This window comes from Nevskia soli DSM 19509 (genome assembly GCF_000711955.1).
GTDB lineage: Bacteria > Pseudomonadota > Gammaproteobacteria > Nevskiales > Nevskiaceae > Nevskia > Nevskia soli.
This window is the reverse complement of the sequence record NZ_JONR01000017.1, coordinates 1-115,343: the sequence shown is the minus strand read 5'-3', so window position 1 is coordinate 115,343 and position 115,343 is coordinate 1. Positions and strand designations below refer to the sequence as shown.

The 115,343-nt window shown below is 60.2% G+C and carries 101 protein-coding genes and 1 pseudogene (1 of these 102 running past the window's edge); 29 read left to right on the top strand and 73 right to left on the bottom strand.

The genetic code is table 11. The features are described from left to right. A protein-coding gene (locus BP26_RS0110350; protein ID WP_157572470.1) for a hypothetical protein crosses the window boundary here: on the bottom strand, positions 1 to 114 show its 5' end (the start). Its footprint begins 192 nt before the window's first position; the window shows 114 of its 306 coding nt (coding positions 1-114); the start codon lies at positions 112 to 114; its stop codon lies beyond the left edge, outside the window. 204 nt (positions 115 to 318) lie between these two features. Next, positions 319 to 690, bottom strand: coding sequence for a hypothetical protein (locus tag BP26_RS0110345; protein ID WP_029920508.1), 372 nt, complete (start codon positions 688 to 690; stop codon positions 319 to 321). Between the two features lie 156 nt (positions 691 to 846). Between BP26_RS0110345 and BP26_RS27525 the strand changes: the two genes are divergently transcribed. Then, positions 847 to 1,257: a CsbD family protein gene (locus BP26_RS27525; RefSeq protein WP_051748816.1), complete on the top strand. Its 411-nt coding sequence runs from the start codon at positions 847 to 849 to the stop codon at positions 1,255 to 1,257. A gap of 23 nt (positions 1,258 to 1,280) precedes the next feature. On the opposite strand, the gene BP26_RS0110335 is transcribed toward BP26_RS27525, so the two are convergent. The 4 genes from BP26_RS0110335 to coq7 all read right to left on the bottom strand — a co-directional run bounded on the left by BP26_RS0110335 (position 1,281) and on the right by coq7 (position 4,504). After that, the gene (locus tag BP26_RS0110335) at positions 1,281 to 1,967 is read right to left on the bottom strand and encodes a Crp/Fnr family transcriptional regulator (RefSeq protein ID WP_436233351.1); all 687 of its coding nucleotides are present in this window, start codon (positions 1,965 to 1,967) and stop codon (positions 1,281 to 1,283) included. 113 nt (positions 1,968 to 2,080) lie between these two features. Continuing rightward, entirely contained in the window at positions 2,081 to 2,470 is a 390-nt protein-coding gene (locus tag BP26_RS0110330; RefSeq protein WP_029920505.1) for a hypothetical protein, read from the bottom strand. Positions 2,471 to 2,508: 38 nt separating this feature from the next. Beyond that, positions 2,509 to 2,805, bottom strand: a complete 297-nt coding sequence (locus BP26_RS0110325; protein ID WP_051748815.1) for a CsbD family protein — start codon at positions 2,803 to 2,805, stop codon at positions 2,509 to 2,511. Between the two features lie 1,030 nt (positions 2,806 to 3,835). Further along, positions 3,836 to 4,504 (bottom strand): 2-polyprenyl-3-methyl-6-methoxy-1,4-benzoquinone monooxygenase, encoded by a 669-nt coding sequence (gene coq7 / locus BP26_RS0110320; protein WP_029920503.1) that lies wholly within the window; start codon positions 4,502 to 4,504, stop codon positions 3,836 to 3,838. A 227-nt stretch (positions 4,505 to 4,731) separates the two neighbouring features. Here coq7 and BP26_RS0110315 point away from each other — a divergent pair, with 227 nt between their 5' ends. The 6 genes from BP26_RS0110315 to BP26_RS0110290 all read left to right on the top strand — a co-directional run bounded on the left by BP26_RS0110315 (position 4,732) and on the right by BP26_RS0110290 (position 15,583). After that, positions 4,732 to 6,417: a M28 family peptidase gene (locus BP26_RS0110315; RefSeq protein WP_211254887.1), complete on the top strand. Its 1,686-nt coding sequence runs from the start codon at positions 4,732 to 4,734 to the stop codon at positions 6,415 to 6,417. A gap of 42 nt (positions 6,418 to 6,459) precedes the next feature. Further along, a complete protein-coding gene (locus BP26_RS0110310) occupies positions 6,460 to 8,754 on the top strand; it encodes an acyl-CoA dehydrogenase domain-containing protein (RefSeq protein WP_029920501.1) in 2,295 nt (764 codons plus the stop codon). Between the two features lie 16 nt (positions 8,755 to 8,770). Beyond that, on the top strand, positions 8,771 to 9,430 hold the full coding sequence (locus BP26_RS0110305; RefSeq protein ID WP_029920500.1) for an SDR family NAD(P)-dependent oxidoreductase: 660 nt from the start codon (positions 8,771 to 8,773) through the stop codon (positions 9,428 to 9,430). Positions 9,431 to 9,521: 91 nt separating this feature from the next. Next, positions 9,522 to 11,078, top strand: a complete 1,557-nt coding sequence (locus BP26_RS0110300) for a glycerol-3-phosphate dehydrogenase/oxidase (RefSeq protein ID WP_036516519.1) — start codon at positions 9,522 to 9,524, stop codon at positions 11,076 to 11,078. Between the two features lie 309 nt (positions 11,079 to 11,387). Further along, a complete protein-coding gene (locus BP26_RS0110295; RefSeq protein ID WP_029920498.1) occupies positions 11,388 to 13,685 on the top strand; it encodes an alpha/beta fold hydrolase in 2,298 nt (765 codons plus the stop codon). Positions 13,686 to 13,717: 32 nt separating this feature from the next. Further along, positions 13,718 to 15,583, top strand: a complete 1,866-nt coding sequence (locus BP26_RS0110290) for a DUF1302 domain-containing protein (protein ID WP_169740684.1) — start codon at positions 13,718 to 13,720, stop codon at positions 15,581 to 15,583. A 96-nt stretch (positions 15,584 to 15,679) separates the two neighbouring features. On the opposite strand, the gene BP26_RS0110285 is transcribed toward BP26_RS0110290, so the two are convergent. From BP26_RS0110285 to BP26_RS0110255, 7 genes are all read right to left on the bottom strand, one after another. Further along, complete coding sequence (locus BP26_RS0110285; protein WP_051748811.1) at positions 15,680 to 16,408, bottom strand: CDP-diacylglycerol diphosphatase; 729 nt, start codon at positions 16,406 to 16,408, stop codon at positions 15,680 to 15,682. A gap of 29 nt (positions 16,409 to 16,437) precedes the next feature. Further along, complete coding sequence (locus tag BP26_RS0110280) at positions 16,438 to 17,085, bottom strand: DsbA family oxidoreductase (RefSeq protein WP_029920495.1); 648 nt, start codon at positions 17,083 to 17,085, stop codon at positions 16,438 to 16,440. Positions 17,086 to 17,233: 148 nt separating this feature from the next. After that, positions 17,234 to 18,613, bottom strand: a complete 1,380-nt coding sequence (locus BP26_RS0110275) for a sigma-54-dependent transcriptional regulator (RefSeq protein ID WP_029920494.1) — start codon at positions 18,611 to 18,613, stop codon at positions 17,234 to 17,236. Between the two features lie 15 nt (positions 18,614 to 18,628). After that, complete coding sequence (locus BP26_RS0110270) at positions 18,629 to 20,410, bottom strand: sensor histidine kinase (RefSeq protein WP_029920493.1); 1,782 nt, start codon at positions 20,408 to 20,410, stop codon at positions 18,629 to 18,631. 67 nt (positions 20,411 to 20,477) lie between these two features. Then, positions 20,478 to 21,344 carry an alpha/beta hydrolase gene (locus BP26_RS0110265; RefSeq protein WP_029920492.1) on the bottom strand — a complete coding sequence of 289 codons (867 nt, stop codon included), beginning with the start codon at positions 21,342 to 21,344 and terminating at the stop codon, positions 20,478 to 20,480. A gap of 4 nt (positions 21,345 to 21,348) precedes the next feature. Continuing rightward, the gene (locus BP26_RS0110260; protein WP_029920491.1) at positions 21,349 to 22,752 is read right to left on the bottom strand and encodes an aspartate aminotransferase family protein; all 1,404 of its coding nucleotides are present in this window, start codon (positions 22,750 to 22,752) and stop codon (positions 21,349 to 21,351) included. A gap of 10 nt (positions 22,753 to 22,762) precedes the next feature. Beyond that, positions 22,763 to 23,518 carry an MtnX-like HAD-IB family phosphatase gene (locus BP26_RS0110255; RefSeq protein WP_169740683.1) on the bottom strand — a complete coding sequence of 252 codons (756 nt, stop codon included), beginning with the start codon at positions 23,516 to 23,518 and terminating at the stop codon, positions 22,763 to 22,765. Positions 23,519 to 24,115: 597 nt separating this feature from the next. Here BP26_RS0110255 and BP26_RS0110250 point away from each other — a divergent pair. The 4 genes from BP26_RS0110250 to BP26_RS0110235 are packed head-to-tail and all read left to right on the top strand — an operon-like array spanning position 24,116 to position 28,408. Continuing rightward, positions 24,116 to 25,243, top strand: coding sequence for an ABC transporter permease (locus BP26_RS0110250; protein ID WP_029920489.1), 1,128 nt, complete (start codon positions 24,116 to 24,118; stop codon positions 25,241 to 25,243). Continuing rightward, positions 25,240 to 26,037 carry an ABC transporter ATP-binding protein gene (locus BP26_RS0110245; protein WP_084182986.1) on the top strand — a complete coding sequence of 266 codons (798 nt, stop codon included), beginning with the start codon at positions 25,240 to 25,242 and terminating at the stop codon, positions 26,035 to 26,037. The genes BP26_RS0110250 and BP26_RS0110245 overlap by 4 nt, the downstream gene beginning before the upstream one ends. Further along, the gene (locus BP26_RS0110240) at positions 26,034 to 26,933 is read left to right on the top strand and encodes an HlyD family secretion protein (RefSeq protein ID WP_029920487.1); all 900 of its coding nucleotides are present in this window, start codon (positions 26,034 to 26,036) and stop codon (positions 26,931 to 26,933) included. Before BP26_RS0110245 ends, BP26_RS0110240 begins: the two co-directional genes overlap by 4 nt. Further along, the gene (locus BP26_RS0110235) at positions 26,930 to 28,408 is read left to right on the top strand and encodes an efflux transporter outer membrane subunit (protein ID WP_029920486.1); all 1,479 of its coding nucleotides are present in this window, start codon (positions 26,930 to 26,932) and stop codon (positions 28,406 to 28,408) included. Before BP26_RS0110240 ends, BP26_RS0110235 begins: the two co-directional genes overlap by 4 nt. A gap of 36 nt (positions 28,409 to 28,444) precedes the next feature. On the opposite strand, the gene BP26_RS0110230 is transcribed toward BP26_RS0110235, so the two are convergent. The 4 genes from BP26_RS0110230 to BP26_RS0110215 all read right to left on the bottom strand — a co-directional run bounded on the left by BP26_RS0110230 (position 28,445) and on the right by BP26_RS0110215 (position 31,587). Next, positions 28,445 to 28,675 (bottom strand): hypothetical protein, encoded by a 231-nt coding sequence (locus BP26_RS0110230; RefSeq protein WP_029920485.1) that lies wholly within the window; start codon positions 28,673 to 28,675, stop codon positions 28,445 to 28,447. Positions 28,676 to 28,739: 64 nt separating this feature from the next. After that, positions 28,740 to 29,945: a 3-oxoadipyl-CoA thiolase gene (gene pcaF / locus BP26_RS0110225; protein WP_029920484.1), complete on the bottom strand. Its 1,206-nt coding sequence runs from the start codon at positions 29,943 to 29,945 to the stop codon at positions 28,740 to 28,742. Next, complete coding sequence (locus BP26_RS0110220; RefSeq protein WP_029920483.1) at positions 29,946 to 30,728, bottom strand: CoA-transferase subunit beta; 783 nt, start codon at positions 30,726 to 30,728, stop codon at positions 29,946 to 29,948. A 10-nt stretch (positions 30,729 to 30,738) separates the two neighbouring features. Then, positions 30,739 to 31,587 (bottom strand): CoA transferase subunit A, encoded by an 849-nt coding sequence (locus tag BP26_RS0110215; protein WP_029920482.1) that lies wholly within the window; start codon positions 31,585 to 31,587, stop codon positions 30,739 to 30,741. A 139-nt stretch (positions 31,588 to 31,726) separates the two neighbouring features. Here BP26_RS0110215 and BP26_RS0110210 point away from each other — a divergent pair, with 139 nt between their 5' ends. The 3 genes from BP26_RS0110210 (at position 31,727) to BP26_RS0110200 (ending at position 33,965) form a co-directional block, all read left to right on the top strand. Then, the gene (locus BP26_RS0110210; RefSeq protein ID WP_036516517.1) at positions 31,727 to 32,527 is read left to right on the top strand and encodes an IclR family transcriptional regulator; all 801 of its coding nucleotides are present in this window, start codon (positions 31,727 to 31,729) and stop codon (positions 32,525 to 32,527) included. A 141-nt stretch (positions 32,528 to 32,668) separates the two neighbouring features. Continuing rightward, positions 32,669 to 33,535 (top strand): aldo/keto reductase, encoded by an 867-nt coding sequence (locus BP26_RS0110205; RefSeq protein ID WP_029920480.1) that lies wholly within the window; start codon positions 32,669 to 32,671, stop codon positions 33,533 to 33,535. Between the two features lie 199 nt (positions 33,536 to 33,734). Next, entirely contained in the window at positions 33,735 to 33,965 is a 231-nt protein-coding gene (locus tag BP26_RS0110200) for a hypothetical protein (RefSeq protein WP_029920479.1), read from the top strand. A 331-nt stretch (positions 33,966 to 34,296) separates the two neighbouring features. Here the strand turns inward: BP26_RS0110200 and BP26_RS26585 are convergent, their stop codons facing one another. The 3 genes from BP26_RS26585 to BP26_RS29440 form a co-directional block, all read right to left on the bottom strand. Further along, entirely contained in the window at positions 34,297 to 35,622 is a 1,326-nt protein-coding gene (locus tag BP26_RS26585; RefSeq protein ID WP_084182984.1) for a tetratricopeptide repeat protein, read from the bottom strand. 226 nt (positions 35,623 to 35,848) lie between these two features. Next, complete coding sequence (locus tag BP26_RS28460) at positions 35,849 to 37,198, bottom strand: Ig-like domain-containing protein (RefSeq protein ID WP_169740682.1); 1,350 nt, start codon at positions 37,196 to 37,198, stop codon at positions 35,849 to 35,851. Between the two features lie 416 nt (positions 37,199 to 37,614). After that, the gene (locus tag BP26_RS29440) at positions 37,615 to 38,421 is read right to left on the bottom strand and encodes an outer membrane beta-barrel protein (RefSeq protein WP_169740681.1); all 807 of its coding nucleotides are present in this window, start codon (positions 38,419 to 38,421) and stop codon (positions 37,615 to 37,617) included. An 831-nt stretch (positions 38,422 to 39,252) separates the two neighbouring features. On the opposite strand from BP26_RS29440, the gene BP26_RS0110190 reads away from it, so the two are divergent. After that, positions 39,253 to 39,840 carry a tetratricopeptide repeat protein gene (locus BP26_RS0110190; protein WP_157572467.1) on the top strand — a complete coding sequence of 196 codons (588 nt, stop codon included), beginning with the start codon at positions 39,253 to 39,255 and terminating at the stop codon, positions 39,838 to 39,840. A gap of 37 nt (positions 39,841 to 39,877) precedes the next feature. Then, complete coding sequence (locus BP26_RS29435) at positions 39,878 to 40,267, top strand: hypothetical protein (RefSeq protein WP_157572466.1); 390 nt, start codon at positions 39,878 to 39,880, stop codon at positions 40,265 to 40,267. Here the strand turns inward: BP26_RS29435 and BP26_RS0110180 are convergent. The 28 genes from BP26_RS0110180 to BP26_RS0110065 all read right to left on the bottom strand — a co-directional run bounded on the left by BP26_RS0110180 (position 40,264) and on the right by BP26_RS0110065 (position 76,959). Next, positions 40,264 to 41,013, bottom strand: coding sequence for a sigma-70 family RNA polymerase sigma factor (locus BP26_RS0110180; protein WP_084182982.1), 750 nt, complete (start codon positions 41,011 to 41,013; stop codon positions 40,264 to 40,266). The two genes, BP26_RS29435 and BP26_RS0110180, sit on opposite strands and share 4 nt — an antisense overlap. Before the next feature lie 51 nt (positions 41,014 to 41,064). After that, complete coding sequence (fliP, locus tag BP26_RS0110175) at positions 41,065 to 41,823, bottom strand: flagellar type III secretion system pore protein FliP (protein WP_029920475.1); 759 nt, start codon at positions 41,821 to 41,823, stop codon at positions 41,065 to 41,067. Further along, positions 41,820 to 42,080: a hypothetical protein gene (locus BP26_RS30120; RefSeq protein ID WP_169740679.1), complete on the bottom strand. Its 261-nt coding sequence runs from the start codon at positions 42,078 to 42,080 to the stop codon at positions 41,820 to 41,822. The genes fliP and BP26_RS30120 overlap by 4 nt, the downstream gene beginning before the upstream one ends. Positions 42,081 to 42,328: 248 nt before the next feature. After that, positions 42,329 to 42,661, bottom strand: coding sequence for a FliM/FliN family flagellar motor switch protein (locus tag BP26_RS0110170; RefSeq protein WP_051748806.1), 333 nt, complete (start codon positions 42,659 to 42,661; stop codon positions 42,329 to 42,331). A gap of 3 nt (positions 42,662 to 42,664) precedes the next feature. Then, positions 42,665 to 43,465 carry a FliM/FliN family flagellar motor C-terminal domain-containing protein gene (locus BP26_RS29425; protein WP_157572464.1) on the bottom strand — a complete coding sequence of 267 codons (801 nt, stop codon included), beginning with the start codon at positions 43,463 to 43,465 and terminating at the stop codon, positions 42,665 to 42,667. Then, positions 43,462 to 44,742 carry a flagellar hook-basal body complex protein gene (locus BP26_RS28455; RefSeq protein WP_084182981.1) on the bottom strand — a complete coding sequence of 427 codons (1,281 nt, stop codon included), beginning with the start codon at positions 44,740 to 44,742 and terminating at the stop codon, positions 43,462 to 43,464. Before BP26_RS28455 ends, BP26_RS29425 begins: the two co-directional genes overlap by 4 nt. Further along, positions 44,743 to 45,162, bottom strand: a complete 420-nt coding sequence (locus tag BP26_RS0110160) for a flagellar hook assembly protein FlgD (RefSeq protein WP_029920472.1) — start codon at positions 45,160 to 45,162, stop codon at positions 44,743 to 44,745. Between the two features lie 718 nt (positions 45,163 to 45,880). Continuing rightward, positions 45,881 to 46,345 (bottom strand): hypothetical protein, encoded by a 465-nt coding sequence (locus BP26_RS0110155; RefSeq protein ID WP_029920471.1) that lies wholly within the window; start codon positions 46,343 to 46,345, stop codon positions 45,881 to 45,883. Then, a complete protein-coding gene (locus BP26_RS0110150; RefSeq protein ID WP_029920470.1) occupies positions 46,342 to 47,655 on the bottom strand; it encodes a FliI/YscN family ATPase in 1,314 nt (437 codons plus the stop codon). The genes BP26_RS0110155 and BP26_RS0110150 overlap by 4 nt, the downstream gene beginning before the upstream one ends. Further along, positions 47,652 to 48,392 carry a FliH/SctL family protein gene (locus BP26_RS27520; protein ID WP_157572463.1) on the bottom strand — a complete coding sequence of 247 codons (741 nt, stop codon included), beginning with the start codon at positions 48,390 to 48,392 and terminating at the stop codon, positions 47,652 to 47,654. The genes BP26_RS0110150 and BP26_RS27520 overlap by 4 nt, the downstream gene beginning before the upstream one ends. A 3-nt stretch (positions 48,393 to 48,395) precedes the next feature. Next, entirely contained in the window at positions 48,396 to 48,917 is a 522-nt protein-coding gene (locus BP26_RS29420) for a hypothetical protein (protein WP_157572462.1), read from the bottom strand. Then, a complete protein-coding gene (gene fliF, locus BP26_RS28450) occupies positions 48,914 to 50,344 on the bottom strand; it encodes a flagellar basal-body MS-ring/collar protein FliF (protein WP_084182980.1) in 1,431 nt (476 codons plus the stop codon). Before fliF ends, BP26_RS29420 begins: the two co-directional genes overlap by 4 nt. A 64-nt stretch (positions 50,345 to 50,408) precedes the next feature. After that, entirely contained in the window at positions 50,409 to 50,708 is a 300-nt protein-coding gene (gene fliE, locus BP26_RS0110135; RefSeq protein ID WP_051748804.1) for a flagellar hook-basal body complex protein FliE, read from the bottom strand. Then, a complete protein-coding gene (flgC, locus tag BP26_RS28445) occupies positions 50,705 to 51,148 on the bottom strand; it encodes a flagellar basal body rod protein FlgC (protein ID WP_084182979.1) in 444 nt (147 codons plus the stop codon). Before flgC ends, fliE begins: the two co-directional genes overlap by 4 nt. After that, entirely contained in the window at positions 51,145 to 51,540 is a 396-nt protein-coding gene (locus tag BP26_RS27515; protein WP_051748803.1) for a flagellar basal body rod protein FlgB, read from the bottom strand. The genes flgC and BP26_RS27515 overlap by 4 nt, the downstream gene beginning before the upstream one ends. 33 nt (positions 51,541 to 51,573) lie before the next feature. Beyond that, positions 51,574 to 52,737 (bottom strand): flagellar basal body P-ring protein FlgI, encoded by a 1,164-nt coding sequence (gene flgI / locus BP26_RS0110125; protein ID WP_029920465.1) that lies wholly within the window; start codon positions 52,735 to 52,737, stop codon positions 51,574 to 51,576. After that, on the bottom strand, positions 52,738 to 53,316 hold the full coding sequence (locus BP26_RS0110120; protein ID WP_029920464.1) for a flagellar basal body L-ring protein FlgH: 579 nt from the start codon (positions 53,314 to 53,316) through the stop codon (positions 52,738 to 52,740). It abuts the gene before it with no gap. Beyond that, positions 53,313 to 54,239: a flagellar basal body P-ring formation chaperone FlgA gene (flgA, locus tag BP26_RS27510; RefSeq protein ID WP_084182978.1), complete on the bottom strand. Its 927-nt coding sequence runs from the start codon at positions 54,237 to 54,239 to the stop codon at positions 53,313 to 53,315. Before flgA ends, BP26_RS0110120 begins: the two co-directional genes overlap by 4 nt. A 45-nt stretch (positions 54,240 to 54,284) precedes the next feature. Further along, entirely contained in the window at positions 54,285 to 55,064 is a 780-nt protein-coding gene (gene flgG, locus BP26_RS0110110) for a flagellar basal-body rod protein FlgG (RefSeq protein WP_029920462.1), read from the bottom strand. A 69-nt stretch (positions 55,065 to 55,133) separates the two neighbouring features. Beyond that, entirely contained in the window at positions 55,134 to 55,871 is a 738-nt protein-coding gene (locus tag BP26_RS0110105) for a flagellar hook-basal body protein (RefSeq protein ID WP_029920461.1), read from the bottom strand. A gap of 30 nt (positions 55,872 to 55,901) precedes the next feature. Next, positions 55,902 to 57,947 carry a flagellar biosynthesis protein FlhA gene (gene flhA, locus BP26_RS0110100; RefSeq protein WP_029920460.1) on the bottom strand — a complete coding sequence of 682 codons (2,046 nt, stop codon included), beginning with the start codon at positions 57,945 to 57,947 and terminating at the stop codon, positions 55,902 to 55,904. After that, positions 57,947 to 59,038: an EscU/YscU/HrcU family type III secretion system export apparatus switch protein gene (locus tag BP26_RS0110095; protein WP_029920459.1), complete on the bottom strand. Its 1,092-nt coding sequence runs from the start codon at positions 59,036 to 59,038 to the stop codon at positions 57,947 to 57,949. The genes flhA and BP26_RS0110095 overlap by 1 nt, the downstream gene beginning before the upstream one ends. Before the next feature lie 4 nt (positions 59,039 to 59,042). Beyond that, a complete protein-coding gene (locus tag BP26_RS0110090; protein WP_029920458.1) occupies positions 59,043 to 59,801 on the bottom strand; it encodes a flagellar biosynthetic protein FliR in 759 nt (252 codons plus the stop codon). A 19-nt stretch (positions 59,802 to 59,820) separates the two neighbouring features. Beyond that, on the bottom strand, positions 59,821 to 60,090 hold the full coding sequence (fliQ, locus tag BP26_RS0110085; protein ID WP_029920457.1) for a flagellar biosynthesis protein FliQ: 270 nt from the start codon (positions 60,088 to 60,090) through the stop codon (positions 59,821 to 59,823). Between the two features lie 30 nt (positions 60,091 to 60,120). Then, positions 60,121 to 61,335: a tetratricopeptide repeat protein gene (locus tag BP26_RS0110080; protein WP_029920456.1), complete on the bottom strand. Its 1,215-nt coding sequence runs from the start codon at positions 61,333 to 61,335 to the stop codon at positions 60,121 to 60,123. A 3-nt stretch (positions 61,336 to 61,338) separates the two neighbouring features. Continuing rightward, positions 61,339 to 61,893: a tetratricopeptide repeat protein gene (locus BP26_RS0110075; RefSeq protein WP_051748801.1), complete on the bottom strand. Its 555-nt coding sequence runs from the start codon at positions 61,891 to 61,893 to the stop codon at positions 61,339 to 61,341. A 471-nt stretch (positions 61,894 to 62,364) separates the two neighbouring features. Then, positions 62,365 to 62,649: a YrhB domain-containing protein gene (locus tag BP26_RS0110070; RefSeq protein WP_084182977.1), complete on the bottom strand. Its 285-nt coding sequence runs from the start codon at positions 62,647 to 62,649 to the stop codon at positions 62,365 to 62,367. Positions 62,650 to 62,652: 3 nt separating this feature from the next. Continuing rightward, positions 62,653 to 76,959 (bottom strand): toxin glutamine deamidase domain-containing protein, encoded by a 14,307-nt coding sequence (locus BP26_RS0110065; RefSeq protein ID WP_029920453.1) that lies wholly within the window; start codon positions 76,957 to 76,959, stop codon positions 62,653 to 62,655. A 325-nt stretch (positions 76,960 to 77,284) separates the two neighbouring features. Between BP26_RS0110065 and BP26_RS28440 the strand changes: the two genes are divergently transcribed. The 3 genes and pseudogenes from BP26_RS28440 to BP26_RS31085 all read left to right on the top strand — a co-directional run. Next, the gene (locus tag BP26_RS28440; RefSeq protein WP_157572459.1) at positions 77,285 to 78,634 is read left to right on the top strand and encodes a choice-of-anchor tandem repeat GloVer-containing protein; all 1,350 of its coding nucleotides are present in this window, start codon (positions 77,285 to 77,287) and stop codon (positions 78,632 to 78,634) included. 123 nt (positions 78,635 to 78,757) lie between these two features. After that, positions 78,758 to 79,600 (top strand): lysozyme inhibitor LprI family protein, encoded by an 843-nt coding sequence (locus tag BP26_RS0110060; RefSeq protein ID WP_029920452.1) that lies wholly within the window; start codon positions 78,758 to 78,760, stop codon positions 79,598 to 79,600. A gap of 454 nt (positions 79,601 to 80,054) precedes the next feature. Then, positions 80,055 to 80,561: pseudogene (locus BP26_RS31085) on the top strand (RES family NAD+ phosphorylase); the annotation flags it as partial. A 35-nt stretch (positions 80,562 to 80,596) separates the two neighbouring features. Here BP26_RS31085 and BP26_RS28430 read toward each other — a convergent pair. Then, entirely contained in the window at positions 80,597 to 81,466 is an 870-nt protein-coding gene (locus BP26_RS28430) for a PP2C family protein-serine/threonine phosphatase (protein ID WP_157572458.1), read from the bottom strand. Between the two features lie 470 nt (positions 81,467 to 81,936). On the opposite strand from BP26_RS28430, the gene BP26_RS29410 reads away from it, so the two are divergent. Next, positions 81,937 to 82,290: a hypothetical protein gene (locus BP26_RS29410; RefSeq protein ID WP_157572457.1), complete on the top strand. Its 354-nt coding sequence runs from the start codon at positions 81,937 to 81,939 to the stop codon at positions 82,288 to 82,290. A gap of 179 nt (positions 82,291 to 82,469) precedes the next feature. On the opposite strand, the gene BP26_RS0110040 is transcribed toward BP26_RS29410, so the two are convergent. The 4 genes from BP26_RS0110040 to BP26_RS31080 form a co-directional block, all read right to left on the bottom strand. Continuing rightward, positions 82,470 to 83,816: an AAA family ATPase gene (locus BP26_RS0110040; RefSeq protein WP_157572456.1), complete on the bottom strand. Its 1,347-nt coding sequence runs from the start codon at positions 83,814 to 83,816 to the stop codon at positions 82,470 to 82,472. 11 nt (positions 83,817 to 83,827) lie between these two features. Further along, a complete protein-coding gene (locus tag BP26_RS29405; protein ID WP_157572455.1) occupies positions 83,828 to 85,702 on the bottom strand; it encodes a hypothetical protein in 1,875 nt (624 codons plus the stop codon). Between the two features lie 173 nt (positions 85,703 to 85,875). After that, a complete protein-coding gene (locus tag BP26_RS0110030; protein ID WP_029920447.1) occupies positions 85,876 to 86,856 on the bottom strand; it encodes a PDDEXK family nuclease in 981 nt (326 codons plus the stop codon). Between the two features lie 236 nt (positions 86,857 to 87,092). Beyond that, entirely contained in the window at positions 87,093 to 87,377 is a 285-nt protein-coding gene (locus tag BP26_RS31080; RefSeq protein WP_084182973.1) for a DNA-binding protein, read from the bottom strand. A 115-nt stretch (positions 87,378 to 87,492) separates the two neighbouring features. Between BP26_RS31080 and BP26_RS27505 the strand changes: the two genes are divergently transcribed. From BP26_RS27505 to BP26_RS28410, 3 genes are all read left to right on the top strand, one after another. Next, positions 87,493 to 87,903 carry a helix-turn-helix domain-containing protein gene (locus tag BP26_RS27505; RefSeq protein ID WP_051748800.1) on the top strand — a complete coding sequence of 137 codons (411 nt, stop codon included), beginning with the start codon at positions 87,493 to 87,495 and terminating at the stop codon, positions 87,901 to 87,903. A gap of 109 nt (positions 87,904 to 88,012) precedes the next feature. Further along, a complete protein-coding gene (locus BP26_RS31075) occupies positions 88,013 to 89,776 on the top strand; it encodes a TnsD family Tn7-like transposition protein (protein WP_084182972.1) in 1,764 nt (587 codons plus the stop codon). 20 nt (positions 89,777 to 89,796) lie between these two features. Then, a complete protein-coding gene (locus BP26_RS28410) occupies positions 89,797 to 90,777 on the top strand; it encodes a TniQ family protein (protein ID WP_169740678.1) in 981 nt (326 codons plus the stop codon). A gap of 267 nt (positions 90,778 to 91,044) precedes the next feature. On the opposite strand, the gene BP26_RS29400 is transcribed toward BP26_RS28410, so the two are convergent. From BP26_RS29400 to BP26_RS28405, 3 genes are all read right to left on the bottom strand, one after another. Next, on the bottom strand, positions 91,045 to 91,488 hold the full coding sequence (locus tag BP26_RS29400; RefSeq protein ID WP_157572454.1) for a hypothetical protein: 444 nt from the start codon (positions 91,486 to 91,488) through the stop codon (positions 91,045 to 91,047). A 494-nt stretch (positions 91,489 to 91,982) separates the two neighbouring features. Beyond that, a complete protein-coding gene (locus tag BP26_RS0110005; protein WP_029920442.1) occupies positions 91,983 to 92,234 on the bottom strand; it encodes a hypothetical protein in 252 nt (83 codons plus the stop codon). Between the two features lie 41 nt (positions 92,235 to 92,275). Further along, positions 92,276 to 92,653 carry a lecithin retinol acyltransferase family protein gene (locus tag BP26_RS28405; protein WP_084182970.1) on the bottom strand — a complete coding sequence of 126 codons (378 nt, stop codon included), beginning with the start codon at positions 92,651 to 92,653 and terminating at the stop codon, positions 92,276 to 92,278. 136 nt (positions 92,654 to 92,789) lie between these two features. Between BP26_RS28405 and BP26_RS0110000 the strand changes: the two genes are divergently transcribed. The 3 genes from BP26_RS0110000 (at position 92,790) to BP26_RS0109990 (ending at position 95,220) form a co-directional block, all read left to right on the top strand. Continuing rightward, positions 92,790 to 93,131: a helix-turn-helix domain-containing protein gene (locus BP26_RS0110000; protein WP_029920441.1), complete on the top strand. Its 342-nt coding sequence runs from the start codon at positions 92,790 to 92,792 to the stop codon at positions 93,129 to 93,131. Positions 93,132 to 93,152: 21 nt separating this feature from the next. Continuing rightward, positions 93,153 to 93,716: an ImmA/IrrE family metallo-endopeptidase gene (locus BP26_RS0109995; RefSeq protein WP_211254885.1), complete on the top strand. Its 564-nt coding sequence runs from the start codon at positions 93,153 to 93,155 to the stop codon at positions 93,714 to 93,716. 226 nt (positions 93,717 to 93,942) lie between these two features. Then, entirely contained in the window at positions 93,943 to 95,220 is a 1,278-nt protein-coding gene (locus BP26_RS0109990; RefSeq protein ID WP_157572453.1) for a hypothetical protein, read from the top strand. Positions 95,221 to 95,747: 527 nt separating this feature from the next. Here BP26_RS0109990 and glmS read toward each other — a convergent pair. Both glmS and glmU read right to left on the bottom strand, forming a co-directional pair. Next, entirely contained in the window at positions 95,748 to 97,577 is a 1,830-nt protein-coding gene (glmS, locus tag BP26_RS0109985; protein ID WP_029920438.1) for a glutamine--fructose-6-phosphate transaminase (isomerizing), read from the bottom strand. Positions 97,578 to 97,761: 184 nt separating this feature from the next. Then, positions 97,762 to 99,132 carry a bifunctional UDP-N-acetylglucosamine diphosphorylase/glucosamine-1-phosphate N-acetyltransferase GlmU gene (glmU, locus tag BP26_RS0109980; RefSeq protein WP_029920437.1) on the bottom strand — a complete coding sequence of 457 codons (1,371 nt, stop codon included), beginning with the start codon at positions 99,130 to 99,132 and terminating at the stop codon, positions 97,762 to 97,764. Between the two features lie 147 nt (positions 99,133 to 99,279). Here glmU and BP26_RS29395 point away from each other — a divergent pair, with 147 nt between their 5' ends. Further along, positions 99,280 to 99,429, top strand: coding sequence for a hypothetical protein (locus BP26_RS29395; protein ID WP_157572452.1), 150 nt, complete (start codon positions 99,280 to 99,282; stop codon positions 99,427 to 99,429). A 66-nt stretch (positions 99,430 to 99,495) separates the two neighbouring features. Here BP26_RS29395 and BP26_RS0109970 read toward each other — a convergent pair whose 3' ends face one another. The 15 genes from BP26_RS0109970 to BP26_RS0109900 form a co-directional block, all read right to left on the bottom strand. Then, positions 99,496 to 99,909 (bottom strand): F0F1 ATP synthase subunit epsilon, encoded by a 414-nt coding sequence (locus tag BP26_RS0109970; RefSeq protein WP_029920436.1) that lies wholly within the window; start codon positions 99,907 to 99,909, stop codon positions 99,496 to 99,498. 33 nt (positions 99,910 to 99,942) lie between these two features. Next, a complete protein-coding gene (gene atpD / locus BP26_RS0109965) occupies positions 99,943 to 101,340 on the bottom strand; it encodes a F0F1 ATP synthase subunit beta (RefSeq protein WP_029920435.1) in 1,398 nt (465 codons plus the stop codon). Between the two features lie 38 nt (positions 101,341 to 101,378). Then, complete coding sequence (gene atpG, locus BP26_RS0109960) at positions 101,379 to 102,254, bottom strand: F0F1 ATP synthase subunit gamma (protein WP_029920434.1); 876 nt, start codon at positions 102,252 to 102,254, stop codon at positions 101,379 to 101,381. A gap of 17 nt (positions 102,255 to 102,271) precedes the next feature. Then, positions 102,272 to 103,825 carry a F0F1 ATP synthase subunit alpha gene (gene atpA / locus BP26_RS0109955; RefSeq protein ID WP_029920433.1) on the bottom strand — a complete coding sequence of 518 codons (1,554 nt, stop codon included), beginning with the start codon at positions 103,823 to 103,825 and terminating at the stop codon, positions 102,272 to 102,274. A 63-nt stretch (positions 103,826 to 103,888) separates the two neighbouring features. Further along, positions 103,889 to 104,428 (bottom strand): F0F1 ATP synthase subunit delta, encoded by a 540-nt coding sequence (locus BP26_RS0109950; protein WP_029920432.1) that lies wholly within the window; start codon positions 104,426 to 104,428, stop codon positions 103,889 to 103,891. A 5-nt stretch (positions 104,429 to 104,433) separates the two neighbouring features. Continuing rightward, entirely contained in the window at positions 104,434 to 104,904 is a 471-nt protein-coding gene (locus tag BP26_RS0109945) for a F0F1 ATP synthase subunit B (RefSeq protein WP_029920431.1), read from the bottom strand. A gap of 34 nt (positions 104,905 to 104,938) precedes the next feature. Next, positions 104,939 to 105,226, bottom strand: a complete 288-nt coding sequence (gene atpE, locus BP26_RS0109940) for a F0F1 ATP synthase subunit C (protein WP_029920430.1) — start codon at positions 105,224 to 105,226, stop codon at positions 104,939 to 104,941. Positions 105,227 to 105,275: 49 nt separating this feature from the next. After that, positions 105,276 to 106,163 (bottom strand): F0F1 ATP synthase subunit A, encoded by an 888-nt coding sequence (atpB, locus tag BP26_RS0109935; RefSeq protein WP_051748799.1) that lies wholly within the window; start codon positions 106,161 to 106,163, stop codon positions 105,276 to 105,278. A 3-nt stretch (positions 106,164 to 106,166) separates the two neighbouring features. Beyond that, positions 106,167 to 106,568: an ATP synthase subunit I gene (locus tag BP26_RS0109930; protein ID WP_051748798.1), complete on the bottom strand. Its 402-nt coding sequence runs from the start codon at positions 106,566 to 106,568 to the stop codon at positions 106,167 to 106,169. A 169-nt stretch (positions 106,569 to 106,737) separates the two neighbouring features. Next, positions 106,738 to 107,526, bottom strand: a complete 789-nt coding sequence (locus BP26_RS0109925; protein WP_029920427.1) for an SDR family NAD(P)-dependent oxidoreductase — start codon at positions 107,524 to 107,526, stop codon at positions 106,738 to 106,740. A 144-nt stretch (positions 107,527 to 107,670) separates the two neighbouring features. Then, complete coding sequence (locus BP26_RS0109920) at positions 107,671 to 108,528, bottom strand: ParB/RepB/Spo0J family partition protein (protein ID WP_029920426.1); 858 nt, start codon at positions 108,526 to 108,528, stop codon at positions 107,671 to 107,673. A gap of 114 nt (positions 108,529 to 108,642) precedes the next feature. Next, positions 108,643 to 109,116 carry a PH domain-containing protein gene (locus tag BP26_RS0109915; protein WP_029920425.1) on the bottom strand — a complete coding sequence of 158 codons (474 nt, stop codon included), beginning with the start codon at positions 109,114 to 109,116 and terminating at the stop codon, positions 108,643 to 108,645. Between the two features lie 169 nt (positions 109,117 to 109,285). Beyond that, positions 109,286 to 110,071, bottom strand: coding sequence for a ParA family protein (locus BP26_RS0109910; RefSeq protein ID WP_029920424.1), 786 nt, complete (start codon positions 110,069 to 110,071; stop codon positions 109,286 to 109,288). After that, the gene (rsmG, locus tag BP26_RS0109905) at positions 110,068 to 110,706 is read right to left on the bottom strand and encodes a 16S rRNA (guanine(527)-N(7))-methyltransferase RsmG (RefSeq protein WP_029920423.1); all 639 of its coding nucleotides are present in this window, start codon (positions 110,704 to 110,706) and stop codon (positions 110,068 to 110,070) included. The genes BP26_RS0109910 and rsmG overlap by 4 nt, the downstream gene beginning before the upstream one ends. Positions 110,707 to 110,730: 24 nt before the next feature. Beyond that, positions 110,731 to 112,179 (bottom strand): bifunctional 2-methylcitrate dehydratase/aconitate hydratase, encoded by a 1,449-nt coding sequence (locus BP26_RS0109900; RefSeq protein ID WP_029920422.1) that lies wholly within the window; start codon positions 112,177 to 112,179, stop codon positions 110,731 to 110,733. A 175-nt stretch (positions 112,180 to 112,354) separates the two neighbouring features. Here BP26_RS0109900 and BP26_RS0109895 point away from each other — a divergent pair, with 175 nt between their 5' ends. Both BP26_RS0109895 and BP26_RS0109890 read left to right on the top strand, forming a co-directional pair. After that, positions 112,355 to 113,728 carry an amidohydrolase gene (locus BP26_RS0109895; RefSeq protein ID WP_029920421.1) on the top strand — a complete coding sequence of 458 codons (1,374 nt, stop codon included), beginning with the start codon at positions 112,355 to 112,357 and terminating at the stop codon, positions 113,726 to 113,728. Further along, positions 113,725 to 114,999, top strand: coding sequence for an amidohydrolase family protein (locus tag BP26_RS0109890; protein ID WP_036516510.1), 1,275 nt, complete (start codon positions 113,725 to 113,727; stop codon positions 114,997 to 114,999). The genes BP26_RS0109895 and BP26_RS0109890 overlap by 4 nt, the downstream gene beginning before the upstream one ends. The last annotated feature ends 344 nt before the right edge of the window (positions 115,000 to 115,343 follow it).

Below are 115,343 nucleotides of genomic sequence, written 5' to 3'. Positions count from 1 at the left end.
GCGGCTGCACATGCTGCACCAGAGGTGTGCCTCGCGCGCCTGCCAGAACCACGCGGATTTTGCCGGCTTGCGCGCCCGGCCGACGACAATGGGGCCGCCGAAGGTCCTTTCCATCTGCTGCTTTTCCATCCTTGCACCACCGTCGTTGCGGGCGTGGCGCCGCATCACCTTTCGAGACTCGCCGTGGCGTCGATGCCGCCGGAAATCGAATCTCTCGCGGCACTGCCGCGTCAACCTGTCGAGATTAACGTGAGACGGCCGTTTGCATCGGTGCGCTACCGAACACAGGATCGCCGCGAGACGTCTGGAATGCGGCGATCAGTCGAAGCGAATCCCTTCGACCGCGGCCAGAATCTTTTTGCGCACTTCCTCGGCGGCGGACATCTGGCGGGCAACGCGCTCGTCGACTTCGCGCTCCTGGCGAACAACCGTCTGGTTGACCAGTTCGAGCCGCTGCTTGATGCGGCTGGCGTTGGCTTCGATCTCGCTCAGTTCGCAAGCCAGCACCACGATGTCCTGCTCGATGGTAAACGCGGGTGCCTGGTTCTTGCTCAGATCGTGGAAAGTCTTTTTCCACGCGGATGACGGGATTTCGGAGAGCTTGATGCGGAATTCGTACTGGCCGCTCTCTTTCCAGCGTGCGGGCAGTTCCGGGTCGAGCCAGCCGAGAAGCCTGATCGACTGCGCCATGGCTCAAGGCTCCTATAGATGGAAGGCAAGTGTACGCCAAACACCGCATCGCCATGCGTCGGAGACCGCACAGACGCGGCAGCTTGCCGGGTATAGCGTAACTCGTGAAAGCGGAACACTCGCGGCAATCGTCGCGGCTTCGCCGCAGGAGTCAGCATGAACGCAAGCCTCACCACACCGGCGGGCGCAGCACCGGCGCCGTTGCCGTTGCCGGACGCGAAACGCATTCCCATTTTCAGCACCGCCACCTTTTACGAGATCAAGCCGCCGGTGACGCCGGGCGCGTTGATCGAACTCGGCGAGCGGCCGACTATCGCCGCCCTGGCCTGGGACCGGGAGCATCCGCGCCCACCCACGCCTACTGCGGAAGAAAAGTCCGGCAGGGCGGCGTGGCGGCGGCACATCGGCAGCGCCCGCCTGACCTGGAGCAAGCTCAGCGGCGGCGAGCTGGAGCGGATCGAGGGCGATCCGGCGAAGCTGATCGTGCTGCTGCAGCGGCACTATTCCTTCGACCATCACGAAGCCGACCGGCAGGTGAAAAGTTTCTTCCAGAGGAACCGGGTGTAGCGTCACGGCACCGCCAAGGAAGATCAGGTCGCCATCACATCCGGCAGCAGGCGGTCGAATTCGCGCTTGACCACCTGGTAGCACTCGCACGACTGTTTCTCCAGGCCGGCCCGGTCCAGCACGGTGATGCGGCCGCGCGCGTATTCGATCAGGCCGGCTTTCTGCAGCCGCCCGGCGGCCACGGTGACGCCCTCGCGGCGCACGCCGAGCAGGTTGGCGATCTCGTCCTGGGTCATCTTCATCTTGCTGGACGGCAGCCGGTCAAGACTCAGCAGCAGCCAGCGGCAGAACTGCTGATCGATCGTATGATGCCGGCTGCAAGCCTGGGTCTGCGCCATCTGGGTCAGCAGGGCCTGGGTATAGCGCAGCAACAGATGCTGCACCGGGCCTGAGCGGGCGAATTCCTGCTGCAGCAGCTTGCCCGGCAGGCGGTAGGCATAGCCGGCGCTGCGCACCACCGCGCGGCTCGGCGTGGTGTCGCCGCCCATGAACAGCGCGATGCCGACCAGCCCCTCATTGCCGACCACGGCGATTTCCGCGGAGGCGCCGTCCTCCATCAGGTACAGCAGGGAGACGATGCAGTCGGTGGGGAAATAGACGTGCTCGAAGCGCACCCGGGATTCGTACAGCACCTCTCCCGCCGTCAGCGCCACCAGCTCCAGGTGGGGAAACAGGCGCTCGCGCTCCGCCGCCGGCAGCACGGCCAGCAATCGACTCTGTTGCGGCGTTTGCCTGGAAAGAATGGCGGACCTTGGGCTGACGGAACCGGACTGGTCCCCTCAGGCAGGATACGCGAACTGCGGCGCGCGCCGCAGCTGAGCCCCTAGAAAAACGCGGCGCGCGCCGGCACCGCAGGGGGCGCCATCGGATAGAGCGTGCCGGTCGCGGGGACCGCCGGATAGTCCGGATTGGTCGACTTGACCCGTTCCCAGGGCATGGCATCGACCGAGGCGTGGCCGTCGCAGTCCGCGTACGGACACAGGCGGAATTCACCGACCTGGCGGTACATGCCATTGGGGAAGGTGCGCTTGCAGTGGCCGCACCAGAGATGGTCGGCGAACTTGCCGTGGAACAGACGCGGGCTGTTGGCGACCCGGGCCGGCGTGCTGCTGACCGGACCGCCGAACAGCTTCTCCAGATCCTTCTGCCCCAACGGGACTTCGCGCTGAACCGCAGCGCCCGCATTCCGCTTCGGGACATTGCTGATGTTCATCGATGCATCCTCCTTGGGAAACGGGACAACCGGGTCAATCAGACAACAGCGGGGTGCGCGTCATAGAACTGCTTCGCCTGCTGGTCGGCATCTTCGCGCGTGGTGTGATAACGCAACTGGATCAGGCCGGCCAGGATGTTCAGGTTGCCGTTGACGCGGGTCAGATCTTCCGGCGGCACCTTCACCCAGGTGGTCTTGGCGTCCGCCAGCATCAGCTTCCAGCGCTTCTGCGCCGCCTGCTCGTTGGCAATGGAACTGGCTCTGATCTGCTTGTTGGTACGCGGCGGCGCGGGCGCTACCGCCAGGGTGCTTTCCGCTGATTCGGGGAGATTCATGGTGAACTCGCTTTTTCGTTGATGCATCGCCGGGGCCGGCGGAATTGCCGGACACCGCTGCCGGTTGCGCTTGAACGCAAGGCTTGTCATGCGCCGGAGATGGCAACACCGCAGCGGGGACAAACCGTTTGCACCGTCACGGAGCGTGACGGGTGGAGGCAGCAGCGAGGTATACCACCGAACCGGCCGCGCGTCTGTCGGAAAACGCACATAGCGAAATGGACCGGGATGCCCCTCGGGCCCGCTTTTCCCCACTTTACGGCACCTGGCCGCTTAGCATGCGTGCCATGCGTGCCAAGGTTTGTTGTTGGCACGCATGCGGTGAGTGAAGGACACGGATGGCGATTTTGGGGGGTCCAGAAGGTACGAGAACGTCCGAGAAGGGTTTTTACGGTTGGGTTTTCGGATTTGAGTGCCCGCGTTCGTGCATCGAGGTCAGTAAAACTGGATCCCCGCCTACGCGGGGATGACGAAGAGGGATCGGGAGCGCCCAAGAGCGACACTTCGGCTTTTGACGTTGCATTGCGCTTTTGACGTGGCTTTTGATATTCCCCCCCGTTGCCTGCGCCGAGCATCGGAGTCCGCGGCGACATAGGCTCGCGCCTGTTTGGCGCGAGGCGAAGCAGGATGCCGAAGCGTTTTCAGACAGGCCAGGGATGGCCTGTCTGAAAACCCCGCCGCGGGCGAGAAGCGCAGGGTGAGGGACTCCTGGAGTGACTCAATGTCACTCCAGGAGTCCCGAACGCCCGGCCATGGATGGCCGGGCTGGGGGTTGGAAAAAGCAATGAAGTTTCGCCAGGGACGGCAAGGATGAACTCGAAAACGAAATGTGGGCGCAGGCTCCGGGGCGGCGCTTCTTTGGTTACTTTCTTGTCGCTGGAGACAAGAAAGTGACCCGCCTTCAAGGCGGAACCGCAGCTTCAATCTGCGACTTAAACGCCTCGCGCGCTAGCGCGTACGCCGTAGTATCAGAGCAGGGAATAAAGCCGCGATAGATGCACTTCGCTACGCTCAGCACATCCTACAAAAGCTACAGGCGATAAGCCCCGAACTTCATCAACTTCGACACCCGCTTCATCAACCCCCGCACCGGCAACGGCAATGGATGCGCCCCGGCAGCAGCAGCCTCGTCGCCATGCCGCGCCTCGTCCTCCTTCATCGCCTCGACAATCGCCCGGCTACGCTGATCGTCCTTGGGCAACTGCTGGAGGTGATCCTCCAGGTGCTCGACCACCTGCCGCTCGGTCTCCTCGACGAAACCCAGATTCCAGCGGTCGCCCGCCAGCCCGGCGACGGCGCCGATGGCAAAGGAGCCGACGTACCAGAAGGGACTGAGGATGCTCGGCTTCTCGCCCAGCTCGCCCAGGCGCGTCTCGCACCACTGGAGATGGGAGCGCTCCTCGTCCGCCGCATGCAGCAGATGCTTGCGGATGGCCGGATCCCGCGACACCAGGGCCTGGCCGTGATAGAGGGCCTGGGCCGAGACTTCGCCGGCGTGGTTGACGCGCATCAGGCCGGCGGCGCGGCGGCGCGCCTGGTTGTCCATGGACGCCTCCGGCAGGCTGCCGGCGGGGTACGCCGGAGCCTCGGCCGGGTCCTGGGGACGGGGCGCGAGGGTCTGCAGGCTCTGCTGCAAACGCATCAACAGGCGGTCGGCGGGAGAATAATCCCGCCGGCTTCCAGCGCCGGGTTCCTGCATGACTCACGCTCCTGGGTTTTTCCGATGGGGCAATTCTGCGAAGATTGGCGCCATACCGCAAAGCGGCCCCCTTTTTGACCTTGAATCCGGGACCTTATTCCATGAGATCGCTTTTGTTGCAGCGGCGGCTCAGCCGCCGACTACTGTCCCTCGCCCGCGCAGCGGGAGAGGGGAGGGCCAATCGCGGAGCGATTGGCGGGGTGAGGGAAGCCCCCTTCAGGGGGCGGTTGATCGCGGCCCTCGCCCTGGCCTTGGGCCTGGGCGTCGCCGCCGGCGCCTGCGCCGACCCCACGCCCCTGCCGCCGCCCCCTACCGACCTCGGCCTGCCGGCGGCGGTGACGGAGGCGATGCAGGGCATCGACGCCGGCCGCATCAGCGCCCACGTGCGCTTCCTCGGCGACGACGCGCTGGAAGGCCGCGGTCCGGGCGTGCGCGGCGGCGATATTGCCGCCAAGTACATCGCCACCCAGTTCGCGTTGTATGGACTCAAGCCGGCGGGCGACGACGGCAGCTATTTCCAGAACGTGAACTTCGTCGGCGTGCAGTCGCAGCCGGCCACCAGCTTCGCGCTGCAGCCACCCAGCGGCGACGCGGTGCAACTGAAGTACCGCGACGACTTCGTGGTCAGCAACCAGACCCAGGGCGAATCGGCCGACATCGACGCGCCGATCGTGTTCGTCGGCTACGGCATCGACGCGCCGGAATACCAGTGGGACGACTACAAGGGCGTGGACGTCAAGGGCAAGGTGGTGCTGATCATCGTCAACCAGCCGCCGTCCAAGGATCCCAAGTTCTTCAACGGCAGCACCCTGACCTATTACGGCCGCTGGATGTACAAGTTCGAGGAAGCGGCGCGCAAGGGCGCCGTGGGCGCGCTGATCATCCACCGTACCGACCTGGCCAGCTATCCCTGGGACGTAGTGCGCAGTTCCTGGAGCAACGAGCAGGTCTACCTGGCCGACGACAAGGATCCCAAGCTGCAGAGCGCCGCCTGGATCCAGCTCGAGGTGGCGCGGCTGCTGCTGTCCAAGGCGGGCCTCAAGCTGGACGAGCAGATCGCCCTCGCCGGCACCCGCGACTTCAAGGCGGTGGAGCTGCCGGTGCGCCTGAAGGCGCACGTGCTGAGCAAGGTGCGCAAGTTCCAGTCGCCCAACGTGGTGGCGATGCTGCCGGGCAGCGACAAGGGCACGCCGAAGCAGGCGGTGTTCTACACGGCGCACTATGACCACCTGGGCATCGACCCGGGCATGACCGGCGACAACATCTACAACGGCGCGGTGGACAACGGCACCGGCTGCGGCATCCTGCTGGAACTGGCGCATGCCTACAGCCAGATGAAGGACAAGCCGCCGCACCCGGTGTATTTCGCCTCGGTCACGGCCGAGGAGAAGGGCCTGCTGGGCTCGCGCTACCTGGGTGCGCACCCGCCGATCCCGGCGGCGCAGATCGCGCTGGACCTGAACTACGACGCCATCGCGCCGATCGGCGTGCCGGAGTCGGTCAACGTCACCGGCGCCGACCGCATCAGCTTCTTCCCCACGGTGGAGAAGACGGCCAAGTCGTTCCACTACGAGATCGAGCCGGATGCCAACCCGGGCGCGGGCCACTACTACCGCTCGGATCACTTCAGCTTCGCCCGCGTCGGCGTGCCGGCCTTCTCCATCGGCAACGGCACCAGGTTCGCCGGCCACACCAAGGAGTGGGGCAAGGCGCAGGAAGACGACTACACCACCAACCGCTATCACCGTCCGGGCGACGAGTGGACGCCGGAAATGGACTTCGCCAGCAATGCCGCGCTGGCCCGCTACGGCTTCGCGCTGGGCTGGCAGGAGTTGCTGGCGCCGGACACGGTGAGCTGGCAGGCCGGCGACGAGTTCGAGGCGGCGCGCAAGAAGAGTGCAAAGGCACCGTAAACATCCAGTGACCGTCTCCGCTCGATTTACGGGAGCCTAGGCATGCCGTTCTGGCTGCTGTTCGCCGCTATCGCGGTGTTGGCGCTGGCCTACTACCGGCCGGGCATCCGCGCCACCAGCGCGGTGCTGGGGGCGACGGTGCTGTGCTACGGCCTGTTCGGCGGGTCGACCCTGCTGTCCGGCCTGCTGGCGCTGCTGTGGATCGTGGTGTTCGTGCCGCTCAACATCCCGCCGCTGCGGCAGGAATGGCTGTCGCGGCCGGCGCTGAACTGGTTCAAGCGCGTGGTGCAGCGGCTCGACCCCGCCGCGCTGGGGGCGCTGGATGCCGGCACCGCCTGGTGGGAGGCCGAGCTGATCGGCGGCGAGCCGGACTGGCAGCGTTTCCAGTCGTTCCCGCCGGCGCGGCCGCTGCCGAACGAACAGGTACTGGTGGACGAGTTGGTGGGGGGATTCCGCAGCCGCGCCCACGCGCCCGAGGAGGCCCTGGCCTGGTTGCGCGAGCAGCAAGCCTTCGGCTTGGGCATTGCCCATCATCACGGTGGCCTGGAGTGGTCGGCGGTGGCGCAGTCGGCGGCGCTGGCGCGCATCACCGCCATCGACCCGGCAATGGGCGAGCACATCGCCTCGCCGCAGCGGCTGGCCTGGATCGAGCTGCTGCGGCGCCACGGCAGCGAGGCGCAGCAAAGCCGCTGGCTGCCGCGTCTGGCCGGCGGCGCCGGCATCATCAGCGCACTCGATGCGGTCGCCGGAGATGCGGTGGTGTTTTCCAGCATGCAGGAAGGGGAGCGCGTCACCGCTCTGCGCCTGCGCCTGGATGCGCAATTCGCGGCCACCGCGGAAGCGGCGGAACTGCTCGGCCTGCTGCTGCGGGTACGCGATCCCGACGGCCTGCTCGGCGGCCGCCACGGGGTGAGCTGTGTGGTGCTTGAACGGGCCGACGCCGGGTTAGCCGCCGGCGCCACCCGGCTGCGCCTGAACGATCTGGTGGTCGGCCTGGATGCCATCGCCGGCGGCAGCGAGCGCATCGGCGCGGGTGCCGGCGACTGGACCGAATGCCTCGCCGTGGCCCACGCCATCGCCACCTCGGCCTTGCATGCCGGCCGGGTGATGGCGGCGGCGACGGCGGCGGGCGGCTATGCGCGGGTGCATGCGCCCTTCACTCCGCCGGTGGGGAGCCGCGCGGTGGCGCAGGATGCCCTGGCCCTGATCGGCGCCCGCAGCCTGGCGGCGCAGGCGCAGGCCACGGCCAGCGCGTTGTCGGTGGACCTGGGCGAGCGGCCGCAGGGCCTGGCCAGCTGCGCCCGCAGCCTGACGGCGGAGCAAGCGGCGGAAATCCGGCTGGCCGCCGCCGACGTGGGGCTGTCGCGGAGCGCGCTGAAGCCGATGCTGGACGCGCTGCGGCCGACGCTCACCGCCGAAGAGCCGGCACGCCTGGCGCGCTCCACCGGCTATACCGCCAGCGTACTGCGCGGCCACCGCGCCTTCATGCGGGCGCTGGCGGCGACGCGCGCGCCCAATGCGGCGCTGGAACTGGAGCTGTTCGACGCGGCGCTGTGGAAGCATGTCGGCCATGTCGCCGGCTCCGGCATCCGCTCCTTCATCCTGGCCCTCACCGCCGGCGGCTTCAGCGCCGCCGCCGGCCATACCGATCTGGTGCGCGGCTATTGCCGGCGCATCAACCGCTACAGCGCGGCGCTGGCCTTCGCCACCGACCTGGCGCTGACCGGGCTGGGCGCCGACCTCGCCTCGCGCCGGTCGCGCACCGCCCTGCGCGCCATGCACGAAGCCTCGCGGCTGACCCTCACCACCTGGCTTGGCGACGCCGTGGCGCAACTGTGGCTGACCAGCTGTGCGCTGAAGCATTTCGAGGACGAGGGCGCGCCCGACGCCGAGCGGGCCGCGCTGGAATGGCTCTGCGCCGATGCCTTGCGCGGGGTGGAAGAAGCGCTCGACAAGGTGCTGCGGCATTTATCCGCCCCGGCGCTGTCTGTTCTGGCGCGCGTGTTGATCTTCCCGCGCGGCCACGCCGCGCTGGCGCCGAGCGATGCGGCCAACCGCCGCGTGGCACAGTGGCTGCAGGATGAAACAAGCCTGCGCCGCCGCTGCGCCGATTGCGGTCCGCGGCTGGCCGCGCTGGGGGAGGCGCTGGAGGCGACGCTGGCCGGCGAGCCGCTGGAGAAAAGCTTTGCCGCGTCGGAAGATGCCGGCCAGCCGCCGGCGCAACGCATCGCCGATGCGGCCGCGGCCGGCAGCATCAACGAGGCGCAGGCACGACAAATGCTGGATTGGCTGGAGACGGTGCGGCGCCTGCGCCAGCCGCCCCCAGCGGTTATTTAATTAAGGAGCAGCATCCGTGAGCCAGGTTTGTCTCGTCGTCGGCGCAGGTCCGGGGATCGGCAGTGCGGTTGGGATGGCTTTCGCCAAGGAAGGCTATGGTGTGGCGCTGGCGGCGCGCAACAGCGCCCGATTGCAGCCGCACTGCGACGACATCCGCCGCAGCACCGGCCGCGCCGCGCGCGCCTATAGCGCCGACGCCGGCAACGAGGATTCCCTGCGCGCCTTGTTTGCCCAGGTCACCGCCGAGCTGGGTGCGCCGGAGGTGGTGGTCTACAACGCCGCCCACGCGCACAAGGGCCGCCCCACCACGGTGACGCCGCAGCAGTGGATCGACGACTTCCACACCAATGTGGTCGGCGCCCTGGTCTGTGCCCAGCTCGCGGCCCCGGCGATGCGCGAACAGGGCCACGGCACCATCCTCTTCACCGGCGGCGGCTTCGCCCACGAGCCCTCGGCGCCGTACGCCTCGCTATCGGCCGACAAGGCGGCGCTGCGCAACCTGACCTATTCGCTGGCGCAGGAGCTGGGCGGGCATGGCATCCATGTCGCCACCGTCACGGTCTATGGCCTGCTGCAGGTGGGCACGCATTTCGATCCGCAGCGCATTGCCGGGCACTACGTGCGGCTGCATCACCAGCCGCGCGGGAAGTTCGAGATCGAAGTGATATATAAATAGTGGCCAGTGACTAGTGATTAGTGGTTAGTAAAGAAACGCTCTCGCTTGGGCTTTTACTAACCACCAATCACTGACCACTAACCACTGCCTCATGCCCTCCCCCTTCCCCTTCATCCGCAACGTCGCCGGCCTGCGCGGCCGCAAGTTCGACCTGCTGGTCATCGGCGGCGGCATCTACGGCGCCTGGACGGCGTACGACGCGGCGCTGCGCGGACTGAGGGTGGCATTGGTGGAGAAGAACGACTGGGCGGCGGGCACCTCCAGTTCCTCCAGCAAGCTGATCCATGGCGGGCTGCGCTACCTGGAGCATTACGAGTTCGGCCTGGTGCGCCATGCCCTGGGCGAGCGGCGGGTGTTGTCGCGCATCGCGCCGCACCTGGTGCGGCCGCTCAATTTCCAGGTGCCGGTGTGGCGCGACTCGCGCGTCGGGCGCCTGCAACTGCTGGCGGGGCTGACGCTGTACGACTTCCTTGCCACCGGCAAGCAGCCGGTGCCGCGCTTCAAGTCCTATTCGCGCGAGCGCATGCTGGGCAGTTATCCCTATATCGCCGCCGATGGCCTGCGCGGCGGCCTGCGCTACGGCGACTGCCAGGAGGACGACGCGCGCATGACGCTGTTCGTCGCCGCGGCGGCGCAGGGCGCGGGTGCGGTCTGCGCCAACCGGGTGGCGGCGAGCGAGCTGCTGGAGGATGAAGGCCTGGTGATCGGCGCCCGGCTGCGCGACGAGGAAAGCGGCGACAGCTTCGAACTGCACGCGGACCTGGTGGTCAACGCCGCCGGCCCCTGGGGGCGTGCACTGGTGGGCAAGGCAGCGCCGAAGGTGAAGCTGGTCAAGGGCATCCACCTGGTTTTGCCGGCGATCGTCGGCTGCGCGGAGGCTTTCCTGCTCACGGCGCCGCAGGACGGCCGCGTGTTCTTCGTCATTCCCTGGTATGGCCGCACCCTGCTCGGCACCACCGAGTCACAGGTGAACGACGCCGCCGAGGCGGTGGTACGGCCGGAGGAGGCGCGCTATCTGCTGGACGCGGTGAACGCGCTGCTGCCGGGGCTGCGCTGGAGCGAGGCGGACGTGATCGCCAGCTATGCCGGGGTGCGCACGCTGCACGACGAGGAGACGGAGACGCTGGCGGCGGTGAGCCGCGAGTTCAGCATCACCGAGCCGAAGCCGGGCCTGATCTGGCCGGTGGGCGGCAAGTTCACCACCGCGCGCTGCGACTCCGAGGAAGTGGTGGACCTGGTGCTGGAGCGGCTGGGCCGCGCCTACCTGCCGACCAGCACCGACAAGCGCCCTTTGCCGGGGGCGCCGACGGAAACGGTGAGCCTGGGCGAGTTCACCGGCTGGCAGGCGGAGGCGCTGTCGGCGCTGGCGCGGCGCGAGGTGGACGACGAGGCGGCGCACTTCCTGACCCTGCGCCACGGCACCGGCCTGTCGCGCATCCAGGCCCTGCTCGACGAGAACCCCGGCTGGTCGGCGCGGCTGCACCCGGACGCGCCCTTCCTGGTGGCGGAAGCGGTGCTGGCGATCCGCGACGAAATGGCACGCGGCGCCGAGGACGTGCTGCGGCGGCGCATGCCGCTGAGCCTGCTGGTGCAGGATACCGGCGCCGCCAGGAAACAGGTGGAATCCCTCATGGTTGCCGGCGGCTGAGCCCGGTACGTCGCGGTATGTATCACCCCTGGGCCGGCCCGCAAATCCCGGCAGGGTGTCCGTATGCGACTTTGGTCTAAGGCGTCCAGCCGATGAGCGGTGGCAATTCGCTTGTCGGATGAAGACCTTCCATCTTGTTGTGCAGTGCGGATAAGCGCCACACTGGCCTCCTTTAGAACCGGACCGTACGCTACCGTACATACGGCGCTAAATACATCATCGAATGTATGCGCCTATGGACGATTGCAAGGGTCCGACAACAACGAAAGGGATCGTGAGGTCCCAGTGCCACCTGGAGGAGGAAGGCTCATGCGCCATTGGAAACTCGCGCCCGTAGTATTGGTATCGGCTGCCGCCCTGTTGCTCGCCGCTTGCGGCGGGGGCGGAGGCGACACCGGTAAGGGCTCGCAAACATTCAGCTCGCTGGTCCTGTTCGACCCGACCAACGCCAGCGCGATCATCCCGTTTCCGTTCGACGGCCTGTTCAGCGGCGCGACCACGCCGACCCTGAACGTACCGGGGGCGCCGGCGCCGCTGTCGGACATCAACCAGCTCGACGGCTTCTCCACCACCGCCTCGATCTTCGCCGACATCGCCGGTACCATCGACTACAAGACCGTGCCCGGCCACGTCCTCATCATCAATGGCGCCACCGGCGCGGTGCTGCAGCAGGGCACCGACTTCACCATCGATACCGAGAACGCGACCGCCGCCGACCCCCTCACCGGCCAGCAGACGCCGATCAGTTCGCAGCGCTCGCGCCTGCTGATCTCGCCGCTGAAGCCCCTGGCGAGCGCGACGACCTATCTCGTGGCCATCACCAAGGGCATCAAGACCACCGCGGGCGCCGATATCATCGCCTCCGACTCGTTCCGCATCACCAGCAGCGCCACCCCGGTGGACCAGCAGACCGATCCGGCCCTGGCCAATTTCACCGCCACGCAGAAGGCCACGCTGGAAGCGCTGCGCGCGCAGCTGATCTACCCGGTGGTGCAGGCCTTCTCGACGAAGATCCCGGCCGATCAGCTGGCGCTGGCCTGGAGCTTCACCACGCAATCGATCGACACGACGCTGCAACTGGTAGCCAAGTCCGCCACGGCCACGGTCATCCAGGTGGCGCCCACCGGGCTGTCCACCGGCCAGTCGGGTATTCCCGGCCTTGGCCTTGCCAGCGTATATGCCGGTATCACCGCACTGCCGTACAACCTGGCGGTGCCGACGCCGACCAATCCGACGGCGGCCCTGTCGGCCTTCTGGCATGCGGATCCCGCCAAGCCGGATAGCGGCGTTTTCGCGCCGACCAAGAACGCCGCATCGCCGGTGCCTTGCGCCGCCTTTGCCGCCCCTGGGCTCGGACTGTCGCCCAGCGCCAGCACCACGGCCTGCTTCCCGAATCTGGATGCGAGCAAGACCTCGCTGCAGGTGGTGCCGGTGATCGTCACCGTGCCGAACGCCAAGAGCGGCCAGACCAAACCGGCCGCCGGCTGGCCGGTGGTGATCTTCCAGCACGGCATCACGCAGAACCGCGAGAATGTCTTCGCCGTCGCCGATGGCCTGGCGCGGGCCGGCTTCGTGGTGGTGGCGATGGACCTGCCGCTGCACGGCGTGACCAACAAGGCCGATCCGTTCTATCGCAATACGTTGTTCACCGGTTCGGAGGCGGCGGGTTTGATCACCGGTGAACGCACCTTCGATCTGGACCTGGAAAACAACAGCACCAGCGCGCCCGGCCCGGACGGCAAGATCGACGGTTCCGGCACCTACTTCATCAACCTGCAGAGCCTGATCACCAGCCGCGACAACCTGCGTGAGGCGGTTTCCAACCTGCTGACGCTGAGCAAGACGGTGACGACATTGGATCTCGACAGCAATGGCACCGCCGACACCGATCCGAACCGCGTCTATTACTTCGGCCACTCCCTCGGCGGCATCGTCGGCGGCACCCTGCTCGGCGTGGACAGCGGCATCCGCGCGGCGGTGCTGGCCAATCCGGGCGGCGGCGTGGGCCGGCTGCTCGACGCTTCGAAGAGCTTCGGCCCGGTGATCTCGGCCGGCCTCGGCGCGGCCGGCCTGAAGGAAGGCACGGACGACTACGAGACCTTCCTGCGCTTCGCCCAGACTCTGGTCGATTCCGGCGACCCGGTGAACTATGGCGCCAATGCTTCGGCCAATCACGCCATCGACCTGATCGAGGTGATCAACGACCTGGTGGTGCCGAACGGGGCGCCCAGCACCTGCCCGGTGCCGCTGCCCGCCGGCATCTCCTCGGCCGCGGCGCTGGTGACGGCCTGCCCTGGGACCGCCACGGAAGATGTGGCGATCCAGACCGGCTACCTGTCCGGCACCGACCCGCTGATCACGGCGCAGGGGTTGACTGTCGTCGGTCCGCTGACGGTGCCGGTGGCGTCGCCGCCCGCCCCGGTGCTCGGTGCCAAGCTGAATTACGCGGTGAAGTTCGCTCCCGGCGCCAACGGCACGGTCGGCCACAGCACGGTGCTGGATCCGACCAATGATCCGCTGGTGACGCAGGAGATGCAGAGCGAAGCGGCGCAGTTCCTGGCCAGTGACGGCCGTTGCCTGGCCATTGCCGGGAGCTGCGCACAATGAGCCTGATCAAGAACTATAAGGAGGAAAACCACATGTCCGCGAAGCCTCGTTTCGCATTCCGCCGCACGCCGATCGCACAGGCGCTGGCCGTGAGTCTGGGCCTGGGCTTGGGCCTGGGCGCCACCGGGCCGGCCCTGGCGCTCAACTGGCAGGTCGGCGATGTCGGCATCGATCTCAACACGCGCGTGTCCAGCGGCGTGGAAATGCGCGTGCAGGGCGCCGACCCGACCTACATCGGCATCGCCAATGGCGGCAAGGCCTATTCGACCAATGTCGACGACGGCGAACTGGCCTTCAGGAACGCCGGCGATCTGGTCTATGCCACGCAGAAGATCACCTCGGCGCTGACCGTGAGCTGGAAGGATTTCGGCATCTTCACCCGCGCCAATTACACCTACGACCCGGTGCTGCAGAACAAGACCTTCTTCAACACCGACAACTACGGGCCGGGCAAGGAATACGGTTACGACGTGGCGGCCGACAAGGAACGCCAGGTGCATGACCACATCGGCTCCGACGGCACCATCCTCGACCTCTACGCCTACGGCAGCACCAGCGTGTTCGGCCACAGCCTGAGCCTCAAGGTGGGCAAGCAGATCGTCAACTGGGGCGAGTCGACCTTGGTGCTGAACGGCCTCAACAGCCTGGTCTCGCTGGATGCGAACAAGGCGCGCCTGCCGGGCGCCGAAATCAGCGAGTTCGCCATCCCGGTGCCGCAGGTGTTCGCCTCGATCAACCTGACCGAGAACACCAGCCTGGAAGGCTTCTACCAGTGGAAGTTCGAGCCGACCCTGCCGGATGCCGCGGGCAGCTTCTACCCGATTCCGAACCAGGATTTCTCCGCGCTGATCGGCGGCAACGCCGGCGACATCAGCTTCGGCCGGGCGCCGGAGAATTCCCTGCCCGGTACGGACTGCAGCGCAACCGGCGGCAACAATGCCACCACGCCGACCACCTGCGTGCCCTACGGCGGCAGCATTCCGCGCGGCGCGGATCGCATGCCCAAGGGCGGCGGCCAGTACGGCGGCGCCTTCCGCTTCACCATTCCCTGGCTGAACGACATGGAAGCGGCGCTGTATGCCGCCAATTACCATGCGCGCCTGCCGGTCTACAGCAGCATGTCCGCTTCCAGCGGCAACATCACCTCGGCCAGCGCCAGCTACTTCGCCGAGTTCCCCGAAGACCTGCACATGTTCGGCGCCAGCTTCAACACCACGCTGCCGTTTGGCGTCGCCCTCCAGGGCGAGTACAGCTACAAGGCCAACCAGCCGCTGCAGCTCAGCTCGGTGGAAGTGGAACTGGCGAGCCTGGGCGCGCCGAGCCAGCTCTCCCCGACACCCGGACAGACGCTGGGCAACCAGTACGTCCGCGGCTGGCGCCGCAAGCCGGTAAGCCAGGTCGACTTCGGCTTCACCAAGGTGCTGGGCGGCAGCAACTGGTTCAAGTACGACCAGCTGATCCTGATCGCCGAAGTGGCCGGCGACTACGTGCATGACCTGGAAGACCCGACCGTGCTCGCCTACGAGGGCCCGTCCACCTGGCAGCCGAACAGCGCCGCCGAGGCGTTCCTGTTCAACGTGCCGCAGCAGCAGGGCGGCTACCCGACCAAGGCTTCCTGGGGCTACAAGCTGCTGGCCAAGAGCACCTACAACAACGTGGTGCTGGGCGGCCTGACCCTGGAGCCGACCATGCGCTTCGACCACGACGTGCGCGGCATCACGCCGGAGCCGCTGGGCAACTTCGTGCGCAACACGCGCATGCTGTCGCCTTCGCTGGGCTGGCGCTATCTGAGCAACCTGACCGGCGAAGTGGGCTACACCACGTTCTTCGGCGGCGGCCAGACCAACCTGCTGCGGGATCGCGACTTTGTGCAGGCTTACGTGCGGTACTCGTTCTGAGCCGTTCTTCCTGAGAGTCGAATTGAAGCCGGGCACTGCCCGGCTTTTTTTTGGTCATTGACCGCGCTTTTGGGTGGAATCTCTCGGGGTACGCGATCAACTGCAACTATGACTCTGCAAATCCTCGCCGTGGCCCTGGTCCAGGCGCCACAGGCTCGCCGTATCGTCGAGCAGGATGAATCCCGGCGTGCCGTCCTCGAAAGTGGTGCCGGCCGCAACCAGGGTATGCCGCGCCATCTCTTCCACCGGAACCCCCAGCAGGGCAAAGGGATTGGCCTGGTCGAACGCGGTCTCGGTGATGCGCATGGCGCGATAGCGGCGCCCTTCCAGGGGCACGTCCAGCGTCGCCCATTGCGCGCCGATCTCACCCAGATGCGCATGCAAGGCATCCCGCACCGCCGGCCGCAGGCAATCGATGTGGATATGCAGCTGGTTCTGCGAGCGCCCATAGCGGGAATTGATGGCCAGCCCCACCTCCTCGCGCGGCAAGCTGCGATGGATGGCCTGCTCGACGAAGCTGCGGGCGCGCCAGGCCGCGGCGAAGTACGGCGGCGCATCGGCGGCCAGCAGCGCGGGACTCTCGACGCCGCTGACCGGCCCCGTGGCGATCAGCAGGAACTGGTAGGGGCCGTTGCGATCCTTGAGCACGGCGTAACCCCGCTGCTCACCTGCCTCCAACGCCACCGCGACGCAGGGCGCCGGATCGCCATGCTGTTGCTGGTCCGGCACGCAGCGACCGTGCACGATCTTCCATAGCGCATCGGGATCACCCTTGCGGCAGCCGCCGACGAACGAAGAGCAGGCCAGCACTCCGGCCAGGAGCAAGCACCGCCAAGGGCGCGCCTGCATCGCGTTCAGGCCGCCGCGGCAATCTGCCGCAGCGCCTGCTCGAATACCTCGGGTGGCTGGCCGCCCGAAATCAGGTGGCGGTCGTTGATGATGATGGCCGGCACCGAATGGATGCCGCGGTCGGTATAGAACCGCTCCTGCTCGCGCACTTCGCCGGCATAGGTGTCGGAAGCCAGGATGGCGCGGGCCCGCTCTCCATCCAGGCCGACGCGCTGTGCCAGCTCGATCAGCACTTCATGATCGCCCGGGTTCTTGCCGTCGGTGAAATAGGCTTCGAATAGCGCGTGCTTGAGCGCCGCCTGGCGGCCTTCCAGCTCGGCCCAGTGCAGCAGCCGGTGGGCATCGAAGGTGTTGTAGATGCGGCCGCGCCTGTCCATGCGGAAGGTGAAGCCGAGCTGTTCGCCGCGGGCGCGGATGTTTTCGCGGTTGGCGTCGATCTGGGCCGCGCTGGAACCGTATTTCTGCGCGATGTGCTCGACGATGTCCTGCCCGGCGGGCGGCATGGCGGGGTTGAGCTCGAACGGCTGGAAATGCAGCTCGGCCGCCACCTCGCCGTCCAGGCGGTCCAGCGCCGTTTCCAGCGACTTGAGGCCGATGATGCACCAGGGGCAGGAAACGTCGGAGACGAAATCGATGCGTAACGGTTTGCTCATGGCGGCTGTCCTGCTGGATTGGTGTGCGGCTGCGCCGGTCCGGACCCGGTCTGCCCTGCCTGCCGGAATCCCTCTCGAAGCTCAGGATGACATGGAAATTGGGGCGGATTCGTGACGGATCAAGAAGCAGCGCGGTTCAGGCCATGGATCAAGTGGTCGCGCGCCGGGCGATGCTGATGCCGAGCTTCTTGATGCGGTGCCACAGGCTGCGCTCGCTGACGCCGAGCAGCTCCGCCGCCTTGACCTGGACGCCCGAAGTACGGCGCAGCGCCTCCAGCACGAACTCGCGCTCCAGGCGGTCCAGCTCGGCGTCGAGGTTGGAGGGGATGCGCACCGCCTCGTGGCCGGCCGGCGACTGGGTGAACAGGTCCTGCGGCAGGTCGCCGACGTCGACCACGTTGCCCTTGGCGACGATGATGGCGCGCTCGATGCAGTTCTGCAGCTCGCGCACATTGCCAGGCCAGGCGTAATCCTGCATGGCGCGCAGCGCCGCAGGGGTGAAGCTCGGCTGCGCCTTGCTCATGTGCTGGGCCAGGCTGTGCGCGCTGTGCTCCACCAGCAGCGGGATGTCCTCGCGTCGCGCGCGCAGCGGCGGCACATGGATGGGGAAGACATTGAGCCGGTAGTAGAGGTCGCTGCGGAAGGCGCCGCTGCGTACCGCCTCGCGCAAATCCTTGTTGGTGGCGGCAAGGATGCGCACGTCGGTGTTGCGCGGGTTGGCGCTGCCCACCGGCTCGAAACTGCGCTCCTGCAGCACGCGCAGGATCTTGGCCTGCAGGGCCGAGGGCATGTCGCCGATCTCGTCGAGGAACAGGGTGCCGCCGTCGGCCTGGGCGAAGCGGCCCTGGCGGGCGCTGACGGCGCCGGTGAAGGCGCCCTTGACGTGACCGAACAGCTCGCTCTCCAGCAGGCCTTCCGGGATCGCCGCGCAGTTGATGGCGACGAATGGACCGCCGCGGCGGCTGCTGTTGAAGTGGATGGCCCGCGCCACCATTTCCTTGCCGGTGCCGCTCTCGCCGCTGATCAGCACGCTGGCGCGACTTTCGCAGACCTCGGCGATGGCCTCGATCACCTTGTGAAAGGCCGGGCTGGTACCGATCAGGTTTTCGAAGCGGTAGCGGCCCTCCAGTTCCTCGCGCATGCGCAGGTTGTCGCTTAGCGCGGTATACATGCGCAGGGCCTTGGCGATGGTCGCTTCCAGCTCGTCGATCTCGAACGGCTTGCTGATGTAGTCGAAGGCGCCATCCTTGATCGCCTGCACCGCGTCCTTGACCGTGCCGTAGGCGGTCATCAGCACCACCGGCACATTGGGCGCGCGGCGCCGCAGCTCGGCCAGCAGCTGCTGGCCGCTCATGCCGGGCATGCGCAGGTCGCTCAGCACCAGATCGACCGGGTCGTTGTCGAACTGCTCCAGGGCGGCCATGCCGGATTCCGCCATGCGCGTCTGGTAGCCGAGCTCCTGCAGCGTGGCGGCCAGCACCTCGCGCAGCTTGGGCTCGTCGTCGACCACCAGGATGGTATGGCTCATGCGCAGATGATAGGGCTAAGCGATAGCTGCGTCTTTGCGCGACAGCGGCAGGATGAACTCGAAGGTGGCACCGCCGCCGGGCTCGTTGCGGCATTCGACGCTGCCGCGGTGGCCTTCCATCACGCTCAGCACCTTGGCCAGGCCGAGGCCGGTGCCCTGCGGCTTGGTGGTGAAGAAAGGGTCGAACACGCGCTCACGCACCGCCTCGGGCAGGCCGGGCCCGCTGTCGGTGAAGCGCAGGAACAGGAATTTGCCTTCGACACGCTGGCCGATGAGCAGCTTGCCGCCGCCGGGCATGGCGTCGATGGCGTTGAGCACCACGTTGAGCGCGGCCTGGTAGAGCGAATCCGCGTCGCCGTCGACCCAGGCGTCCGGCGCCTCGTCGGCCACTTCCAGGGTGATGCCGCGCATCGCCAGCTCCGGCGCGCAGAAGCGGGCGACGCGGGCGATGACGTCGCTGGTGCGCAGCGGCAGCTGCATCAGGGCCACCGGCTTGACGAAGGCCAGGAAATCGGTGATCAGCTGGTCGATGCGGCGCACCTCGCCGATGACGTTTTCCAGCAGCTGCTGGTCGCCCTGGGCCATGCGCTGGCGCTTGCGGATCAGCTCGGCCGAGGTGCGGATGATGCCCAGCGGATTGCGTACCTCGTGGGCGATGCCGGCCGCCACCTGCCCCAGCGCCGACAGGCGGTCGCGCCGCCGCAGCTGGGACTCCAGCTCGTGCAGCTGCTCCAGCCGTTTCGACATGCCGTTGAAGGCTTCCGCCAGCTCCGCCACCTCGTCGTTGCCCTCGACCTCGACGCGGCTGTGGTAATCGCCGGCGGTGATGGCCTGCACGCCGGTGGCGAGCGAGCGCAGCGGCCGCGCCAAGCGGCGCGACACGGCATAACCGACCAGCAGCGACAGGCCGGTGCCGGTAAGGAAAATGATGATGAAGACGTTGCCGCGCGAGACCCAGTCGGTGGCCCAGTCGCGGGTGCGCAGACCGCAGAACACCACCCCCTGCAACTGCCCCACGTCGCCGCGCAGCGGCCGGTAGATGCCGGTGAAGGCGCCGCCGGCCACCTGGCGGTCGAACACCTGCGCGTCCGGCTTGCGCAGCTCGGCCACGATGCGCGGCTCCAGCATCAGACTGCTGTCCCCCGCGCCCTGAGAGCGGTACAGCTCGTGGAAGCCATCGGAACCGGCGCGGTACAGGCGGAAATCGAAGGAGGTCAGGGAGCCCAGGCGGCCGAAGAAATCGTCGTCCAGCCAGGAGCCCAGCAGCAGCTGGTACTGCCGCCCGCCGCTCTGGAATGGCTCGACCGCGGCGACCATGGTGCCGAAGCCCTTTTCCGTCGCCACCCGGTACAGGGTGATGGCGGTGCCCAGGCGGATGCGCTCGCTGCTGCGCATCGGCAGGGAGCTGTAAACGAAGCTGCCGTGGTCGTCGATGATCGCCAGGGCGTGGAAGCCTTCGGCGGCAATGGTGTCGCGCAACAACGGCGGCACCTGCTCCTGCTTGTCGATCACGCGCTGCAGCAGGTCCGGTTGCTGCGCCAGCACGCGCGCGATATCGGCGGCTTCCTGCTGCGAATCGGTGATGCTGCTGAGAAAGTAGATGGAGGTTTCGTTGAGCCAGTTCTTGAGGTTGCTCTCGAAGGCCCGCGTCACCACCTGGCTGGCCAGCTCGGCGGCGAAGAACATCGGCACCAGGCCGACCACCAGGAAAGCCAGCAGCAGGCGCGCCTGCAAGGAACCGCGGCGCCGCGTGACGACGCCGGTCCTTTGCCCTTGCGCAGTTTCCGTTGCAGACACTACGGCTTACCCTCGCGAAAAACCCCGGTCCTGGCCCGCCCCGTGCGATCCACGGGGTGCACGGGATTCAGGATACAGCGGCGATGCGCAGATTGCCGGAGCGGGGCTCGGCCTGGACGCACCAGCGCTGCAGGTGCTCGATGCTGCGCGCCAGCACCTGCTCGCGCTGCCGGTCCACGGTAATCATGTGGTAGCTGTCCTCGAGCAGGCTCACGTCCACCGGCCCGGCCAGGTGGCGGGCGATGTAGTAGGCGTTGCGCACGCTGCTGACATCGTCCTCACGCGCGTGCAGGATCAGGGCCGGGGCCTGGATCGACGGCAGTTCCTTCTTGACCTGCGCCACCAGCCGCCACATTTCCCGCAGGGCTCGGGCCGGGGTGCCGGCCAAGCCGGCGTCGGCGCTGTTGCCGTTCAGCATGTTGTGCACCACGCGGCGGCGCAGGCGCTCGTCCTTGATGCCGTAGGGGTGCTTCTCCATGAAGCGGTAGTTGTGGCCGATCGGCGTATTGATCAGCACCTTGAGCAGGAAGCTGTACCAGGGAATGGTCCAGCCGTCGTAGCGCAGCGTCGGTCCGTACAGCAGCAGGCCGTCGACCTTGTCCGGGTGCTTCGCCGCCAGATGCAGCGACAGGATCGCGCCCATCGACAGGCCGCCGACGAACACCGTGCGGACCTTCTGGCGCAGCGCATCCAGGGCCTGTTCGACCCCGGCCACCCAGTCCTGCCAGCTCGTCGCCAGCAGATCGGCCTCGTCGCCGCAGTGCCCCGGCAGCTGGACGCCATAGACGGTAAAGCCGGCCTTGTGCAGTCCTTTGCCGATGTAGCGCATCTCCACCGGCGTGCCGGTGAGGCCATGGATCAGCAGCACGCCGGCGTCGCCGCCCTCGTAGAAGAAGCTGTGATCCTTGATGCCGGGGGCGGTGGGCTGGTGCATGGGCTCAGCGGCTGGTGGTGACGCGGTGCAGGGCCTGGCCGAGCAGCTCGAGGCCGAGGTCGATCTCTTCCTTGCTGATGTGCAGCGAGGGCGCGAAGGTAATGACGTTCTTGTAGTAGCCGCCGATGTCGAGCACCAGGCCGTACTTCCTGCCGTTCACCACCAGGTCGCCCTTCATGCACTCGTCGCAGAGGCGGTCGACCATGGCCTTGTCCGGGGTGAAGCCGTCCTGGCCGCAGATCTCGGCGCGCAGCGCCAGACCCAGGCCGTCGACGTCGCCGATGATGGGGAAGCGCTTCTGCAGCTGCTTCAGGCCGTCGAGGAAGTAGGCGCCCTTGTCCATGACCATGGTTTCATAGTCGGTCTCGGCCAGCATCTTCATCGTCTCCAGGCCGACGGCGGTGCCGATCGGGTTGGAGGCGAAGGTGGAGTGGGTCGAGCCGGGCGGGAACACGGTCGGGTTGATCAGCTCTTCGCGCGCCCAGATGCCGGCCAGCGGATTGAGGCCGTTGGTCAGCGCCTTGCCGAACACGATCACGTCCGGCTTGACGCCGAAATGCTCGATCGACCACAGCTTGCCGGTGCGGAAGAAGCCCATCTGGATTTCGTCCACCACCATCAGGACGCCGAACTTGTCCAGCACCTTCTTCAGCTCGATGAAGAAATTCATCGGCGGGATGACGTAGCCGCCGGTGCCCTGGATCGGCTCGACGTAGAAGGCGGCATATTCGGCCTGGCCGGCCTTCGGATCCCACACGCCGTTGTACTCGGTCTCGAACAGGCGCTCGAACTGCTTCACGCACTGGCTGCCGTACTCTTCCTTGCTCATGCCCTTGGGGCCGCGGAAGTGGTAAGGGAACGGCACGAACTGGGCGCGGTCGCCGAAATGGCCGTAGCGACGGCGGTAGCGGTAGCTGGAGGTGATGGCCGAGGCGCCGAGGGTGCGGCCGTGGTAGCCGCCCTCGAAGGCGAACATCAGGCTCTTGCCGTTGCTGGCATTGCGCACCAGCTTGAGCGAGTCTTCCACCGACTGCGAGCCGCCGACGTTGAAGTGCACGCGGCCCTTGTGGCCGAACTTCTTCTCGGCGTCCTGCGCGACCATGGTCGCCAGCTGGATCTTGGTCGGGTGCAGGTACTGGCTTGCCACCTGCGGCAGGGTGTCGAGCTGCTTCTTGACGACGTTGTTGAGGCGCTCGTTGGCGTAGCCGAAATTGACCGCGGAATACCACATCTGCAGGTCGAGGAACGGCGTGCCGGCGGCGTTGTAGATATAGCTGCCTTCGCAGCGCTCGAAAATCGGCGGCGGATTCAGGTAATGAACGGTATCGCCGAACGAGCAGTATTGCGCTTCGTCGCGCAGCAGGGCCGCTTCATAGGCAGCGACTTCGGAAGGGGCGACGGTACGCATCGGGACAGCGTTATCCATTGACGAGGGTCTCTAGGGAAATGACGGGGGAAACGGAAGGGTGCAGCTCGGCGCCGCCCCGGGCGCGGTGCACCGACCGGCGCTCCAGGCGCTGCAGCAACTGCCGCGCGCTGGCAAAATCGGGGCAGGCGCGGTGCGGCAGGTTACGTTCGATGCAGCGGGTCAGCAGCTTGTCCTTGGCGAAGACCATGTCGGCTTCGGCGGCCAGGCAGAAATCCGAACTGCCATCGCCGATCAACAGGCGCGAACGGCCGCTGGCGCGGCGGCCGCTGACCTGGCACTTGCAGGTGCCGCTGCCGGCGCTGCACTTGGTGTTGGCTTCGGGAAACTCCAGGCTGTAGCGGTCGCCGCCGAGCAGCTTGAGACGGTTGCTGGCCAGGGGCAGATCGTCGACGCCGTGGCGGGCGAGAATGCGGCGGATGGAATAATCGATGCCGTCGCTGATCACCACCACTTCCAGCCCGCGCGCGCGGCAGTCGGCGACGAAGGCGGGGAAGTCGGGGTCGATCTCGACGGTGTCGAGGTAGGCATCGAGCGCTTCGCGCGGCGCGCGCACCAGGTCGACCTGGCGCGCCATGCACTCGCGCGAGCCGATCTGGCCGGCCTTCCAGTCGGCTTCGATGGCTTCCCACTGCGGCAGGGCGAAGCGGCTCAGCACGCCGTCGGTGACATCGACATGCGCAATGGTGCCGTCGAAATCGCAAATGACCAGCCAATCGTTGGCCGGCGCCGGTGGCACAAACGACATCTTGGAGTCAGGCATTAGAAGAGGCTTTTGATTGAATTTTCCCGGCTTGTGAAGGCCGGTTCGGATCAGGTTAATAAGCTAACGAACGTTAATAGGAGCAAGGACGGTGCCATAGTTTTTAATCTTTTTTAAACAATAGGTTATCTAAAATAATGATGTTTTTTACGGGGGGTCCCAATAGGTGCTTGCCTCATATTGCGGAGGCCGCTACAAATTTTGTAGCTCGCGCCTTGTTTCGCGTAATCGTCCGACCAAGCCATCCAGGGAAAAAATTCCCGCTGGCCCGGCCGCCGCTTAACGCTTCATAATCGCGCTTTAATCCCCCTCGAAGAGCTTATCCGTGAATAAATCGCGGCTGCGACGGCGGTCATTTTTGCGCAGTGCAAGTCGGACAGAGCGCCGCATGGTCATTCCATGCAAGCTCTGGCCGGCGCAGCAATGCGCAAAAATGGCCCCGTCCCGAAGGGTTGCGCCCAAAATCGCGCCAGGCCGCGTTGTCGGGCTGAGCCATGGAATCACCATGGCTCAGCTCTCCGCCTTGCCTGACGCGATTTTGGGCAGCAACGCAGGCGCGATTTATTCACGGATAAGCTCTTAATGTCCCTAGCCCGCGCCACCCTGCTCCATGAATGGCGGCGTTTCCTGCCCGGGCTGCTCTCGGTCGCTTTTGCCGGTGTGCTGATGCTGGTGCAACTGGGTCTGCTGCTCGGCATGTTCGGCACGGTGACCGTGCTGGTGGACCGCTCCGACGCCAATCTCTGGGTCACTTCGCCGGAGACGGAAAGCTTCGACCAGTCGCGCGACATCCCAGCCAACCTTGGCGCGCTGCTGCGTCTGCATCCGGCGGTGGCGCGCAGCGAGACCCTGCTGGTCCACGACGCCGACTGGCGCTCCGGCGACGACACCCGGGTCGCCGTAACCCTGGTCGGCCTGACACCCGCCGCCGACGCGCTGGCCTGCCCGCAGCCGATGCGCGCGGCACTGTGCGCGAAGCTGGCCGAGCCCTCGGCGGTGGTGATCGACCGCGGCGAAGCCGACAAGCTGCATACCGGGGTCGGCCGCCTGGGCGAGGTGAACGGCCACCGCGTGCGCGTGGTCGGCCTGAGCGAGGGCCTGCGCAGCATCGGCAACACCTATGTTTTCGCTTCGTCGCAGACCGCGCGCTACCTGTCCGAACCCCCGGCCACCGGCGAGGACCTGACCACCTTCGTGCTGGCCAAGGCCCGCAGCGACGCGCCGGAAGCGGTGCGCGACGATCTGCAGGCGCTGCTGCACCGCCCCGCCTACCGCATCTGGACCGACCGCGAGTTTTCCTACAACTCTCAGCGCTGGTGGCTGACCGAGTCCGGCGTCGGCGCCGGCTTCCTGTTCTCCTCCCTGCTCGGCCTGATCATCGGCACTGTCATCACCAGCCAGACCCTGCGCGGGGTGATCCTGTCGACCTTGCGCGAGTACGCCACCTTCCGCGCCATCGGCGTGCCGGCGGCGAAGCTCAGCGCGGTGGTGCTGGAGCAGTCGCTGTGGATCGGCGCGCTCGGCGCCCTGCTCACGGTGTTGGTATCGGTGCTGGCCAACGCGCTGGCGCAGGCCTTGTACGTGCCGCTGGTGCTGACCTGGTGGGCGGTGCTGGCGGCGGTGCTGATCGGCCTGATCACCGCGGTGATCTCCGGCCTGCTGGCGCTGCGCGAGCTGTACCGGCTGCAGCCGGCGGAGTTGCTGCGATGAGCCGCGATCCCTCGACAGCCAGCATCAGCGCCACCGGCCTGGTCCACGGCTACGGCAAGGGCGCAGCGCGTACGCCGGTATTGCATCAACTCTCGCTGCAGTTCTGGCCGGGCGAGCTGACCCTGATGATGGGCGCTTCCGGCTCCGGCAAGTCGACCCTGCTGGCGATCCTGAGCGGCCTGCTGCGCCCCGAGTCGGGCGCGGTGCGGGTACTCGATACGCCGCTGTGGAACCTGGGCGCGCGCGAACTGGAGCGCTTCCGCTTCCGGCATTGCGGCTACGTCTTCCAGAACTTCAACCTGTTCCCGGCGCTGACCGCGATCGAGCAGGTGGCATTGCCGCTGGACTTCGGTGGCGTGCACAAGACGCAGGCGCGCCAGCGCGCGGTGATTGCGCTGGAAGAAGTGGGCCTGGGCACACGCATGAACCTGCGTCCGGCGCAGCTCTCCGGCGGCGAGAAGCAGCGCGTCGCCATCGCCCGCGCCCTGATCGGCTCGCCGCAGATCCTGTTCGCCGATGAGCCGACCAGCGCGCTGGACAGCGCCAACAGCGAGATCGTCATCGCCCTGCTGCAGAAGATCGCCCGCACCCACGGCGCCACGGTGATCACGGTGACGCACGACCCGCGCCTGACCCGTCACGCCGAGCGCATCATCCGCCTGCAGGACGGCATGGTGATCGAGGACACGCTGGAAGCGCCGCGTCCCGGTCCCCTGCTCGCCGGCGCCGCCCCTGCCGCCGGTCACGCTCCGCCGGCGCAGCCGCATCCAAATTCCACAGGTGACTTCCTTTGAACCGCTTCGACCGAAACCTGGCGCTCGCCGCTATCCTGGCGGCGGCGGCCGCCTTCAGCGGCTGCTCACGCAGTGAACCGGCCGCCGCCCCCTTGGCAGCCGCAAACGACATCGTCGCCACCGCGCCCGGCTGGGTCGACGTGCAGGGCGGCACGCAGCGCCTGGCCGCGCGCATCGACGGCATCGTGCAGAGCATCGCCATCAGGGACGGCGACACCGTCGCCGCCGGCGAACTGCTGCTGCGCCTCGACGACCGGCAGGCGCAGACCGAGAAGCAGCTTGCCGAAGTGGAATTGCAGCGCCGCCGCCAGGAACGCGACGCGCTGGGCGAACAGCTCAAACGGGCGCAGGAAGAAGCGGCCCGGCTGGCGCCGCTGGTCGCGCAACAGGCCGAGCCGGAGGACGAACTGCGCCAGGCGCGGCAGAAGGTCACGGCATTGCAGACTCAGGCGGGCCTGGCGAAACTCGCCGCACAGGCGGCGGTACTTCAGCTGCAGCAAGTGCAGGACAAGCTGAAGCGGCTGGAGCTGAGGGCGCCAGCGCACGGCCAGGTGCTGCGCGTCTTCGTGCATGCCGGCGAGGCGGTGGGCAGCGGCAGCCAGCTGGTATGGTTTGCCGGCGACGGTCCGCTGATCGTGCGCGCCGAGCTGGACGAGCGCCTGTTCGGCCAGGTGCTGCCGGGCATGACCGCCGAGGTGGCGCCGGAATACGACAACAGCAAGGTCTACACCGCCCGGGTGCTGCGGGTGGCGCGTTCGGTGGGACCGGTGCATGAGCTGCCGGAAGTGCGTCCCGCCGCCAAGGACGACCGCGTGGTGGAATGCGTGCTCGACCTCGGCACCGCCGATCTGCTGATCGGACAGCGCGTGCTGGTGCGTGTACGGAGCAAACCTTGAGCGGATGCCGCGTACTGCTGGCGGCGGCGCTCGCCGGCCTGCTGCTGGCCGGCTGCCTCGACAATCCGGCCTACCAGCGGCCGGACCTGCCCCTGCCGCAGGCCTGGAGCGCGGAGGCGGCAACCGGCGCGGCGCCGGCCGACAACTGGTGGGACGGCTTCGGCGATCCGCAGCTGCGGCAGCTGCTCGACCGGGCGATGGCCGGCAGTCCCGACCTGCAGATTGCGATCGACCGCCTGCTGATCGCGCGCGACGGTCTCAAGGGCGCGCGCTCGCACCTGTACCCGGCGGTGTCGATCAACGGTCTGCCGCCGGACCCGGTCTACTCGCAGGCCCTGTCGATCAACAATGGCCGGCGCCTCGACGTCGATCCCAGCCTCTACGCGCTGTCGCTCGACGCCAGCTACGAAGTCGACTTCTGGGGCCGCGTCAGCAATTCCGTCATGGCGGCGAAGTCGGATTACCAGGCCAGCGTGTTCGATGCCGGCAGCGCTTACATCGGGCTGCGCAGCGAAGTGGCGCGCGCCTATTTCGACATCCGCGAACTGGACGAGGAAATCACACTGTCGACGCAGCGCGGCACGCTGGCCGCCGAACGCCTGCGCCTGCTGCGGCTGCGCCAGTCCGCCGGGCGCCTCGGCGCGGCGCCGGTGATGGATGCCGAACTGGCCGCGCGCGATGCGACGGCCCGCACCGAGGCATTGCGGGCCGCGCGCCGCGAAACGCTCAATGCGCTGGCGGTGCTGCTCGGCGCCACCCCCGAATCCCTGGATCTCGCTGCGGCGCCGCTGCGCACGACGGTGACCGCGCCGGTGCCGCCTGAAGGCCTGCCTTCGGCCCTGCTGGAGCGCCGCCCGGATATCCGCGCGGCCGAAGCGCGGCTGATCGCGGCGCATGCGGAGATCGCGGTAGCGCGGGCCGAGATGTTTCCGCAGGTCGGGCTCACCGCCAAGTTCGGCTTCGTGGCGGAGGCGGTACACGGCCTGGTGTTCGAGGGCAGCAGCGTTGCCGGTGCCGGCCCCACGTTCAGCTATTCGATATTCGACGCCGGCCGGCTCAAGGCCCAGTCCGATGCCAGCAAGCGCCGCTACGACCTGCTCCTGGCCGAGTACCGCAAGAGCATCTATGCCGGTCTCGCCGACGTCGAGAAGTCACTGTTGAGCTACCAGCTGGCGACCAATGACGGAACCCGCTGGTCCGACGCGCAAGGCATGCAGCAGGCGCAGTTGCAGCGGCTGGACCGGTCGCTGGCCGCCGGACGCCTGAGCCGGCTGGAATTGATCGCGGCACAGGATCAGGCCCTGACCGCGGAACTCGCCGCACTGCACAGCTACCACGCGCGCCTCGACAGCCTGGTGGCGCTGTACCAGGCGCTCGGCGGCGGCTGGGATCCGGCGCAGCTCAAGCTGCCGGAGGATGCACCGCCGGAACAGAACGGCGATACACCGACCGTAGCGCCCGCCGCGGCGAAGTAACACCGCGGCGCGCTGCGGCGCCGCGAGGCGCTCCGCTCAGATGCGCGCCACGCCCCGGCGCGACCGTGCCTTGCTCGGGCGACGCGACAGCTTCGCATAGGTGCCGGCGACCGCCAGCGGCACCAGGTACACCGCCGAAGCGGCCATGCACACCGCCGCGCTGGACACGACCAGGGCCTGGCGCACCGCGCCGCGGGCCACCCGGTAAGCCACCGGATCGCGCGGACGGGCACAGGCCGTCAGGGGAATGTCGTAGGACTGATTCATCTTTGCTCCTGGCCCATGGTGATGGGCGATCAACAACCGCGTTGCCGCCGCAGCGGCGAAGAACCTACAGCCGCTCCAGCGCCAGCGCGGCGCCCTGCCCTACACCCACGCACATCGTAGCCAGGCCGTACCGGCCGTTACGGCGCGCCAGCTCGTGCACCACCGCCCCGGCGATGCGTGCACCGGACATGCCGAGCGGATGCCCCAGGGCGATGGCGCCGCCGTTCGGATTGACGTGTTCCGCATCGTCCGGCAGGCCCAGGCCGCGCAGCGAGGCCAGCGCCTGCGAGGCGAAGGCCTCGTTCAACTCGACCACGTCGAACTGGGCGATCTTCATGTTCAGGCGCTGCAGCAGCTTGCCCACCGCCGGGATCGGCCCCACGCCCATCACCCGCGGCGCAACGCCGGCGGAGGCGAAGCCCAGCACGCGGGCGCGCGGCGTCAGGCCGTAGCGCTCGACCGCGCGCGGTGAAGCCAGCAGCAGGGCGGCGGCGCCGTCGTTGATGGACGAGGCATTGCCGGCGGTGACGGTGCCGCCCGCGCGCACCACCGGCTTGAGCTTGGACAGGGCTTCCAGCGTGGTCTCGGAGCGCGGCTGTTCGTCGCGACCGACCAGCTGCTGGGTGCGGCCCTTGTCCGCGGGCACCACCACCGGCACGATCTGCCGGGCGAAGACGCCGGCCTCGGCGGCGTCGCGGGCGCGCTGCTGCGAGCGCAGGGCGAAGGCATCCTGGTCCTCGCGGCTGATGCCGTAGTCCTGCGCCACATTCTCGCCGGTCTCCGGCATCGAGTCGACGCCGTACAGCGCCTTCATCTGCGCGTTGACGAAGCGCCAGCCGATGGTGGTATCGAAGATATCCACCGTGCGCTGGAAAGCGCGCTCGGCCTTGGCCATCACCAGCGGCGCGCGCGTCATCGACTCCACGCCGCCGGCCAGGGCCAGCTCGATCTCGCCGCTGCGCAGGGCTCGCGCCGCCGCCGCCACCGCATCCAGCCCGGAGGCGCAAAGACGGTTCAGCGTCACGCCCGGCACCTGCTGCGGCAGCCCGGCCAGCAGCAGCGCCATGCGCGCCACATTGCGGTTGTCCTCGCCGGCCTGGTTGGCGCAGCCGAGGAACACCTCGTCGATGGCTTCGGCGATGCCGGGATGGCGCGACACCAGTTCGCGCAGCGGCACCGCCGCCAGATCGTCGGCGCGGATTTTCGACAGCGCGCCTTCATAACGACCGATGGGCGTGCGTACGAAATCGCAGACATAGGCTTCGTTCATTTACGCCTCCTCGCGGTGGGCACGGTCGGTGCGGTCCTGCAGTTCGCGCAGCACGCGCAGCTCTTCGGCCGTAGGCGGTGTGGTCTCGATCAGTTCGTCGGCGAAGCGCAAAGGCCAGCCGCACTGCGCCTGCACCGCTTCACGCGTGATGCCCGGATGCAGCGAGACCACGGTCAGCTCCCTGGTGTCCGCCGCCGGCTCCAGCACGCAGAGGTCGGTCATCACCCGGGTCGGCCCCTTGGTGCTCAGGCCCAGCGCCTCGCGGCTGGCGCCGCCTGCGCCGTGGCCGAACGAGGTGATGAAAGGCAGGCGCTCGACGAAAGTGCGCGAAGACATGGTCATGGTGATGAAGACCTCGCCGCAGCTGGAAGCGATCTCCGGCGCGCCGCCGCCGCCCGGCAGGCGCACCTTCGGCTTGTCGTAAGGCCCGACCACGGTGGTGTTGAGATTGGCGTAGCGGTCGATCTGCGCGCCGCCGAGGAAGCCGACGGTGATGCGGCCGCCCTGCAGCCAGTAGCGGAACATCTCCGGCACCGACACCGTGGTCAGCGCCGTCTCGCACAGCTCGCCGTCGCCGATCGACAGCGGCAGCACCTGCGGCCTGGTGCCGATGGTGCCGGACTCGTAGATCAGGGTGATGCCGGGCGCATGGGTCAGGCGCGCCAGGTTGCAGGCGGCCGAAGGCGCGCCGATGCCGACGAAGCAGACGTCGCTGTTGCGCAGCGCGCGCGCCGCGGCCACGGTCATGATTTCATTCGGCGTGAAGGCCTGGGGGTTGATCATGGTGAAAACCTCAGCGCGCCGCGGCCGCGTGGGACTGGAAGGCTTCCGGACCTTGCTCGATCACGTTCTGCTGCATCCAGGCGAGGAAGGACTCGCGCTCGCGCGCGATCGCGTCCCACTTCTTGTAGAAGGAATTGGCGCGCCGGTAATAACCCTGCGCGTAGGACGGATAGGCGCCGCCCGGCACCACAGCGATGGAGCTGATCGTCCACGACGGCAGGATGGTGGCGTTGTAGCCGGGCGCATCGAGCCGGTCGACCACTTCCTCCACCGTGACGATGGAGCGCTTCGCCGCCAGCACCGCCTGCTTCTGCACGCCGACGATGCCTTCCAGCAGCACGTTGCCGGCACGATCGGCGCGCTGCGCATGGATGATGGCCACGTCCGGGCGCAGCGCCGGAATCGCCGCCAGCTTCTCGCCGGTGAACGGGCATTCCACCGTGCGGATGCGCGGGTTCACCTTGGGCAGGTCCACGCCTATGTAGCCGCGGAACGCGGCGAACGGCAGGTTGGCCGCACCGGCCTCGTAGGCATTGGCCATGGCGGCGTGCGAATGCTCCTCGATCGCCAGCGGCTGCGGCCAGCCGTTCTCCACCGCATCGCGCAGGCGATGCAGCGAGCCGACGCCGGGATTGCCGCCCCAGGAAAAGACCAGGCGGTCGGCGGCGCCCATGCCGATCAGCTGGTCGTAGATCAGGTCCGGCGTCATCCGCACCAGGGTCAGATGCTTGCGCCGCTGGCGGATCAGCTCGTGGCCCGCGGCGAAAGGGATCAGGTGGGTGAAGCCTTCCAGGGCCACGACATCGCCATCATGCACATGCAGGGCGACGGCTTCGGCAAGCGACAACAGGGTGGCCATGCATGAGTCCTTTGAAATTTGTTCGTCTAGTGAACATTTATAATTATTTCGAACAAAATAGCGGTTATCGAACAAACTTGTCAAGACAAGGCCGATGTGGAAGATTTGTTCGGTAAGCGAACAACAAGAACGGCTACGGATGCCCACCTCGAAACAGGAAGCCATGGAAGGCGCGGACAACGATCCCCAGCTGTTCGTCACCGCGCTGGCGCGCGGCCTCGCCGTGATCCGCGCCTTCGGGCCGGAGCGCTTGCACCCCACGCTGTCCGACGTGGCCAAGGCGACCAAGCTCCCGCGCGCCACCGTGCGCCGCTGCCTGCATACCCTGGTGGAACTGGGCTATGCCGAAAGCAACGGCCGTTTCTTCTCGCTGACGCCGAAGATCCTGCTGCTGGGCTACTCCTACCTGTCGAGCACGCCGCTGCCGCGCCTGGCGCAGCCCTTCCTCGAGCGGGTCAGCGAGCGCAGCAACGAGTCCTGCTCGCTGTCGGTGCTGGAAGGCGACGAGATCGTCTACGTGGCGCGCTCGGCGACGCGGCGCATCATGTCGGTGGACCTGTCGGTGGGCTCGCGCCTGCCGGCCTTCTGCACCTCGATGGGCCGCGTGCTGCTCGCCGCCCTGCCCCCTGCCGAACTCGAGCGGCGCCTCGCCGCGATGAAGCTGGAGCCCTACACCGCCCACACCACGGTCGACCGCGCCGCGCTGGCGGCGATCCTGCAAACCGCGCGCGAACAGGGCTACGCCATCTCCGACCAGGAACTGGAACTCGGCCTGCGCTCCCTGGCCGTGCCGGTATTCGGCGCGGGCGGCAAGGTGGTGGCGGCGATGAACCTGAGCACGCAGGCCAGCCGCGTCGACCTCGACACCCTGCGCGGCCCGCTGCTCGACACCCTGCGCCTCACCGCCGCCGAAATGTCCGGAGTGCTGGGCGGGTACTAGGGCCTGTTGACGCCAATTTGATCGCCGCGAATTCCCGGGAACGAACCCCCGGCCAGCCGGTCCATTGACCAGATTCAGGTATGGCGCCTCCACCCGGCGCGTTGCACGCCTGAAGCCCCCACGATTGCATTGGAGATTCCCATGTCAGCATACCCCTCGGCAGCGGCATCCGGACAGTTCAAGATCGGCGACATCACCGTCAACCGCCTCGGCTTCGGCGCCATGCGCATCACCGGCAAGGGCATCTGGGGCGAACCCGCGGATCCCAAGGCCGCGCGCGAAACCCTCAAGCGCGTGCCGGAACTCGGCATCAACCTGATCGACACCGCCGACAGCTACGGCCCCTACGTCAGCGAAGACCTGATCCGCGAAACGCTGCATCCCTACAAGAACCTGCTCATCGCCACCAAGGGCGGCCTCACCCGGCACGGCCCGGACATCTGGCGGCCGCTGGGCCGCCCCGAATACCTGCGCCAGTGCGTGCTGATGAGCCTGCGCCGCCTCGGCGTCGAACGCATCGACCTGTGGCAGCTGCACCGCATCGACGGCGCGGTGCCGCGCGAAGAGCAGTTCGGCGTCATCGCCGCGATGCGCAAGGAAGGCCTGATCCGCCACGTCGGCCTGAGCGAGGTCGGCGTCGACGACATCGTCGCCGCGCAGAAGCATTTCCCCGTCGTCACGGTGCAGAACCAGTACAACCTCGTCGACCGCAAGAGCGAAGCCGTGCTGGAGTATTGCGAAAAGCACAACATCGGCTTCATCCCCTGGGCCCCGCTGGCCGCCGGCAACCTCACGCGCCCCGGCTCGGCCCTGACCGAAACCGCCAGGCAGCTCAAGGCGACCCCGGGCCAGGTGGCCCTGGCCTGGATGCTGAAGCGCTCGAAGGTGATCCTGCCGATCCCCGGCACGGCCAATGTCGACCACCTGATCGAAAACGTCGCCGGCGCCGGCATTCACCTGTCGGACGAGGCCTTTGCAGCGCTGGACAAGCAGGGCCGTAAAGGCTGAGCTTTCAGCCGGGCCGTTCCATGATGCACAGACCGCACTTCATGGAACGGCCGGCCGATTCGCGAGCAGATCCAAGGGCTTGCCTCCCGCCCAGATAATTTAGTTTTTCTAAGGTATCGGGGGAAAATAGATCAATTGTTGCAGCGCAACACCACCCGTATAGTTTGCTCCATCAGCTACTTAGCTACCGGAGAGCCACATGGATCAGTTCGCCACTTCTCTCGAGATCGTCATCCTCTCGAGCACCGCGATTTCGGTGTTTGCGCTGGTCGGCCTGATTGCGTGGGACTCCATCGTCGACGCCAGGCTGAAGCTGTCCAGCAGCCACCCGGCACAGGCCAAGCTCAACGCCCTGCGCTACAGCCGTGACGCCGACAGCCACCCCGCACTGCCGCGTTTCCGTTCGGCCCCAGGCGCCCAGACCGCCTGAATCAATGGCTGATTAGAAACAATAGAGTCTGTCAGAGTGCGTCAATGTAACTGTTTGATTTACCGCGCAAAATATAAATGCGCAATTCGCCCTAAAGTCTGTCGGAAAAACCGGCAGGAAGGCCAGTAAATTGAACGTAAATTAGAGATCCCAACGACCCGTTCCGACCGAATTTACGAAAAGAATTCGGAGCTGTTTATACGTCTGCATCCCAGATCAAAAAGTATTGCATCCGTCGGTCGTCAAATGCTGAAATGTGGGCAACGCCTAGGTCGCCTGAGGCGGTGCCCGAGCAAGGTGGGCGACAAGATGGCGTCCTAAATCTAAGAATTCACTCACCGCCCACGATCTGATCTGACTTTAGGCGACTTAGCGCCTCCACCAATTCGCACATTACGTCGGCCCATACGCCGAATTGCGATTGGCGAAATAGCCTCATCGTTGGGTACCACGGCGAGTCCGTCCTATGAAGAAACCAACGCCAATCTGCGTGACAGCCAATCAAAAGCCACACAGGACACGCTAGCGCCCCCGCCAGATGGGCCACAGAGGTGTCAACCGAGATCAACAGGTCAAGCTTCTGCAAAATAGCGGCCGTGTCGGAGAAGTCCTTTAGCCTTGGACTTAGGTCATGAACCTGGTCAGCCCAGCCGATCCTTGCCAATTGGCTTTGAGCCGAGCCGAGTTGCAAGCTGTAGAACTTAACGCCATGGATATTTATGATCGCCTGAAACTCTTCCAGAGGAATGGAACGACGTGCGTTCTCCACGAACTGCTCACCGCCTGACCAGACGAGTCCAACGCGCAATTCTCGGCGTGGTTCCAAGTAGCCGCTCCATTGCGCAACCTGCTTCTGAGGCACCTTGAGATATGGAGTCGTGCCAGGGATACCAGGTACGTCAATGCCGAGAATCAATGGAAGACTGAGAAGCCCCACTTGAAAGTCGAACCCCGCCGCAAGAGCTTCATTCTGGAGAATGGCGTCTACACCTAGGGTTGAGCGCATCAAGCTTATTAGCGGGGATGGCACATCGACGAGCACGTCGGCACGATCAGCAATGTTTGAGAAAAACCTTATAAACTGAATAGTATCTCCCAAACCTTGTTCGCACTGGATGATCAGCCTCTTTCCAGCTAAGGACTCGCCGCGCCAAATGGGTATATTCCATTTTCTCTTCTCAAAGCCCGCGCTTTCCCATCGCCATTCGTACTCCTTCAATCCCTCCGCTAAATTTCCTTCCCTCAGCATCGTAAGCGCCAGGTTCATATGGGCGTTTCCGTAACCTGGGTGCAATTGGATTGCTTGCCGAAAAGCAGAGATCGCGCCGTCAACGTCGCCTGTCTCGCGCAGAAGATGGCCCAGATTGTTGTAAACGTTTGGCGTGGCTGGATCAATCCGCAGTGCCTTCGAATAAGCATCGCGCGCAGCGGCAGTGTTACCGGATTTGTGTAATGCCAATCCAAGATTCCCGACAAAGCTTGCTTTGCTCGGATCGATTGCGGCAGCAGCACGGAATGCTACGACGCTAGCAACCCAATCACCCTTCTTCAGATATGCATTTCCGAGATTGAAGTGTGCTTCGGCCGAAGCTGGATTGAGCACCAGGACTTCCCAGCAAGCCGAAATGGTGGATTCAAGAGAATTGTCGCTGCTCAACTCAACACTCGACCAAGTGCGTATACAAGCTGCTTCGAAGCCAGTACACCGCTACGAACTCCATAGTTGAGTACTGCGCGTGGGCTCCACAAACAGCCTCGAATTTCGAATTGCCGCACGAGCCGTATAACCCGGCGTCTAGTGGATCAATCGATTGCGTTTTGCCTTTATCGAGGCATGGATAGACTGAGCCCCGATGGCAGCCTCTAAAGTGATGTATATCCGACTAGCCACTGATACTAACCGTAACCGTTTGAGCAGTCAGAGGAGGCGATGCCACCTGAATAGTGACCGACGATGCAGTTCCGTCAGGCGTGAAAAGTGAAAGCGCAGCACCGGTACTATCCGTCTTTGCCGTGGCCACAGATAGCGCGCCTCCGCCGCTCGGCAAGGTGAAACTCACTGCAACTCCTGACAAGGCATCTCCGGCCGCATCCCTGACAATGGCTGTCACCACGCTCGAACCCTTCGCCTGAATCGGCGACGGTGCCGACGCCGTCAAAGAGCTTGGAGGACCAACGACGTTCAGCCCTAAGGTTGTCGATAGTTGTGCTCCAGATACAGCATCCTTAGCCGTCGCAGTTACAGTGACCGCTCCTGTGGTACTCGCTAACAGGCTGATGTTGGCGGTTCCGTCGCTCTGAGTCTGCTCAGTTAAGGAAGTCCCGATATTGTGAAGACTGTCCACCAGATCGCCCTGGCTGGTTGAGAACGTCACAACCTGGGAAGCGACGGGAATAGTCTGCGAAGTCCACGTCAGCACCAGTGGTTGCTGAACGTTTTCGGATATTTGCGTGCCTGCGATAGGCTGAGTAAAGCCAAATGCTGAAGGCAACAAGGAGACATCAAAAGATTGGCCAACAGCAGTGGAGTTAACCGAAGCAGATGCTTTGAGCGTTGCCGTCGATGTTACTTGGGATCCGGTTGTGGCCGGCGCGACGTAGCTAAACACCAACGCGCCGTTTGTCCCTGATGCCCCTGTAGTTGGGGTTACGGTACCAACAGAAGCGGATAATGTAATGGTTGTACCTACGATGGCGTTGCCATCCGCTCCAACCAAAATTACTGTACATCCGGCTGTACTTCCAGCAGGGATTGCATTAGGGCACGGGGAAAACGTAAGCGTGCCAACGGGCGGTGCGCCTCCCGAAGGTGTCACTTGAATGGTCGCTGTTTGAGGGGCCAGTGAAGTGGTCGAAACGCTCACCGTAGCCGTTCCAGCGGCTCCATTTGGAGTAAATAACACACTAGCTGTGCCGCTACTATCAGTTTTTGCGGAGGTAGCAGAAAGATTGCCTACACCAGGCGGCGACAGGGAGAAGCTTACAGCAACCCCAGGGAGGACAGAGCCATTCGCATCTTTGACAAGCGCAGAAACCACGCTTGAACCGTTAACAGCAATTGGAGACGGCGCCTGCACCGTGAACGTTGCTGGTATTCCGAGGACGGTTAGCAGCAGGCTAGCGGACAGCTTCGCACCAGACGACGGATCAACTGCAGTTGCCGTTACCGTAGCGGCACCGGATGTCGCAGATACGATCTGGATGTTCGCAGTACCGTCTTTCTGCGTGGACACGGTCGCCGTAGCACTGACTCGGCCCGCACTGTCGACCAAGTTGCCCAAATTGGTGGAAAACGTAACGGATTGTGAAACAACGGGCGCGCCGTTTGAAGTCCAGGTTAGTGCGATAGCCTGTGGGACGCTCCCTGTAATCTGCGCTCCCGATGCTGGCTCGGTGAAGTTGAAGTCAGAAGCTGGTGGCGCAGAAGTATTCCCACCCGTACCTCCCACGCTGCAACCAGACAGGCACAAAAGCACGAATAGGCGTCCGATAAAACGAGCGGTGCGTGTATCCATAAATTGAACGGGTATCCCCAGCTATTTCTGTCGCAATTGATGATCGGAGGCTAAAAGACGCGCAGCCCTTCTAATAAGCCGCCGAATGGCTTGCGCCGAGCACTCGCGAAGTATCTCCAAAGTCCATGTAACGCCTATTTCTTTATATAAATGATGCAACCATCGGAGTCCACAACCGCATTGGGAGGCGTATCCGGACACTTATCATGCGAGTCGTCAATTCCGTCACCATCATTGTCATTGAGCGACGCCAAACCCTTTGATACAACGCCATGAAAAGTGGCTTCTACCGGTGCAGATTTATTGCTTGGGACGAGGATGGCTGCGGTTCTTTGCCCCTCGCCGATGAAAGGCTCAAGAACTATATCCGTAGCAGCAGGCACGGCACTTGTCACGAGCCGGGGATCGTGGTAGGTCGGATTTCCGATCCGATAAGTAAGGCCTAACGAAAAAATCAGATCGTTATAGGCCTTGGAGTCGAAATCGTGGCGCACCACCGCATCTGTTCTAACTCCGAAGTTTGATTCCGGAATTTGCCAGTGCAGACCGAGGCCTCCACGCGCCACGGCGGAATCGAAATTGCTCTTTGGGGTATCTGTATGCAGCCAACCTGCGCCGCCCAAGATAATCGGACTAAGAGCTTGATTCGGCCATGGGGTGTAAACAGTCTGCAGACTTAGACCATAAGCCTTGATCTTACCGGGGGCATCGTCCAGGCGATATTGCGAGGACTCGGACAGAGCTTCAAAAGAAAAGTTGTCCGTTAATGAGTAGCCTGCGGCGAACTGGACTCCGTAATCGTTACCAGCTTTTCTGCCGGAATCAGAAGTCGAATAATAAGCCCCGGGGGCTACATAGAACGGCCATGCGAAGGCCGACGAACTCGATAGAAGAAGAACAGACGCACTCAACCATCGAACTTTCGAAAGCAGCGACTTCATCGCCATATCCCCTAACATTTTTGGCATTTAATAATTGCTTTGAAGCATCCCGTTTGTTACTCCCCCAAAGCCCGTAGCTGCAATTTTGCGCCGGACGGCATCAGACAATTGCAGTTACTCAAGCGGGCCAAGGATCACTTCCGCCAGTTTTCTCCGTACCACCTGCTCCAAATGAAATGACGAGAAGTACATCAATCCACCCACATATACCTCAGTCAATCGAATTCGACCGGCGCCAGACCAGACGTATCCAAACACGCTGAAGACCCGCTATCGCCACCCTTGGCGGCGGCAGCAAAAGACTGACACGTCCAAGCCTTAGAGAGAATATCAGATCACTGCATCGACAAAGCCCCATTCATTTCGACTGAGGTCCGGCACATACGTAAAGTTGGTCGAATCCCGCAGCCGCGGTCTCCGAGTGAATGGAACTCCAGATGAACAAGACCAATAATACCGAGTCGTATCGCAATAGTAGCCTTTGCGGGTTAGGAGACCGATCATGCACCGATTTTGAGCGTGTCAGCTCGAGTAGGTGAGCAGGGATGGCCGGCTCCTTCACCCCGTAAATCGCCTCTTCTCCAATTGTATAGTCCTGAAAATTCATAAATTGTTTAACGCGAACCGATGAACGGTGCGTGATGGCTGGGTTCGGCATTTACCTAGAGCTTCAAGGGCATCCAGAAGGCCATCCAAGAATGACGAATCCGTATCAAGGGCTTGATACACTTGCCATGAGCGCAGGCCTGCGTCGATTTGACTTCAAGGCGTTACGAACAAAGATGGATGCGTCGATGACGCATCCATGCCACAGGGCGAAACAGAGGCTAAATGTCGAGCGATCCTTCTGTAACAAATGAATTGTTTGCCCGAATCCTGGAGAAAATCCGATCCGGCAAGCACCTTGAGGCCATTACAATGCTCGATGAGCACATCGATATTGCCCCCAAGGATTCACGCGCGTTATTTCTACGCGGAGCCGAACAGGCAGAGCTCCGGAATTTCGAAAACGCCATCATCGACTTTCGCGTGGCAACAAAGCTAGATCCGGAGCTTTGGACCGCCCATTTCGAATTAGGGCTCATTTTCTATTTGCAGAACAATTATCCTCAAGCAATGGAAGCATGGTCTGTTCTGGATAAACTGCCTTCATCCAGTTCATTTCGCCTTTTTGCTCATGGCTTGATGCTCTTCACTCAGAACCGGCATGCAATGGCTGTTCAGTATCTCGAACAGGGCATTCGAAACAATTCTGAGAATCCGGCCCTTTCTGAAAGTATGCAGAAGATTTTATTGATCCTGAACACTCCGGCTAAATCCGTTTCGACAGCCACCACACCTGCGCAAAGACCGTCCGAAGACGCTAGACATGTACTCTTGAACAGTTACGACGAATTTACCGACAAGAGAAAATCGTAGCGATTCCGGATGCACAACCAAGTCCCAGGTATACCGATTGACCAAAATAGACCCCACTGCAGACCTGATTAGTGTACTGCGAACGCAGCTCTCTTCGCGTACTGGCGCAAAAAAGGTAGATAGCGATAAGACCGGAAAGTCAGAACAGGGTGCGCACCCACCTCACGTCGTTTCCACTCAAGAAATAAAAAGACGCATCGGGCGTCAGATCCAACAGCTGAATTTGCGATCTGAAACTGAACGGCGTTATGCACGAAGAATATTCCTAGAGTCCATCATTGCCTGGGATTTTGGAGATCAGATTTTGAACGACAGACGCTTCGATTTCATCGTGAAAGACGTCGAGGAATCCCTCAGTCTGGACGGCACGATTTCGAAAACATTCGATTTGCTACTTGAAGCGATTCAAAGCTCGAACGACTCTTAAACATCGAGATTGAAGCCTATCTTGCCGCTTTGAAGTTTTCGCAAAACCTTCAATGCCCGCGCGTGGATTTGCGATACACGTCCTTTTGTTAGCCGCATCATTTCGGCAATGTCGGAAAATTGCACCGCTCCAAAATAGTGAAGCTCGACGATTTGGCGGTCCGGTTCTGGCAGCATCGACACCAATGATTTCAACGATTCCGATACCGCGGCCATTTCACCCGCGCTGGCGTAACTCTGCCCGACGCTTCGGTTTTCGTCTACGTACATGGTCGTATCTTCCAGCAAATAGCCAACAGCCAATCCCAAGGCGGTTTCCACCATCTGCATGAAGACATCGGATGGACCATCCGCGGCTCCGCCGAATTTCGCCAGAGATTCCAACCGCTCCCGACGAATGCGCCTGCGAAATGCACTCTGTGCGTGGTATTCGGACTGCTTTTCCAGGCCGTTCAGCATCGCCCCCCTGATCCGTTTGCTGGCAAATCCGGCGAAGCTTGTCTCCGCTGCAGGGTCAAAACGTGAAATGGACTCCAGCAGCCCAACCACACCCAACTGAATCAGATCTCGGATTTCAACGTAACCTAAGCTTGCTTTTCTATATACATCCCATGCGATCGATTTAACCAAATCCAGATTGGACATCACGAGCTCTTGTCGAGCTGCGACATCACCAGTCAAATACCGTCGCCACACCCCGGACAGGGCGTCTGTCTGTATTTCTGAATGAGGAATATCGTCCTGCATCTTAAACCGTCAGACACCGATGGAACCTCGGACCAAGAGCATTTATGTAGATCAATGAAAACTTCGCACAAGAGCCCCAACTAACAGGCTCCAACCATCGATCAATACGAACATCAAAATCTTGAGTGGCAGGGATAATGTCAGCGGTGGAACCATGATCATGCCCAGGGACATTAATACACTTGCCACAACAATATCGATCAAGATAAATGGCAAGAAAACGATGAAGCCGATTTCAAAAGCACTGCGCAATTCGCTCAGCATGAAAGCCGGAATTAGCTGAAACATTCCGACTTGGGCAGCAGACTCGGGAACGGTTTTGTGCGATAGCTCAAAGATCAAGGCAATATCTCTTTCGCGCGTTTGGCGAATTAGAAATTCCTTCAATGGTGCTGAACCCGCATCAACAGCCTGTGACTCGGAAAGCTTCCCGGCGAGATATGGACTGACGGCTGCGGAATCAATCCGGTCGATTACCGGAGACATCGTAAAAATCGTTAGAAAGAAGGCCAGCCCTATCAGCACAACGTTCGGCGGCGTAGTGGTCATTCCAATTGCCTGCCGCAACATCGCTAAAACAATGATGATTCGGGTGAAGGATGTCACTGCAACTAGCATTGCGGGCAACAGGCTGAGTGCCGTCAAGAACAAGATTGTCTTTAGTGGACCGGACAAGGCTTGGCCGTGACTACTTGAAAAAGCAACCGATCCACCCGGAAAAGCGATGGCTGCAGCGTGCACCGAAGCGGCCACACCCATCAGAGCCAGCATTGGAACTAACTGTAAAAATCCCTTTCGCAATGAGGTCATGGGCAAGACGAATCTATTTTTTTCGGCGCGGTGCTCTCATGACCGGTCAAAAGCAGCAGCGCATGCCCGTTGTCGGCAAATGCAATCCGCTCTCCTTCGGTTGTTTCAATTACGACTATCATGAGCTTGCCGCCGACACGGCGGACGTTCAGTACTTTTATCTGTCCACCGGACTCTTTTACCCCCCTCCAGCCCGAACGGCGCCGGCCTAGATAAATCGTCGTGGCGCCGGCAACTAATATGGCCAGTGACGCCAACAATGAAACGCCGAGTTTGGTCTCGACCGGATCGTCCCCATGCCGAAATTGGATGGGGGCAGTAGATGTCGCCGGAGGCTCCGTAGATGGCAGAACTTGGGCAAATACTATTGCTGGTAGCACTGCAATCGCGGCGACCAGAACTGATATCAATCGCTTAAATCTAGTTGGGAATGCAGTAGTCAAAACCGAATACCCAGCACAGGCGTAGCGAAACTGTGAAAAAGGAACATCTTCCGCGTTACACACTATCGAGCAGCAAGTTCCGTGATGCGTAGGCCAAGACTGTTATCGACCACAACCAGCTCGCCCCTGGCAATCACCTTGCCGTCAATTAATAACTCAAGTGGTTCGTCGATCCGCCGGTCCAACTGAAGTACCTCCCCGCTCTTCATCTCGAATAGCGATCCAATACTTAACTCGGCGCCCCCCAAGAGAACCGAGACCTTAACCTTTACTCCGCGGATTACTTCCTGCGGCCGCTCAAGAAGATTGGCGCCTCCGGTGCGGGGGCTAAGCTCCGAAAACACCACCCGTTGAACTTCGGGCTGCTGTGCGGCAGGAGTTACATTGTCGGTCATTGATTAATCTCTGGAAGTTTCAATTGCTGACAGCTGGATCGCAAAGCGATCTTCGGTGCGTCCGAGTTTGCACAGGGAAAGCGGCAGATTATTCGGGCCATATACGGTCCATGAGGCTTCCGGTGGATGGTTAAAAATGACCACGCTGCCTTCGACCAGCTCGTCCAAATTTCCCAGGGTGAGTCCGTCCGCGCTCAATTGCACATTGAAGGGAACTAGCGTGTTGCGAGTGACCAAGCTTAGGCGTTCCAAATGCGCAGTCCTAAGATTTCGCGAAGGCATCCTCGGTACGAGGCTTCTTACTGATTCATACGGAAATACGCACTTCAGCTCGATCTTTTCTAGCGAACATCTCAACGTCACAGCACCGGACCACTTCGCATACAGTTTTGGAGGAATTACGACCCCAGACTCGGATTTTATCTCCTCGTTTGCAGAGATAGCGGAATGCATTAAGCGATCAAAAAGGTCGAATAGGATCTTATGCCCCAGATCTTCCGAAAAATCCGACCTTCCAACGCCGGAAGAAGCCGACAGCGGGGCTGAGAAATACTCCAAAAGCGAAGATGCACTTCCATTTTTAAAACATATCCAGGCGATCGGACCAAACCGGGATTGCAGACTTACCCAATTGTCATCGAGGTCGACTTCCTCCGCTTCGAGCCTCGTTGCACGCTCGCATACGGGAGTACGGGCCTTGTTGCCCCAATGTCTCGACCAAGCGGCCAGGGCCTCGGTGAACTTGTCCACTACTCCTGACAGATGATGTTCGCCGATAAAAAGGCATGGGCTGTACTGCATCACCCGGCATTCCCATTCAGATCGGAGTACAGCTTTGTAAGTAACTGGCTGGAGACATTCAGCACTTCCGACCCGCCCTGGAAGGCCTGTTGCAAAACAATAATCTGGGAGAATTGTTGGGAAAGATCGACGTTCGCCAACTCGATATTTCCCGATTCGATCGAACCAAATTGATTTTGACCGGCGACGCCGTACTCGGGCTGCTCGACCGCGGCGGTACCTCCCAACTTGAACTGCGAGGATCCCACTTGAATCAAAGTGTTGGGATCCGTGAACGACGCCAACGCAAGTTGCTGCCCAGTGCTTGTGTCGCCGTTGGAATAGGTCAATTGAATGCTGCCGCTACCATCGATGGTTTGCTGAGTCAGGGTTCCAATAGGCTTTCCATCAGAAGATGCGACTTTCACGGAAGATCCAGAAGTACCAGCTGCCTGCGACGTAACCCCGCTGAAGGAGCCAGGGCTGCCGAAATTGATCGTGATCGGCTGAGTACTCGCGTTTCCCGGCAGAGTGATACTCAGAGTATTGGCTCCCTGCTCGGGCGTTCCGGTACTGTCGAAAGTTATCGAAGCGTTTGAAAGAAGCTGGTCGCCGGAAGAATCCTTAGCCGTAACATTCCAAGTGGTTGTTGAAGTAGAAGTGCTTCCTGAACCTGTCCCTCCCGAGCCCGAAGAACTCGTTGCCAGCGTAAATGTGAATGCGAGCGTCTGATTGGACCCATCGGGTTCGACGACAGAGACATTCGATAGGGTATAACTACTCTGGTTCGTCGACAGGGTTCCCGAAAGCGCTACTTGCGTCGTTGCAACAGGCGCCGTCTTGGCGTTCATGTCGATCTGGATATCACTAAGCGCGCCGTTCGCTCCCAAAGCTTGCACTCGATCCTTAGTCGCGCCGTCAATAAGAAACCCGCTCTGATCGAAGGTAAACTGCCCCGCTTGCGAGTACAGGATTTGCCCGTCGCTTTTCTTGAGCACAAAAAAGCCATTGCCGTTGATTGCCAGATCGGTAGGGCTGCCAGTCGATTGAAAGGTACCTTGCGCGAAGCTCTGCAATGTCCCAACGTATTCGACTCCTTCGCCCGGGTTGCTATCCAGGCCGAAATTGGAGCCCGGACTATCCCCTTTTGCACCTACTGGACCAAGATCTCGGAAGAGAACGCTACTGGCCTTGAAGCCTGCCGAATTTAGATTCGCGACATTGTTGCTGATGACGTTGAGTGCGTCCGAAAATCCAGTTAGGCCCGTAAGACTGGTATAGATGCTGCTGAAAGCGGACATTTAACTGCCTCCTTGAACCAGCGTTACTTGGGTAGGGTCCACGTTTTGCACCAAAGTCCCATCTCCCTGCGTCACAGTCAGCAAAGGAGATCCGTTGTTGTATTGAACCGTGGAGACTTGGCCCGTAACAATGGTGCCGTTTTGGGTCAACTCGACGATATGTCCAAGCAGACTCAGGGCTTGGCCAGATGCCTGCACACTTAGCAGCCCGGTAAGGTTGTCGCTGATCACCTGGTTCTGTTCGATGCTAGTGAACTGAGCGAGCTGCGCCAGAAACTGCGCATTGTCGACCGGCTGTAGCGGATCCTGAAAGGTCAGTTGTGTAAGGAAGAGCTTGATGAAATCGCTCTCTTGCAAACCGGTATTTTGAACTCCGTTGACGCCGCTGCCGACGGAGCCTCCAATTGCGTTCACTGCCATGATATATCCCCGAATCTCATTTCGTTCGACTAGCCACCACTAGAATCTATCCCGCTCGTTGCTCGAACTACCCGGTATACGGGAGCTTTAACAAGTTCACGCCCATTGATCTTGAGCCCAGCGAGAGCCAGCCCGCTCCATGATATTTCCCGATCAATTAGATCGTGTAGTGAAGCGATAGCGGGGGCTCCGAGCTGGGAATTTTGAATCCACACGCTAGCCTCGTTCCCAGACAAGGCGACCGTAACCCGCGCACCCGTTCCTTCGTCGTTCTCAGTTGGCGGATTCTGCCGGGCACAAGCGTTACCCGCCATATCGGTGGTATCACTGCCCTCTAGGAGCGGATCCCTGAAGGGGGCGGTTGGAGGAGCGACCGAACCGATGATATTGAGCTCCGCCTTATTTCCGAGGGTCACGATTGCAGTGGCGCTGCTTGCTAGTGCAAAGTCGACCTTAACCGATGAGACAGCGGATTTTGGTATTGCGACCGGGGATGCCTCCTCCATCATCGTAGAGGCTTCGGTCTGCACATGCTTTTCTACGTCACAACCAGATGGGGCATCGGATATCGACAACCTGCGGCCTGCGGCCTCGAACCAATTTTTGAAGTCAGTTGCGTCCCATTGCGTGCGCTCATGCGTGGAGAGCTCGCTTGAGCGCTCTGCCAATATTCCTGGTATAGAGAAAGAACTGCCAAGATTTGAGGGTGTGATTGCCATTAGATCGTCTTCCAATCTACCTGGTGCCGACCTAAAACCAATTCGTCGAGTACTTTCTGGGAAGCAGCCTGCTCCAACCTAGAAAGTCTGGCCGTCTCTTCACGATCCAGCGTTTCAAGCCGAAGCAGCTGGAGTGACTTGCTTACCAAGATGTCAACAGCAAGTTGTTTCTCGTTCTCCGAGCGATCACGCTGTTCTCGCAAGCGGGTCACCGACGCTGCTGACTCAGCTACATGATGACCCGCCAGTGAATAAAGCGAGAGATTGAATATTTCGCCCCTGCCAGGTAGTGTCTGCGCGAATTCGAGCGCACTACGAAATTCCGTCTCCGCCGATCCGCATTCCTCTTCCCGAAGCGAATGCACCTCGATTGCCTTGCGCAGTTCCGCCATCGCTTCGCCCTTCTGGATGTGGGTGCTTCTAGCAATAGCTCGGACGATGAGTTGCTTTCGCGTCGAAGTCACAGTGTCTTCTCCGCAAGCAGGTTCCTAAGCTGGGCAATCGCCTCGATTCTTGGCATCCGAGCCTTAACTGGCTGGGAGAAAAATTGCTCCAATCGCGGCCTCACTCGGAACACATAGTCCAAGCGAGTGTTCGATCCCGCTTTATAAGCACCCAACTCCACCAGATCCTTGGACTCGATATAGTCCGCTTCGATTTTTGTAACCTCGCGGGCGACTGCCAATTCGTTGGCGGATGCCAACTGAGACGATAGGCGACTGAGGCTCTTGAGTATATCCACCGCCGGATAGCGGCCTCGATTGGCGATATCTCGTGACAGCACGATATGTCCATCAAGGATTGAGCGAGCGCTATCCGCAATAGGATCGTTCAGATCATCTCCTTCGACCAGTACTGTATAAAAGGCTGTAATCGCACCATGACCGCCGTCGCCTGGACCCGCGCGTTCGACCAGCTGTGGCATTACACCGAAGACCGATGGTGTATACCCCCGAGCGGTCGGAGGTTCACCCATGGCGAGACCGATTTCGCGCCTAGCCATCGCAAACCTGGTCAGGGAGTCAAACAGCAATGCAACGGAGAGTCCTTTGTCCCGAAAATATTCGGCGATCGTAGTTGCAGTGTAGGCCGCATGGGAACGCTCCAGAGCACTTCGCTCCGCCGGCGCCACTACAACCACAGATCGTTCTGCCGCGGCACCAAGATTTTCCTCGACGAACTCGCGGATTTCTCGGCCGCGCTCTCCAATCAGAGCAACGACGTTGACGTCAGCGGTACTGTTTTGAGCCAACATGCCCAGCAGTTGACTCTTACCCACTCCACTACCGGCAAATATTCCCAAGCGCTGGCCGACACCGACGGGCGTCAGTACATCAATGGCTTTGATACCTGTTTCGAAAAGTGTCTTTATGCGTCCCCGGTGCACGGGATTTCCCGGGGCGGCAAGTAGCGGACGGAAGTGCTCAGCCGATATTTGCGGGCGGTCATCTAGCGGCACTCCATGAGCATCGATAATTCGTCCTAGTAACTTCTGGCCCACTGCAATATGCAAGGAGCGGCCTGTGGCAACGACCTCGCTTCCCGGACGAATGCCCTGCAGATCTCCGTGCGGCACAAGCAAAACGTTGCCATCACGAAAACCCATTGTTTCAGCGAGCACGGGATGGATTCTCCCCGGAGGATAAACTTCGCAGAGCTCACCGAGTGAAGCATCCGGACCGTGAGACTCGAGGATCAGCCCGGAGTATTGCCGGACATGGCCCAAGCGCGGCGTCAATTCCGCTGATCTGACTGCGGCGGCATAGTGTTTCATGGCTGGCGGTCCGATGAGTCGACATCGGCTTTCTGAACGTCCAGCAAAACTGATTTCAGACGCTCGATCTGGGTTTCCAAGCGGGCATCAAGCGTACCTCGCGAGCTTTCGACGATACAACCGCCGAGCATCACCCGAGGGTCCTCCACCAGACGAATAGCGCCCCGCTGATCCTCGAGTTCTATGAGAACTGGCTCGACCAGTAGCGCCTCGTAGTCATCCGGGCTAACCCGAACGACCATGGGTTCCGCTCCCGAAGAGGCACGACGCGTCTGTTCCACAACTTCAGCTATTGCTTGATGCGAAGCTTGCCTGCGACCCAAAATTTTAACAACGGACTCAAATGCAATCGCAACCGCCTCTTCGGCCAAGCGAGATTCGCTCTCGGCTTTCGTGCGTTCAATGCCCTCGATGACACTAAGCAGCCGCTCTACGCGAAGCCGCCATTCTTCCTTGCCAGCATGCTGTCCCGCACTCAAGCCGTCTTGATACCCGCGCTCGCGCGCTTCGGCAAGCGCCGTCGAGTGGACGTCGGCCTGCAATTCCTCGGCGGATTCGATTCCGCGTATAGAAGCAGCAGCAATCTCTCCGAGACCCATGACATCCGCAAGGGCGCCCGTTGCAGCCGGAAAGGCCGCAGCTTCATGTGAGAGCTCTGATTCTGCATCGCCAGCCTGGAGCACATAGTCTCGGCTCGGGGCGGGTAAGCGACGGATGATTGGATTTACATTCGTCACGGGCTAGTCCGCGATACCCACAAGCGAATCGAATTTCTGATCGGGTGGCCCGAGACGGCTTCGCTCGGTTCGGATACGGGCGGCAAGCTGTACAACTAGCCACTCCGCCAAGACCACGTTCTGAGCTGACTTGTCGCGAGCTAGAAGCTCCTTAACGACATTTCGGCTGGGCAAATCGAGACTTCTAAGAACATCCTCCGACCAACGCCAGTTTTCAACCTGCATCAGAAGGGCAACGCTGGCTGGCGGCAAACTCCGAACTAGTGGTACGACTTCTTTTGTTGCCGCGAGGCGCACACTTGCAAGATCAGAATCGTCGCTGCGCCTGACCCGGGGGGAGGGTATCGAGGCATTCCGCATTTTATGAAGTTCGACAGTCAAAGCTGCTGGCGGGATTCGCAAGAATTCATCAAGCGCTGGCTTGATCTTGTCCCTTTCTCCCGACTCCAGTCGCTTCCATATCCAGTTGCGGTCATGCGAGCTAAGAGCCGCCAACTGCACTGCCGCCTTGCGAGTCGGGCTCATGCAGATCTCTCGCCACTTGGAATGTCTTTTAGACCGAGCCGGATCTCTTCGATGAGCTTCTCGCGCTCCAATTTTGTCAAACGCGGCTCACCACGACTATTGCGGCCGAGTACAAATGCCGCCACAGCGATAGCCAACAGACCGATCAAAGCGGCCGCTAGGTCCAGCGGGGAGTTTATTCTTTTTGCTGTGCCGCCAAGGAGCGGATTGCCCTCACTAGGTGTCCCACCTGGGATGGCATCCTTCGAACCGGGTACTGAATGCCCGGGATTTAGAGTTGCCACCCCATATACTGCTATTCGATCATTACGCCGGAGATCGGCCCCTACTGCGGTGGAAACGAGGCCCTGCAACTGTTCCAGACTCATGTTGCCAAGCAGGGCTTCCGGAACCAGCACACCGACTGAAAGCTGATCGATAGTCCCAGGCATCTTTTCTATTTGCTCTGAGTACTGGCTCCCTCGATGTACGATCGCGTCGGCATGCACGGCCAATGCAGCCAAAGGGTTCGAGTTATCGGCCTTTGCACCATCCCCTGCTGGGTCTGCCGATGTTCCGGATAGTTCGTTATGCAGTTGTGAGAGCTCCGTGCTTTTGGGTGCCTCAAGCGAGGTCTCTTGGCGACTGGAACTGATCTTATCCATCCGCAGCCTGACATCAACGCTGACCGCCACAGAACCAGGCGGAAAGATAGCTCTGAGAAGATCGTAGACTTTTGCTGCCAAACGCGCCTCAACGGCCTCTTCATCCCGCACGCGCTCTCGAACCGGATTGGATTCGGAGGCTCCCGAATCCGTGGAGGCCAGATCGACCCCGCGATAATCATGGATCGAAACGGCGTCAGGCTTGAGGCCAGGCACTGCCGCGGCAACAAGCCGTCGAATACCTTTGATCTGCGCTTCCGGAAGCCCATGATCGGGGCGGGTCATCAGTGTAACCGAGGCTTTGGCTTGGTCTTCGCCTTTCCGAAAGAGTGTTGACTCAGGAAGAACCAGATGCACGCGGGCGTAGCGCACTCCATCCAGCGACATAATAGTCCTGGTCAATTCTCCTTCAAGGCCGCGTTCATAGTTGATCCGCTGCGAAAATTCGGTCATTCCAAAATCGGAGTTGTTGAAAAGCTCGAACCCAACCGGATTTCGCTGCGCCGTTCCGTGCTCGGCGACCTTCACCCTCAATTCGTCACGCCGCTCCTGGGGCACCAGCACTGCACCGGTCTTTGAGTCAATCTTGTACGGCGCATGGAGTGATTCAAGATCTGCCACCAAAGACGCACTGTCTTCAGGTGCTGCGCCGTCAAATAGTGGAATGAAATCGGGATTAAGCACCCAATAGGCTGCAACGGCAATGAAAGCAACCACCGCAACGACTGCGGCAGCAAAGCTAAATTTCCGAATTCCAGTCAATCCCCGCCACCACTCAATCATCGACACGCCTTCCGTTGTTTACATGTACCTCGCATCACTCGGGACATATCCCCCGTGATACGGCTCAAATTTGCATCTTCAAGATATCTTGGTAGGCATCGAGGAGACGATTGCGTATTTGAACAACCATATTCAGCGACTCTTTGGCGGATTCGATCGAGATCATCACACCGTGTAGGCTTTCAGCTTTGCCCACCGCAAGTTTTTGCACTTCAAGGTTGGCCGAGTTGATCTTTGCATTGGTGCTATCGATCAGCTTGCCGAATGCATCCGCAAAACCACTCGCCGAATTAACGCTTTCGGCCAAAGCCGCAACGGAAGGGGCTATCAAAGCGACACCAATAGGGCTAATCGCTGCGCTCATCGGCTGCTCCCGATTTCCAACGCCCGGCTGAGCATGGCTTTCCCCGCGTTGAGTGCCCTTACATTCGCTTCATAAGCGCGCACAGAAGAAAGCACCGTCACCATTTCTTCTACGGCGTTCACGGGAGAAATTGAAACGAAACCTTTTTCATCGGCTGCAGGATTTCCAGGATCGTATTCGAGCCGCGGGCTGGCATCGACCGTTTGCACCTGTACCCGTCCGACGCCACTCAGCGATTCAGCCCCAATCTGGCTGCCGTCCAGCACCCGTTCAAAATCGGGCGCGGTAGACGCTATGACGCGACGCGGGGTATAAGGATTCTTGATACTTCCTTCACTCGCATGTGCATTTGCGATGTTGGTTGAGGCAACTTCAAGCCTGAGACGCTCCAACGACATTCCGGAGGCACTGATTGCAAAAATACGCGTAAAGTCCATCATGCAGCACCTCCGTTTACGGCGAGTTTGCCAATCGATCCCAGTTGGTCGAGGGCCGTCAGCAATGCTTCGTACTGAAGCGTGTTTTGAGTGAGCTGTGTGATTTGATCATCCAGCCGCATTGCCTGGTCGGTTTGAGTGGACGGAACAGCCGCCTGCTCTACAAAAGGATGTACTGCATCCGCCAAGCCGATAAGTTCGCTATCGCTGTAATTTCCAGAAGCCACCGCCGTTTGCAGAGCGGCGAGCTGCTGTTCAAAATTTAGCTGCAACGGCCGGTAACCAGTCGTATCGACATTAGCAATGTTGTTGGACAGCACTTGATATCTGTCCATGTACGCATCCAACGACATCCGCGCAATTCTGGATGTGGCACTCGCAAGTGCATCGATCACTTCACACTCCTTCTTCTGCGATAGATCCGCGATTTATTGAATAATCAGTTCGGCGTGCAAAGAACCTGCGCGCTTGATTGCTTCGAGTATCGAGATAGTATCTCTGGGCGACACTTTGATTTTATTCAAGGCGATCACAAGGTCTGAAACCCTGGCTCCCTCCGGCATGGTCACCGCTGGTTTAGCAACTTCGTCGACGTCCAGATCTACGTCCGGTAAAGCGGTCGAGCGAAATCCATGACCGTGCTGCCCGACCAGAATCGGCGAAGAGGATGAGTAGTCGGTCGAGACCGAAACCTTTAGTTCGCCATACGACACTGTCACATTGCCGAGCCGGACGTCGCCGCCGCTAACGACGGTACCAGTGCGTTCGTTGACCACCACGCGCGCTGCCTGGTCGGGATGAATCGCCGTGCCTTCGATCGTTCCGATCGTGCTAACCAAGTGAAACCGCTCATCTTCTGTTAGGCGAACAGCGATGCGTGAAGCATCCACGGCTTGGGCACGCACAACATTGCCACCTTCAATCGGAGGCATGCGAGCATTGATTGCATCCGCCGCGCGGGCAGCCGTCGTGTAATCGGGGCTGTCGAGCAGCAGAAAGACATTTCCCGATTGACTAACGATATGCGAGGTCGTGGAAGCTTCGACTATCGCTCCTCCAGGAATCTGGCCGACGGTCGGATGGTTTTTCTGCACGACATTGCCGAAAGCGTCGTAACGAAAACCGCCGACTGAGAGTGGCCCCTGTGCAAGGGCATAAATCTGTTCATCAGGCCCCTTGAGCGGCGCCAACATCAAGGTACCGCCAAGCAAGCTGCGCGCGTCTCCGATCGACGCGACGTTGATATCGAGCTTGTCTCCCGGACTGATAAAAGGCGGCAATGTCGAGGTGATGATGACAGCGGCGATATTGCGTGAAGAGATTTCATCGCTAGTAACCCGCAGCCCAAACCGGGTCAAGGTATTGGCGATCGACTGCAAAGTCGGCTCATTACGAGAGCTATCGCCAGTGCCAGCCAGACCGACGACCAAACCATAGCCGACCAGAGCGTTGTCCCGCACACCCTCGATATGCACCAGATCCTTCAGACGGATCAGATCATCTTCGGGGACACCGGCTGATGCGGTCGCAGGCGCCAGCATTCCAACTGCGGCGAACAGACTCAGCGTGAAATGGGCTGTGAAAGTCCGCATCTATAACCCCAAAAGTCCAAACAGCCGGGATATCCAGCTCTCGCTTTGATTGCGGTCCGTGAACCCTTTACCGGAGTAGACGATTTCTGCGTTGGTTAAACGCGTAGATAAAACGACGTTATCCGATGAAATATCGATTGGACGGACAATACCGGAGACAGCAATCAGCTGCGTATCGCCATTGACCGTTATTTTCTGCGTGCCATGAACGGCCAGATCCCCATTGGATGCCACATCCTGTACGCGTACCGAGATTTCAGCCTGCAACGTACCTGACCTCGCCGTGGAAGCCTGACCATTGAAGCTGCGCTTCAGATCCAACCCCACCGTAGACTGCTTGGTAGGGTTCGTAACATTAGCTGAGGCGTTCGTTTCCTTGGTCGCAGCCGAGTTGGCCTGGTTCTGTGCAGTAGAAGTTTCAACAACCAGAACAGTTAGAGCATCCCCGACTCGAAAAGATCGGGCATCCGAGGTCAGGGCTTGGTAGGAAGTCGGCTGGTACAAGCTCGCGGCCTGCGCGGACAGCGCGCAGATGAATATGCTCAGAATTGAAATTCTTGCGGCACTAGCAAAAATCATGGTGCAATCTCAACATCCCCGGGTTTGTCGATTTCCCCAACTACTTCGCTGAGGCTTCTTTCATTTCGAACCAGGATGCGATCTCCGACAAACCCTGATTGCATGGCAACAGCGGCAGTTTCTACCCTGATCGCTCCGCTGGAATAGTGAACAGCCACCGCATCTCCGGCGACGACGTCCGGGCGACGGACTATATCCCCCTTTCTGAGGATGTCGCCTTCACGTATTGCATGGTTTGTCGAATATCCTTTCAGATCGAAGTCCGCTGATACAGCGAGCCCGTCCAGGGCAGCCCAGTCGACCTCAGCCGCCTGCATCGAGAAGGCACCCAGATCTTGATGGATCGCCAAATCCCGCGGAGCTTGCATGGCCGGCCGCATTGCCGACACGGAAAACCAGATTGGTAGGCGCCAAGTGGCACGTCCTGGCTCACTGACCGCAACATCCACCACCATGCGCCTGCTTATGCGGTCCGTTAATGGCGGAAGGACGTCGAAACGCGTGCCGGGATTGACCGAACGCGAAGCATTCAACGCTTCAGTTGGCACAACGACAATATCTTGATACTGCTTAGAAAGCGCGGCCTTGAGTAATCGGCTTGCCTGCTCGGTGAGGCCGGGCATATCCATCGGAACGGCAAGTGATGTCAGGCGAAGCAATGAAACACCTTGCCAGTGGACCGGGCAGCGTCCATCTGCAATCACACGGTCAATGGCCACCATGACATCCTGTCTGGATATCGTCATCGAAGCATTTCTATCAGACATCCTCATTTGAATCGACCGTAGGCGCGCACGGCACTCCGCATCACCACCTTCAATGGCAACGACATTTTCAAGCGGAATAGAGGTAACGCTAACATCAAGTGCCGCCTCGCTCTTAAAAGCGATCACAGTCGATAAATCAGAACCAAACACTTGCATCGAACAACTCAACAATAACAATTGCGCCCAGCTCAAACGCACGACTTACGAAGGTCGCAGGCTGTTGATTGTGGAGAGCAAGGTATCCGAAATCTGAATGATCTTCGAATTCATCTGGTAAGCCTGTTGCGCGACCACCAGATTGACAAGCTCACTCGTCAGATCGACGTTAGATGATTCCAGATAACCCTGGCTCAGCGTACCCGCGCCGTTCTGTCCAGGCATTGCCAGATACGCCTGTCCGGAGTCGCTCGTCGCGGCAAAAACCCCTTGGCCGAGCGACTGCAACCCTTCGGGATTGACAAAATTGGCCAGCTGTATCTGGCCCAGCGCGACCGGTGCCTGCTGACTGGGAACGGTGGCCGTAACCGTGCCGTCGGGCCCTACCGTTATCTGCGTTGCATCCGCAGGAATCCGGATTTTTCCCGCCAGTTGATAGCCCCCTTGCGTCTCCAGGTTGCCGTCCTGATCCAACTTGAACGAGCCTGCCCGGGTATATAAAGACTGACCGTTACCGTCGGCTATTTCGAAAAAGCCGAGGCCGTTAACAGCCAAATCCAGCGGATTGCTGGTCTGGGTAAGACTACCCGGCGTGAAGATCTGGTTGGTGCTTGCGATGGCCGCGCCCAATCCCACCTGGTTCGACCGCGCATCGAGGCTTTTGGGGACCAAAGCGGTCAAACGACGATAGTAAAGTTCCTCGAAACTGACCCGTCCTTTTTTGAACGCAGTGGTGTTCAGATTGGCAATATTGTTAGAGATGGTGTCGATCTGGGTCTGCTGCACACCCATCCCCGTTGCGCCGATATAGAGAGAATCTATCATCAGAATTGTTCCCGTTTCCCCGTTGATGACTCACCCGCGCACCACAAATGGGCGCGCTGTTTGGCGCCCTTAGAATGTTGCCAACGTATTGATAGCCGCATCCAACATCGTGTCATAAGCCATCATGGCGTTCCGACTCATTTCAAATTGACGCGATGCTTGCATCATCCCTGTCATGTCCTGCACGGGCCGGACATTCGATGTTTCAAGCGCGTTTTGCCGTACCCGGGTTCGCGGTTGGCCATCGATTGCACCAGAATGCGTTGTTGCCTTGAAAAGATCGCTACCAACGTACTCGAGCGCGCGTGGATTCCCGAATTCGGCTATCCGCAGTTTCCCAAGAGGGCGGTCGCCGTCCGTGATCTCCCCGTCGCTAGAAATCTTGATCGAGGCCGATTGGGAATTGCCCGACTGCAAAATGACCTCGCCACCTCCGGCAATTACCGGATCTCCGGCCTGCGTTACAAGCCGGCCCTGGGGATCAACGCGCAGATCGCCACGGCGGGTATAGCGAACGCCCTCTGCCGTGTTGACCGCCAGATAACCTTCACCTTCAAGAGCGATATCCAGCTGCCGAGCGGTGGTTTTTATGGCACCCCCGGTAATATCGGTCTGGACGCCGACATCGCCGGAAGTCCCATATTCCGTTAATGACGACTCGGTGGTACCCATCAGATCGGTCATGGAAAACGGCACCTGGCGCCGGTATCCAGCGGTGGAGGCATTTGCCACATTTTGGCCAAAGTCTCGAATGCGCTCGAGATCAGCGAGCATCGACACTTTCGCGATTGAAATAGGATCGGCCACCCCGCCCTCCCCAAAGACCGTTAAGAACTGCTATGCCTCGACCGTACCGAACGATTTGACCGTTTTGCTATTTGGAATTTCGCTAAGCGAGAGTACTGAAAGGTGCGGCAGTACTCTTTCTGTTAAACGCCGAAGGTGCCTGCGTAACAGCGGGGGGCAGAGTAGCACAGGCATAAGGTTCTGTAACATCATTTCCTCATGCTTTTGTGACAGACGTTTTAGTAATCCTTCAATAACTGACGGTTCCAGTACTAGTCCGGACTGTTTGTCAGTTGCCCGAATTCCGGCACGCAACCGATCTTCGGTTCTTGGATCCAGGGTCAGCACATGCAGCGCCCCGTCATTGGCCCCTAGGCGATCACAGATCATGGGGCCAAGCCGTTCACGTACAGCCTCCGTCAAAACGTCCGGGTCGCGACTTTGGCGCCCATGATCCAGCAGTACTTCGGTAATGAATTCCATATTCCGGATTGGAATGCGCTCGCGCAGGAGGTTCTGCAAAACCCGCTGAATCTCTCCGAATGTCAGCACATTTGGCACCAATTCCTCGAGCAAAGTAGGCTGCCGCTCGCGGACACGCGCGAGAAGCGCTTCAGTTTCAGCGCGCGACAGCAGATCGGCACTATGTGTCTTCATGACTTCGCTGAAATGCGTCACCAGTACCGTCACTGGATCGACCACGGTGTACCCGGCATGCCTGGCCCGCTCCGTGTCCCCCTCGACGATCCATGTCGCACGCAGCCCAAAAGTAGGGTCACGCGCGGCTATTCCACTTAGCGCAGGCCTGTCCCCCCCCGGATTGATCGCAAGAATGTGATCCGGAACCAGATTTCCCCCGGCAATCCTCGCCCCCTGAATCCTGATTTCATAATCGTTCGGCGCCTTGCGCAGGCCGCTACGGACCTTTACTTTCGGGAAAACGAGCCCCAGATCCGACGCAAATTGCTTCCGGAGCGCCTGTACCCGACGCAACAGCGGCCCATCTTCCTGTCCTAGAAGCGGAACCAGCGCATCACCTATATTGATCTCGATCGGATCAACCAGGAGCAGATTCCGAAGATCACCGTCTTCCTCCTGGCTGCCCGCCAGAAGCTCCGGTACCGCTTCCGCAGCTTCGCGCGCTTGATTGCGAAACGCCACTGCCGCCAAAGTGGCATCCAGCGCCAATAGCGCCATCACAGGCCAGAAGGGAATGCCCGGAACGGCAAGAGCCCCCAGCAAAGCACCTCCAATGATCAGCAAGGACCTGGGGTGCCGAGCTACCTGCCTGCCAATTTCTTCGCTCAGGCGGGCGTCGGTGGCCGCGCGGGTGACAATTATGCCGGTGGCTGTCGCGATTACCAGCGCGGGGATCTGCGTAACAATGCCGTCGCCGACTGTAAGCAAAGTGTAAAGATTGAGGGCATCGTTCCACCCCAGGCCCCGCTGGACCATTCCCACCGATAGGCCGCCGACGATGTTGATCAGGATAATCACGATACCCGCGACCGCATCGCCCTTGACGAACTTGCTGGCCCCGTCCATTGCTCCGTAAAAACTGGCCTCCCGTTCGATTTCGCCGCGCCGGCGCTTCGCCTCTACTTCGTCTATCAGCCCCATGTTGAGCTCGGCGTCGATGCTCATTTGCTTGCCGGGCATTGCATCCAGGGTAAACCGCGCCGCCACTTCCGCCACGCGCTGGGCTCCGCTGGTCACAACTACGTATTGCACCACGATCAGGATCAGGAATACCACCAGCCCAATCACGAAATTTCCAGCGACGACGTATTTGCCAATGGTCGCTATGACCTTTCCGGCATCGCCGTGGGACAAAATCAGGCGCGTGGCGGCAACATTTAGAGACAAGCGAAATAGGGTGGCGATAAGGAGCAAGGACGGAAATGTCGAAAATCCCAGCGGCTTGTCTGTATAGAAGGTCAGCAGCAGAATCAGGAGTGCGAAGCTGAAATTAAGGATCAGCAAAAAATCGAGCAACTGCTTGGGGATCGGAAAAAACAGGACAAACAATATGCCCAGCACACATAAGATGATCGCCAGATCACTCTTTGATCCCAGCGCTTTTTTCAGTTTTTCGATCACGATTGGTTCTTAGGAGCAGCCTGTCTCTGACGAATCTGGTATACCCAGCGAAGAACATCAGCAACCGCTGCATAGTGTTCCTCGGGAATAGGACGTCCTATTCGCACCTCACGGTAAAGGGCCCGAGCCAGTCGCGGGTTCGGAACAACGGGAATGCGGTGCCTGAAAGCCGCTTCACGCAGCTTTTGCGCCAACTGGCCGGCGCCTTTTGCTACAACCTCGGGAGCAACAGCCTTGCCGCGCCGGTACTTGACGGCCACAGCATAGTGTTCTGGATTGGTGATCAGCACGTCTGCCTCTTTAACATTCCCCACCGCGGCGCTGCGCCGGCGCATTTCCCTCATCAACGCACGCCGACGCTCCCTGATCCGGGGGTCGCCTTCACGGCGTTTGGTCTCGTCCTTTAGGTCCTTTCGACTCATGCTCATGCGCCGCGCAAAGTCCCAGCGGGTATAAAGCAGGTCGAGCAACGCAATCAGGATAGCCCCGAATCCCAGAATAGTAACCGTTCGTATCGCTTGGTGGCCAAGATTGGCTGCATTTGACCTAGGCCCTACTAGATACAAGGCAGACAGCCCAGGCAAGACGCCGCGCAGAATAAAGAAGGCCAGCGTCAGGAAAACACCCAGCTTCAGACAAACCTTGAAAAAATCAAAAAGCATTTTCTTGGAAACTAGGCGCTTTAGGCCGGCAGCCGGGTTCAGCCGCTGAAAATCGGGGGTCAATGGTGTCGTACTGAAAACCGGCCCGGTCTGCAAGAGATTTCCCAATAGCCCGCCTAGAACCACAAGCACCAAAATGGGGCTCAGAGTAAACGCGGCGTCGCGTGCAATGTGACCGAGCAGGAAAATCGTCCGTGGCAGATCCAGATTGAGCTGTCCGGAGAATCTGAACAGATTTGCAGCCTCGTTCAACGTGCGTTCGATGCTCCACTTACCGAAAGCGGTAATTGCAAGAATCCCGGCCAAAACGGATACCGTGGAGACAACTTCGCTGCTTTTGGCGACAGAACCCTTTTTGCGTGCTTCTTCCAGCTTGAATGGGGTCGCGGGCTCGCCGCGATCCTGATCCGAGCTTTCATCAGCCATGAAATTAGACCGCCACGCCGAAGCGCAGAGCGCCATGCGCGAAAATGGCGCGAATCAGGGGGCCAACCTGCGTCAAGCTGGTGACCAGCAGCGTCAGCCCCCAGAAGATCTTCACCGGCAAAGACACAAAGTAAATGTTGAGCTGCGGCATCGAGCGGGAAATGAAGGCTGTGGCCACGTCAAACAGAAACAGGCCCATCACGACCGGGCTGGCCACCATGAATCCATACAGGAAAACGCCGCCGAGCTGAGCCGCTAGCCGGTGAGCATCAAGGGCTAACGCAAGGTCCCCCACCGGCTCAACCTGGAACGACTGGGCCAATCCGCGCAGCAGTTCGTGATGCGCATCAAAGACAAGAAAGAGAACCCCGCCCAGCATTGCGAACATGGAGCTGATCACTGGATCTTGTGACTGGGTGTTGAAATTGAACACCGCCGACGCATTGAATCCGATCTGGAAATCCATTAACTGACCGGCAAGATTGAGCGCGGCGAAAGCGGCATTGACCGACAACGCAAGCAAAGCCCCCCGGGCCAGCTCCACCATTGCCAACCGTACGAGCTGCACTAAAGTGGTGACTTGCACCGATACCGCCCCAAGCGACGTCGCGAAGATCAGCGCCAGCGCGAAGACAAATACAAGCTGAATGCGCGAGGGAACGACACCAAAGCCGAGTACCGGTGACAGGAGGAACAGCCCCGCCAGCCGCGTGGCGATCAGCAGAAGGCCGATCAGCCAACCGGCATCAAGCGTCAGATCCATCAGTTGGCGGCCAGGTCCGCTAGCCGATCAAGCTGGGAATGCTGGATATCAAGCGCGCGCTATACGAAAGCAGCGTAGATAGCATCCAACTGCCTGCTGTCAGCAGCACAAAGAAAATTACCAGCAACTTGGGTACGAAGGTCAGGGTCATTTCCTGAACCTGGGTGACTACCTGAAATATGCTGATCAACAAACCCACCAGCATGCTGGCACCGATCACCGGAGCCCCTACCAGCAGCGCCGTCCAAAGCATGTCCCTTGCCAGTTGCAGCGCCAGATCTGGCGTCATAAGCCTTTCCCCGAACCGCCCCACATCTTTTCAGTGTTTCCGCGCGTTGCCTGGCGCAGGTAAAAACATCGTGCCGCCGCCATTCGATTGTCGTGCCCGAGCCTGCATTGCAGCAATCAGTCTGCCATCTTGCAAGCCCGAATCTTTCACAATGCGTTGAATCAGCTTGTTGCCCGCCTCTTCATCACCCATTCGGGTCAACAAGAGGCTACGGGCGTATTGGCTGGATGGGGATTTGGGGTCCAGGCGCAATCCGCGCTTGATCTCCGGCTCCGCCAATTCGGGGCGCCCATCGAAAATCTCGATTACCGCCAAAGTGCCATGATTTTCAGAAAACGTGCGATCCAAAGCCATGGCGCTTTGAACCGCGGCACGGGCCGCTGCAAAATCCTTGAGCAGAATCTCAGTCCACGCCAAGCCTTGCCATGTGCCCACGTGATTCGGCATGTATTGGACGGCTTTCTGAAAGTGGACGCGCGCTTTCGTCAAATGCAGGTTTAGCAACTCCATGTAGCCGAGCGCTGACCAAGCGCGCCCCCAGGTTGGCTGGGCCTCCACCAGGCTGAGCAAATATGGCCGAGCCGCTTCGGGCTGCTGGCGGCCCAGTTCGATCGACCCGAGCACCAAGTGGGCGAAAGGATCCGCAAGGTTAGTTGAAAGTGCTTCCTTAGCGAGCGTATGAGCTAGTTCGACATTACCGCTGCCATTGTCGTTGTCGAACAAGATCAAGCCACACAGCCCCCTTTCCTGAATTTCGGACGGCGGGCGTCGCAGATATGCGCGCAAAGGCTCCAGCGCCTGCACTACCTGACCCGAAAAATACAGCGTCTTCGCCAACAATAAGGCATATTGCGGCAGCTGTGGCTGCCCAGACGGCGGTATGCACTTCAAAGTGGCCAAGGCTTCCGCCATCCGATCGCAGCCGAACTGCGCATAGGCCAGATTGTAAAGGAAGGCAGGGTGCGCGCCCCCTTCCGTAGCGGTCAAATCCAGCAGCAGAGTTCGCGCCGCCTCATACTCCCCGCCTGCCAAGAGAATGTGGCTGAATCTGAAGCGCAACGCGCCATTTTGGGGCTCTAAGGCCCTCGCACGCTCCAGCAGTGACTTCGCCTGTTCGAAATCCCCAAATTCCAGAGCTGCGTCACTGGCATCGATCAGAAGACGGCTATTCCGCGAATCGACGGCCAAGTATCCAAGTAGACGCCGCAACTTCTCCCCTTTGGCATCTTCCGTGGTAGCCATCATGACTTAGTGCTGAACCCGGGGGTCAATCGCAACCCGTGTATCGCCCGCCTTCTTATAATTTGGATCCGCTTCGATACGCTGCACCAACTCCTTGGCCCGTCCGTGATAGAGATTCTCGGCGTTCACATTGGCCAAGAGAGTCTGGCTAAGCTGCAGGGCCGCACTGAAGCTGCCACGTTGGGCATTCGCCAAACTAGAGTAGAACAGGGTAGGCGGATGTAGCGGTGCCCGCTTGAGCGTCTCCTCCCAAAGCTTAAGAGCCGGTTCGGATGCATTTTCCTCAAAGTAGGCCAGCCCTAGCTCAAATCGCTCCTGCACCGCTTCCGGCGTTCGTGCCAAATAGGTCTGAAAAGCCTGCTTTGCCTTGGCGCGTAATCCCAAGCGCAGATTCAGTCGACCCAGCTCTGCGAATATTTGTGCCGGGACCTCCTGTATTGGGGCATCGGCCGTAGCTTGCTTCAGTTTTAGAAGCGCTTCATCATAACGCTCTTTGCCTAAATCCTGACGTGCTAGTGCCAGTAGTTCTTCGGCGTCTAACCGCACTGAATAATTCACCATTCATCCCCTAAACTCATACCAAGCATTCTAGCGTTAAGTTTGATCAGTTATGCAATCGATTTTATGTGTTAGATCAATTAGATACGAAATCAACCTCATAACTAAAGCAACTAGTTATTCGGAGGTGGAGGTAAGCTAAAAGTAAGAAATCAGCTTGAGACCACTTCGACGAGCAATTGCCAAGTCTTTGCCTGCTGTCCATAGTGCAGTGCGCCCCTTCTTAAAGCACTCTCCAATGACACGACCAAGTTCAATCGGCTTCCCACGCCCTGCTCAGTCGTAATGTCGAGAGAGAATAGTTCGTCAAGACCATCAATACCCGTTCCTTGAACCCCATAAAAATCAGGTGTCGAGACGAAAGGCCTCGACTGGTACGCGAGCACCAGGCGCAGCGGCCGTAGCACTATCCAAGCCGGCGATACTGTTTGTCGCAGAAAGGTATCGCCGTTAAGCGCATTGGAATCGCTAAATTTATCGACTATTAGGCTGATATGTCGAAATGCTCCGCTTCACCGACTGATTTGACGGCAACACAACGAGTTCGCCGCTCTCGCGAAGAACAAGCAGCGGCCCGTTGCCAACAAGAGTGTCAGACATATCTCTTGTCTTCCAAAACTTCTTCGAGTTATAAAAAAAAACGAACCCGATTGGGTGCTCTTCCGTGATTTCGAAATTTATTTCAAGCTCGATGGGATATTCGAGTTGCATCTTGTCCATGTATGCTTTTGCAACAATTGAAGCGTCATCTTTATTCATAAGTTATCGTCCGCCGGACGTTAGTAAGAATTGAAAGTCCGTAAAATCGTCGAAGTTATCTACACCGAGGCCTGCACCTCGACCAGGCTGGCTATCAAGGAAGCGAACGACGCCATTGTCAAAGCGAACGTTAAATACATGGCCGAAGCCCCGTGCGTTATCGGCGCCATAAACAATTCCACGAGAGCCGTTACCCGCCTCGCTTAATATGCTGCCAATCTGCATCGGCCCCGACACGTTCTGGAAGGATCCACCAAACTCGTCCGAAATTCTAGTTATCGGAATTGGTCCGGGCGTGGGCTTTGCCCCCACCCCTAGTGTTCCGGCAAACCGCTTTTCGGTCGCAATGACGCACTCTACGCAGTTTTTGTCGAACCCAGGAGCTGGGTAATTCGGATTTACGGTTCGAATGGAGCCAGCGAGGGGACCATCGGCAGCGATTGTACTGTTTGTCGCTTCAACGGTTCCTTGCGCTTGCAGTCCTGCCGCTTCTGCATTTGCAGGGGTCACCTCAGCGATGTCTCTTGCCGCAACTCTTGACGTTGGGGCCGAACTCTCACTCAGGGTTGCAATTTGATCCGCCGACTGACTCACTACCTTCGATTCAGCGAGTGTCGCAGCTTCCGGCGCCAACTCAGATGTCGCTACCGCATTCGCTCCAGCCCCGCCCACAAAATCAAGATCCAATCCAGCAGTCTTTGAAAGGAAAGCACCAACGTCAGTATTCAGCACATTGCTGATGGCTGGGATTTTAGCCACAATGCCCACAGCCTCGCCCACAACCACCGCCACCCCGAGTTGTCCGAGATTAGAGGGGATTGCGTTGACCACCGTCCTGACTACTTCGGAAGCCGCATAAGCCCCCCCCAAATACTCCTGCCCTTTGTCTGCCAGATATCCCAATACCGGCGAGTTTCGACCTGCATTGTTAAGTGCGGAGCCGAGGCTGCTTAGCGTATCTTGAATTTTATTCACGGCATTATTGGCCGCAGTCTGGCCTGCCGAAACTGCCCCTCCAAAGGTATACATAGTACCCAAGGCAGTAAGGAGTACTTGCGCCTCTACCGGGTTAATCGATGATGACGGCGGACTGTAGATTTGCGGCCCCAGCGTATCGCTCGCGAGAGAGGCGCCATTCGGCTTGACGACGGTAGGAGTCAGGAACTCGACATTGTCCGTCGTGCCAACCAATTGCTGGGTATAAACAAGGCCAGTTCCAACCGAACTACCGTCTAGCGATACACTCGACGCCGACGGAGCTGTAGTCTCCGGCACCGGCACGAATCCGTTGCCTGCGACATTTCCACCGTTAGTGCCAGTAGTGCCCTGCAGCGGTTGTCCACCCGGCGCATTCGGACCATCATAGGCATACGTGGTAATGCCGTTGGCATTGTAGGCCCCATTTTCACCCGCGGGGGCGCCGCCATTCGCCGCATTCTGGTTATTCTGTTGCTGCGTCAGCCCAGGCGTGGTACGCAAGGCTCCCACGAGGTAGCTCCCTATAGCATTGCCAAAGGCATCGGCCGCGATACTTGCAAACTGAATATGCCCATGCCCAGATAAAAGCACCTGGGTGGCTTCCCCAGCTACATTGCCATCGAAACTCGCTGCCGCGTAGGCCACGTTGCTCATGGAACCCGGCGGTATTTGCGTCGCAAGCTCACTCCGGACTCCGGCTGACACAGCTGCTGCGGCGACGCTCGACCAAGAAAAGCTGCGCTGCTGCCCAGTTGCAATATTGATGCCCTGACCAATTGCATTGGCAACTGCACCCGCGGCAATCTGCTCCGCAACATTGCCGGGGGCCACTGGACCGGTTATAGCGCCTTCCACCGCCGCGGTGCCAACTTCCGATAGACTGAAGCCTTGATGTGTGCCTAAAACATCCCCAACAAGCTGGCCCGCCGCATCGCCAATCGCAGCACCGGCTGCGTAAGTTGCAATCGCACTGCCCGTACCAACAACAGCGGCGCCGGTGGCCGTGGTTGCACCAAAGACTTGCGGGAGAAGGTAGTTGGCGTATTCTTGTCCGTAAATATCTGCCACTACCACGACGATAACCACAACAATTTCAGCAATGATGCCTGCAATTCCGCCGCACCCGCCGCTGCTAGGGGGCGGCACATATTGCGGCACAGGATTAACGCTCCCGATGGCCTGGCTAGGGTTGTACGGCGCTACCGTATCGGTATTGTTGTGAATGTTGGTGACTTGATTCGGAATTGTCAGTGACAATCCAGCTTGCAGCGGCTGGGTTGACGGAGTCGACTGCAAGCCATTCGCGTCGGCAATCAGATACCACAAGCTGGCGTCCCCGTACGCACTCTGCGCAATTCCCTGCAGAGTATCCCCGCTCTGCACGATATATTGCCCGGGATTTGTGGGCGGGTACTGATCCGAGACCTGCTGGTAGTTGTAATTGGTCGGCGTCGTATTGATTGTGCCGCTGCTCCAAATCGGGCTGTTGTTGACGTAAGCGTAGACCTGGTTCAACGTCGTGTTGTTCTTAACTTCCGACTGCTGAAGCATTTGCCCCTGCGGATCATTGACGAAGTTCTCCTGCGTCACGCCATTATTGGGGCTTTGATTCATAATCCCCACCACGCTGCCCTGGGCATCATATGAGTAGAAGGCAGTACTGTTGTGGTAACCATTGACGTTGACCTGAGCCGTCTGCGTACTCAGCACTTCACTAGAGCCAACCCTGATATATACATTAAAGGTATCGAATGTGTAATTCAGAGTGTTGGCGGAGTCATCGTTATAGACTGTCGTATAGACTGCGGTTTCATTTCCTAACGCATCGTAATTTCCGTGATCCGCAGCTAACGCTGCATCAGTTTCCGGAGCACCTAGACCAGAAGCCGCGTAATTGGCCCAGTTCTGCCTTTTTCCGTCAGCACCGTATTCAATTTCAGAAAGGAGATACCCGTTCGCATCGTACCCCAGTGATTCCGAACGCGTCACCGTGTCAGAGGTCAGGCTTCCGTTATACGTCAGCGCAGAACCCAATTGACCTGCCCGATTATAGAAGTTGCCCTGTGTCTCAACGTTTGTATTGCTAATCACGTTATAGACAGTAACTATCTCCCCTAACGGGTTGTATTTGTATATGGTTGTTTGTCCACCTGTCAGAGCCAGCGTGCGATTGCCTCCATTGTCGTAGCCCAGCCAGCTGCCAGCACTGCCTAACTGTACGCTGTAGCTCCCGTCAGAATTCAACGTGCCTTGACCAGCTACAACGACCATTTCGTTTTGCGCGTTATATTCGTACCACGCATCTTGCGCAGCGCCGATTGTTGGAACAGAGTTAACTCGAATGCGATTGCCGTTGGCGTCGTAGCTATAGCTTTGGCTAACTACCCCAGAATCGGCTACTGTATTAATTCGGCCTAATGCGTCATAGGTGATCTGCTCGTTTTCGAGAAACGCTCCAGTTACAACATTTTTGACTTGGTCTAACGTTTGGTGCCCATCAGCATCATATTGATAGGTTGTGAGCTGATTACCGGCAGGCCCGCCATAAACGTTGGTCTCGTTGTCAGTGATTGTGGCAAGTGCACCGTTGGTGAAATAGGTATAACTTAAATTCTGTAAGCCGCTTACGCCGGTGAAGACCGCCCCCGTGGCCTGCATATGCACCAATCGCCCCAAAACATCGTAGCCGTATGTATAAGCGTCCTGCACAAAATTGTGGCTGCCCGTCAGGCGTCCGTAGCCATCGTATGTCCAAATAAACTGATTTCCACCATTGAGCGTCTCTCCTGTTTTATTACCCATCGCATCATATGAGTAGGAGGAGTAGTAAGAGGCATCCACGTAGTTAGTCGAGTAATACTCAGTCAGAGGCGACAGATTGAATATCAACTGGTTACGGGTATCGTAGAGATATCGCGTGATATCACCGACACCATCGGTCATCGACGTGCGGTTACCTTCCTGATCGTAGCTGTATTGGCTGGAACCATAGATGCCGGCACCTTGACTGACTACCTGGCCCACAAGACGGTTGAGCTGATCGTAGGTGTTTTGCGTGAGATTGCCGTTACTAGCAACACTTACCTGTTGTCCAAAAGCGTTGTAGCTGAATATTGATTCAGCATAGTTCGGCGTAAGCCCATCGACCTGCTCTGGATTCCATTGGCCCACCATTTCACCAACGGCATCATAAACGTAGGTGGTCGTATTTCCGTCCGCATCGGTACCGGCGATTTTTTCCCCAAGATTGTCATAATAAGTTGCAATCGTCGGTGCAACAGAACTTGAAGTAGCTGTAAATGTACCGGTGGTGGTGCCGGCAACGTCAGTCCAGACCCTGACAGTTGGTTCGATCGTCTTGATGATTTGATTTTGATCGTTGTAGAAATTCTGGGCTATCCCACCGTTAGCCGGATCTGTGCTGGATATGACATTCCCCCAACGATCGACGCTTTGATTTTTCGTAATCCGTGTCGTCTGTTGATACGGCGGATCGATCTCGCCCTTGACGTACCCATCGGCATTGTAAATGGTGTCCGTATCGACCAAACCCTGGAGAGAAGTAGAGAATGCTGAAATGGTTGGCAACCACGTCGGAACATAATTAGACGTGCCAATAGCCGGCAAACTAGTTTGCACCGGCACCAAAACTTTGGATGTTACATTCCCCTGCAGATCGTATTGATAAACCGTATCGACGCCGCTTTGATCTGTCTGCCACAGACGGCCATCCGCATCGTAGGCATACTGATAAGTGCTGTTAACGGTCGTATTTGTTTGTACTATTTTTTTCGTTTGCTCACCGAACGTGTCAAAGGTCGCCAGCTTGTACATGCTGGTCACCGCAGTACCCGCGACCGGCAGACTACTACCCAGTGTCGGCGTACGTACCGCATCCATCTCTGATACTTGGTTGCCGTTTCTGTCATAGCCGTAGACCTGTACTTCGAGCTGCGACCCGCCAATTCCGGCAACTAAACTCTCCTGCTCCCAAATGCGTGCGACATGCCCTAGCGCATCATAAGCGCGATCTTGCACAACCGCTGTGTAATTGGAATTCGCCGCTGCATGATCTTCCTGTACTGTTTCCGTCTGTCGGCCGAGAACGTCGTACAGCGTATAGGTCACTTCGTCGGTGTTCAGATTGGGGGTTTGTGGAATACCTCCATTATTGGTGGGGTTTGCGCTAACACTGCCAGCATATGCAATCTTTCCAATCTGGTCGCCGAGAAAATCGTATTCGTAAGCCGTCAACGTGGCCTGGGTTTGTGGCTGCGTCCCCGAGTAAATTGCGTGTGACGGCAGGCTCACATCGACGATTTCTCCAAGAGCGTTGTAATACGTCGTAGTGACATTGCCCTGTGCATCAGTCGTCGCCGTTACGTTGCCAGCACCATCGTAAGCAGTGCTCGTCGTCACATTGCCGATGGTATACGCGGCGCTCAAGCTATTGCTCGCCAGCGTCGCATAGACCACCCCCACGCGAGTCTGGCTGGTCTGGCGATTCAGATCGTCGTAGCCGTAATTCACCACGCGGTCATAGCCGATCGAATTGGGATTCGTCGTATTAGCCGCTGTGGACGAAATAGTCGCCAGAAACGCAGCGGTTCCGAATGCAGGCAAGGCGGAGGGCGAACCGCCCGTGAGAATCTGGGCGTACTGATCTGCCTGGCTTAAATTGCCGAAAGCATCATATTGATTTTGCGTGTAGTAACCCATCGGGTCGATAACGGCAGTCTGATGACCGTCCACGTCATAGCCGTAATAAGTGGTCGCCCAAGTGGGAGTCGACAAGCCCGGGTTGAGCAACTCACTCTGCGTGGTCAGCTCGCCAAACGCGTCGTAAGCGTACTTAGTTGTCGGACTAGCCGTCGCGTCCGTAACCGCCCCGCCAATTGTGACCAAGTGGTAGTTCACCGCAGGTTGCGTCACGATGCTCTTGCGATTGAGCACATCGTAGCCGGTGGTGATTGTGCGATCGAACGAGTTGTTGGCTACGACAACCGCATTCACCAGAGAAGCTACCTGCGCCAGTGCCGCAGACAGGGCATTCTGCACCGAAGCTGCCGCGGGGTTTCCGGGATTCGCTGCTTGCGCCGAGAGGATTGAGTTTTCCAGGCTTACCAAACCAGAAGTGGCATTACCCTCGGCAAGAGCAGAGGCGTAGCGCTTTTCCGTAAGCTGATTGCCGTATGCATCGTAGGTATAGCCGGTTACACCGCGCTCGCCATCGATCTCGTAGGTGACTTCGCCTAGGGCGTTATAAATCTTGTAGGTGAAATGACCCGCAGCATCCTCGCCAGCCACAGCCTGGCCCAGACCGTTATAGAACGTTGTCGTGGTAAGAGCCTGTATCGTCTCGAATTGAGTCGGATCACTACCGTATGCGGAATCCCCAGAGGGTTTGTAAACTGCGACCCCCGCACTAAGCGAGCTAATCGGCCAGGTCTGCCCCTGGTAAACATAGTTCGATGCGGCATTAATCGTCTGAACTTGGTTATCAAGCAAGTCGTACACGTAATCAGTTGCACGCAATGCAGTAAACAATTCGAGGCCGCCAGTGGCTGTGGCAAAGCCGCTGATATGCGAGGATACGTTTCCGAACGCATCGTAGCCTACTGCCTGTGCCGCCACCTGATTGGTGGTGTTTACGTTCACCTGCACACTTTGACCGCTTCCCGACACAATGTAATTTGCCGTAGCCGGGTCTATCTGTAGGCTCAATCGATTGAGATTATCGTACTGATAATTCCAGACGTTACCGTTCTGGTTTGTGTAAGAACTCTTGTTTCCAAAGGCATCGTAGGTGTAGCTCTGAGTGTAGCCATCCGCGTCGATCACCGATTGCAAGCGGCCATCGGCGTCATAGCCATCGCTCGTCACTTGATCGTTCGGGCGAATCAGGCTCATGTTGCTAATCGTGCCTGTACTAACCGCTTGCCCGGACTGCGTCTGAGTCTGCAGCATTACCTGCGCTGTTGCCCATTGACCGCCAAGATTCCACACCCACAAGGCGGCACTCCCCGATCCTTGCTGGTAGAACTTGATGGTCGAGCTACCATTGGTGATTGAAATATTGACGACGTAGTTGGTGTTGTCCAACACTGTGCCACTAATGGCTGCGGTGCTCAAGACTCCTGTCTGGCTGTTGTAATACACAAAGTAGGCTTGGTTGCCTTGAATGTAGATGCCAGCACGATTGTGGTTGTTGGAAACGTTTCCGGTGCCATCGAGATAAACGGCGAGGTAACGCCCGGTAGATGGGCTCCCGGTATTGACTACCGAGTTGAAAACCAACGGCTGCGCGGTTACCGCGAACAGGGGGCCGGTCGCCTGCGGATTGCTGGTGGCGCCACTGGCCGTTGTGAGAGCGACCTGACCGTTGCCTACCTGGACCTGGCCGTTCGGATCGTTGCTCACCGAAAGACGCATCAGCGCGAGTTGCACGTCTGTCGCCTGCGGATTCAATGGCAGAGTAGTCAGATCGATCGTGGTCGCATATTTCGTCGTCTGCGTGACGTTCCCGTCGGCGTCGTACTGATAGCCTGTTACATCACCCAGTGGATCAATGCTGTATACAGCGCGGCCATCCTTGTCGTAGACCGTGCGCGTGGCCTGATCGGCTGACCCGACCACGTTCATATTGCTGATTGTGGATACGCTGGATGCCTGGCCGGGCTGCGTCTGCGTGCCGACAACCACCCGCGCTTTACTCCAAAGGCCCGGAGAGTTCCAGACGATGTACGAATAGGAATCTTGATTCGTATTGCCCTGCTGATAAAACCGCAGCTGTGTCGTGTTGTTGGTAATCGATACCTTCAGCACGTAATTGGTATTGTTCTGGACTGTCCCGAAATTGACAGTCTGCATCTGCTGCGTACTTGTATTGTAGAAGACGCCGTAGACGGTGCTGCCCTGGATATACACACCCGCCCGGCTCGGCGGAGTGGCTCCGGATGCGGAGTCCAGATAGTCAGTAATGTATCGCCCGGAGCTTGAGCTACCGGTGTTGATTACCGAGGTATAGGTAGTGGGCTGCCCGGTGGTTGTGTAATACGGACCAGCCGCTTGAGGACTGTAAGTGGTGGTATCGCTGCCTGAAGTCAACGTTACAGTGCCATTGGAAAGCTGCACTTGACCGTGGGGGCTGTTGGTCACCGCAAAATTCAACAGCGCAAGCTGAACGTCCCCTGGTTTGGGTATGGTCGGAAGGCTACTTAGCGCGATCGGCGTTGCATACTTCGTCGTCTGAGTAACATTGCCGTCCGCATCGTACTGATAACCGATCACGTCGCCGGCGGCATCGATGTTGAAAGCCAGCCGGCCAGCTGTATCGTAAACGCTGCGTGTGACTTCATTGTTAGTACTGCCCGCAACCAACGGCTGTACGTCCAATATCTGCGGATTCGAGGGCAAACTCGAAAGATTGATCGGCGTGGTGTATTTCGTGGTTAGCGTGAGACGACCATCCAAGTCGTACTGATAACCTGTCACATCACCCAAAGTATCAATGCTATAAGCGACGCGCCCCTCGGTGTCGTAGACCGTGCGCGTAGCCTGATCGGCCGAGGCTACAAGGCTAAAATTGCTGATTGTGCCCGTGCTGACCGCTTGTCCCGACTGCGTCTGCGTCTGCAGCATCGCCTGCGCAGTCGCCCATTGACCGCCCAGGTTCCAGACCCACAAAAAGGAGAGTCCCGATCCTCCTTGCTGGTAGAACTTGATGGTTGAATTGCCGTTGGTGATCGAGATATTGACAACATAGCTGGTGTTGTCCAGCACCGCACCCATGCTGACGGTAGTTAAGGCTCCCGTCTGGCTGTTGTAATATACACAGTAGGCTTGATTGCCCTGGATGTAGACTCCGGCGCGGTTGTGGTTATTGGTGACGGCTCCGGTTCCGTCCAGGTAATCTGCGAGGTAACGTCCAGTAGATGGGCTGCCGGTGTTGATTACCGAGTTGAAGACCAAAGGCTGGCTTGTGACGCTGTACAAAGGTCCGGTTGCTTGCGGGTTGCCGGCGGCACCATTGGCAGTGGTGAGCGCAACCTGGCCGTTGCCGATTCTGACTTGACCGTTTGGATCGTTGCTCGTCGAAAAATGCATCAGAGCCAACTGCACATCGGAGGCTTGAGGATTGAGCGGCAGCGCAGACAGATCGATAGGCGTGGCGAATTTCGTAGTTTGTGTAACGTTGCCGTTCCCGTCGTACTGATACCCAGTCACGTCCCCGAGGGGATCGACGCTGTATATGGCGCGCCCATCAGCATCATAGATCGTGCGAGTGGCCTGGTCGCTAGACCCGACGACGTTCATATTGCTGATTGTGGAGACGCTTGATGCCTGACCAGGCTGTGTTTGCGTCCCTACCACTACTCGGGCTTTGCTCCAAAGGCCGGAAGCACCCCAGGCGATAAACGAATATGAGTTCTGGTCCGTATTGCCTTGTTGGTAGAACCGCAGCTGAGTGGAATTATTGGTGATTGATACCCTGAGTACGTAATTGGTGTTGTCCTGAACCGTCCCGAAATTGACGGTTTGCATCTGCTGAGTGAAGGTATTGTAGAAGACGCCGTAAACCGTACTGCCTTGGATGTACACGCCAGCCCGGCTCGGCGGGTTCGCACCCGGCGCGGAGTCCAGATAGTCAGTGATGTAGCGTCCGGAACTTGAACTTCCGGTATTGATCACCGACGAGTAAGTGGTCGGTTGACCGGAGATCGTGTAATACGGACCAGTTGCCTGGGGGTTGTAGGTAGTGGTGTCGCTGCCGGAGGTCAGCGTCACCGTGCCATTGGCAAGCTGCACTTGCCCGTTGGGGCTGTTGCTTACTGTAAAGTTCAGCAGCGCGAGCTGGATATCGCCGGGCTTGGGTGCGGCCGGCAGGCTGGTCAGCGAGATCGGAGTCGCATATTTCGTCGTCTGCGTGACGTTACCATCCGCATCGTACTGGTAACCGATTACGTCGCCAACGGCGTCGATGCTGTAGGCCAAGCGGCCACCGGCGTCGTAGACATTGCGCGTTATTTCATTGCCAACACTGCTTGCTACCAGTCCCGCCACCTGAGTATCTGTCGGATTCGCAGACAAGCCGGACAGTGATATCCGGGTACCGTATGCAGTCGTCTGCGTGATATCTCCAGCCAGATCATACTGGTAGCCGATGACAGCGCCCAAAGCGTCGATTGTATAGGCCAGGCGGCCATCATTGTTGAAGACGCTGCGCGTCACGGCTGTGTTTGGATCAGTGACCTGACTGACCTGTCCGAACGCGTTATAGGCAAATTGCGTTTTAAGATTCAGTCCACTCGGATCAACAGTCTTGGTGCTTACCCTGCGAGCGGCATCGTAAGCATAGGCTGTGGAGGTGCCGTTGGCATCCACTGTGGTAGTGAGCAAATCAGAGGCATCGTAAGCGTGAACAGTCTGATTTCCGTTGGGATCGACGGTGTTCGTGAGGTTGCCGTCTGCATCGTAGCTGTAGGTAGTGATGGCTCCCATGCCATCGATACCCTTGATAACTTGTCCCTGCCGATTCTCGACCGTCGTCGTACCTATGCCGAGCGCCGTGTCGACTTTCGTAGTTGTCTGAGTCGCGTCGCTATAAGTGTAGGTGGTGATGTTACCATCGCGATCCTCAGTGGCGGACACACGCCCAAACGCATCGTAGTTCGTTACCGTCGACTGCCCCAAAGCATCCGTTGTAGCGACATAGAGCCCAAGCGGATCGCCGAAGGTAGTCGTCGTGCTGTTACCAATGGGATCCAGCACCTGCGTAGTCCGCCTGAAAGCGTCATACGAGATGTTTGTGGTCAAGCCCAGACGACCGCTGTCGACAACCGTTTGCGTTAAATTACCGTCGCCGTCATAGGTGTACAGGTCGGCACTGGAGGCTACGCCGGGGCTGCTGCCCACATCCTGCGTTTTGCGCTGGAGTTCTCCAAACGCGTTATAGGACTGTGTCGAGGCAAAGCCCAAAGCATCTGTGGTATTCGTTAATAGGCCACGTGAATCCTGATACTGATAGCTTGTTACGCGATTGGCAGCATTTCCCTGGAATCCGGTAGCGCCGATCGCCGCGTTGAAGGCCGTGTCACTACCAACCAGACCGCCAATCAAGCCAGTGAGGCTGATTCGATTGACATACTCGGTGGTTTGGACGATGTCGCCAAAAGCATCGTATACATTTCCGGTGACTTCGCCGGCCCCATTGACGGTATAGACCAGCCGCCCGTCACCATCGTAGTAGTAAAACGTTTTCTTTCCATCCGGATCAATGCTTTCAGTCTGCCGTCCATCCGCGTCGTAAAAGCTCTGTGTGTTTGAGCCGGAGTTTCCCAACTGGGTGTTTGTTACCTCCCCCAAGTCGGTGTATGAGGTATATGAGGTTGTACGCTGATCGTTCCGACCCAGCTGGTCGGTCTGGCCCACGGCATTGATCTTCGAGACCAGGAAGCCACTCACTGCATTGTAGTTATATTGGGTGATGGTTCCTTGTGCATTGGTCTGCGTACTCAGCCGGTTGAGTGCGTCGTAAACCCAAGTTTGGGTCTGATCCTGTGCCGATATAGTCGGCGTTGGTGCACCACCGCTCCCGCTATAACCCACGGCTGTGGCATAGCGAATCTGCTTGCTGAGATTGCCCCCAAGGTCGTACGTGTTCGCAGTGAGGAAGCTATCTGCATTGAGCGAGGCGGATACCTGCCCCAAACCGTTGTAAAACGTATAGCTGATCTGATCGTGGCCGGGGCTCGTCGCAGGGATGAGCTGCGCCAAGGTACCGCTGACCCTAAGGCCAGCTGTCGTCGCCGTAGCGTAGGCTATCGTCTTGACGACTTCGCCGGCATTGTCATATGTCGTCTGCGTTAGATACCCGTCTGGATCCAGTACAGCGACCAGCTGGCTATCGGCATTGTAAAAATATCGCGTAGTGCGATCATACCCCGGCGCCGGCTGCACACTGATGCTGGAAGCAGTGCCCGTGATTGGAACGCTCGATACTGCGTTTAGAAACTGGGTCTGGCTAATTTTGTTGCCGGCCCCGTCGTAGGCGTACTGCGTGACGTAGCCCTCGGCATCCACCACGTCAACCAGGCGATCCGCCGTGTCATAGAGATACGCGGTCGTGCGATCTAGCGATGATGCCGATGGGCGCACCTGACTGACGCTATCACCTACCGGATTGCTTGTCGTAACGTAGTTGGCGTACTGGATCGTAGCAATTACCTGCCCGTTGTCGTTGTATCGCGTCTCAGTCAGCTCTTTCTGCGGAGTGATTACTCCCGCGCGACGCCCCTCCGCATCGTATACATAGTAAGTCGATGCACCTGTCGGGTCCGTTACTTCTGCCAGCCGGTCATTGGCATCGTAAACATAAGAAGTCGTGCCCAATGCCACCCCAGTGTGGCTCGTCTTGCTAACACTGACTACGTCTCCAGCACCGTTATATACCGTCGTCGTGAGCAGGCCATTTGCGGCAGTCGACAGGACCGACACGTTTTGGCCGGTGCCTGTGGTAGGGGGAGAAACGCTTCCGTAAATGTTACTAACGGTTATGCGGCCGGTATTGTCGGTCGAGCTGAGGAGGCGATTTAAGCCATCGTAAACATAGCTGGTGACATAGGCTTGACCCGCAGCAGCGGTGCTGGTTGGTACGCCGGACGCGGCACGCGGATCAATGCTAATCAGCAATCGCCCACCGACGTCATAAACATAACGACTCTCCAATTGCTTGCCGTCGCCAACACCCACCCCGCTGCTATTCGTCGTATTCCAGGCTGTGACAGTCTGAATCTGTCCGGTAAGATCGTAGGTGGTATCCGTGCGTCGGATCTTTGTCTGGTCCTGCCCAGACGCCCAGGTCGTCATGTCGCTCAAGCTCGGGATGGTTCCCGATACGCTGTCCGGTCCGCTATAAACCCCCGTATAGGGACCCGTAGACAAAGCACTCGGATAGGTGATCGATGTGAGCCGCTCACCCTTGGAGTCATAGCGATATTCCGTTACCTCGCCTTGGGGCAAAACCACAAAACGCAGATTGCCGTTGGCGTCGTATACGTAGTGCGTCGTTTCCGGACTTGAGGCTGCCTGGCCCACCGCCGACGCCGGCGTCTGGTAAACAGTCTCCGATAGCAGTCGGTTGCTGCTGTCGTAGGTCCGCGTCACCGTGTTGCCCAGCGAGTCCTGGACTTCGGTCAGGTTACCGTCGCTATCGTAGCTGTAGTTCACCGTTCGGCCGTCAGCGTCGGTCACTTTGCTGATGCTGTTGTCGGTGTTATATGCGTAGGTAAGCGTGGCCGTGCCACCGCTGTCCAAGGGCTCCGCGATCTTGGTCAACCGCTGCTTGATGTCGTAGGTGTAGGTGGTAACGTTGCTAAGGGCATCCGTTACGGTGGCAGTACCGGATATAACGTTGTAGGCGATTGTGGTTGTATTGTTTTGCCCGTCGGTAAGTGATGTCACGCGTCCCGCAGCGGAGTAGCCGATAGTAAGTACAGTGCCATCGCTCTGCGCAATCTGTGTGATTCTGTCGGATGTCCCCGAGTATTGGTATGTAGTGGTATAGACGTTGCTGTCGAAGGTGCCGTTGTTATTCGACGTCAACTCCACTGCCATCGCAGTCAAGCGATTTGAAGTGTCGTAGGCGTATTCGACCCGCGCCAACTGCTGCATCTGTGTAGGGTCGGTTGCCCCAGGAACCAGGGCCATAATCCGAATATCAGTCAGATTGTTGCCGCTGTAATCCAGATAAGTAACCTGCCCCGAGGAATCCGAGATCGAACTGACTTGATTGCTCGAATTGTAGTTATAAGTCAGCTGGTTGCCGTTTTGATCCGTCTCCGACAGCAGCTGGCCAGTCGAGCTATAGGTCTCGGTTACGCCTGTACCGCCTTGGGTATAAACCCATGTCGTACTCGTGTAAGTGAGCGTGTCATATGTACCGGTTCCATTTTGCGCTTGCCACAGCTGCAATGTACCGTTCCAGGTGAAATTTTCGACATCCCCGTCTGCCGTTGTCCGGGTAATCGCACCGTGCAAGGACTTCGGCAGAAGACCCAGCGTCAGACTGCGCTCGAATGAGAACTGCCAGTGGTCGCTGTTATAGCCCTCGGTTCCGAGCGAGTTGTACGTCGCCACCACCGGATCATTCAATCCAACCGCGGCCAAGAACTCATCTTGGCTTTGGACGACCAGGTTGCCCGTCGCGCCGTTTACGTAAGCGCTGGTATTCCCCTGTCCGATCTTGCTGTTCCCGGGAGTCCCGTAACCGTTTTGTTGAGTCGCAGAACTGCCAAGCAGACCCAACCCGCTACCTACGATTATCGACGTCATCCCTTGCTCCAGAACTCGCTTTTGGGCGATCTTTGCCCCTTATCTACCCTCTCCAGTCCTGGCGAAATAAGTTTAGGGATTGCGCGCGTTAAAATTCACTCGATTGATATCATTGAATATTTATATTCAAATCGACATGACAAAATAAATCGCCAAATGACTCTGTGAACATCTGCTCTGATTGGAAAGCGCCTTCGCAGAACCCTGCCTAGGCTCCCCCCAAATAGAGGAGAGTTAAACCGCCGATCCGCCAGCAAATGACTGCCCTATCTGTGTGATAGATTGATGGTACTCAGAGTTCTGACAAAAAAAAGGAATACAGCAAGTGACTCGCAGAACCACCAAATCAGCAGCAGTGTCGATATCAGCTTTTTTGATCTGTCTTTCTGCTCAGGCAAGCCCTACCGTTGAGTCCACTTTATATTCCTTTGGCGCGACGACTTCGGATGGCACAGGCCCGGAGGCAGCGCTTATTCAAGGTAGTGACGGAAATTTCTATGGGACAACTGTCGGTGGCGGAACTGGCCGCGCCGGCACGGTTTTCAAGCTTACCCCCGCCGGCGTTGAAACCGTGCTGTACTCCTTTGGAAGTAACGCTGCCAATAACGATGGCGCTTATCCCTATTCAAGCGTGATTCAAGCAAGTGACGGCAATTTTTACGGTACGGCCACCGGCGGAACGCATGGCACCGGCGGGGCGGTATTCAAAGTCACTCCGGACGGCATCGAAACGCTATTGCACTTCTTCAACCCGCAGGACTTGACGGATGGGAACACTCCTCAAGCCGCACTCGTTCAGGGGCGTGACGGCAATTTCTATGGAACCACCAACTACGGCGGGAAAAACAACCGAGATCCAGAGGGCGATTTTGGCGACGGCACCATATTCAAGATTACGGCGGACGGAACAGAAACCGTTCTGTATTCCTTCGGTAGTTCAAGCGTGGATGGTCGGACCCCTATTGGAACACTAATCCTCGGCAGCGATGGAAATTTCTACGGAACAACTCAATATGGGGGCGCTCATGACAATGGCACCGTCTTTAAAGTCACACCGTCGGGTGTAGAAACCGTACTGTATTCATTTGGAGATCGGAATGCGGATGGCGCGCAACCTTTCGCGGGCCTGGTTCAAGGTAACGATGGCAATTTCTATGGAACCGCTCAATACGGGGGAGCGAATGCTTCGATCAACGATGGCAAGGGTGGAGGCATAGTATTCAAAGTGACTCCGGCCGGCGTTGAATCCGTGCTCTATTCGTTCGGTGGATCGGGCGCGAATGACGCCAATCCTCAGGCGCCGCTGGTACAGGGCAACGACGGAAATTTCTATGGGGCCACCACCTATAACGGTGGCTTAGTGTTTGAACTGACCCCGGATGGCACTGAAACGGTCCTATCGAATTTCAAAGCCTCGCCTCTGTCGGGATTGATTCAAGGCAAGGATGGAAACTTCTACGGAACAGGCGCCGGAGGCGGCACCAAAAATTTTGGCATGGTCTTTCGCCTGACTTCCACTTCATCAAGCAGCAGCTCATCATCTTCCGGCGGCAGTTCGTCTTCCGGAAGCTCGGGGGGAGGGGCCATCGGCTTTTTTACTCTGGTCCCGATGATATTTATCGGACTCGCCCGGATACGAAGGCGTCATCCCTCAACCCTCGAATTTGTGGGTTAACAAAGATTGAGGCCCGGGGCATGCTTGATCAGCTTCCGTCGGCCCGAAGCAGTCATCAGCGACCGTCGGCTTTCGGGTAGGCTATCTCGACGTAGATACTTCGTCTGATCGCTTGGGGACCGCATGAAGATCAATATCCTGGCCGGGCTGGGGGCTGTACTTATTGCCACGGCAATGCCGTGCTTCGGGGCGGATTGTAGTTCTGGCAGTTCTCCCGCCGAAGTGCGCGCCTGCTTTGCCGAGGAGTTGAAGTCCTCGGACGGCCGGCTCAACGCTATCTATAGTCAGCTGATGTCCTCGAGCCCGGCGCAGGCGAAGGAATCGCTGAAGCACGACGAGCGTGACTGGATTAAGCAACGCGACGAAGTATGCCACCTAGACCCCGCTTCTGACCGCGATGCCTGGCTCAATGGCATCCTCGCCGACCAGACGAAAACCATATGCGTCGTCGACATCACCCGCTCCCGTATCGCCACCCTCGAGAAGATACAGGCGCCGCCTGCCGGCGAACGCGATCCGTACAAGGAGGCCTTCGACCGTAAGCCACCCACCACACATGCCTCCGGTAAGTGGTACTTCGAGGTGACCATCGACCCCGCGATGATTGCGCAGATCAGCCCCACCACCTTCGCCGTTGGACTCTCCGACAAGAGCAACCTCACAGGCACCATGGAGAACATCAGCGCTGAGGATATCGGCAAGCAGCGGATTCTCTTTGGCATTGCTGCCGATCTGGACAACGGCAAGCTCTACCTGCGCAAGAACGGCGAGTGGATCCGCGGCCTGCCCGGCTCCAATCAAGGGCAAGATCTGAAATTGGGCCGGGACTACTACGCCGTCTTCATGGTGAGCGCCAAGAAAGCCAATCAGCAATACCTAGATAGCGGCGCCATCCGCCCGAACTACGGTGACCAGCCCCCGACTGAAGCCCTGCCGGATGGTTATCTCCCATGGCGCGGGCCGTAAAGCGGTCGGGGAGTGACGCCGATCGGCCCGTGCCGGCCAGTGGTGACCGACCGCTTTAGGGTAGTCTGCCGCAATCGTTGAGCCATCGAGCGCGTAATCATGGGCGTGTCAGGATTGCAATCCCGTGTAGTGAGAGAAGGCATATACCTGTACTCGGGGTCCGTTGGGGCCAATGGAGCTGTCGTTCATTAGTGACCACTTCTGATTTGAGGAAAGGGCCTCGAACCAGCATGCTGCATACGTATCCGCGTGGTTGCCGCGTCCGTAATCCCTTTGATTGGAAGCTGCGACACCCGATCTAACTTAGTTCCGCGTCGAGTTCTCACTTTTTTTCTGGCCATCGTCGCTCCAGTCGGTGCGTGATGGTCTTTGCAAACCGACCGGGGAACCCACCCGCCTTCTTAGTACCTTTGCGGCGACTCCAGTATTCAACTCGGCTCTTGCACTGCCGCTGATGGCGGTGGTGTTTGGTGCGGCTCATGGCGATCTGACTCCAGATTGGGATCAAGATCGCATGGGCACCTCAATTTCAAAGACGCGCTTCATATTCTCATACCCTCAACCAAGCCGGGTCGGCGGCTTGCATCTAATATCATACAGGGTGTGTGACGCCGGCCAAAGCGCCCTCTACCAAGGCGGTCATCGGCGTAGGCGGAGACCTGGACCCACGATCCACGAGACGGTCTATCACTTCCGCCGGCGACACGTTGAAGAAGTCGGCTTCAAGCCCGCGCGGCAGCCCATCATCGGAGAGCGCAAGATCTACCTGGTCGCCTACGACGCGTGGCTGATCGATCTGCGGCTCAAGCCGCACGAAGCGCCGGACCTCGCCAATCCCAACTCGTACATGTTTTGCCACCAGGTGGGACGAGAGCTCCAAAGTAGGCGGTATCCGGGGCTGCTGACACGCTCGGCACGCTGTTCAGGGGAGAACGCGGTGCTGTTCGATCCCGTGTACCTGACTAACCCACGGGATTTATGCTTTCTCAGCTACCGCTATTTGCCCGGCACTGGCGTGGTTATGGTAGAACGTTGGCAGCTTTTTGCACGTGCGCTGATAGTTCGAACCTCTCCAAAATCTCCATTCGAATGCTGGACCACGCTCCACTCCGTTGCATACACAACTACGATTGTGCAGTTATCCTGCTCGTCATCCATCAATTCAATCACAGACTTAATGAGAGCTTCGCACGTCTCGCGTGGAGATCCGGCATTGAGGCAACGACCGATTTCATGCTCATCGAGGACGTCCAGACCATCTGTAGCTAGCAAAAGCCGATCCTCTGGCATTAAGTCCAACGGCGGTTCGAGTAAGTAAATTCCGCGTCCCCTAGCGCCAATTGAAGATCCTGCGGCGAAGTCGATACCACCACCTCGTTCTGGACGGAATAGGCGACGCAGAGCGCCCTCTCGCAAGAGGTAGAGGGAACTGTCGCCAACGCTGGCCGCGACGAACTGCCTTTGATCGATCAAAAATACACCTCCGACTAAAGTCGTCGCGGGTTCGTTGCTTCCGCGGCGGCCCGAGAGCGGTCGAAGGGCGAGAAGGCTTTCGTGTGTCTCAATAAAAGCATTACGGAGGGCCGTGCCAGCGTCAACGGCTTTTTTCAGAATTCTACGAGCCTCTACAGACTTATGGTCTCGACCCTTTAGCCACGACGCAAGGCTTGCGGAGGCGATATTGATTCCAATTCGACTGGCCTCGTCGCCTGCCGTGTGACCACCCAGGCCATCGGCGACTAACACAATCAAATCTTCGTACACCCATTGGGTGATAAATGCGTCCTCTTGCCTAAAGCGCGAGCCCTGCAGCTGTGCAGAACCGATAGTGAGCTCGAGGGAAGGCTTCGGCAGATCAACGGCCATGGCGGCCACTCGATGATGTTAATAGCATGTGTTTACCCACTTTTCTCTTTAGCTGTCGCACAAGTGAAGGCTGCATGTAGTCAAACTTGTCAGGTATGTTCAGGCAAATGACTTTCTTACCTTCGAGATGACCGCTGAATAGCGCCAATAGCTTCTCCTGGTGACGCCACTCCATTACAAATATCGTGTCTGCCCACTCCACCAGCTGCGTAGTCGCGGGGCGATCCGCAGTTGGGTCGAGACCGGCCGATTCGGCCTGTATGCCCGGGTAAGCGCCAAATACCTGCGCAGCGGTCGGACTGCGAAGACGGTGCAGACTGCATATAAAAAGTACATTCATGTGATCTCACCGCACATCGTTTCCAGCTCAAAGGCCTCTTCTGCAACCCAATTTGTGCTACTGCGAAACAACGCTCCTTGCGAACTCAACGCGCCAACACGATACTTCGGGAGAACGCAGGAGTGATCGCATGAAAGATCGTCGCTGGGGTACCAGATCAGAAACATGGTCGGCCCTCGATAAATTGCTTGCCGAGGATGAGGCGCCGAATACAGCGCACCTAGTGAAGCTTGGCAGGCGCCGACTCACACAGCCTGACAGCGTCCGCCTGGGCTCTGCAGTGCTCATTTTGTCCATTTTCTTCACGGTATTCTTTGCCCATCTTCCTTTTGCAAACGAATCTATCCGAATATCAGCCTGTGCCTACAGCCTGCTCCTGGCAGCCCTTGGCTGTTACCTGATCGATAGAGGCATCCAATGGCATGGCCGCTCAGGCCGCTTGATTCGTCCATCACGAGAGGAAGTTGGAGATATTCATGAATGAATATTCGTTTTTCCATTGTCTATAGACAAATGAGGCGGACCGGCATTCAATCAGCAGCAGATCTCTCCCGTGCAGCGCTTGCTGGGCCTGTTAACGCAGCGTCATTTCCAGTTTGAAAACCACCATCCCGAGCCGGATCTGGTTTCGCATGGCGAGCATCGTGCTCTCTTCGCGCAGACTCACAGACATTCCTTCCGAAACAGCTGATCGCCCTGCGCTAGTGAGGCAGCGGTACGAGGATTTTTCTTCTTCCGCATTGGAGTTACCCGTTGCTCGGCGGGGCGCTGATCTATTGCAACTGCCCTCGAAACATCTCCGAGCGCCTGTCTTTCTCGTACAGTAAGTGCTTCAAACAAATACGTCGTTGCGTCAGCTTCATGGTGCGCCTTCTCAAGCATTGCTTTTGACGCAGTCGATTTAGATTCAAGATACTGTGGTGGGACCCAAAGATCCTTACGCACCATTTCACCCGTCATGTTCTGTGCATGAATGGCTTCAGTATCGAGCCGGAACATACTGTATGCCGGACATGAATAAGCAAGCTGTACGTCCCCCACTTCGACCACAGTCCGGCCACCACTACGAGCAATCTCATATGCAGCGATCAGGAGCTCGCGTAAGTGCCGCGGTACCGCTGCCGTGAGAAACCATAATTTCTCGGCATCTTTTATCGGATCAAGCCTAAAGACATCGGGCGCGACGGCACAAAATGCTTCGATCTGGGTCTTCCACCAAGGCGACGCAGCCTCCTCCGGTAGAAGTGCAATCACTGACTGCAACAATCGGTGCCGATCTTCGTTATTCCGAGTTCCCAGGCGATGCAGCAGGCTGCAGTTCGCGCTGTAGACCAGGATGATGCCAAGCTCGCGAAGCAGTAATAGGAATCTGGTCACTTTGGCGTTTGCCGAACCACCCTGATTGACGAACTGAAACTCATCGACTCTAAGAATCGTCACGCCGTTTCGATGCGCCCTTCGTATCAACGCTTGCTTAAGCTCGCTGGTGTCGGTCCTTGGGGGGATTTGAATTCCGGCACGACGACAAAGTGCTTTTAGAAGCGCCAACTCACCTTGCGCAGTGTCGATGGTAATTGCCCACAGGCTTTCCAACGGGAATGGACTGTAGTCGGGATGGGCCTTGACCTCGGACGACTTCGGCATCAGGCGGCCAAGGGCTTTTAGAATCGCCGATTTCCCGACACCCGCAAGGCCAGTTAGGCATACGGCAAGCAGGCGGCCCTCACTGATTTCCAGACTGGGGGCATGTACGGCGTCCATAAACGTTTTGCAATCCGGATAGCGGAGCGCGGAAAACTGCGTCGCCTGCTCCGCCAGATCAGTCAGGATTTTCTTATGTTGTCCAGTGCAGACGAACACCTCTGACAGGGCATCTCGTAAAGAGATTGCGGCTGCAGCTGGGCGAAGGGCTTCAAGCCCGTGTAGAGGTTCTGGGAAATACGAGGCTCTGCGCTGCACCGAATCGCAGTCGCGTAGAAGTTCGAAACGATCTACCCAGGCGTTTTTCATTGCACTATTACTTACCGACCTTTGGCGATCCTTCTGACGATTCGGGATGCTTTTCGTGATTCAACCGAACGCGGTTTTGCTCGCCCAACGCGCACCCCTGGTGAATTGAAGCGCTTGCCAAAGGTTCGTTCGTAGAGATCCATCCAATACAGCAAGACGGCGCGCTTGTGCTCGCGCATATTTGACGAATCGATGCGCTTGAGTTCGTCTATCCGCTGAAGATCGCAAAGTGATAGGTTGAGTTGATCCCGAGAATCGGCGATGCTCAAATGTGCTTCGACTTTGACGATGCTCCCATCCACTTCCACCCATAGATGACGCACCGCCATCTCATAGATAAATCCCTTCACCTTGATATTCAGTCCTACTGACCGATTCAGAAGGTTGGTGGCCCTAAGTGCCTCGGAATCGAATCGAATCCCGTGGAGGTAGACGCCATCCAGCTTCACGTCAAGCGTGGTCGGATCAAGGAATCTTCTGACCGCTTCGTCGTAAGATATCGATATTGCGTCACTTCGCCCGCGCTCCTCGAGGTACTGCGCGATGCCAAGCGGAGTTCCCCGAACCCCGGCCGTACGCATTTCCGGTGTCAATTTGTGCGACACATCCTTCGAATCCATTTCAGCCAATGCTCTTACAATCTCCTGGGCTGCAAGTTGGAAGGGATTTTTGTCGGATTGAAAATAGGTTGGCGACCCTTCAAAGTGATCACTGCGCGGATTCGCACTCTCGACAATCGCCTTTCCCTGTCCGGAAGCGGATTGCACGGTTTCGCGGATTAGAGCTTTTGGATCGACACGCTGGCTGGCGCCTGCTCCGCGATCCGCGACAGATTGATGGGGCAGACCCGGCCGCGGCACTTGATGGCTCTCGACACGGATTCCAAATAGTCCGGCGACCTCTTCCCATCCCACCGCTGCGCAAAAGCACATGTTCCGGTAGGCCCCGGCTGTCTCACTGTCGGCACCGAACCCGATGCCCATCGCCAAGCTTGATACGGTGTCCATGCCCTTAACAACTACTAGCGGCGGCAGGCATTCACCCCTAAGGCCTCGGGGATACTCATTTGTTCGATAGGCATCCATCTCTATCCGCTGATTCAGATTGGAAGTGCTTGCCGCAAAAGAGCCCTGACTGGCACTCGCACGGTTTCTAACTCTTTCGTGGCCGTAGCGATCGAGCTGAATTTGCTTTTTTCCGATCTTCTTCACAATCGCCCATTCGAATTGTCGAAAACTGGGAAACTCACTTCCTTGTGGGTGATATAACTCCTTCCACTTTTTTCGCCCAACCCTGGATTTACAACCGAATTCGGAAAGCATGCTTTCGCAGTATATTTGTGTCATCGGCTTTCCACGGCTCTTGTGTATATGGTAAGACGCGATACTTGTCTCAGCGAGATTGCTGGTCATGCGGTGGCCGTAGTGCTTTCCTTTAGACAAGGAAGGACGTCCGCATTTTGTTCTGCCCCCATCTTCAAACCGACTCCAGCGGCCGCACTCAGCCCATGCTCCGAGAAGAGACCATTTGTCCCGTCCAAATAAGAGATAAACGAAAAACCACAGAACAAAGCGCGTTTCGTTGCGACGGCTTTCGCGGGCAAGCTTGCCGAGGTGGGCTTCCGGATTTTCAGCGGACAGAATTTCTGTCTCGATCTCAAGCGCCGGGGCGATTTGAGCAAGACGTTTTTCGACTCGTGCTTCGTTACTGATGCGTTTCCCGCTTTCCGCATCCTTTCGCATTAGCTTGTTTGCATCGAGCAGCGCGAGATTACGGCCCTGGTATGGTCTAAGCCAGGGCGGGCGCGCAACCTGATTTTCATGCGGCTTGATTCTATTGGCCATGACGCCGGACTCGAAAACCTCCTGCGTCATTATCAGCAGCACTGCTCTCCGCAGGATCTCAATTTTTGTTCTGGAGTTCGCTTTCCGCTTACATCGTGTTTCAACAAATTCGACAAGGAGTACACGCCCACTCTTATTTCCCAATAGATAGTAAGTGACCCCCTGCCGTAGTGAGGCGTAGCCCTCTGGGGCTATAAGCTGAGCTCCGCAGTTCATCAGCCTTCCCTCCCAAACAGATTTCCGTGAACCGACAGTACATCCCTGCTTTCGCTTACGAGAGGCCGATCACGCAAAATGGGTTGAAACAAATCGACACGAAGCTGCCGCGACCAGATCAATGAATACATCAGCGAGTTGAAGATCTCGGGCCATAGACGGTGCCGGAGCAGAAAGTGGCGCGCGATTTCAGTCGGCGTATCGCTAGAATGGTTGGCAGATGACTGAAGAACCGTCAGCGCTTTACGCTCGAGGGTTTCGGAGACGAAAGACTTGCGGGCCTGCCAGGAGAAGCACTGCAGAAGATTCGAGATCATCTGCGGATCGAGCGAGTCACCTGCAAGCGACACCGTCCGGATTTCCGGGTCGTTGTAGTAGCCGACCTCAATGGCATGGCGGGCTATGGCCTTCGCTTGCGCGCGTTCTGGATTCCGGATCGGTAGATCAGCCGGACCCGGCCGGGAGAAATCCTCGGCGGACTTCTTTATTGACCAGTTCAGGCAATACGGGCCGCGGCCATCCACCAGAAACAGCAGCAGATCCCCGACAAACGGCATCGGCGCGTCATGCTGCTCTCCGGATTCCGATCGCCAGCTTACCGTGGCGTGCCACTGCAGATAGCCCAACGCCTCCGCGACGGCCAGCGTCCCTTTGAATGGTGGCAGCTGCATCCCCGGAAACTGGGGATGTCCAAACAAGGGGTGCGTCATCGCCGACGGATAGAGGATCCGCTGCTCGTTCAGATCGAATAGCTGAGGAAAGTAAATTGCGAGCAGGATACCGGCGAGCTCCTGCCCCGACATGGCGTGCAGCTCCCGGCCAATCTTGTTCTTCTTGCACAGGATCGTCGGCCGGGATCTGCTGGGTGCTTCGTTGCGTGTGGCTCGATTGGCTGGCTGATAGTCCGCGCCCCAGGCAGAACGTGCCTGGCGCTGCCAATATCGCTTCAACCTGTGCAGCCTTTTTTGCTGCGTCTCCATGCGTGCTCTCCCTTGGCATAGATTCCGCCAACCGCGACGATGCGGCCGGATCTAGGGGCATTGGGAAAGCACACTCGCGCTGAAGTCCGATACCGCTGACTTGACACCGGATTGCGAGTGCAGGAGCATACAAACAAGTCTTGTTCTCGGTGCTCACCAGAACAAACCCCTGAAGCCCGCGGTCGCTAGAACGACCTCGGGCTTCTGCTTTTCCAGCCCCGGAAATCCCTCCCCTCTTAATTCGCAGCCATGGATCCTCCTCCACGGCTTTCGCCGTCCTGGTGGGTGTGATCTAGGTGGCCTGATCGGCTTCCCCTGATAAATGGGGCCTCCGCGAGCGGCGCCGGTGTGGGCTTGAGGCCCAGGGCAACAGCGATTTCATGGGCTTTTCCGCGAGCCCCGCGCGTCCTGCCGGCAAGTGCTGCGTACACGTCGTAGGTAGAGAATCCGCGCTCGCGCGCCCAGGCGGCTATGGAGACGCCCTGCGCAAAGAATGCACCTCGGACTTCCTTGGGGGTCATACCGCCGTCCGACCCTGCTTTACGAGTTCGTGCGAATATATTCCAAGACAGCACGTGTTTCAATAAAAATATACGTTCCGTTAGATTTTTATACAAATAACTAGAATTTCTACATATGAGTGATATTATTGATTTCGGGCGGCGACTCCGGTTCGAGCGGGAGCGGATCGGAATGAACCTAACCGGATTTGCGGATGCCATCGGCGTTAGCCGGGCGTCCCAGATCAACTATGAAAGCGGGCAACACGATCCAGGCTGGGCATACGTTAGTCGGCTGGAAAGTCTAGGAGTTGATTGGATCTATGTGGCCGTCGGCAAACGTGCACCTGACTTTGAGCTGGATCGCATCGATTGGGATTTATGCGAGCAGATTCTTGAGGACATTCACGCTTGGGAGCGTGCAAGAAAGAAGCGCGTTCCTGCCGGAAAGCAACTCGCGGTGCTGAGAATGGTGTACGCGAAATCCCATGGCTCTGGTCAGGTCAACAAAGACGCCATGCTGCTGGGGATGAAAATGGTGGCGTGAAGCGACACAGCGAAGCAGTCCAGGAGGAGGTTCCGCAATGACGACCATCGAGATTTCAAACAATTTGCGCATTGCCAGCTGCAGATAAACTCCTCCGCCGCACCGATTCATGCTTTTTCCACGCAATGCGGTCCCGCCAGTCTCATGGCTACCTGGAGAAACGCTGTTCGGCTTATGCAGTCGGTTCCACCGGGTCAGTGGCGCACTCCGCTCAGCTGACACCTGCAAGATACTATTCGACCATCATCGACTTGGGTCTCAGCACGATCTGCCCTGCCGGGTAGATCTCATCGCGTCGCGTTTCCACGGTGCGCTTGGCGAGCCAGAGGAAATTATCCTCGAGCACACATTGTTGCCGTACTTTCTGCCATTTCGATCGGAGGTGCAGGCGCAAGACGCCATTGCCACCATGCGCAGCCCGAGAGTGGGCTCTCTGAAGTTCCAGCTGGGTCTGCTCACGAGCCGGTTCCGCGCTCATCATCCATTAAAGGCCTGCCCCCTGTGTATGGACGCCGATGTGGTAGCGCATTCCATAGCTTATTGGCACCTTGACCATCAACATCCCGGCGTTTGGATGTGCTTACGGCACGATGTACCGCTCCTCGTTGCAGACGTCAAAATCAATGGTGTGGAGCGATTTCTGTGGCACCTACCCTCTGCGGATCACCTCTTCCCGCCATGCTCGGCGCTTAGTGGGAGTCACCCGGATACCCCAATTCATGCTGCTGCACAGCGCCTGGCTCAATGCATTCAAAAATATGCAGTGCTGTCCCATGGGATGCATTTTGACCCGCAGCAACTGCTCCACGCGTATGTGCGAGCACTAGCCCATCGTGAACTCGTCACCGATAGCGGCAGAATCAGGCTCGCGGTGGCATCGCCACTGTACGTTGCATTTGTAAGACCGTTTCGGAACCTGCCCGACATGGGCACCTTGCCGGCAACAGAACACGAAGCTCAAACCGATTTCAATCGCCTGTTTAGAACGCCGCGCACGGGTACGCATCCTTTGCGGCACTTGATGGTGATCCTCTGGCTGTTTGGAACCTGGGATGCGTTTATGCAGGCCTACCAGGTTGCCGAGCCGTACAAGATCACGGGCACGCTCCTACGAAACAGCGAGATCCAAAACGATATTGAGACTTTCCGTCCGCGCTCGAAACAGGACGCGCTGGTGAATTTGATGCGAAGCAAAAAACTCTCCGCGTCCAAAGCAGCACACGCTTTCAATGTATCGACACACACGGCACTTAACTGGGCAGCCTTGCAAGGGCTCGAAGTTTCGCGACGCCCCCAAAAGCTCGACGCTCTCCACCGAACTGAATTACTCGAGGCTCTCAGACGCGGGGACGACGTACATCGGTTAGCTCTGCGATTTCGATTATCCATTGTGACGATCAATCGTCAAATACTCTCGGAGCCTGGACTGAAGCAGGCGCGACTGGATGTACAGCTTGAAGCGGCGCGGCGCAGAGCTCGCCGGCGCTGGATCGCAGTATGCACCGCAAATCCAGGGCTTGGAGCTAAAGCCGTGCGCTTACTGATCCCCGAGGTCTTTATGTGGCTGTATCGGCATGATCATCCATGGCTCAATATACAGAAAAGCGCTCTTGTTTCCGGTCGCGCTCACAATGACGCGCATCTAGATTGGGATCGACGTGACCGCGACTTGGCCGATGCTATACGAAAAGCTGCGCTTTCATTTCATCTTGAAAAACCAGAGGCACGAATCACACTTCGTCAGCTTTATCAGCGAGTGCCAGATCTCCGACCAAAGATTGAATGCCTCGCGCGGCTCCCGCTTACCGCCGCCTCAATAAGTCAGGCCCTCGCGTTTTATCCTTACCCGACGCATCAGCAAAGATTGACGTAGATATTGAGGACCCACCTCAGATGATCCTGACACGCCCTTTTCGCGACGAGTTTGCATTAGGTCAACTAGGTCGAATCCGAGCAGCAAATGGACTGCGAACAAATAGCGAAGCGGTGCGATATTTGAGGCAGCACCTTATCAGCGCCAACAAGGCAAATGCAGAAGATCCAACGTTTGTGCTTCTGGCAGCAGCTAGTGAGATGCCTATTTCCGAATACGTGCAAACGCATACTGATCTTCCTGTTATTCGTGGAGTCGTCAATTCATGGGCACGCGTAGCTCATGCAGATATAGAACTTCTAAGATCCATTGACTGGGAAGCTCCGCGTGGAACTCGAAAGACGCATCCCATCTGCGTGGACGAATCGCGTGGCAAACCAAAGACAGCAGCGTTTTGCAAGGCCTGTTTAGCGGATCAACGCGCGTCTGGCGTCTCATTCTGGCGCAGATCACATCAACTCATTGGATGTGACTGGTGCTTTGATCACGACATTCCCCTGTTTATCGTCAGAGCAGACAACGTATTTGATTGGCTACCGGAAAAGTGGGTGGACGACGCTTATGAAGCGAAATACGCTTCAGATGCCGATAGACAACATCCAATAGCAATCCGGTATATCGAGGTTATACGCAGATTCCTCGGCGAGAACACGCCGATCTGCGCGCAACGCGCTTTAGACGCCATGCGCCCTGCAGATGTGGATTTCAACTTATATACAGCGTGCGATATTCAAATACAACGAATTACCGATTTAGTGATCGCGTCCGCGCCCAGAACCTGGCTCGGAAGAAATTTTCGGGAATTCTTTTCCACGGCAGGCGGAAGGTTTTTTTCGGAGACCTACGGAGAACCTAAATTGCGCTATACCTGCAGCGCAGCGACATTTGCGGTGGCCATTGCAGCTTTCTATTCATCATGCGATGAAGCCTTTAATTTGATGACTTGCACGAGGAATGTGCGAGACAATTATTCTGCCGCAGGACATATCTGCAAATGCTAGTACAAGATAATGAATGTTTGAGCATCAGGGACGACGAAAAATTTCCCGCATAAGATGTTCAACCACTTCATGTGGCTCTAAATGGATTTCTATCCAAGCTACAGCCCCGTGCCGACTATTTTTCTACGCAGGTCGCGATCATCCTTCATCAGGCGCTTACGTAAATGATGGCGCAGTGGCGCCCGATAACGTGTGGGATTGCCCCGTTGACCATGTACGTTGCGGCGATGTATGCCTAACCAATTCATCTACCCCTGAACTCTGACTTCACTTTTTCCAACCTGACAATACGCAGCACATCACCAAGCAACCGGCGCTGAACAAGATCATGTAGCAGGCCATTCCGAAACTTTGCATGCTCTGCTCCTTGACAACGACCGGAATCAAGAAAATCATCGCGAAGCCGGCAGCAGTTCTATATATGCCGAGAAGCGAGGTGCTTGCTTCGTTGGCGACTTCCAGGAACTGCGTCAAAAATCCAGGATGTGTTAGGTTGTTGTCGATGTAGCGCATGCGCAACGATCGAATGCCTTTAGGAAGCAGCAGTAGGAATATAGACCAGAGAAATACTGCCGTGGACGGATTTGAAGCGATCAAGGCTTTGAGTGTTTCTTGAAACCCGTAGAAGTACGTAGTCAGGGCGCACGGCACTGTTCCGAGCAACACAGCACAATAAAACTCTCTTTTTGCGTATTGGGTTATTGAGTTCATTGAGGTTTACGTTTAGACGGTGATGGGCCATACAGAAAAATGACGGGATGTGTCTTAATGTGATGATCTGTTCTGAGCTCTCCTGTTCGTCCGAGGCGACGTACCTTGCCGGGATCGTCACTGAAATGAACACTTCCAGGGATTCAGCCTGTTCACATGAAGCGACAAATAGCGGTCGATGAACCCGCTAAAGCAGGAAGAGTCGTCTCCGCTCACGCTGGTAGAGCCCAATGGTTCCTACGGCCAACTTGATGAAAGCCACGAGCGCAGCCCACGGAACCCACCGCCCAATTGCCTCCGTAACGCTCGCGACAATGGGATTCGCCGACGAGGCGTCTGTTCGGAACATCAACGACCCCATGACCATGATCACCGCAGGCAGAAGAATGGTGGCGTAGGTTGCGAATTGAAGCCTGCCCGATATTGAAAAGACTGCCAGCACTTCCGTGCTGGCGTCTTTCAGCCGATCTAGCGGCATGACTGCCCCCTCCCGCCTAGCGGCGGTCCTTGGTGGTCTGCGACAGCACCGAGGCCGCCAGCTCCTTCGTTTCCTCGGAATACTTGGGGCTGTGCAGTACGCGGCCGGCGGCGTGTTCGATGTCGGCTCCGGTCTGCTTGTTTGTATGGCGCTGCGCGAGCGCGGACGCCGCCAAGCTTCTAGCGATCTGGGAAGCCGAGGGATCTTGGAGGGTTTCGGAGGCCAAGGTGGCGATCCGTCCGGACGTCTGCTTGGTGTTTCGTGACATTGTGAATACCTCTCTTTGGGTGGATAAAACTGCGGTTACGGCTAGGACGCGGTAAGTTGCGCGAGGATCAAAGTGGCTAGCAATGCGCCGCCTGCTGCATGTAATTGCGGGCTATTGGGTTCTCGCCCTAAGGCCCAGGAGACGAAGTGCTCGCAGTTCCAATTAAACAGCCGATAGGGTGTGCCAAGTGCGCGTTCGGCACGGGCGATGACCTGGAAGGCTGAATGCCCCGAAATGCCATGTGCTGTGACCATTGATCGGCCCATGGCGAATTCAGCCAGGCTTTGGCGTATTACGCCCCGGCCCGGCACGTTGGCGTATACCAAGGTAGAGCCGTCAGCGAAAGTGACTTTCAGGCCGGTGTGGTTGAAACAACCCCACCAACGAACGGACAGAACCTCAACCATTGCAATGAACATCTGGGACCCCCTATCACTTCCGAGCCGCTCGAATTGACCTAAACCCCCAGTAGATGAGACAGTACGTCTTACGTGTGCAACAGTCTGGGGCTACTTGTTGCAGTTGTCAAACAGATCGTCTCTTAAGAGAAACGACATGGATTCCAAAGCAGTCGAGGACCTGGCGCGCCGTGTTCAAGAAAGGCGAGCCGGAATGGGTGTTCGTGAAGCAGCAAAAGAGGTTGGTGTGAGTGCCGCTACCCTTTCGAGGGTGGAGAACGGAAAGCTTCCGGACTTGGAGACTTTCGGAAAAATCTGCCGCTGGCTGGGCGAAGACCCTGCGATTTTTTTGGGTCTGGAACCGCGTTCGGTAGACGCACCCCGCGCCCAGGTGCATTTCAAGAAAGGCGCTGCAATTGAACTGGATTCGGCAGAGGCGCTTGCGAAGATGATCATCCTCGTGCAGAACACATTGCGCGAAGAGGATTCACCAGCCTAGCCCTGTCAGCGAAATTACGTCGTGTTCGAACGCGGATTCAAAACGTGGTGTGAGCGCTACGCTGCCCAAAAGCGGGTGGAACTCGGGCTGAGTGCGAGTGACCCGTTGGATCCATACAATCTCGCTCAAAATCTAGGGATTCGTGTTTGGAAGCCTGCGGATATCCCTGGTATCACTAGTGAGATGTTGGCTATCTTGCTCCGCAACGACGGCAAGACAGCGAGCTGCTGGTCAGCCGTCACTATTGTCGAGAGTGGAAAGTCCGTGGTGATATTGAATACCTCGCACTCCGCAGGCCGACAGGCTAGCGATCTCATGCATGAACTTGCTCATCGAATCCGGGCGCATAAGCCGCGGGAAATCGAATTTTCGGCAACTGGGCTAATGCTTGTCCATGAATACGATAAGGCGCAGGAAGAGGAGGCGGACTGGTTGTCAGGATGCCTTTTGCTACCACGGGAAGCCTTGATTTCAATCAAACGCCGCGGTTTGGATCTACCCGACGCTGCATTGGCTTTCGGCGTCAGCCAACGCATGCTGACCTATAGATTAGCGATGACCGGAGTGAACCGGCAATTCGGATGACATCAGACGCAGAAGTGCACGAGTACGTTTAATGGCGAGAGACGAATTCAATGACCTGACTAAGCAAATGTTGCGCGAAAGGGTTGCGGGACGATGCTCAAACCCTGGCTGCCGCGTGCAAACCTCTGGCCCCTCGACAAAAGCGACCAGGCAGAGGTACGTTAACATTGGAATCGCTGCACATATCGCAGGTGCGGCTGCCAAGGGTCCTCGATATGACGCCTCAATGTCGGCACAAGAACGAAAATCATTCGGCAATGGTGTTTGGTTGTGTCAGCCGTGCTCGACCAAGATCGATCAAGACGAGGAAAGGTACCCGCCTTCTTTACTAAGATCTTGGAAGACGGAGGCTGAACGGCTTGCCGATGATGAAATTGGCAGGCGCCTGCCCAGCAAGCAAGACGCCTTCGATAATGTCGTGGCAATGATGGGAAGCATGCCGAAGCGCTTCTCTGAGGATGGCATCGCAAATGTACATCAGGCCTATGCAGCGCGTCTTGAGTCAGTGGATCCGCGGTTCTCCATTACGACTTCATATGGCGATAAGGCGACATGCATAGAGGTAAGAGCTAAGGAGGATGTCTCGTTTACCTTGAAGGTTCAGCCGGACCGCGCAGCCGAGTATGCAGAAAAGCTACGCCTGCTTTTTGAAAGAGGAGAAGATCTTCGAATCGATGCAGACGCGATCAGATTGGAGGGGTCGGAGCTATTTGAGGAGCTGAGGCTGCCTGGCAAAGGCATGTTCGAGATGAAGTCAACCAAGCAAGTCGCCAAGACCAAGTTATGGTTGTGCAGTCCTGATGGCGGGCTTCGCGACCCCTTCGAAGAAGCTGTTGGAGAAATCTCTGCTGGCACTGCGTATGTCGCGTTCGATGGGAAATCTTGCGGCGGCATTCTGTCGATTCATTACGGCCATGCCCTCTCCGGAAAGGAACCCCCAGCGTTGGAACTAAAGTTCGATTCCACACTGTGGAATGGTCGGAATATCCTTACGCTCAGTTATTACAGTCAGCTCAAATTGCTGCTAGACCGCCTTGAAAAGGGATGGTCTCTCGATATTGCCTTGGAAGTCGAAGGGAACAGAATATCAGTGAGCAAGGGTGCGGGGCTTGGGGGAAGCGACTTTGTACGCACACTCGTCTTTCTGATCAGTTTTATTGATGCGGTGCGCGCGATCGCGGAACGGGTTGCACAGACCATTATGTTCAGAGGGACGCGGACAATATCGATCAATGAGTACAGGACTGCCAAGCAGCTGAGTCAAGTTATGGCGGGAGACGAAGTGACATTTGAAGCTATAGCCTCCAATCCTAAGTTTGAAATGGAAGTCAGCGATGTCCAAATTGTGCGGCAATATTTGGAATCACAAACTCCTCACTCCGCCAAAATAATCTCTCGAGAAAGGGCAGTTCAGCTATTCGGCTATTGCTTTGCTGTGCCCTTGTTGAGCAGGTTCATCGGACGTCAGTCTTGGGATCCTTCCAGTCTGATAGTTACGAGTTGATTCCGCGCTCTGTAGCCATGCAGATTGGGCGATGCTGACTCAGTACCAATTTCTGGCTGAATCGGTCCACGAAACGTTGCACATGGGCAACAATGCCGTGTTCGAGATGTCACCCTGGTGCTGGCCCGAACCTATTGCCTGTTTGAGTACGCGAGGCCTTTAATTGACCACGACTCCAAACACTCCAGACTGCGGCTCCAACCTTCTGACACTCCGCCACGCGAATCTCAAAGACAATTGCTTCAAAGCTGCTTCAGCGGCCTTAATCGCTCATCTACAGATTCAATTACGTTGAACAGACGCGTAAAGCCTGGAATTCCACCGAAAAATGGGCCTCAAAACACACAGATTAATCGACAGACCTTATTGCGTTATTTCCTGGCACGCGATTTGGTTAATAGCAACTAAGTGATTTACAAAGCAAAAGAGACTGTCGCCAACTAAAGTTTAGTTAGGTTTTTCCGACAGACTTTATTGCGATCCGACAGACTTTATTGTTTGTAATCATGGCCTCATCCCGCCGCCGTCTACTCGACGGTGACGGACTTGGCCAGATTACGCGGCTGGTCCACGTCCGTGCCCTTGAGCACTGCCACGTGGTAAGCCAACAACTGTAGCGGTACGGTGTAGACGATCGGCGCAATGTAGGTATCGGCGTGCGGCATCGGAATCACCGTGGTGCCGGGCTCATCCGTCAGCCCGGTAGCAACGTCGGCCATCACGAACAACTGCCCGCCGCGCGCGCGCACCACCTGGATGTTGGACTTCAGCTTGTCCAGCAGGTCGTTGTTCGGCGCCACCACCACCACCGGCATGTCCTCGTCGATCAGCGCCAGCGGGCCGTGCTTCAGCTCGCCGGCCGCATAACCCTCGGCGTGGATGTAGGAAATTTCCTTCAGCTTGAGCGCGCCTTCCAGGGCCACCGGGAACATCGGGCCGCGGCCCAGGAACAGCGTGTGGTGCTTCTCCACGAACAGCTCGGCGAGCTTCTGGATCGCGGGATCCATTTCCAGCGCTTTTTCCACCGTGCCCGCCGCGCTGTAGAGCTGGCGCACCACCTCCGCTTCCTGTTCCTTTGAAAGCCCGTTGTAGCGGCCCAGCATCGCCGCCACGATCAGCACCGCCAGCAGCTGCGTGGTGAAAGCCTTGGTGCTGGCCACGCCGATCTCGGGACCGGCATGGGTCAGCATCACCAGGTCGGACTCGCGCACCATCGAGCTCTGCGCCGAATTGCAGATGGTCAGCAGCGCCACATAGCCGGCATGGCGTGCATAGCGCAGCGCCGCCAGGGTATCGGCGGTTTCACCGGACTGCGACAGCGTCACGAACAGCGTATCGGCCGGCACATTCACCGTGCGGTAGCGGTACTCGCTGGCCAGCTCGACGCTGCACGGCAGCCTGGCCAGTTCCTCGATCCAGTACTTGGCGACGAGGCCGGCGTGATAGCTGGTGCCGCAGGCGACGATATGGATATTGCGCGCCCGCCCCAGCAACTCGGCGGCGCGCGGCCCGAGCGACTCCGGCAGCACGTGGTGATTGGCGATGCGGCCGCCCAGGGTGGCGACCAGGGCCTCCGGCTGCTCGAAGATTTCCTTGAGCATGAAGTGGCGGTACTGCCCCTTCTCGGCGGCTTCCGGGCGCTGGGCGATATCGTGCACCTTGCGCTCGCGCTTGTGGCCGTCGGCGCCGAAGATGTACACGGCCTCGCGCGTGATCTCGGCGATATCGCCTTCTTCCATGTAGATGAAGCGCTGCGTCACCGGCAGCAAGGCGGAGACATCGCTGGCGACGAAGTTCTCGCCGAAGCCCAGGCCGATCACCAGCGGGCTGGCGATGCGCGCGACGACGAACCGGTCCGGCGCCTGCGCGTCGAATACCACGATGGCATAAGCCCCGGTGAAGCGGCGCACCGCCTCGCGCACCGCTTCCGCCAGGCCCACGCCCTGCTTGAGGTTGTCGTGCACCAGGTGGGCGATGACCTCGGTATCGGTCTCCGACTTGAAGACATAGCCCTTGGCCTGCAGCTCGGCCTTGAGCGGCTCGTAATTCTCGATGATGCCGTTGTGGATCACCGCCACGCGGTCGCCGGACACATGCGGATGGGCGTTGGCCTCGGTGACGCCGCCATGGGTGGCCCAGCGCGTGTGGGCGATGCCGAGCTGGCCGTTCAACGGGTCGACGGCGAGCTTGGCTTCCAGCTGCGCCACCTTGCCCACGGCGCGGCGCAGGCCGACACGGCCGCGGTCCAGCACCGCGATGCCGGCCGAGTCATAGCCGCGATATTCGAGCCGGCGCAGGCCTTCCAGCAGGATGGGGGTGATATTGCGTTGCGCGACGGCGCCGACGATTCCGCACATGGAACAAGGTCCTGAAGAGGGGCCCAGGCGGGAGCATGGGCCTCGATCCCCCTATTTTACTAGGGTCTGTGGATAACCACCGGCTTGCCGCGTCGCGGCAGCCGTTGTAGGGCGGGCCGTGCCCGCCACCGCGCCACGGCCGAATCGAACAGCTGGCGGCCACGGGCCGCCCTACTGCTTCACGTCAGCGTTTCTTCGCCGGCTTCTTCCAGCCGGGGAAGGACTTCTGCTCGCGCGCCCGGCACACCGTCAGGGCATCCTCCGGCGCATCCTTGGCGATGGTGCTGCCGGCCGCGATGTAGGCGCCGCGGCCGACGATCAGCGGCGCCACCAGCTGGCTGTCGGTGCCGATGAAGGCGTCATCGCCGATGATGGTGGCGTGCTTGTTGACGCCGTCGTAGTTGCAGGTGATGACGCCGGCGCCGATGTTGACCCGCGCGCCGACCGTGGCGTCGCCGATGTACGCCAGGTGATTGGCCTTGGTGCCCTCGCCCAGCGTGCTCTTCTTGATCTCGACGAAATTGCCGATGTGCACCTGGTCGGCAAGCTGCGCACCGGGCCGCAGGCGCGCGAAAGGACCGATGCGGCAATCCCTGCCGGCTTCGGCCGAATCCAGCACCGAGTGCGCGTCGACGCGCGTGCCGGCATCCAGCTTCACGTCGCGCAGCACGCAGTAAGGGCCGATGCTGACGTTGTCGCCGAGCGCCACCTTGCCTTCCAGGACGCAGCCGACGTCGATGAACACATCCCGGCCGAAGCTGAGCGAGCCGCGCAGATCGAAGCGCGCCGGATCGGCCAGGTGCAGGCCATCCCGCTGCAGCCGCTGCACCTGCGCGCGCTGGTAGCGGCGCTCGACCTGCGCCAGCTGCACGCGGTCGTTGACGCCTTCCACCTCGTCGATGCCGGCGGCGGCGACGCTCTGCACCTCGATGCCGTCCTTCACCGCCAGCGCCACCGCGTCGGTGAGATAGAACTCGCCCTTGGCGTTGTTGTTCTTCACATGCGACAGCCAGCGCTTGAGCCGGCGCGCCTGCGCCGCCATCAGGCCGGTATTGATCTCGGTGATGGCGCGCTGCTGCGGCGTCGCATCCTTGTCCTCGACGATGCCGCTGATGCGGCCCTTGGCGTCGCGCACCATGCGGCCGTAGCCGGCGGGGTCGGGCACTTCGGCGGTGAGCACCGCCATGCCGTCCTTCGCCGCCGCAACCAGCTTGCGCAGGGTTTCGGCGGAGACCAGCGGCACGTCGCCGTAGAGCACCAGCACCACGGCGCTGTCCGGCACCTGCGGCAGGGCCTGTTGCACCGCGTGGGCGGTGCCCAGCTGCTGCGCCTGCACCACCGTGTCGATGCCCTCGCCCATGCCGCCCAGCCACTCGCGCACCTGCTCCGCGCCATGGCCCAGCACCACGTGGCAGGCGCCGACCTCGGCCGCCCGCGCCGCGGCCAGCACATGCCCCAGCATCGGCGTGCCGCCGACACGATGCAGCACCTTGGGCAGGGCCGATTTCATGCGGGTGCCCTGTCCCGCGGCGAGTATGACGGCGTGGACCTTCATGCCGTGATCCTTGATCCTTTGAAAATGACGGGACCATGATAGTGGTCCGCGCCCAAAATCGCCCGTTCGGGGCGCCGGCTTGTCCAAAAGCCTGTAACAGAACGAATCGCGCCAGGCTGTGTTGTCAGGCTGAGCCATGGAATCACCATGGCGCAGGTCAGCGGCGGCCTGGTGGGCCGGGTGTTCGTGGCCCTCACCTTCAACGCCCGCGCCCTCGGCACCACCTGCGCGGCCCTTCGGGCCGCTGGGAAATCACGCAGTGCGTGGCTGCTGGTCATTCAGGAAGTCGACCAATAAAAACGCCGCCCGAAGGCGGCGTGTGAAAGCTTTGCCGTGCCCGCTCGCGCGGGCGGCGGCTTGGACTCAGTGTCTCTTCTTGATCTTGTCGAGGAACTGCATCAGCGCGGCCGCCTGGACCAGCTCGGCCTGGGCGCGGGCGAGATCAATGTCGCTCTTGGCGTTGCTCATGGCTTCTTCGGCGCGCTGCTTGGCCTGGACCGCGGCGGCTTCGTCCACGTCCTTGGCGCGCAGGGCGGTGTCGGCCAGCACCGTCACCAGGTGCGGCTGCACCTCGAGAATGCCGCCGCCGACGAAGAACGCCAGTTCCTCGCCGCTCTCCGTCTGCACCCGCACCGCACCCGGCTTGAGCCGGGTCAGCAGCGGGGCGTGGCGCGGCGAGATGCCGACTTCGCCCATTTCCGCCGGGGCGAAGACCATCTTGGCCTCGCCCGCGTGGATCTGGCCTTCGGCGCTGACGATATCGACGTGGATGCTCATGGTGCTCACTTAGCGCTGGTCACTTGAGGCCGATCAGACCTTCTTCGCCTTCTCGACCGCTTCGTCGATGCCGCCGACCATGTAGAACGCCTGCTCCGGCAGCGCGTCGTGCTTGCCGTCGACGATCTCGCGGAAGCCGCGGATGGTCTCCTTCAGCGAGACGTACTTGCCCGGCGAGCCGGTGAACACTTCGGCGACATGGAACGGCTGCGACAGGAAGCGCTGGATCTTGCGCGCGCGGGCCACGGCGCGCTTGTCGTCTTCCGACAACTCGTCCATGCCCAGGATGGCGATGATGTCCTTCAGTTCCTTGTAGCGCTGCAGCACGCCCTGCACGTCGCGGGCGGTGTTGTAGTGCTCGGCGCCCAGCACGTTCGGATCGAGCTGGCGGCTGGTGGAATCGAGCGGATCCACGGCCGGGTAGATACCCAGGGCCGCGATGTCGCGCGACAGCACCACGGTGGCATCCAGATGCGCGAAGGTGGTGGCCGGGCTCGGATCGGTCAAGTCGTCCGCCGGCACGTACACGGCCTGGATCGAGGTGATCGAGCCGTTCTTGGTGGAGGTGATGCGCTCCTGCAGCACGCCCATTTCCTCGGCCAGGGTCGGCTGGTAGCCCACCGCCGACGGCATACGGCCGAGCAGCGCGGACACTTCGGTGCCGGCCAGGGTATAGCGGTAGATGTTGTCGACGAAGAACAGCACGTCGCGGCCTTCGTCGCGGAAGTACTCGGCCATGGTCAGGCCGGTCAGCGCCACGCGCAGACGGTTGCCGGGCGGCTCGTTCATCTGGCCGTACACCATCGCCACTTTCGATTCCGGCAGGTTGTCGCGCACGATGACCTTGGCGTCGGACATTTCGTGGTAGAAGTCGTTGCCCTCGCGGGTACGCTCGCCCACGCCGGCGAACACCGACAGGCCCGAATGCTCGGTCGCGATGTTGTTGATCAGCTCCAGCATGTTCACCGTCTTGCCCACGCCGGCGCCGCCGAACAGGCCGACCTTGCCGCCCTTGGCGAACGGGCACAGCAGGTCGATCACCTTGATGCCGGTTTCGAGCAGTTCGGTCGAGCCGGACTGGTCCTCATAGCTCGGCGCATCGCGGTGGATGGCCCAGTGGTGCTCGGACTTCACTTCGCCGGCCTCGTCGATCGGCTCGCCCAGCACGTTCATGATGCGGCCCAGGGTGGCCTTGCCCACCGGCACCGAGATCGGCGCGCCGGTGTTGTGCGCGACCAGGCCGCGCTTGAGGCCGTCGGAGGAGCCGAGCGCGATGGTGCGCACGATGCCGTCGCCCAGCTGCTGCTGCACTTCCAGCGTCAGGGCGGTGCCGTCGATCTTCAGCGCGTCGTAAATCTTGGGGATCGCATCCCGCGGAAATTCGACGTCAATAACTGCGCCGATGATCTGAACAATCTTGCCGGTGCTCATCGCTTGTCCTCTTACCCAATTCTGTTGCGTATGTATCGTTAAACCGCTGCTGCGCCGCCGACAATTTCCGCCAGTTCCTTGGTGATGCTGGCCTGGCGGGCCTTGTTGTATGCAAGCTGCAGACTATTGATGATCTTGCCGGCGTTCTCGGTGGCGGCTTTCATCGCCACCATGCGCGCCGACTGCTCCGAAGCGGAGTTTTCCACCACCGCCTGGTACACCTGTGATTCGAGATAACGGCTCAGCACCGTGTCGAGCAGTTCGCGCGCGTCCGGCTCGTAGATGTAGTCCCAGGGGAAGCCGCCGCTGCTGCGCTCGCCTTCCTCGCCCGCCGTCACCGCCAGCGGCAGCAGCTGACGGATGGTCGGCTTCTGCGTCATGGTGTTGACGAACTGGTTCGACACCAGGAACACGCGATCCACCTCGCCGGAGCGGTAAGCGTCGGTCACCACCTTGATGGTGCCGAGCAGCTGCTCCAGGTGCGGCTTGTCGCCCATGTGCGAAGTCTGCGCCACCACCTTGCCGCCGACGCGCTTGAAGAACGCCACCGCCTTGTTGCCGAACACCGCGTACTCGGCCTCGACGCCCTTCTCCTTCCACTCGCGGATGGAACGCACCGCGGCGCGGAACAGGTTGGTGTTGAGGCCGCCGCACAGGCCGCGGTCGCTCGACACCACGATGAAGGCGACGCGCCTGACCGCGCGGTCCACCAGGAACGGATGCTTGTATTCCGGGTTGGCCTGCGCCAGGTGGCCGACGGTGCGCAGGATCTTCTCGGCATAGGGGCGCGCGTTGATCATGCGCTCCTGTGCCTTGCGCATCTTCGACATCGCCACTTTTTCCATCGCACGCGTGATCTTCTGCGTGTTCTTCACGCTCTTGATCTTGGTGCGGATTTCCTTTGCGCCGGCCACTGTCTATCGCTCCGGGATCAGATCGCGGACTGCTTGACGTAGGCGTCCATCGCGGCTTTCAGCTCGCCCTCGATGGCACCGTCCCAATCACCGGTGTTGACCTTGTCCAGCGTGCCCTTGTGGCTGCCGGCGAGGAACTGGTGCAGGCCGGATTCCCAGGCCAGCACGCTCTCCACCGGCACCTTGTCGATGTAGCCTTTTTCCACCGCGTACAGGGTGGCGGCCATCTGGCCGACGGACAGCGGCGCGTACTGCTTCTGCTTCATCAGTTCCGTGACGCGCTGACCGCGCTCGAGCTGCTTGCGGGTGGCTTCGTCCAGGTCCGAGGCGAACTGCGCGAACGCAGCCAGCTCACGGTACTGGGCCAGCGCCAGACGCACGCCGCCGCCGAGCTTCTTGATCACCTTGGTCTGGGCCGCGCCGCCGACGCGCGACACCGAGATGCCGGCGTTCATGGCGGGACGGATACCAGCGTTGAACAGGTCGGTTTCCAGGAAGATCTGGCCATCGGTGATGGAGATCACGTTGGTCGGCACGAAGGCCGACACGTCACCGGCCTGGGTCTCGATGATCGGCAGCGCGGTGAGCGAGCCGGTCTTGCCCTTGACGGCGCCATTGGTGAACTTCTCCACGTATTCCTCGTTGACGCGCGCGGCGCGCTCCAGCAGGCGGGAATGGAGATAGAACACGTCGCCGGGGAACGCTTCGCGGCCCGGCGGGCGGCGCAGCAGCAGCGAGACCTGGCGATAGGCCACGGCCTGCTTGGACAGATCGTCGTAAATGATCAGCGCGTCTTCGCCCTTGTCGCGGAAGTACTCGCCCATGGTGCAGCCGGAGTACGGCGCGATGAACTGCAGCGCGGCGGCTTCGGATGCGGTGGCGGCGACGATGATGGTGTGGGCCATCGCGCCATGCTCTTCCAGCTTGCGCACCACGTTGGCGATCGAGCTGGCCTTCTGGCCGATCGCGACGTAGATGCACTTGATGCCGGTGGTCTTCTGATTGATGATCGCGTCGACGGCTAGGGCGGTCTTGCCGGTCTGGCGGTCGCCGATGATCAGCTCGCGCTGACCGCGGCCGATCGGCACCATCGAGTCGACCGACTTGTAGCCGGTCTGCACCGGCTGGGTCACCGACTGGCGCGTGATGACGCCCGGCGCGACCTTTTCGATCGGGCTGGTGCCGGAAGCCTTGACCGGGCCCTTGCCGTCGATCGGACGGCCGAGCGCATCGACCACGCGGCCGAGCAGGCCTTCGCCCACCGGCACTTCGAGAATGCGGCCGGTGGTCTTCACCGTGTCGCCTTCCGCCAGATGCTTGTAGTCGCCCAGCACCACGGCGCCCACGGAGTCGCGCTCCAGGTTCAGCGCCAGGCCGTAGGTGACTTCGCCGCCGGCGTTGGCCGGGAACTCGAGCATTTCGCCCTGCAGCGCGTCGGACAGGCCGTGGATACGGACGATGCCGTCCTGCAGCGAGACGATGATGCCGGTATTGCGCGCTTCGGCGCCGGCCTCGAAGTTCTTGATGCGGGCCTTGATCAGCTCGCTGATCTCGGAAGGATTCAGTTGCATGGTTGTTTTGCTCAGTTGCTCAGCTTGTTAACTGTTCAGCGGGACGCGTCAACGCCCCGTACTTCAACTAGTGATCACAGCCTGGCGCAGCTGCGCCAGTTCACCCGCGATGGAGCCGTCAATGACCAGGTCGCCGGCGCGGATCACCGCACCCGCCACCAGCGCCGCGTCGGTCTTCCACGTCACCTGCACATCCCGCGACAGCCGCTTGCGGATCGCACCGATCAGGGCCTGCTGCTGCGTTTCGGCAACCGCAGTGGCCGTGGTGATTTCCACGTCCACCCGCTTCTCCGCCGCGGCGCGCAGCGTCTCGTACTCGTCGGCGATGGCCGGCAGCGCGGCGATGCGATTGTTCTCGGCCAGCAGGCTGAGGAAATTGCGGCCCTGCGCATCGAGCTTCTCGCCCAGCACCTGCCCCAGCAGCCCCACCACTTCGCTGCGGGACAGGCGCGGATCGCTCAGCAGCGAGGACACGCGGCTGTCGGCGACCACCGTGCTCAGCGCCTTCAGCGTTTCCGACCAGCGCGGCAGCGCGCCGGCTTCCTGCGCCAGTTCGAAAACGGCTTTCGCGTACGGACGCGCCAGAGTGTGCAGTTCGGCCATGGACCTTAGACCTGCGCCGCCAGTTCGTTCAGCACGTCGGCGTGGGCCTTGGTGTCGATCTCGCGCTTGAGGATGCGGGAAGCGCCGGCCACCGCCAGCTCACCCACCTGCTTGCGCAGCGAGTCCTTGGCCTGCGTCACTTCACGCTCCACTTCGGCGTGGCCGGAGGCGACGATGCGCGCCTTCTCCGACTCCGCGTCCTGGCGCGCCTGGTCGACGATCTGCGCCGCCTGCTTGTTGGCGGCGCCGATGATCTCCTGCGCCTGGACACGGGCGACCTTGAGCGCTTCTTCGCTCTTCAGCGCGGCGTCGTTCAGGGACTTCGAGCCCTTCTCGGCCGCGGCAAGGCCGTCGGCGATCTTCGCCTGGCGGTCCTGCATGGCCTTGATGATCGGCGGCCACGCCAAGCGCCACATGAAGAACACGAACACCAGGAAGGTGAAGCTCTGAACGAGCAGAGTTGCGTTGAGATCCATCGCTTGCTACCCCGTCGGGAGGATTGTTCGGCGATTAGCCGCCGGCCGCAGCCTTGACCGCCGCCGCGAACGGGTTGGCGAAGACGAAGAACATGCCGATACCGATACCGACGAAGGTCACGGCGTCGAGCAGACCGGCGACCAGGAACATGCGGCCGAGCAGCATGCCGCCGAGTTCCGGCTGGCGCGCGGTGCCTTCGATCAGCTTGCCGCCGAGCAGGCCGAAGCCGATGGCCGTGCCGGCGCCGCCGAGGCCGAGGATGAGGCCGACCGCGAGCAGGGTCGAGGCGTCGATTTGGGCCAGCATGTGAGCGTATTCCATTGAAGCAACTCCTGTGAACGTATAGACGTGGGTACGACGGTGGGTGGAATTAGTGGTCTTCGCCGTGGCTCTGCGCCGCGGACGCGAGATAAACGATGGTGAGAATCATGAAGACGAAAGCCTGCAGCGGGATGACCAGCATGTGGAATCCGGCCCACACCAGCTGTGTCAGGAACCCGGCGAAGCCCAGGGCGGCACCGCTGACGGTGCCGTTGAAGGCCTGGCCCGCCATGATGGCGATCAGCACGAAGATCAGCTCGCCGGCGAACAGGTTGCCGAACAGTCGCAGTGCCAGCGACACCGGCTTGGCGATGTCCTCGACCAGGCGCAGGATCACGTTGACCGGGACCAGCAGCACGTTCAGCACCACCAGCGGGCCGGACGGGATGAAGAACGGGTGGGTCAGGAATTCCTTGCCCAGGCCGATCACGCCCTTGTACTTGAAGCTGAAGATGTACATCAGCACGAACACCGACAGCGACAGGCCGAAGGTGATGTTGATGTCGGTGCTGGGAACGATGCGCAGGTGGTGCAGGCCGAAGGCGTGCTCGCCGATGTAGGGCAACCAGTCGATCGGCACCACGTCCATGAAGTTCATCAGCAGGACCCAGGCGAAGATGGTCAGGCCCAGCGGCGCCACCAGCGAGTTGGCGTGCGGATAGATGTCCTTGACCTGGCCCTGCACGAACTCCACCACCATCTCGATGAAGTTCTCGAAGCCGCTGGGCACGCCCGTGTTGGCCTTGCGGCCGACGCGGATCATGAAAAACAGGAACAGCGCACCGAGGATCACCGCGAAGGCGATGCTGTCGATGTTCAGGACCCAGAAGCCAGTGGCATCGGGATCGATCTTCATGCTCCGCAGATCCAGCTTGAGGTTGGTCAAGTGGTGCAGAACATATTGTCCTGAGTCTTCGCGGGCTTCTGCTGCTGCCATAAATCAGAACTCTTTCGTCTCGTCGGTCCAGTCAAACCCCAGCCAGGCCAGCACCAGCCAATAGGCCAGCAGGCAGGCGGCGTAAGTCACCATCAGCGCCAAAAACTGCTTTGCAAACAAGCCCACCCCCAGCCAGAACATCACGGCGGTCAGGCCCAGCTTGCCGAACTCCCCCAGGTAAAACGCGCCGAGCATCTGCCCCGGATCCTGGGTCCTGCGTCTCGCAAACACGCGATAGGCGAAATATGCCGTGGGGATTACAGCCACCAGCCCGCCGTACAACGCGGCGATCGCTTGCTGTCTCCCCCATATCGCGCCAGTCGTTGCAGCGGCGACTATGAGTATCCCCAGTTGCACCAGGCATACCGCCCGAGCGATCGCTGCACCGCGCAATTGGGTTCGCATTATCTATCAGCCCGCGGTGACGATTGGTTTACGTCGCCCCTAGCGAAAACGCACCAGCGGGATTGCGATTTTAACGGCACGGAACGAGGGTGGTCAAACATTGACCCCGATCAAGAAATGTCGCAGTGCATGTGTCAAAACGGATACAGCGTGAATCCGCCGGTAATTTTCAATGTTTCATGAATTTTCCGACCGCCAGCGTCAGCCAGGGCCGCGGCGCCAGCCGCGTGAAGACCGAGCTGGCCTTGCTCAGAACGCCCGGAATCACCAGGCGATTGCGCCGGCGCAGGCCGGCCAGCGCCTCGTCCACCACCAGCTGCGCGCTGACCACGCTGCCCTTGGGTACGGTATCGCGCAGATGGCTGTCGCCGGTGGCCTCGAAGAACGCCGTATCCACCGGCCCCGGGCACACCGCCATCACATGCACGCCGCGGCCGCGGCACTCGCCCCACAGGGCGTCGCTGAAGGACCAGACGAAAGCCTTGGTGGCGCCGTACACCGCCATGAAGGGCAGCGGCTGGAACGCCGCCATCGAGGCGACATTGACGATGGCGCCGCGCTTCGCTTCCAGCATCGGCGGCAGGAAACTGCGCGACAGGTCCACCACCGCGCCGACGTTGAGCAGTATTTCCTGCTGCTCGCGGCCCGGGTCCAGCGTCTCGAACGGGCCGGTGGTGCCGAAGCCGGCGTTGTTGATCAGCAGATCCACCCGCAGGCCGAGCGCATCCACCGCTTTCTTCAGGCCGGCGCCGGGCGCGGCCGTGGCGAGGTCCGCCGCCACCACCTCCACCCGCCGGCCGTACTGCTGCGACAACCGCTCCGCCATGGCCTTGAGCTTGTTGGCGGAGCGCGCCACCAGGATCAGGTCGCAGCCGGCGGCGGCCAGGGTCGCGGCGAAGGCGGCGCCGATGCCGCTGGAAGCGCCGGTGATGAGAGCGGTCTTGTAGGCAATGGTCATGTTTTTCGGCTCGAAACCGGGTGGGACAGATCGAATGTTAAGTGAAACTTAACCGTCACCCCGGGTGAAGCCGGAAGTCCGCCCGGATTTTTCGCTGCGTCCGGGCCAAACCGGCGCTGCGCGCAGCGCTGCCGCCGGCAAAACTCAGCGCAGGATTTTCAGCAGCCGCTCCAGCTCCTGCTTGTCGCCGAAGCCGATGGTCAGCTGGCCGCGGCCGGCCGAACTCTGCTTGAGCTGCACCGGCAGGCCGACGCGCTCGCTCAGTTCCAGTTCCAGCGGGCTGCGCGCGGGTTTGCCCGCCGCGCCCCTGGGCGCCGGCTTCTCGCCCGGCTTCTGCGCCAATAGTTGTTCGGTCTGGCGCACCGACAGGCGCTGTTCCACCACCTGCCGCGCCAGCGCCACCTGGCGCTCGCCGGTCGCGGCCAGCAGCACCTTGGCATGGCCCAGGGACAGTTTGTCGTCGCGCACCAGCTCCTGCACCTCGGCTTCCATGTCGAGCAGGCGCAGCAGATTGCTCACCGCCGCGCGCGAACGGCCCACCGCCTCGGCGGTAAGTTCATGGGTCAGGCCGCATTCGTCGATCAGGCGGCGCAGCGCCTCGGCTTCTTCCAGCGGGTTCAGGTCGGCGCGCTGGATGTTCTCCACCAGCGCCACCGCCATGGCGGTGCGGTCGGGAATCTGCCGCACCACCGTCGGGATGGTCTTGAGCCCGGCCATCTTCGCCGCACGCCAGCGGCGCTCGCCGGCGACGATCTCGAAACGGCCGTTGGGCAGCGGGCGGGCCACGATCGGCTGCACCACGCCCTGCGAGCGGATCGAATCGGCCAGCGATTGCAGGGCTTCCGGATCGAACTTGCGGCGCGGCTGGTGCCGGCCCGGGGCCAGCAGTTCCAGTTCCAGTTCGCGCAGTTCCTCGCCCGTTTCGGCCTGCGCCGGTGCCGGTGCGACGCTGCCAAGCAGCGCGTCGAGTCCCCGGCCAAGTCCCCGTTTCTTTGTACTCATGGCCGCTAGTTTCCGGTTTCCGCCTGCCAGTTTCCAGTAAGGGCCCCGGCAAGGGGCTTGATGAGGACCATTGCGCGGGCAGGTTTACCCCGCTTTGGCGCCCCGCAAGCGGGCTCAGCTCCCCGTGGTGGACTGGGCGGCCGTGGCGGCATTGCGGAAATCCAGCGGCCGCGCGATGTTGGGGATCGACTCCTGGCCGCCGCCGGTGCCATGGATCACCAGGGTGCCGTAATTGAGCAGGCGCCCCGGAATGCTCTGGTGCACCGACAGACTCTCGATCTTGCGGTGCAGCATCTCGGTGGTGCGGCGGCTGATCAGGCCGTGCTTGGCGATGATGCGCACCGAGGTGACCACCAGTTCGGTGGACCAGGCGGAGAGCAGCGCCGGGATTGCCGCGAGGCCGCCCACGGCGATCGCCACCGCCCCCCAGATCCACAGCTTCTCGGGTACCTGCATGAAAGCCGGCAGCGCCAGCAGGAACACGCCGAACGCCACCAGCAGCAGCGGCTTCAGATAGATGATCCAGTGCAGGCTGCCGGTGCAGAGAACGGTTTCGCCCGGCAGCAGGTTTTTCGCGACGTAGGACATGGCAGTCAGTATCCGGGAGTGGGAGTTGCCGCAGGGATGCGATGGTTGAGACAGCTCGGGACGGCTTTACGTTCTCCCGCCGCATCGCGCGGCGGGTAGCTGGAGTCCAGCGTAACCCGGCGCGGCTCCCGCACCAATCCCGGTTTGCGCGCCTGCCGGCGCGCCACGCTCAGCCCAAGGGAAGCTGCCCGCCGTCGTGCCGCCGCAGCACCTCGCCCGCCAGCGCGAGGTAAGCCTTGGCGCCGCTGGAAAGCGGGTCGTAGCCAATCACCGGCAGGCCGTGGCTGGGCGCCTCGGCCAGGCGCACGTTGCGCGGCACCATGGTGCGGTAGACCTTGTCGCCGAAATGTTCGAGCAACTGCGCCGAGACGTCGTTGGCCAGGTTGTTGCGCGGGTCGTACATGGTGCGCAGCAGGCCCTCGATCTCCAGCCTGGGGTTGATCACCCGGCGGATTTTCTCGATGGTGTCGACCAGGGCGGTGAGGCCTTCCAGCGCGTAGTACTCGCACTGCATCGGGATCAGCACGCCGTCGGCGGCGACGAAGGCATTGACCGTCAGCTTGGACAGCGCCGGCGGACAGTCGAGGAAAATGTAGTCGTAGTCGGCGGCCACCTGCTCCAGCGCCAGCTTCAGCGCGAAATCGCCGGCCGCGACGTCGCGCAGCTTGATCTCCGCCTCGGTCATGTCGCTGTTGGCCGGCATGACGGAGAAGCCCAGGTTGGGCAGGAACAGGATCACGTCCGCCGGCCTGGCCTTCTCCAGCAGCACGTCGCGCGTGGTCTTGGCCAGCTTGTACTTGTCCACGCCCACGCCCATGGTGGCGTTGCCCTGGGCGTCCAGGTCGATCAGCAGCACGCGGCGCTTGGTCGCGGCCAGCGAGGCGGCCAGATTGATGGCGGTGGTGGTCTTGCCCACCCCGCCCTTCTGGTTGGCGACCGCGATGATGCGGCTCATGCGTGCGAGCGCGCGGCGATGACCAGGTGGCGCGCTTCGGCGAGCCCCGGCACTTTGAGTTGTTTGATGTCCACGATCCCGACTCCCGCGGGCAGATCCTGCGTTTCCTGGGTGTCGAGCTTACCTTTCATCGCCAGCCATTGCCCGTCCCGCGCCAGCAAGTGGTCGGTCAGCCTGAAGAAATCGCCCAGCGAGGTGAAGGCGCGCGAGGTGATTGCCGCAAACGGCTGTGCCGGCGCGTAGTCCTCCACCCGCGCTTCCACCACCGCCACGTTGCCCAGCTTCAGCGTGCGCACCGCGTGGCGCAGGAAGCGCGCCTTCTTGCCGTTGCTGTCCAGCACCGTCACGGCCAGCGCCGGATTGGCGATGGCCAGCGGGATGCCGGGCAGGCCGGCGCCGCTGCCGACATCGAGCAGCGGACCATGGATATAGGGTTGCAGCACCAGGCTGTCGAGCAGGTGCCGCGTCACCATCGCCCCCGGCTCGCGCACGGAGGTGAGGTTGTAGGCGGCATTCCACTTCAGCAGCTCGTCCAGGTAGGCCAGCAGCGGCTCGGCCAGCTGCGCCGGCAGGGCCAGCGCCTTCAATCCCTGCTCGAGCAGGACATGGGACGCGCCTACGCTGTCACGTCCCATGCCTCCAGCTTCCCGGTTTTTCGATCAGACCACGAACAGCGACACGAAGTCCTGCACCGGCGTCGCTTCCAGGCGGGCCTGGTCTTCGGCGATGTGCAGGATCTTCGCGGTGTTCTTCGGCGCGATCTTCAGCGCCAGGTTGCTCTTGAACTTCTCCACCAGCACCGGGATGCCTTCCTTGCGGCGGCGGCGATGGCCGATCGGGTACTCGACCAGCACTTCCGGCAGCTTGCTGCCGTCGTTGAACTCGACGGTGATGCCGTTGGCGATGGAGCGCTTGTCGGCGTCCAGGTAGTCCTTGGTGAACTGCGCGTCTTCCACGCAGACCATCTTCTCGCGCAGGGCGTCGATGCGCGGATCGGCGGCGACCGCGTCCTCGTAATCGGAAGCCACTAGACGGCCGAAGATCAGCGGCACGGCGGTCATGTACTGGATGCAATGGTCGCGGTCGGCGAAGTTGGCCAGCTTGCCCTGCTTGTCGATGATGCGGATCGCCGACTCATGGGTGCGGATGGTGATCTTCTTGATCTGGTCGATGCGGTCCTTGACCTGCGGGTGCAGGGTCATGGCGCATTCCGCCGCCGTCTGGGCGTGGAATTCGGCCGGGAAGCTGATCTTGAACAGCACGTTCTCCATCACGTAGCTGCCCAGCGGGCGGGCCAGGGTGATGGCCTTGCCGCGGTTCAGCGCATCCTGGAAGCCCCAGGTCTTGGCGCTCAGCACGGTCGGGATGTTCATTTCGCCGCGCAGGGTGCGCAGCGCCAGCAGCACGGCGCGCGAGGTGGCGTCGCCGGCGGCCCAGGACTTGCGCGAACCGGCGTTGGGGGCGTGGCGGTAGGTGCGCAGCGCGCCGCCGTCGGCGAAGGCATGGGTCAGGGCGGTGAGGACTTCATCGCGCGTGCCGCCGAGCATCTTGGTGACGACGGCGGTGGAGGCGACGCGCACCAGCAGCACGTGGTCCAGGCCGACGCGGTTGAAGCCGTTCTCCAGGGCCAGCACGCCCTGGATCTCGTGCGCCATGATCATGCCTTCCAGCACGGTGCGCAGGGTCAGCGGCGCCTTGCCTTCGGCCACGTTCTTGCGGGAGAGGTAGTCGGCCACGGCGAGGATGCCGCCGAGGTTGTCGGAGGGGTGGCCCCACTCCGCCGCCAGCCAGGTGTCGTTGAAATCCAGGTAGCGGATCATGCAGCCGATGTTGAAGGCCGCCGCCACCGGGTCCAGCTCGTAGCTGGTGCCGGGAACGCGGGCGCCGCCGCTCATGGTGGCGCCGGGGACCACCGGTCCCATCAGCTTGGTGCAGCCGGTGTAGATCAGCGCCTGCAGGCCGCAGCCCAGGGTATCGATCAGGCAGTAGCGCGCCGTGCTCAGGGCCTCGTCGGAAAAACCCTTGTGGTTCCAGACGTAATCGGCAATCTGGACGAGGACGGCATCGGGGTCGGGACGCGTGGCGTCGCGGATATCGTGGGCGCTCATGGGCTCAATCAACCAGTGGTGGGAATAGCGGGGAATGGCGCGCATTATATCTTCGGAGGCCCACCCCCGCATCGTCCGATCAGACAGGGTGGCCTGTCGCTGCGCTCCCGGGGACCGGCCCCGGAGCGGATTCGGGCTGCTAAGCTGGCCCGAAATTCCGCCTTGGGGGTACTCCGTGACACATCGGCAACTTGTCGCCGCCACGCTGGCGGCACTGCTGGCCAGCGCCTGCGGCCAGCAGGACCAGGGCAATGCGCAGCGCGCGCCCTATTCCTCCACCTACGCGCCGCCGGCGGCGGTCGCGGTGCTGATCCAGCACGCCACCGTCCTGACCGGCACCGGCAGCCGCATCGACGACGGCGACGTGCTGATCCAGGACCACAGGATCGCCCAGGTCGGCAAGGGCATCGCCGGCCCCGCCGGGGCGGTGGTGGTGGACGCCCGGGGCCGCTGGGTCACGCCCGGCATCATCGATCCGCATTCCCACCTGGGCGTCTACGCCTCGCCCGAGGTGTGGGCCATGTCCGACGGCAACGAGGCCACCAGCCCGACCACGCCGAACGTCTGGTCGGAGCACTCGGTATGGCCGCAGGACCCCGGTTTCGAGCAGGCCCGCATGGGCGGCGTCACCTCGATGATGATCCTGCCGGGCTCGGCCAACCTGATCGGCGGCCGCGGCACCCTGCTCAAGAACGTGCCTGCGACGACCTACCAGGAGATGAAATTCCCCGGCGCGCCGCAGGTGCTGAAGATGGCCTGCGGCGAGAACCCCAAGCGCGTCTACGGCAGCGAGCACAAGTTTCCCTCCACCTGGATGGGCGACGTGGCCGGCTACCGCGAGGCCTTCGCCAAGGCCACCGAGTACAAGGCCAAGCGCGACGCGGCGAGGAAGAAGGGCGGCAGCGCGCCGGACCGCGACATCGGCATGGAGACCCTGGCCGACGTGCTGGACGGCAAGATCCTGGTGGAGATGCACTGCTACCGCGCCGACCAGATGGCGACCATGCTCGACGTGGCGCAGGAGTTCAAGTTCAAGATCAGCGCCTTCCACCACGCGGTGGAGGCCTACAAGATCGGGCCGCAGCTCAAAGCCAGCGACACCTGCGCGGTGATGTGGGCCGACTGGTGGGGCTTCAAGATGGAAGCCTACGACGGCATCCGCGAGAACGTCGCCATGGTCGATGCCGCCGGCGCCTGCGCCACCATTCACTCCGACGATCCCATCGGCATCCAGCGGCTCAACCAGGAAGCCGGCAAGGCCATGGCCGCCGGCTGGCGCGCCGGCCTCGACATCCCGCGCGAGCGGGCGATCCGCTGGATCACCGCCAACCCGGCCAAGGCCCTGGGCGTGGCCGACCGCGTCGGCACCCTGGAGAGCGGCAAGGACGGCGACGTGGTGGTGTGGAGCGAGGATCCCTTCTCGGTCTACAGCCACGCCGACCTGGTCTACATCGACGGTGTGCAGCGCTACGACCGCGCGCATCCGGCGGCGCAGCCGGAGAGTGACTTCAAATTAGGCATCCTGGGCCGCGAGGAGGACATGCAATGAAAACAATGACGCTTGGTCTTCTCGCCCTGCTGCCCGGCATCGCCTCCGCCGGCACCATCGCCATCACCAATGCCGAGATCCACACCGCTGGCCGCGCCGGGGTGATCGCCCACGGCACGCTCATCATCCGCGACCGCCGCATCGACGCGATCGGCGAGAACCTGCCGCTGCCGCAGGGCGCCCGGGTCATCGACGCCGGCGGCAAGCCGGTGACGCCGGGTTTGTTCGACGCCTATACCGGGCTGGGCATCAAAGAGATCGACGGCGTCGAGGAATCCGACGACAGCGCGGCGAAGAAGTCGCGCTACAGCGCCGCGCTCGACATCGCCGACGCCTTCAACCCGCGCAGCACCCTGATCCCGGTGAACCGCGTCGAGGGCCTGACCCGCGCCGCCAGCGCGCCGGACTCGGCCAGCGGCGGCAGTCTCATCGCCGGCCAGGGCGCGGTGATCTCGCTCGGCAGCCTGTCGGAGTGGCTGGTCAAGCCGAAGGCGGCGATGTACGCCCAGCTCGGCGAGACCGGCGCCAAGCTCAGCGGCGGCTCCCGCGCCGCCGCCTGGGCCTCCCTGCGCGAGGCCTTCGGCGAGGTGCGCCGCGCCGGCACGCCGCGGGTCAATCCGGAGCACCCGAGCCAGCTCACGGCAGAGGACATCGAAGCACTGCGCCCGGTGCTGTCCGGCGAGGAGCCGCTGGTGCTCTACCTCAACCGCGCCAGCGATATCCTCGCCGCGCTGAAGTTCGCCGAGGACAACGGCATCAAGCTGGTGGTGCGCGGCGGCGCCGAAGCATGGCTGGTGGCCAAGCCGCTGGCGGAACACCAGGTACCGGTCATTCTGGATCCGCGCATGGACCTGCCGCAGCACTTCGAATCACTCGCCGCGCGCGCCGATGCCGCCGCCCTGCTGCAGAAGGCCGGCGTGCTGGTGGCGTTCGCCCTGGACGACGACTTCAGCAGCCACAACGCGCGCAACGTGCGCCAGCTCGCCGGCAACGCCGCCGCGCAGGGCCTGGACCGCGAGGCCGCGCTGGCCGCGATCACCCTCAACCCGGCGCGCATCTACGGTGTCGACGGCACCCTGGGCAGTCTGGAGCCGGGCAAGATCGCCGACGTGGTGCTGTGGGACGGCGACCCGCTGGAAACCACCAGCTTCCCGCGCAGCGTCTTCATCGACGGCCAGGAAGTGCCGGCGATCAGCAGACAGACCGAATTGCGCGACCGCTACATGCAGCGCCTGCATCTGGGACCCTACGCCAAACCAGGCACCCCGTAGCCCGTATATGGACTCCTCCCAAAGTGCAAGCGCTGGCGCGGTGGTAGGGGAAGCAAGGTTGCATCCGTATATCCGGCCTCTGGTGAGAGCGTGCTGACTTGCTCTCGGGCCCGCAGGGTGACTTCGCGCGCGCCGGGTTCTCTGTCGGATGAGAGGCGTAAATCCTCGCCATCGGGCTACTCGGAATTCTCCGGCGCAGGTCTGACCATTGGTCCCTGCCGCGTCATGCGCTTCGCGTTGCCTGTGGTGAGCCTCCTGGAAAATGGTTTGAGTGTTCAGGCCGCCAAGGCTGGCGGCCGGTAGCACTCGCCGCTGGTGAGCATCGCCCACACCATACGGGCATT

Excerpts from the sequence above, each read along its gene's own strand:
- BP26_RS0110345 (WP_029920508.1), bottom strand. The coding sequence starts at position 690 with ATGGCGCAGTCGATCAGGCTTCTCGGCTGGCTCGACCCGGAACTGCCC.
- BP26_RS27525 (WP_051748816.1), top strand. The coding sequence starts at position 847 with ATGAACGCAAGCCTCACCACACCGGCGGGCGCAGCACCGGCGCCGTTG.
- BP26_RS0110330 (WP_029920505.1), bottom strand. The coding sequence starts at position 2,470 with ATGAACATCAGCAATGTCCCGAAGCGGAATGCGGGCGCTGCGGTTCAG.
- BP26_RS0110325 (WP_051748815.1), bottom strand. The coding sequence starts at position 2,805 with ATGAATCTCCCCGAATCAGCGGAAAGCACCCTGGCGGTAGCGCCCGCG.
- coq7 (WP_029920503.1), bottom strand. The coding sequence starts at position 4,504 with ATGCAGGAACCCGGCGCTGGAAGCCGGCGGGATTATTCTCCCGCCGAC.
- BP26_RS0110310 (WP_029920501.1), top strand. The coding sequence starts at position 6,460 with ATGCCGTTCTGGCTGCTGTTCGCCGCTATCGCGGTGTTGGCGCTGGCC.
- BP26_RS0110300 (WP_036516519.1), top strand. The coding sequence starts at position 9,522 with ATGCCCTCCCCCTTCCCCTTCATCCGCAACGTCGCCGGCCTGCGCGGC.
- BP26_RS0110295 (WP_029920498.1), top strand. The coding sequence starts at position 11,388 with ATGCGCCATTGGAAACTCGCGCCCGTAGTATTGGTATCGGCTGCCGCC.
- BP26_RS0110290 (WP_169740684.1), top strand. The coding sequence starts at position 13,718 with ATGTCCGCGAAGCCTCGTTTCGCATTCCGCCGCACGCCGATCGCACAG.
- BP26_RS0110280 (WP_029920495.1), bottom strand. The coding sequence starts at position 17,085 with ATGAGCAAACCGTTACGCATCGATTTCGTCTCCGACGTTTCCTGCCCC.
- BP26_RS0110275 (WP_029920494.1), bottom strand. The coding sequence starts at position 18,613 with ATGAGCCATACCATCCTGGTGGTCGACGACGAGCCCAAGCTGCGCGAG.
- BP26_RS0110265 (WP_029920492.1), bottom strand. The coding sequence starts at position 21,344 with ATGCACCAGCCCACCGCCCCCGGCATCAAGGATCACAGCTTCTTCTAC.
- BP26_RS0110260 (WP_029920491.1), bottom strand. The coding sequence starts at position 22,752 with ATGCGTACCGTCGCCCCTTCCGAAGTCGCTGCCTATGAAGCGGCCCTG.
- BP26_RS0110255 (WP_169740683.1), bottom strand. The coding sequence starts at position 23,518 with ATGTCGTTTGTGCCACCGGCGCCGGCCAACGATTGGCTGGTCATTTGC.
- BP26_RS0110250 (WP_029920489.1), top strand. The coding sequence starts at position 24,116 with ATGTCCCTAGCCCGCGCCACCCTGCTCCATGAATGGCGGCGTTTCCTG.
- BP26_RS0110245 (WP_084182986.1), top strand. The coding sequence starts at position 25,240 with ATGAGCCGCGATCCCTCGACAGCCAGCATCAGCGCCACCGGCCTGGTC.
- BP26_RS0110230 (WP_029920485.1), bottom strand. The coding sequence starts at position 28,675 with ATGAATCAGTCCTACGACATTCCCCTGACGGCCTGTGCCCGTCCGCGC.
- pcaF (WP_029920484.1), bottom strand. The coding sequence starts at position 29,945 with ATGAACGAAGCCTATGTCTGCGATTTCGTACGCACGCCCATCGGTCGT.
- BP26_RS0110220 (WP_029920483.1), bottom strand. The coding sequence starts at position 30,728 with ATGATCAACCCCCAGGCCTTCACGCCGAATGAAATCATGACCGTGGCC.
- BP26_RS0110215 (WP_029920482.1), bottom strand. The coding sequence starts at position 31,587 with ATGGCCACCCTGTTGTCGCTTGCCGAAGCCGTCGCCCTGCATGTGCAT.
- BP26_RS0110210 (WP_036516517.1), top strand. The coding sequence starts at position 31,727 with ATGCCCACCTCGAAACAGGAAGCCATGGAAGGCGCGGACAACGATCCC.
- BP26_RS0110205 (WP_029920480.1), top strand. The coding sequence starts at position 32,669 with ATGTCAGCATACCCCTCGGCAGCGGCATCCGGACAGTTCAAGATCGGC.
- BP26_RS0110200 (WP_029920479.1), top strand. The coding sequence starts at position 33,735 with ATGGATCAGTTCGCCACTTCTCTCGAGATCGTCATCCTCTCGAGCACC.
- BP26_RS29440 (WP_169740681.1), bottom strand. The coding sequence starts at position 38,421 with ATGAAGTCGCTGCTTTCGAAAGTTCGATGGTTGAGTGCGTCTGTTCTT.
- BP26_RS0110190 (WP_157572467.1), top strand. The coding sequence starts at position 39,253 with ATGTCGAGCGATCCTTCTGTAACAAATGAATTGTTTGCCCGAATCCTG.
- BP26_RS0110180 (WP_084182982.1), bottom strand. The coding sequence starts at position 41,013 with ATGCAGGACGATATTCCTCATTCAGAAATACAGACAGACGCCCTGTCC.
- fliP (WP_029920475.1), bottom strand. The coding sequence starts at position 41,823 with ATGACCTCATTGCGAAAGGGATTTTTACAGTTAGTTCCAATGCTGGCT.
- BP26_RS0110170 (WP_051748806.1), bottom strand. The coding sequence starts at position 42,661 with ATGACCGACAATGTAACTCCTGCCGCACAGCAGCCCGAAGTTCAACGG.
- BP26_RS28455 (WP_084182981.1), bottom strand. The coding sequence starts at position 44,742 with ATGTCCGCTTTCAGCAGCATCTATACCAGTCTTACGGGCCTAACTGGA.
- BP26_RS0110160 (WP_029920472.1), bottom strand. The coding sequence starts at position 45,162 with ATGGCAGTGAACGCAATTGGAGGCTCCGTCGGCAGCGGCGTCAACGGA.
- BP26_RS0110150 (WP_029920470.1), bottom strand. The coding sequence starts at position 47,655 with ATGAAACACTATGCCGCCGCAGTCAGATCAGCGGAATTGACGCCGCGC.
- BP26_RS29420 (WP_157572462.1), bottom strand. The coding sequence starts at position 48,917 with ATGAGCCCGACTCGCAAGGCGGCAGTGCAGTTGGCGGCTCTTAGCTCG.
- fliF (WP_084182980.1), bottom strand. The coding sequence starts at position 50,344 with ATGATTGAGTGGTGGCGGGGATTGACTGGAATTCGGAAATTTAGCTTT.
- fliE (WP_051748804.1), bottom strand. The coding sequence starts at position 50,708 with ATGAGCGCAGCGATTAGCCCTATTGGTGTCGCTTTGATAGCCCCTTCC.
- flgC (WP_084182979.1), bottom strand. The coding sequence starts at position 51,148 with ATGATGGACTTTACGCGTATTTTTGCAATCAGTGCCTCCGGAATGTCG.
- flgI (WP_029920465.1), bottom strand. The coding sequence starts at position 52,737 with ATGCGGACTTTCACAGCCCATTTCACGCTGAGTCTGTTCGCCGCAGTT.
- BP26_RS0110120 (WP_029920464.1), bottom strand. The coding sequence starts at position 53,316 with ATGATTTTTGCTAGTGCCGCAAGAATTTCAATTCTGAGCATATTCATC.
- flgA (WP_084182978.1), bottom strand. The coding sequence starts at position 54,239 with ATGCAAGTGTTTGGTTCTGATTTATCGACTGTGATCGCTTTTAAGAGC.
- flgG (WP_029920462.1), bottom strand. The coding sequence starts at position 55,064 with ATGATAGATTCTCTCTATATCGGCGCAACGGGGATGGGTGTGCAGCAG.
- BP26_RS0110095 (WP_029920459.1), bottom strand. The coding sequence starts at position 59,038 with ATGGCTGATGAAAGCTCGGATCAGGATCGCGGCGAGCCCGCGACCCCA.
- BP26_RS0110090 (WP_029920458.1), bottom strand. The coding sequence starts at position 59,801 with ATGGATCTGACGCTTGATGCCGGTTGGCTGATCGGCCTTCTGCTGATC.
- fliQ (WP_029920457.1), bottom strand. The coding sequence starts at position 60,090 with ATGACGCCAGATCTGGCGCTGCAACTGGCAAGGGACATGCTTTGGACG.
- BP26_RS0110080 (WP_029920456.1), bottom strand. The coding sequence starts at position 61,335 with ATGATGGCTACCACGGAAGATGCCAAAGGGGAGAAGTTGCGGCGTCTA.
- BP26_RS0110075 (WP_051748801.1), bottom strand. The coding sequence starts at position 61,893 with ATGGTGAATTATTCAGTGCGGTTAGACGCCGAAGAACTACTGGCACTA.
- BP26_RS0110070 (WP_084182977.1), bottom strand. The coding sequence starts at position 62,649 with ATGAATAAAGATGACGCTTCAATTGTTGCAAAAGCATACATGGACAAG.
- BP26_RS0110065 (WP_029920453.1), bottom strand. The coding sequence starts at position 76,959 with ATGACGTCGATAATCGTAGGTAGCGGGTTGGGTCTGCTTGGCAGTTCT.
- BP26_RS0110060 (WP_029920452.1), top strand. The coding sequence starts at position 78,758 with ATGAAGATCAATATCCTGGCCGGGCTGGGGGCTGTACTTATTGCCACG.
- BP26_RS28430 (WP_157572458.1), bottom strand. The coding sequence starts at position 81,466 with ATGGCCGTTGATCTGCCGAAGCCTTCCCTCGAGCTCACTATCGGTTCT.
- BP26_RS29410 (WP_157572457.1), top strand. The coding sequence starts at position 81,937 with ATGAAAGATCGTCGCTGGGGTACCAGATCAGAAACATGGTCGGCCCTC.
- BP26_RS0110040 (WP_157572456.1), bottom strand. The coding sequence starts at position 83,816 with ATGAAAAACGCCTGGGTAGATCGTTTCGAACTTCTACGCGACTGCGAT.
- BP26_RS0110030 (WP_029920447.1), bottom strand. The coding sequence starts at position 86,856 with ATGGAGACGCAGCAAAAAAGGCTGCACAGGTTGAAGCGATATTGGCAG.
- BP26_RS31080 (WP_084182973.1), bottom strand. The coding sequence starts at position 87,377 with ATGACCCCCAAGGAAGTCCGAGGTGCATTCTTTGCGCAGGGCGTCTCC.
- BP26_RS27505 (WP_051748800.1), top strand. The coding sequence starts at position 87,493 with ATGAGTGATATTATTGATTTCGGGCGGCGACTCCGGTTCGAGCGGGAG.
- BP26_RS31075 (WP_084182972.1), top strand. The coding sequence starts at position 88,013 with ATGCTTTTTCCACGCAATGCGGTCCCGCCAGTCTCATGGCTACCTGGA.
- BP26_RS28410 (WP_169740678.1), top strand. The coding sequence starts at position 89,797 with ATGATCCTGACACGCCCTTTTCGCGACGAGTTTGCATTAGGTCAACTA.
- BP26_RS29400 (WP_157572454.1), bottom strand. The coding sequence starts at position 91,488 with ATGAACTCAATAACCCAATACGCAAAAAGAGAGTTTTATTGTGCTGTG.
- BP26_RS0110005 (WP_029920442.1), bottom strand. The coding sequence starts at position 92,234 with ATGTCACGAAACACCAAGCAGACGTCCGGACGGATCGCCACCTTGGCC.
- BP26_RS28405 (WP_084182970.1), bottom strand. The coding sequence starts at position 92,653 with ATGTTCATTGCAATGGTTGAGGTTCTGTCCGTTCGTTGGTGGGGTTGT.
- BP26_RS0110000 (WP_029920441.1), top strand. The coding sequence starts at position 92,790 with ATGGATTCCAAAGCAGTCGAGGACCTGGCGCGCCGTGTTCAAGAAAGG.
- BP26_RS0109990 (WP_157572453.1), top strand. The coding sequence starts at position 93,943 with ATGTCGGCACAAGAACGAAAATCATTCGGCAATGGTGTTTGGTTGTGT.
- glmS (WP_029920438.1), bottom strand. The coding sequence starts at position 97,577 with ATGTGCGGAATCGTCGGCGCCGTCGCGCAACGCAATATCACCCCCATC.
- glmU (WP_029920437.1), bottom strand. The coding sequence starts at position 99,132 with ATGAAGGTCCACGCCGTCATACTCGCCGCGGGACAGGGCACCCGCATG.
- BP26_RS29395 (WP_157572452.1), top strand. The coding sequence starts at position 99,280 with ATGGCGCAGGTCAGCGGCGGCCTGGTGGGCCGGGTGTTCGTGGCCCTC.
- BP26_RS0109970 (WP_029920436.1), bottom strand. The coding sequence starts at position 99,909 with ATGAGCATCCACGTCGATATCGTCAGCGCCGAAGGCCAGATCCACGCG.
- atpD (WP_029920435.1), bottom strand. The coding sequence starts at position 101,340 with ATGAGCACCGGCAAGATTGTTCAGATCATCGGCGCAGTTATTGACGTC.
- atpA (WP_029920433.1), bottom strand. The coding sequence starts at position 103,825 with ATGCAACTGAATCCTTCCGAGATCAGCGAGCTGATCAAGGCCCGCATC.
- BP26_RS0109950 (WP_029920432.1), bottom strand. The coding sequence starts at position 104,428 with ATGGCCGAACTGCACACTCTGGCGCGTCCGTACGCGAAAGCCGTTTTC.
- BP26_RS0109945 (WP_029920431.1), bottom strand. The coding sequence starts at position 104,904 with ATGGATCTCAACGCAACTCTGCTCGTTCAGAGCTTCACCTTCCTGGTG.
- atpE (WP_029920430.1), bottom strand. The coding sequence starts at position 105,226 with ATGGAATACGCTCACATGCTGGCCCAAATCGACGCCTCGACCCTGCTC.
- atpB (WP_051748799.1), bottom strand. The coding sequence starts at position 106,163 with ATGGCAGCAGCAGAAGCCCGCGAAGACTCAGGACAATATGTTCTGCAC.
- BP26_RS0109930 (WP_051748798.1), bottom strand. The coding sequence starts at position 106,568 with ATGCGAACCCAATTGCGCGGTGCAGCGATCGCTCGGGCGGTATGCCTG.
- BP26_RS0109925 (WP_029920427.1), bottom strand. The coding sequence starts at position 107,526 with ATGACCATTGCCTACAAGACCGCTCTCATCACCGGCGCTTCCAGCGGC.
- BP26_RS0109920 (WP_029920426.1), bottom strand. The coding sequence starts at position 108,528 with ATGAGTACAAAGAAACGGGGACTTGGCCGGGGACTCGACGCGCTGCTT.
- BP26_RS0109915 (WP_029920425.1), bottom strand. The coding sequence starts at position 109,116 with ATGTCCTACGTCGCGAAAAACCTGCTGCCGGGCGAAACCGTTCTCTGC.
- BP26_RS0109910 (WP_029920424.1), bottom strand. The coding sequence starts at position 110,071 with ATGAGCCGCATCATCGCGGTCGCCAACCAGAAGGGCGGGGTGGGCAAG.
- rsmG (WP_029920423.1), bottom strand. The coding sequence starts at position 110,706 with ATGGGACGTGACAGCGTAGGCGCGTCCCATGTCCTGCTCGAGCAGGGA.
- BP26_RS0109900 (WP_029920422.1), bottom strand. The coding sequence starts at position 112,179 with ATGAGCGCCCACGATATCCGCGACGCCACGCGTCCCGACCCCGATGCC.
- BP26_RS0109890 (WP_036516510.1), top strand. The coding sequence starts at position 113,725 with ATGAAAACAATGACGCTTGGTCTTCTCGCCCTGCTGCCCGGCATCGCC.